Below are 115,343 nucleotides of genomic sequence, written 5' to 3' on the forward strand. Positions count from 1 at the left end.
AACCGGACATCCACCAGCTATGACTTCAACGGCGACGGCAAAGTTGATTCTGTCGAAACCTCTACTTATGATGCCAAGGGCAACCTGACATCCGATAGCCGTGACGACAACGGCGACGGCAAAGTTGATTCTGTCGAAACCTCTACTTATGATGACAAGGGCAACCAGATATCCGATAGCCGTGACGACAACGGCGACGGCAAAGTTGATTCTGTCGCAACCTATACTTATGATGCCAAGGGCAACCGGACATCCACCAGCTATGACTTCAACGGCGACGGCAAAGTTGATTCTGTCGAAACCTCTACTTATGATGCCAAGGGCAACCTGACATCCGAGAGCTATGACAACAACCGCGACGGCAAAGTTGATGATGTCGAAACCTATACTTATGATGCCAAGGGCAAGTTGACATCCAAAAGCATTGACAACAACCGCGACGGCAAAGTTGATTTTGTCGTAACCTCTACTTATGATGCCAAGGGCAACCTGACATCCAAAAGCATTGACGACAACGGCGACGGCAAAGTTGATTCTGTCGAAACCTCTACTTATGATGCCAAGGGCAACCTGACATCCAAAAGCATTGACGACAACGGCGACGGCAAAGTTGATTCTGTCGAAACCTCTACTTATGATGCCAAGGGTAACCTGACATCCAAAAGCATTGACAAAAACGGCGACGGCAAACTTGATGATGTCGAAACCTATACTTATGATGACAAGGGCAACCAGATATCCGATAGCCGTGACGACAACGGCGACGGCAAAGTTGATTTTGTCATAATCTCTACTTATGGACGCGCATTCGCTAGCTATGACTTCAACAATGATGGTGTAATTGATGCAGTTGGCATCTACAGCTACGATTTTAACGGCAAGCTGACATCACAAAAAATTGACAAAAATAATGATGGCATCTTTGATGAAGTCACCGCTTATAGTTACGACGCTAACGGCAAACAGACTGCACAGGTAGTTGACAAAAATAATGATGGCATCCCTGATGAGATTACCACTTTCAACTATGATCGCAATGGCAAACTAATTTCCGCAGATATTGACAACAACAGTGATGGCATTACTGATGCAGTTGCCACTTATCTGTATGATACCAATGGTCAATTAATCAACAAAAACACTACAGAAGGAAATGTGCCAAAGATTACTTTAAACGGTGGAAAGGGTGCAGATCAACTCAGTGGTAGGGCTGGTAACGATCAAATTTCCGGCAAAAACGGCAACGATCAACTCTTTGGATTAGCCGGAAATGACAAACTAGTTGGTGGTAATGGTAATGACATCCTCAATGGTGGCGCTGGGCGTGATATCCTCACAGGCAATTGTGGCGCTGATAAATTTGTGTTCAGTAGTCTGAGTGATTCGCTGCTGTCTAGCTTTGATAAAATAACTGACTTGAACATTTCTCAAGATAAAATTGATGGGCTGTATGCAGTTAGCGCTGCTAATTTAGTTCAACTTGGCACTGTTGCGAGTCTAAATCTTTTCGATATACAACAGATATTGACTGCAACTGCTTTTGTAGCTAAAGGTGCGGCAACTTTTACCCTTGGTAAAGGCAATAAGGGGCAGACTTTTCTGGCACTCAACGATAACACTAATGGATTCTCTGCCCTCACGGATGCTGTGATTGAGATTAGTGGCTACAAAGGCAGCTTGAATAATTTAGCAGTTGTCTAACTTCATGCTGCTGACCAAAACTAGAGCGTGGTTCAAAATACAAGTCCCTTGGTTCAGAACAAAAGTCCCTTCCCTTGGTTCAGAACACAAGTCCGTAGCGATCGCCTGAGTAAAGCGGGAGCATCCCAAATGTGCAAGTTTATGTCTTGACTGGTAAATGAGAAATTGTCCATAAGATCAGTAGGAAGATTAAGTAAATTGCACCAACTAATCCAAACTCAATCAGAGGAATATAAGTTACTTCGTAAATTCTGCCCAAGCCGCGTTCAGTCAGTGCATAAACGGTTAGGACACTCACTAAAAAGGCTCCGTAGATAGTACGTTTAGTCCAGATACCCACAGGTAAACCGTGAAGCTGAGTAAGTACCAGAATGCCAAAAAAACCAAAAAGAAATGTGGGCCACTTGCTTTGTCCTAGTATTAATGACACGATTACACTATGTAAAAGCACCGAAGCCTCCAAAGTAAATGTCCACCAACGGTTTACATGGGTGCGGTTAAAGATTAAGGAAGATTGGAGCAGAAGCAAGAACATATAGAGAAAACCAATTAAGTGCCCCCAAGTCGCTTCCATTGGGTGATACCAAAAGGTGTAGATAGCGGCAAAGGAGAAAAAATAGCCGTGGTACAGTTTGATAATTTGCAAAAACTGTTGATGGAAGGGAACAGAATTACCAAAAAATAAACCGCGTCGAGGTGTTTCTAAAATCAGTACGAAGACTAGTAAGAGTACAACTGCACCTTGAGAAGCCCAAATTGAAGTATCTTGAGCGAGAGCATCGTACCAAATATATGTTTGGAGAAAGTGTAAAGCGATGAATACACCATTGATGGCAAGCATGAGGTAATTTATCGGATGCAACGCCGATTTGTATTTCAACTGCGATGCCTGCGGCGGGCGTAGCCATCGCTGCGCCCACAATATACACGCCCAGATGCTAAACTGATGCCCAAGGTACATGCCCCAAGCCGTCGCTCGACTCCAAAAGGTTGGTTGGGGAAGCTTCCAGTAGTACCAGTTTAATCCTTGGTCGGGGAGTTTGATGATGCTTGCAGGAATGCTCCCACCGATCCAAATTGCGTAGGTGAGAAGGATACTTACAAATATGCCTAAAAATAATGCTCGGCGACCTGTCATATTAATTTGTAATTCGTAATTCGTAATTCAGACTTAGATTTTTAGGCGATACGTTCTGTTTTTGGCTCAGATGCGCTTTTAGTTACTCGCAAACTAAGAGTCAAAGCTACTACCATTACTAAAGTTCCACTCGAAAAAGGAGCAGAACTTCCAAATTTCATAAAACTCACCCCTGCCCACGTTGGCCCGGCGATGCGTGCCAATGCAGAGCAAGAACTGGCAATTCCTAATATTTGTCCTTGTTCTTCTGGGGATGTCATCTGGGAAATTAAGCTGTTTAATATTGGTTGGCTGACACTAATTCCCCATGCCACAAGTGTGGTGGCGACTAATAATAAAATTAAGCTTTGCGAGAATCCAATTAACAGTAATCCTAAACCTAATCCTAATATTCCTAAGATAAGTAACTTGATTTCACCTAATTGTTTCTTGAGGAATCCGATTAGTCCTCCTTGAATGATTGTGCTAACAATCCCCATGAAGGCAAAAAGATAACTAGCTTGTTGAGCACCCCAATTTAATTGCTGCTTAGACCATAAAGCTAATGTAGAGTCCATAGCTGCAACAGCAAAGGTGACTAAAAAGTAGATGCCAACAAGTACACAAAACTGCGATCGCTGTGACAACTGTAACAAGTTTAGCGATTGCTGACGGTGGCGATGAAGTTGGATTTTGGCTTTAGTCTCAGAATTTAGAGATTCTGGAAGTAATATCAAAGCACACAGAAATGCTAATAAAGATAATCCAGCTGCAAACAACGACGGTAGATGAAAGTTAGCGTTGTTCGGATCTGACCCGATTAAAAGACCTCCAATCGCTGGGCCGAGAATAAACCCAAGACCAAAAGCTGCGCCGATTACACCCATGCCACGAGCTCGATTAGTTGGCGTGGTAATATCTGCTATGTACGCCTGAGCAGTGGCAATATTCCCTGACATAATCCCCGCTAGACTACGAGCAATAAACAAAATCCATAGGGAGTTGGCAAAACCTAAGCCTGCGTATGCAATTACCGAACCGAATAAAGTCAGTAATAAAATCGGACGGCGACCGTAGCGATCGCTAAATCTGCCCCATAATGGTGCAAATAAGAACTGCATTAAAGAATAAATAGCTACAAGTAAAGTCGCTTCATTAGGTTTTGCACCAAATTGTTCGGCATACAAAGGCAGTATCGGCAGAATAATTCCGAAGCCGAGCAAGTCTATAAATACAGTCAAAAATAAGACGAATATAGCCCTGCGATTATTTTTACTCTCCATCTGTACAATTCCATTTTATAAAAAAGATGTCTAATTTGGATTAGTTGTAAAGACATCCGAGAACGTTTTATTGTAAAAATCTATTAATTACAAACAGTAATCAGTAGACCTCTTGCAAAAGTAACTTTTGCAAGAGGGGGGAAAGGGAAAAGGTTAAAGGGAAAAGGGTTTTTATTAGCCCTTTCCCTTTTTACCCTTACCCTTTTCCCCACTTCTGCAAGAAGTCTAGTACATACAAAATGTTTGAATTTCAGTGTGGTTAAGCAAAATAGCATGGAACAAACCCGTGATAAAAATCAAGCCAATAATACTACTAATAAAAGCAACTATAATTTCGTGCTTCCGTATGGCTTTTTGTATCTTAACGTCTATGATGTTTTCTAATTCTTTGTATAACATTGACTTAAATTTGGTTAAAGACAAGAATTGTCTGGAACTTACGTTACGTACTTACATAAGTTTGAGTATGTCCGAAATCTCTAACTTATTAAATGAAAGCTATTTCGATGCTGTAGGAGTATCAAGTATGTTTACGTCGTTTCAAAACAGCACTTGAAACTCCAAAAGCTAATATTGCTAAGGTATAAGTTGGTTCGGGAACTGCAAGAATACTTACCTGATTAATAGCCAAGCCGTATTGTGGAGCAGAACTGCTAAAAACAACTCGTGAGATGTTTGCAGTATCACTACGAATCCCCAAGAATACTGCCGAATTATCTAATGCTAAGGACGAAATATTTGGAACGGAGAAAGTACCCAACAGGTTATTAGCGTTATCAAAAGCGGCGATCGAATTTTCAATTTTTAATTTACTAGTGTCTACAGCTATCTGAGTTCCAGCGCCAAAAACTGGCTGGGCAAAACTAATCGAAAAAGGCCCGCCGTTCCCCTTAGTTCCAGGATCGGGAGTACCAGGAGGAAGAGGGATAAAACCTGTTGGATCTATACCTCCGAAGAGAATAAAATCACCTAGACCGAAGTTACTCCGAATGCCAGGTGAAGGTAAAGTTTGAAAAACAAATGGTGGAGTAATTTGAGGCTTATTAGTTGGAGTTATATTTATATCCAAGCCTAAACCACGTTGCGATGTTGCTGAAAAAGAGTTAGGTAAAAAAGCCGAAAAATCAGGAGCAGAGGGATTAAATACTTTACCTAAACTTTCCCAATTAACTCGATCGTTGCCTCCTAAACCAGCGCGCTCAGTTACTAAAAATGTAGCGGCTTTAACTGGTAATGGGAGAACCGTTATTATGACTGCGATCGCTGAAAAATATTTTACAGATAACTTAAATAATCGATCTATTGTAACTCCCACAAGCTTTTCTCCTGAATTTTTTAAGATAATATCATCAAAATGCAACAATTAAATATTCATGATGAAACAATGCCTTGCTCAGATCGAGAGAGTGCCCCGACTGAGCTTAAATGTTTTATTGGCGATCGTTACCAGTTAACTTGTTATTGTCCTCTCTCCACCATCAATTAAATTATTTCTCAGACTAGCAGAGATATTGTCATTGCCTCCACGAGCAGAAATTCGGTCGTCATTACTAGTATTTTGTCAATAAATCATCATTAGGAATATCAATAATAATAGATATAGAATATTCCTTGATACTTTTTATATCAAACGTACTTGATATTTGTAATACTGACATAGTACAAATCTCAAAATTATAAATTTCTGATGAAATCTACCTCAAAACAGTTAATCATATTTTATATCTCTGGTGAAATAAAAATGCGATTATTTATTTTTTTAAATTATTTTATTTCTTCAAGGTTATCAGAATGCGGGCGCTATCGTGTTGAAAATATAGGCAAGCAATAAAATATAGGACTCCTACAGCAGATTTCAACTTCTCTACGAACGCGAACAGCGTGTCGGAGAAAGAGGCTACGTCAACGTCAGGTAAAGAAATATCTCATCCACGCAACAAGCACACGCAAACTCAACTCTTAGCCCACTGCGTTAAGCAGGCAATGCCCTGCTTGTTCGCTCTTAGCGTTCCCACGATGAAAGCAAGTGGGGTGAGGGTTGAGTTCGGGTATACTTCCAACAAATAGATTATGCAATATTGTAAGGTATTTTTTTTATTTGTCAGTCCCCTATGGCAATTTATAGCTACCAACACGTAGATTTAACTGACCTTGGCGCGGGTTATGGCTGAATATAAATGCACCTTCTTCACTTTCCCCACTAGATAAAAAGTCGATCTGTTGCTCTCCTGTTTCTGTAACTTTGCCGTCAATCATTAACTCAGCCATAATCTGAACTGACTCAGCTGTATCTCCTCCATTATTCACAATTTCAAAAGGAACATAAAACTGACCATTAATTTCTCGAATTGTTTGTTTTTTAGTGACAGAAAGGATGGGAGGTTGATTTTTTTCGTTCAGCCAAGTGTAGCCTACTAGAATCACAATGATTGCTAGGATGAATGAAGCGATGCTGAATGTTATCCACTCAGCTATTGAGCGCTTTGGTTGTTGTTCTGTTTGAGTCATATTGCTAACCTTCCGGCTGCACCACCAATAGTTGCGGGTAAACCCAGTATCAATGTGCGATCTAACCACATTGTCCAGGGGTCGCTAAAAGTTAATTTTTGAAAGAACCACAGCATAAAAGCACCTGCTAGCAATGATACTAGGTAGGACATAATGGTTTCGCTCGATGGTCGTTGAAAAATTCCCTTTTGCTCTTTACGTTTTTGCTGGTTAGAAAAACCTGCCTGAAATACAATGCTATAAGAAATCAGCAAAGATGCGGCAATCATTGCCAACTCCCAAGGTGGAGAGGTTGCGGCTGCAAGCATAGGAATTTCATCTGTGGGAGCGATGTTAAATGCAATTATGGTTGCACCAATCAGGGTTCCACCCACATCAGCAAAAGTGGCCTGTAACTCATCACCTTTGTTCTTGGTTGCGCTATTTTCCCGATCGCTTCCTTGTCCTTTTCCATTGCTGTTTTCAGCCTCTCCCAAAAACTGATTCGCTAATGCTACACCGAGAGCGAAGGGCACACTTTCAAAGATGATTTTACCTAAAGATTCCTTTAGGGAGGTTTCTGGTGTCAATTCCTGCAATAGTAATAGTATAAAGGTAGAACAAGCTATGCCGATCGCGATCGCTTCTACAGTATCCATTACGGCTTGATGAGCGAGGCCTGTATATCTGCGTTTCCGAAAGCCTTCTGTGTAATTGAGCAAGTAAACCACAATAAACATTAATGCGATCGCCGTCATGATAAATTGTGCTTTTGCCAACGAGCCAATCCACCAAACCTCCATTGTGTACAGCAAGGGTATGCCAAATAAAAAACCTCCGCAAGCACCTCGAATGATGTCATTAATCTCACTCCTCCAGACATTTTTTTGACTTTTTGTTGGCACTCCTTTACTTTCCTTTTGTTGAAAATTTGCTTTGACTTACACTAATTCTCTATGAAGGTGCATATAGCAGCCCTAAATTCTTCGTGAAAAGTTAGATCCCCGGCAACTTTTACGAAGTTGGGGAGCTGAACACCGCAAATTTATAATATTTTCAGATTTTCCAAGGAGGGTGTTCTAATACTGTTCGGATAAGCATTTTGAAATCAGAATAGGGTTTGGGGAAAAGGGGAATGGGTTTGCGGTTAAAGGTTTTTTATTCCCCTTTCCCCTTTACCCTTTCCCCTTTCCCCTTTAACCGAACCGTATTGGAGGGTGTTCTGTCACACCCCGTATCTATCTTAAGATACATAATCTAAAAAATTCTTCTCTCGGTTGATGGAAGTCATAAATAATACACTATTGTTAGTTTAGGTAATAGGTCAATCAACTACAAGCTGGAAATAAAAACCATGAGTGCCGAAAAAAGAGTAGAAGCTATTGCAAAAAATATTGAAGGGAAAGTTCAAGAGGTTGTGGGTGAAATAACCGGTAATCCACAAGATAAAGCTGAAGGACAAGCGAAGCAAGCTGAAGCCCAAGTTACTCACACTGTAGAAAACATTAAAGACGAACTTAAGAAAGCTTTAGATTAACTTACCTTTTTGGACTGAAAAGAAAAATACTAGATTAGCGATGATTCGTTAATCATAGTTAAACATTAAACCTCTTGGCATTTGTGCTTTTTGCAAGAGGGGGAAAAGGGTAAAGGTTAAAGGGGAAGGGGACAATACAGAACTTTTTCCCCTTCCCCTTTTCCCGACTTATGCAAGAAGTCTATTAATTACTCCACTTACTTTGAGAAAGTGGAGTTTTTGTATTGTTAGTGTAATATTTGAAAGGGTAAATTACTAAAAAATTGGTTTTAGATTGGAAGTCTTAGCTACACGGGTACATACGCGCTAGCGGCTTGCTTTGAAATACGTTTAAGATGGGGAAATATCAATAATCATTGGGAGGAATCAATCGTCATGACTGTTATTGTTGCTAAGTGGACGATTGACGAATATCACCGCATGATTGATGCTGGCATTTTGAGCGATCGCAAAGTAGAACTACTTAAGGGGGAAATTGTCGAAATGTCGCCGGAAGGGGAACCCCATGCTTATTGTAGTGATGAAGCTGGGGAGTATCTAGCAAAGTTATTGGCTGAACGCGCCAAAATTCGTGAAGCCAAGCCTATCAACTTACCCAACGACTCGGAACCAGAACCAGATATTGCCATTGTCCAACGTTTAGGACGCGAGTATCGAGAGCATCATCCCTATTCAGAAAATATTTTCTGGTTGATTGAGTATGCTAACTCCAGTTTAGAAAAAGATTTAGAGATAAAAAGCAAAATCTACGCAGAAGCAGGTATTTTAGAGTATTGGGTTGTAAATCTCAAAAAGCTTTATTTAGTGTTGTTTCGAGAAATCTTAGATAGAGAGTACGCAACAAAATTGACATTCACTGCGGGAACAATTCAACCTCTGGCATTTCCAGATATTTCTGTTGCGGTGGAACGGATTATTAACAGTTAAGGTAATTACAATTCAAAATTAAAATACAACAAAATCGATACGAGGAATACTATATTTTTTCTTTAGAAAAAAAGTTTAAATCAACTGTATTGCACCCTAACCCTCCCTTATAAAGGCTATGGTGTACGCACAAGTCGAATTACCCCCCTTAATCCCCCCTTGGAAAGGGGGGAAAAAACAATTCTAGTTCCCTCCCCAATACATACGGGGAGGGTTAGGGTGGGGTAAAACCTTGGTTACTCAGCTATTTCAGACTTGTGTATACACTGTAGCTTTATAAAGGGGAGGGGACTAGATAGTGTTTGACTGAGTTATTGCATCAAAATCTGACGGCTTAAAATACTCATAACTTCATGTGGATTACCTGTTGGTAGCAGGGTACTCCAATCACCGACGTTGGCATAGCCAAGAACTTGCAACAAGTGAATTGTGCTAGTAACGGCTTTTGGTGAACCAATCAATAAATGTTTAATCGGTTCTCTTTTTGGCAATGGCTTTTGCTCAAATAGATTCAAAAGGGGCGCGTTGTTGTCTTGAGTAGGTAAATACTGCTTTTGTTGTGATTTGGCGAACTTTTTTGATTGTGTCATCATCGTAGTTGACTCCAATTGTAGGGGTTAAATGAAAGGCGATCGCCCTCGGCCAAGAGTCCGCGATCGCCTTTCTTATTTTAATTTGTAGTATTATTTTATACTTGTCAATAGGTTTTTAAGTATTTTTACATAGATTAGTCGTGAAGATGTCATTAGTCATTTGTCCTTTGTAATCACAACTGACCAAGGACGACCATAACAAAAATTCTCACAACTCAAATAAGATTGCTATAAGTTCCTATATTGAATTCGGGTAGTCGTTTATCGAATTCGGGTACTCGTTTATTGAATTCGGGTAGTCGTTTATCGAATTCGGGTAGTCGTTTATCGAATTCGGGTACTCGTTTATCGAATTCGGGTACTTGTTTATCGAATTCGGGTACTTGTTTATCGAATTCGGGTAGTCGTTTATCGAATTCGGGTAGTCGTTTATCGAATTCGGGTAGTCGTTTATCGAATTCGGGCAACCTACAAGAATTTACGTAAAACTATTTTAGATATTTGTAATAAATAAGTCGTTTTATACTGAATAATGCGGGTGTCAAGTAACCCTAATTCTGTTTATCTTAGTGCTGTAGAGTCCAGGGTAGAAGTCAGTTTTTATCCTGGCGCATTATTAATAAAAGAAAGGTGATTTATGTCACGTCTAAAACGCGGGTCTAAAGTAATTGATAGAGCGCAGCGTCGGATTGCGGCTTTGAAATCGATCAGTCCCACCTTAGACTTAGGGAATGGGGTAACAATTGATGCCTTTGCAACCCTTATCAAAACAACACAAGATAAGTTGGAAGCTTATAACTCAAGCCTCTCCACCGTGGATATGACTCAGGAAGCCTTAGAAGTTACCGAAAAGTCGCTAATGGAACTAACAGAACACATGTTACTGAGTGTAGCTGCAAAGTATGGCAAGAATAGCGATGAGTACAAAATGGCAGGAGGCGTTCGTCGAAGCGATCGCAAGCGTCCGGCGCGAAAGCCTAAGCAAAACGCTGTTGCTTGATAAATCTGGGTTTTACCCCACCCCAACCCTCCCCGATGGATTGGGGAGGGAACTGGATTTTCTTGTTTCCCCCCTTTATAAGGCAGGGCTGATTCATTCCATTTCAAACAGGATTTGTCAAGATGGTTAGCAAGAAAATTGTAAGTAAGCGTGACGAAGAGATGAATATTTAAGCACTGAAATATCAGTAAAATAGTTGGTTTCATCGGCACGCTAGTAACAAAATAACTAATTTTTAATTGCTAGAACCCTTGATTTTTAAAGCTCTTTTGGGAATGAAACAGCCCTGCTTTATAAGGGGGGATTAAGGGGGGTAAAACGCCTGTAGAATAAGCATTTGAGCTTAAGTTAACACGTATGGGCATTGCGCCATGCCCCTATGAGAAATCTATATGTATTAGAATTTTTGTGAATTAATATCAAAGGTGTTTTTTGTCCTTTGAAGAGATGGTGAAGTACCAAAAAAGAGTAAATTAGAATTTACCTCAAATCCCACTTAAAATTTTAACACTAATTGCTCCACTTTCTATAAGTTAGTGGGGTTTTTTATGGCGTAAAATCTGAAAGTGTTAGTTCCTAAAAACTTACCTTTTCAATTAACCATGAATACTAGCATCTACAAAGCAATCATGTTTATCCATTTTAATAAGAATACAGTGTCCAAAAAATAGGTTTCCATCGTTATAGTAGAACTCTGCTTCACCATCTGGAAAAAAGATCAATCCTTCAAGCGTCATTCTGGTTTTGAACTCCTCAGATGTTAATGTCTCACCTTCATCAAGCCATGTCTCATTCTTAAGCTTTAGCAATTGTTGAACAGCATATTCTTGTGCCATTTTATCATAATGCTTCACCTTTTGTACAACACTACTAGCTCTGTCCAAGGCTGACTTAACCTTATCATTATCGTCTGTTGAAATATTAATTGTAAGTTGTGTTTCAAAGAATACAACTTGGCTTTCATACCAATCTAATTCGGAATTATACCGTAAATATCCCAAAAATTCATTTTTGATGTCGGGGTAATTCATACATTTTTTACAGCTATTGTAATGTCTTGCCAAAAACATCAAATTCCATGACTTTTTCCAATGACCCAATTACGCCGGAAAAACCGAGCTAAAGCTGATTCTTCTAAAGATAAATAAATTGGCCGTCCGTGGGGACAGGTGCGAGGGTTGCGAGTGCGTTGCCAATTATCTAAAAGTATCTGCATTTCTTGTTGATTCATCGGTGTACCATTACGAATTGCACTGCGACAGGCGACAGCTACTTGGGCTGTTTGTAAATCGCCTCCCCAACTAAGTTCTAAAATTGCTTCTGCATAGTCGTCTCGCTGTTGTAAAGGTGCAGGGATGTTTCGGACAGCCCAAAGTTGTTCGCCAAAGGGTTCTATTTCTAAACCGATGCGTTGCAGTTGCAATACTTGCGCTGGCGATAATTGATAAAGAATTATTGGCGGTTCGACGGGGACAAGTTGCCAATCATCGCATAATCGCTCATACAAAACTCGCTCATGGGCAATGTGCTGTTCTACTAACCACATACCACTTGGATGTTCCGCCACAATATAAGTATTGCTAACTTGAGCGACAGCTTTTAAGGAGTTAGGAGTTTTGGGATTTTCGTTGGGATTTTGAGGATTGAAATTGTAACCGCCTTTGGCTTCTGCGGCTTTGAGTAATTTACTAACTCGTGTTGTGTGAACAGCTTCTTTGAGATTGTTAGAAGAGATACTGAGTGCTTGGTTAATTGCTTGGGTAATTTGCTCTTGCCAATAAATGATTTCGTTGAGATAAATTTCTGTTTTTGCTGGATTGCGATTCCAGTTGATTTGATCGGGGGAAATGGCAAGATGTAAGAAACAAATTGGATAGCGATCGCGTGGTAATGTTCTATGAAATGCTGATAATATCGTTTGCTCTAGTTCCGGCGTCTGCACCATCCTGCCGTTAATGGCTACACGTACCCAATCTGGACGATGACGATGACAGCGATCGGGTAATCCTACCACTAAGGTAAGTGCTGAGTGCTGAGTGCTGAGTGGGGAGTGGGGAGTGAGGAGTGAAGAGTGAGGAGTTAGGAGTTCTGAGTTTAGTGGGTTGGGTATTTCGAGTTTTACTTCTTGCAAGTCACCTTGTCGCACTTGCGGTAAAATCTGCGGTAGTAGTTGTCCAGTTGTGGCAGCAGGACAAATGGTGAACCATTGACGGTCATTTTGCCAAATCTGCCAGGTGACGCGGGGATGACAGAGGGCGATTTGGTGAATTGTGGCTTGCACAGCTTTCATTTGCTGTGCTGTTGTGGGTAATCCCTGACGACGAGATGAGCAATTACCGAAAAGATGAGAAACTGTAACTACTGTACCAGGTGCGATCGCAGTTGCTTCAACTTGTACAACTTTCCCGCCATCGCCATAAATTATCCGCCATCCTAAATTTCCGCCCAGAGGACGACTCAAAATTTCCAACTCTGCCAGAGTCGTTAAACTGTGCAACGCCTCACCACGAAACCCTAAACTGTTAATTTTCCACAAATCGGCACTAGAGCGAATTTTACTAGTGCTGTGGGCTGTGGCTGCTTGTTGCAAATCATCTAGGTTCATTCCACAGCCATTATCTGCCACCCGAATTCGCCATTGCTGCGGCCACAGAGAAACCACAATTCGCGTTGCACCTGCGTCTAGGGAATTTTCTACCAATTCCCGCACCACAGAGGCTAAAGAGTCGATTACCTCTCCAGCTGTAATGAGATATACAACTTCTGTTGGTAGAGCTTGAATAGTAGATGCCATAAATTATAGTGTAGGCGAACTGCCGACTACTGATATAGAATAAGGAATTTTATTCACACCTCAACAAAAATTTTTATTCTTTGTAAAGAAAACTCAACGGCTCGGCTGTTCCCAGTTTTAACCTTGCGTTACTTGTGCCACCAGATGACTACATTTCATTTGGTCTTTGCTGAATCGGCTTCGTGTGCGATTGCCAATACGGTTCGGTTAAACCGAAAACTAGATAAACTGATAATTATAACTCAAGCGTATTATAAAAACTATAACTAGTTAATTCAATCTAGCGGTTTCCCGAAGGCGATCGCATGAATGCTTGCTTTGTGACAACTAAATTTATAGCGACAAACAAACAATATAACCCAGACTTGAAAAGTTGCGTCATCGCTTGTGTTAAGCAGAATTATTCTGTACTAATTACCCTTTAAATTGCTAGATGCAAGATATCAGGTTAAGAATTGCTTAGATTGTGCTAATCATGGTCTAATTAATTCAGAATTTAGCTGTTAGCCCAAATGTGCAATTTTGAGATTAGCTAGATTTTAGAGCTTTAATCAGGGAAGTAACTCCACCAATTATAGTTGCAATACTTAGGGCGTAATTTATAAACAGACCGTTTACTTTAGTTTTGGAGATGATTCTAATGAAACTAATTCCTGTTTTATCATCGAGTTTGATAGCCTTGAGTCCTATCGTGTTTTCTCAAGCAGCTTTTGCAGATGGTTGGCCAACCAGTGTGGTAGGAAACTGGAGTGTGAATGCTAATAATAGTACTGGGACTCTGAGTATTACAAATCAAGCCACAACTGGCAACTGTAGATCAATCACAGGCAGCATATTTGGTAATCCGATTACAAAAGGCTTTTACTGTCCATTCAGTGGTCGCATCCATTTTATCCGAAATTTGAATAATTCTGCCTTCCAAGTTTACAGCGCTAATGTTTCGCAGAACGCAGCGGTACTTAGGATCAGTGGGTTATTTAGTGATTTTGGACAACCTGGAGAGTATAGTTTTTTCGGCAGTAAATAGTTGGTCGTGGCTTTGTTGAATGAATAGGGAAAAATGGTAAATTTTACTTATCCCTATTCAACCCAACTTTGACCATGAAGATAAAAGCGAAGTACAAAGTTCGCTAACTATCTTAATTACTATCCCCGATCGCCACAAATTGCGGAGGTTCAGGTTTGAGCAAACCGTTCAACAGTGATGCAGGAGGTTGACTGTAAGGCCAAGCAAAAGCATGACGGAAAGCTGCATCTTGACAAGCTTGTAGTTGTTCAAAACTAATAATGTTGTAAGTCAATAGATTCTCATACTCAAACGGTAGACGCACATTGTGCAATCCAGCATTATCAGTACAGATAGCGATATCAACTCCAGCATCAAGACAACGGTCAAAAACTAATTTGAGTTGACGTATATCTTGCAAAGTTCCAGTTTTTAGGTAAGTTGTCGGACAAACCTCCAAACATTGCCCGCGTCTAGCCACATCATTAAGTAGCTCTGGATATAGTAGGGGAATTTGAATGCCGTGACCAATCCGCATCAAATATGGTAACAGTTCTGGGTAACAACCAGCGGTGGTTTCATATAGATGTCCCGTGGTGTTAACGCCCAGCGATCGCGCATAATCATATAAGCTAATCCATTCTTCTAAGCGATCGGCGTAATAACTATCACCTCCGGCTACATCTACTGCACAGACATACTGTTTATTTTGCGCCGCCAAATCAACAATCGCCTTATTCACCTCATAAGGTAGGCGCGTATGCATACAGAGAATTTGGCTAGTAACAATCGGATATTCTGGCTGCTGGCTGGCAAGCCCTACGACTCGGACAATTTCTGCCATCTTGTCAATTCTTTCAGATTGACTCAGATGCTCAGGTGTCCGCAAATAAGGAGTGTAGCGCAGTTCCAGATAAGCCAAATTTTCAAATATGTAAGCACCACGCACCAAGCGATAGATAAAATAAGGCAAAGTCTCCACAGTTTGCACGCTTTCTACCAAGGTGTGTAATTCTAGATACTCGTCTAGGGTGTTACGTGGGCGGGTATAAAAATCTTCAAAATCTGAATAGTCAGCAAAGCGGGAAATTAACTCCGAAGAATGCCGCTCGAAATATCGCCATAAAACTCGTGGTACGACCGAGCCGCCTAGATGTCTATGTAATTCAGCGTATAAAGCCATAGTGGTATTTTTAGGTAAAAATTTCAATGATTGTAACAAAAACATCGAGAGAAAAAGTTGTCTTCAAAAAAATTTTGCTCCAACTTCTTTGGAATAGAGGTTTCCCTACATCTGAATTTCAACAAATACTCTGCTGCGCGAACGATTTGGTGGCTTGGAGTTAGATAGGGTTGAGAGCAACAGATAAATTTCTGCCTCCTACCTTCTGCCCTAGTATTTGCAGCATGAATAAACTTGACATTACCAAGATTAAATTGATAGCATTGATATCCTTAATTTTTTGTGCTATTCTAAAGGAACATTGTTATTGTTAAGCGACTGAGATATAGCAATATATTTTTTCTTTAACAAAGCAAATTCCTGGCAAGGTTGGTATTAATTGAAAATTCAAGCGTTGGAAGTCAAGGCTGGCGATCGCATTATTGCTTACTGCAACAATAAAATGCAAACCTGCAAGGTAAAACGCATTTTAGATCCAGGTCAAGCCAATATCACACTATCAGTATTCACCTCTGAGAATTATCGCGGTTGCTCAGTTTCATCTATAGTCCGCTTCCAAAGCAACGCTTTAGTTGATTTGGTAAGTTAAAAACCAAGTAAATATTCAAGCTCAAAAATATTTCTAGCTATTGTCCAGCCTCAAACTGGACAAAATTTTTGTCAAAGGTGCGATCCTGCGGTTTTTGATAGCCAACGCACATACAGATTCATTAATTGTAGCTAGATGATTTTTCTGAAAATCTAAAACACCATTTAGTTATTGGTAAACTGTTCTAGATATAATTAGTATATCTAAATTTAATTAAAATATTTTAGGGTGGACAGCATTCTGCTGACCTCTACTGAGCGTTACGAAAGTAGCGCTGATGCTAAAGTGTTGCCCACCCTAATTATGCAAGTTAAAGGTGGAACAGTTGATTACTAAACTTAACCCTCGAATTGATGGCTTTTTTCATTTCTTTTTTACATCACGAGCCATGTTGAGGTAATAGTCATCAAGTTTGGCATTAGAACGACGGCGGTTAGGGGCAGGAATTTTAGTAGTGTTATCCCGATTCGTTTCAATGGGCTGTTTAGTTGAAACTTGATTTACGCCTTGCGCCCCATCGGATTCCAAGAAATAACCAGACTCAGAGAATCCGAAAAGCTTGGCAAAAAAACCAAATAAATTTCCGAAAAAATTAGAAATACTTTGGAATAAAACACCAAACAAGCCTTCAATACGAAGGAACAAGTTCCGAATAATTTGAGTTAGACGAAGCATAAAAGCACCTTCAATGATTGCCTATTATTATTGTGACTCAATTCGGATTCAGGAATTGAGGATATGGCAAAAATCTACCAGTAGATAGGTATAGTTCAACTAGGACTTTTGCAAGTCTCATATTTTTCTCGTAGAGGTTGTCCAGAACGGACTACCCAGGATGATAGAAGAATATCTTTCAGCAGCCCGCAGTTGTTCACCTTAATCGCGTGGTTGTGGCTTAACCCTCAACTTGAACCGAACAAATAGACCTAATTAAAATACGGTATGGTTAATGGTGTAAATAAAATCAGTGCCTAAAGTATGGATGCTGAAGAAATACTCAGATGGTATGCTGCTGGAAAGCGAAATTTTAGCGGAGTTGATTTGAGCAAAGGAGTCTCATTAGAAGAGGCTTATTTAATTGAGATCAATTTGAGTAGGGCTAACCTGTACTCTATTGATTTGCGTCATAGCGATTTGAGCAATGGCAATTTAAGGGGTGCTAATTTGGAAGAGGCTGACTTAAGCGTTGCTTATTTGATTAATGTTGATTTGAGAGATACTAACCTGACTGGGGCTGAATTGAAATACTGCAACTTGACTGCGGCTGACTTGAGAGATGCCAACCTTATGGGTGCTAACTTGAGCCAAGCTAACTTGACTGACACCAATTTGATGGGAGCTAACCTGAGTGGTATTAACAGCGAAGAAACTTTATTCTGCCACACCATCATGCCAGACAGCAGTATTGAAAATGACCCCATAAGAGTGATTAGTACCCAAGAATTCCTCAGACGCTACGCTCTCAGAGAGAGAAGGTTCCCTGGTATCGTTTTGCGTCACGCTGATCTGAAGGGTCAGGATTTGCGTGGAATTATTTTGACTCATCATGAAGTTCTTAAACAGCTCAAATATCCGGCTCATTTAGCTAATGCCAACTTGAGTGAAGCTAACTTGTCAGAATGTACTTTGAGTGGTGTCAACTTTAGAGGAGCCAACTTGAGTGATGCCAATCTTTACCGCGCTATCTTGCGAAGTGCTGACTTAAGTTATGCCGACTTGAGGGGAGCTAACTTGGTTTATGCCGATATGGAAGGAGTTGACTTTACTGGAGCTAATCTGACTGGGGTTAAGGTTGACGACGCAAACAGTCTGTATTGGCGCACTTTTTTCCGCAACACTACTATGCCAGACGGAAAAGTTATTGTTGAACCCACCAGTTATAGCGATTGACTAGAACTACAACCGCGCAAGAGAGTTACGAAGTAATGTCTCTCAAAAGCATTGATATAGCTGTGCTAAATATTAATCAGAAATTAAGGGTTGAATTTTCTTACTTTGGAGCAACAGATGGCATTTGGGTTAAGGTTTTTGATTACTGAATCGATACTTTACTTTTCTTGAACCAGCAAAACCGACTTCACAGGACGCTTGATAGAATTTCCCTCTAAATCAACCTTTCCGTAAAAGGTTTTCCCGTTGTAATAAAGCGAAGACGAACTTCCTCCATCCAAATTCATCGCTTGCTCGGCTCCAAGAGTTTTCATCAAGTCAGCTAATGCTGGCAAAGATATTCCAGAGTTTGCGGGAGCCGAGGGTTTTTGAGCCACCATAACTAAAATAACGCTGCCATCAAGGGTGATACCTACGGCAGTTCTAGCGTTGGGTTGATTGCTGCCAAGTGCATCTCGTTTATTGGCATTATCTACAAAGCCCTCTTTTTCTAAAGTCAGTTCTGGTAATAGGCGCGGGCCAGCACCGATAGCATCAACTAACTGACAACCTGCTGGTGGTGACTGATTGTGTAGGGCAATAGAATAGTGGGTAGTTTGCCCGCATAAGTAGCGACGGAATTCTGAGCGATTGAATATTTGACCCAAATAAGATTTTAAGTTGGGATTGTTCACCAGCCGCTCGTTTTCCTTGGGATCGGCTATCAACTTTCCTTGTCGGACAACATAAGATGTCGTTTTTTTGTTGGCTGGGTCAAAAAAGCCTGCATTCAAAATAGCTACGGCTTGATACTTTTGGGCAAATTCCTCTACAGTGGCTACCTTCTGTGATAGTGCAGGAGTCACCAAAAATTTGCTATTAGCTGGAATCAACACGACGTGAGCGATGCTTTGGGGCAAAGTGCGATCGAAGTAGCGGATAGTTTTTGGTGGTGAAGCCGCAATAGTGGGTATTGACGGTGTTGAAAAACGCAAATTAAACCACAACACCATTGCTAAACTAATTAATATCAAAGCCAGTAGTTTGATTTTTCTCACTTTTAAACTCACGTGCGTTTAGCTCAAACAAAGTTCCACATTGTATCGCAAAACGTGATTGAATTTTGGAACGTCTGCACACGCCCAACAGAGCGAAATGGCTTAGGGCGTACTGTAGCAGAAACACAGGTAGAAGTTAACCGTTTAAAGGTCTTGTTCTCATTGTTACTGGGCGATCGCTAATTTTTGCCTGATGGTAAAAACGCTCTTAAAAGCCCCACTCAATTAACTGTCGCACACCTTGCGGTATAAGTCTTTTAAAGACTTGACACTCTTACAAGAGCTTGAAAACTTTGCTATTATGTACACATCCGCGCAACTAAAGCTTAAAACCCAAAAATAGCAAAGCTTTCAAAGTTCAGACTTTGCAAAATTTGCAAAACACCTTATCACTGATAGAGATTGAAACAGTTAGAGAAACCCTTGGTTAACATAGCGGGTCAACGTTGCAAAACACCTTATCCGTCATAGGGATACGCTTGAAACTTACTAAATCCCTATTGGGGATTGAAATTAAGACCATGTTAGGAAACACAAACCTAAAAAATATCTCTAAAAAATTCGCTATAGCTAGAAATTCTGCTTCTTTCAAAGAAAATGAAGCAATGAGAGCTATTACATATAGTATGGATTTACTATTACCTGGTTTGTATATATGGCTACTTGGTTTTAGTATTCGCATTGGTGGAAGCGTGCCAGATGATATTCCCTATAAATATCCAGGTAAAATTCACAGCAACACTGGAATTGCTTTAGTATTACCAGGATATAGAATTTTTACGACTTACCAGGGTAGCTATGACCCTAAACAAACATCAAATACAGGGACTAACAGCTTTTAATTGTGCGGTTCTCGATTCAAATACTTTTGAAACTTTAATGACTCAGGCAGGATATTCAATCTCAGGTAGCGCACCTGCACAGTCTAATAGAATAAAAGTATGGTGGATTCATAACGAATACCTAAGGGTCGAGTCCATATATAGTCCAGATAAGAGAATAGTGATAACGGCATATCATATTAACTGATATTTTTTATTTCTATTAACCTAGAAAACCTGCTAACCTCTAGCGATTTGGCAAGTTTTTAATAATCAAAAACTTACTTTTTTTCAAAAATTATCCATAACTATTCAACCTTTTTAATACTTACTTCCCCAAAATCATGGAGTTTATAACTGCTATCGAAGTTGAGGTAGAGCTTCTTATTCACCATTCTCGTCGTTTACGGAACATTGTAGTGAAGCACCTTGAATTACCAGGCTTTAGTTTTAGGGTGACTCCAGATTCTACAATTGGCGGTTGTCCAATCGAAGCACTCGATATCCCACCAAGGGCAAGTCATTCAGATGGTTCACCTCGCTATGACTTGTTAAACTTCCGGCTGAGGACTAAGTTAGACTGTTCTCATTTCCAACGTGGGCAGAAAGTTTTGGTTGATAGAATTATTGCAGTTTGTGATACTTTCAACAGCAAAATCAATTAACCATCTCCTGTAACTGATTCCAACTCTGGAGACAGCGAATGTATATCTTTAGATATTGAGGCAGGCAAGTAGACTGTAAATTGAGTACCTCTGCCTACTTGACTGTAAACATTGACAAAACCACCGTGATTCTTAATAATACCCAACGCCGTAGAAAGTCCTAAACCTGTACCTTTGCCTACCTCTTTAGTGGTGAAAAATGGTTCAAAAATCCGTTGCTGGACTTCTGACGACATCCCCATACCAGTATCCGTCACCACGATCGCAATATAAGAACCAACTTTCGCATCTATATTTATCTGGGCAGAATGTTCGCCAATCACCAGATTTTCCGCCGCAATCCGAAGAATACCGCCATTGGGCATAGCATCGCGGGCGTTGATTACCAAGTTTATCAATACCTGATGTAGTTGAGTGATGTCTCCACGAACATACCAGAGATTTTTAGGGATATCTATCTGGCAACTAATGGATTTGGGAAATGTTTGAGCGATAATTTGCTCAATTTCTGCCATCAAAGGCTGAATTTGCACAATTGTCCGTTTGCTTTCAATACCCCGTGCAAAAGATAACACTTGCTTGAGCAAATTAGCACCGCGTTTCACATTATTTTCTAAAGTTTGCAGTATTTGCTGACTCTGGGAATCGGGCAATTTCTTCTGCAACACTTGAACTGACATTAAAATTGGCGATAGTATGTTGTTGAGGTCGTGAGCAATACCACCAGCTAGAGTACCGATACTTTCCAAACGTTGCGATCGCAGAAGTTGAGCTTCTAGTTGTTTCTGCTGCGTAATCTCAGTGTTCACACTCAAAATGGATTTGGGTTGTCCATTATCATCTCGGATCAGTGTCCACCGACTTTCAACGATAATTACTTTGCCTTCCCTTGTCAGTTGATGCAACTCACCCCGCCACTCACCTGTATTCATCACCCTCAAGTAAGCATCTTCTAGCTGTGGTGAATCTTTATATAAAAGTTGTAAAACATTTTTACCTACAACTTCCTCAGCTTTCCAGCCGTATAGACTCTGGGCACCTTTATTCCAAAATAGGATTTGGTTGTGGATATTTCGCACCAAAATTGCATCAGTTGATACATCTAACAGCGCCGCTTGTTCGCGAATTTTCTGTTCTGCCTGTTTTTGCTGGGTTATATCTCGCGTCAGTGCCAAATGGATGAATGTGTTATCAGATTCGTTACGTAGTGGTACGGCATGAGTTTCCATGTAGCGGCGAGTGCCTTTACATCCTACTATTTCAAACTCCAAAGTCCCCTTATTACCTTGGCAGACACTTTCATGCAAGTCGGCAAAGGCGGCTCTATACTCTGGCACAATTACGGCATCAACTGGTTTACCAATCAAGATATCAGCACTTTCTACTTCCATCATTGCCAGCCCTTCTGCATTAATTTCTAAAAGGGTGCCATCTCTGGCAATTAGCTGGATGCATTCTGGTTCTGCATCTATCATGGCTCGTAAACGATTTTCGCTTTGGCGTAGGGCCAATTCCGTCTGCTGAAGTTGCCTGATATAACGCCACAACAAATCATACAGCAGCGCCACCAGCACCAAATCCACAATCGCAGCGATAAAAAATGTCACTATCGCCTTTCGGGAATTTGCTTGTGACTGCTGCATTTCTTGCTGTAATAAATTTTTCTCGGCTTTCAAAGAGTCGTTAATCAACTGGTGAATCTCTTTGCCAATTTGTTTGTCATTATCAGATAAGATTTTCTGCCGAACTGCTTCTAATCCCTGGTTTTTTCTGAAGTAAATTTCTTGTTGTAAAATGTTGAGTCTCTTGGTAATTTTCGGCTCTAGTAAAGCAATCCACTGCTGCTTTTGCCGATTATTGGCAGTTAACTTTTTGAGAATCTGAATATTGCTATTTGTTTGTTGATAAGCTGCAAGATAAGTTTGTAAATCATCTGCATCTGCTGTAATTAAATAACTACGTTGTGCAGTTTCAGTATCTTTGAGTGTAGATTGGATACTTTCAATTTGGGTAATAACTTTGTAGGAGTATGTTAGCCATTGCTGGTTGTGAATCAGCTTCACAGTGTTGCTATACGAAACTACAGCATTAGTAAATACAACAGCCAATGCTAGGACGAATATTGCTTTCAGCTTTTGGACTCGATACCATTTTTTGCTCATGCGATCGCCCCTTCTGCCGCAGATGCCCTCCATCAGTTAAGATTAAACATTAAAAACAAAAACAAATACTGAGAATATTTTAAGGATTTTGATAACACGGGTAGCAAAATACAATCTGTTATAGTTGTAAATGTCTGGATTTTTTTGGATGATAATTTATACATAATACCCAGAAATAAATCCGCGAAATTTTAATATAAATTCATTTTGAACTGTAGTATCGTCAATAGAGTTCGCATTGGGTAATTTTCCTATTCATAATATTTGCAGAGACGTTGCAATGCAATACGGTTCGGTTAAAGGGGAAAGGTTTTGAATACATCCTTTACCCTTTTCCCAGACCGGAGGAAAGTGAAAAATGCTTATCCGAACCGTATTGTGCTGCAATGCAACATCTCTGATTTGAAATTTTAATTAACCCCACACTATCCGTAAGTCCAAAACAAAACCAGGTAATATATCTTCTCCAGACAAGCTAGTGGGAGACTCTAATACTTCTTTTGGTTGTCCTTGTCTATAAATTTCGACGCGACGTGTTTTGCGATCGATTAGCCAACCAAGTCGCACTTTTGCATCCATATATTCGCCCATCTTGGCTTGCGTCTCGCTCAAGCTATCAGATGGAGACATTAGCTCTAAAACAAAATCAGGAGCTATAGGAGGAAATTTCTCGCGCTGTTCGCTACTGAGTGCATTCCATCTTTCTAACTGTATCCAGGATACATCGGGGGAACGGTCTGGGCCGTTGGGAAGTTTAAAGCAAGTGGAAGAGTCGAATACTTCTCCAAGTTGGGTTTGTTCGTTCCACAAGACAAATCGGGTAGTAAGTTTGGCATTGCATTTTCCAGTTTCTCCCCCTGTTGGTGGCATTACAACTAATTCTCCCTTGGCGTTGCGCTCAAATTTGACATTAGGATTATCCCGACACAGTTGGTAAAATTGGTCGCTGGTAAGTTTGATAACGTTATTAAAGTTGATGGTAATCGCTGTCATAGCAGGGTGACATGATAAATCCACAATGGAATTTGCTGTTAGGGCGCACGTCTGTACGCTCTTACTACAATTAGCTTGACATGATTCAAGCAATATGTTAACAATAGTAGTTTGTGGAAACTTTACTTCTTAATATAAGCTCTTGGCTAACGTCATTGTCATAGGTGCCCAATGGGGCGATGAAGGAAAAGGTAAAATAACTGACTTACTCAGCCGTTCCGCAGATGTTGTGGTGCGTTACCAAGGGGGTGTCAATGCTGGACACACGATTGTAGTTAAAGGTCAGACCTTTAAACTGCACTTGATTCCCTCTGGGATTTTGTATCCAAATACTGATTGCATTATCGGCTGTGGAACAGTCATCGATCCACAGATTTTGATCGCAGAACTCGACCAACTAAAAGAGTTAAATATTTCCACTGACCACCTGCTGATATCTGAGACAGCCCACGTAACGATGCCTTATCATCGATTGATTGACCAGGCATCTGAAGAACGACGGGGAAGCCATAAGATCGGCACAACAGGTCGGGGCATTGGGCCGACTTATGCTGACAAATCTGAGCGGACAGGCATTCGGGTTTTAGACTTGATGGATCCGGATGGGCTGCGCGAGCAGCTAGAGTGGACGATTAATTATAAAAACGTCATTTTAGAAAAGCTTTACAACTTGCCACCTCTAGATCCACAAGAGGTGATTGAGCAGTATTTAGGGTATGCAGAACGCTTGCGGCCTCACGTTGTTGATACATCGTTGAAAATATCCGATGCAATTTGGCGACGACGCAATATTTTGTTTGAAGGCGCACAAGGTACGCTTCTAGACTTAGATCACGGAACTTATCCTTATGTCACCTCCTCTAACCCGGTGGCAGGTGGGGCTTGCGTTGGTACTGGGGTAGGGCCGACAATGATTGACCGGGTAATTGGGGTGTCAAAAGCCTATACAACCCGTGTTGGAGAGGGGCCATTTCCCACCGAATTGGATGGCGAATTAGGAGAATTGTTGTGCGATCGCGGTGCCGAATTTGGCACAACCACCGGACGCAAACGGCGCTGTGGCTGGTTTGATGCCGTCATTGGTCGCTATGCCGTGCGGATTAACGGTATGGATTGTATGGCGCTCACCAAACTGGACGTTCTCGATGAATTAGAGTCAATCCAAGTTTGTGTTGCTTATGACATAGATGGCCAACGCAGCGAACACTTCCCCACAAGTTCTCGTCAATTTGCTAGATGTCGCCCCATCTACAAAACCTTACCGGGGTGGAAAGTGTCAACAACTCACTGCCGCACCCTAGAAGACTTGCCACCGCAAGCACTGGACTATCTAAAATTCCTCGCTGAATTAATGGAAGTCCCGATCGCGATCGTCTCACTAGGAGCAAGCCGCGATCAAACCATAATCGTAGAAGACCCCATCCACGGGCCCAAACGTGCTTTATTGCAGGCTGACGGTACACCTGCTACCCTGCTCAGTGCGTAAATTGGTCATTAGTCATTAGCAAAGGACAAATGACTAATGACCAATACTTCGACTACGCTCAGTACAAGTGACTAATGACAAATGACTAATGACAAAGGACAACTTTTATGGCTATTACAGTCGAATCTCAAAAACGTCCAGAAGGTAGCAAGCCAAAAGCTTTGCGCCGTGCTGGATTGATACCTGCCAATTTGTATGGTCATAAGGGTACAGAATCCATTTCTTTGACCATTGAAGCTAAAACTGTTGAGCGTTTGCTCAAAAGAGCTTCCGTCAATAACACCTTGATTGAGTTGAATATTGCCGATGCACCTTGGCGCGGTAAAACTTTGCTGCGGGAACTTCAGATCCATCCAGCCAAAGGTACGCCTTATCACCTCAGCTTTTTCGCGGTTGCTGGCCACGGTGACACCACTGTAGAAGTACGTCTGCGTTTTGTGGGAACTGCTGTTGGTGTTAAACAAGAGGGTGGCGTGTTAGACACCGTAGTTACTGAATTGCAAGTTAGTTGTGCGCCAGAAAACATCCCAGATGTGATCGAAATCGATGTCTCTAACCTGCAAATTGGAGACAGCTTGAGTATTAGTGATATACCCTTTCCTGAAGGTGTAACACCTCTAGCTGAATCAGAGCGACTTATTGTAAGCGTTTTGCCACCACAAATTAGCGCTGAAGATGCTGGGATAGAAACTGAAACTGAAGCAGCTTCTTAAGCTAGGTAAACTGTGTAATAATTTTTGATGATATCCAGGGGGGAACTCCTGGTTTTTTTGTATTTGAACCGCAGAGGCTCAGAGAGCGCACATAACAGAGATGACAGAAGCGATTCCAGCTTTAATTCAGCAAATGTTGCAGCCTGAATTTTATCCGCATACGGTAACAGAACCTATTCAACTAATTCAAACCCACGCTTCTTATGTGCTGTTAACTGGGGATTACGCTTATAAGCTGAAAAAACCTGTGAATTTTGGCTTTTTGGACTTTTCTACCTTAGAGAAGCGGCAGCATTTTTGTCAGGAAGAGTTACGTCTAAATCAGCGCGGTGCTGGCGAACTGTATTTAAAAGTTTTGCCCATAACTTTGGTCGGGGAACAATACCAGTTAGCTGGAACAACCGAGGCTGTAGAATATGTGCTGAAAATGCGCCAGTTTCCTCAAGAGTCGCTATTAAGCACACTTTTTGAAGAAGGTAAGTTAAATGAGACACGCTTAGATGAGTTGGGACGGGTGGTGGCTCAATATCATGCCAAAGCTCAGACGAATGATTACATTCGCACTTTTGGCGAAGTGCCAAATGTTCGAGCTGCCTTTGATGAGAATTATCAGCAAACTGAGAAGTATATTGGTGGCCCCCAGACTCAGGTGCAATTTACAGAAACAAAGCAATATACAGATAACTTTTTTGCCGAACGTCCAGAATTATTTACTAGCAGAATTCACAACGGTTATATCCGTGAATGTCACGGAGACTTACACCTAAGAAATATTGCCCTGTGGCACGATAAAATCTTGTTGTTCGATTGCATTGAATTTAATGAGTCGTTTCGCTTTGTCGATGTGATGTACGATGTGGCGTTTACGGTGATGGATTTAGAAGCGCAGCAGCGTAAAGACTTGAGTAATGCGTTTTTGAATTCCTATATAGAGCAAACTGGAGACTGGGAAGGTTTACAGGTTTTGTCTTTGTATTTAAGTCGTCAGGCTTATGTCCGGGCGAAGGTAACATCATTTTTGCTAGACGATCCGAGTGTAGCCGCGACGGTGAAGGAAGAAGCGAGAAAAACCGCCAGTGACTATTACAAACAAGCTTGGCAATATACTAAACCAAATCTGGGACAACTAATTTTGATGTCGGGGTTGTCGGGTTCTGGTAAAAGTACCACAGCAAGGTCTTTAGCCCGTCAACACGGAGCGATTCACCTGCGTTCGGATGCGGTGCGGAAGCATCTAGGGGGAATTCCCTTGTGGGAACGGGGTGGCGATGATTTGTATACACCGGAGATGACCGAGAAAACTTACACACGGCTGTTGGAATTGGGAATTACCCTGGCTAACCAAGGTTTTTCGGTAATTTTAGATGCCAAGTATGATAAGCAGCAATTGCGGCAAGAAGCGATCGCACAAGCTACAAAACATCAACTTCCCCTTCAGATTATCCAATGTACAGCACCACTTGAAGTTTTAAAAGAGCGTTTGAACAATCGCACTGGTGATATTGCTGATGCCACCGCCGATTTATTAGCCTCACAAATCAAACAAGCTGAACCTTTCACTGAAGAGGAACAACCTTATGTAAAGATTTGGGATACAACTCAACCACAACAGGCACAATTAAAATAATTTGTAATTCGTAATTGAATCGAAAATTAGAAATTACGTTAGGGAGTCAGACGCTCCTACGTCGCTAACACTACGCTATCGAGTGTCATTAGTAATTAGTTAAATAAGTTTTTTATTTTATGGCAGACAAAAAGAACGACCTATTCAGTATTTCTCCCAGCTTCTTTTCTCAACTATTATTTGGAGCATTTTTAACATTTATATTAATAATGACTGGCTCGGCACCAGCCTTAAGCATCTTCTTAGGAATCATGGGCGGTTTCATCTTAAGCTGGATCGCAAATGTAACCGATAATAGCCCCCAAGCTCCAGCTGTTGCTTCGTCTGATGGTGTTGATGCAGGACTGAAATACTGGTTATTTTTCATGCTGGGCTTTGTATATTTGGGCTATCCAGCACCCATGAGTATCTTGCTCGGTGGATTAGGTGCTTTAGCTGGAGGCTGGATTACTGCTTGGTGGGGAAGTAAGGAAGAAACTAGAACTCAGTTGCAAGTTGAAGAATCAGAAGAGACAGAAGTTGAACCAACGAATGACAGGATCAACAAACGGCAAATCAGAAGAGCCGGTCGCCGTTACCGTCGCGCTCCTGGAAGTAGTTTCAATTACAAGTTTTGGGAAAGGTAGTAATTTGGGAATTTGGGAATTGGGAATTGGGCATCGGGCATTGGTCAATAATCAGTAGTTTTTTCCCCACTGGCTCTTCTCCTATTTCCCATGCCCCATGCGCTATTCCCCATGCCCTAATAATATGTTTTTATATCTATCCAAATTACTGCCACTATTTTTTTATCCACTAGGATTAGCCTGTGTAAGCTTGGTAGTAGCATTAGTCACTTTGTGGAAACGACCGCGGACTGCGGCGATCGCAATTGCTTTTTCCCTAATTTTATTGCTATTTTGTAGTAATGCTTGGATCGCTAAATCATTAGTGCGATCGCTAGAATGGCAAAATCTTCCACTAGCCCAAATACCTAATGCAGATGCAATTGTGGTTTTGGGTGGCGCAACAAAATCAGCTTTTCCCCCAAGACCTACTGTCGATTTAAGTGAAGCAGGCGATCGCGTCATCTACGCTGCACAGCTCTATCGCCAGAAAAAAGCGCCTATAATCATTCTGAGCGGAGGACGCATTGATTGGCGTGGAAGTGGTTCTCCAGAGTCGGCAGATATGGCCACAATACTTACATCTATTGGTATTCCATCTGAGGCGATTATCCAAGAACCTGACTCTCTCAATACTTATCAAAATGCTGTAAATGTCCGCAAAATCTTGTTATCTCGTGGAATAAATCAAGTATTATTAGTTACTTCGGCAATGCATATGCCGCGATCGCTTCAGATTTTCCAGCGTCAAGGAATCAATGCTATTCCTGCACCCACTGACTTTCTAGTTAGTGAGGGTGAGTTGCAAGAACTCGGTAGTACTCCCAAAGCCGCGATACTAAATTTATTACCCGATACTGACAACCTACACCAATTTACCATCGCTTTAAAGGAGTATATTGGTTCTTTAGTTTATCGCTTACGCGGTTGGCTTTAATTAAAGTTAGGAGTTGTTAGAAAGTTATGAGTTATGAATTATGAGTTATTAATTAGGAAGTGCGGTAATTACCTGAATCCAAAACAGACGCGATTAATCGCGTCTCTACTACTCCGAATTTTATGTCAAAAAATTTACCTTATATTATTCCAGTTGCTCAACCCCAAGTTGAGGAAGCTTTTGCCTCTTACCAAACAACCCATGAGTTTTACCACGAAGTTCGGTCGCGATCGGAGTTTCAGCGTTATTGTGATTGGTATTATACCACAGCAGAACAAAACCGCCAAGAGCTTAAAAGAATGCGCGGCGAACTGAATATTTTCCAGTGGTTTCGCCGCCGATAAGTGCTTTAGATGATTTCTAACTCATTTTCACGTAAATGGGCTTTAAACTTTTTACTAAACTGGACTACAATCGGCAGATTAGCGCTTACTGGTCTGTCTCGCCATTGGGTGGCAATAGCTACTATATCGCCTTCTGTACCTTTGATATCAAAAGGTTGATTCCGATGTTCAGGATGATGATACACCACTACCGAATCTTTAACGCGGACGCGATCGCCAACTTTCATAACAACATTTACACCTAGCATTTTCTTTTCCACAAGTATCTGCTACAAAATATATGATTAAATCGCTTAGAATTTGATTTAATCAGCTATTTCTTGACGCTTCATCGGGGTGCAACGGCTTAACCCTCTGCGTCCAGGCACGTCTTAGCAATCCGCGCGTACTTTTTTCAGTTTTTTGCCACGTTAATAAGTATCGCCCATAGCCTTTCTCTTTAACCCAAAAGCAGGGAAATGAAAGAAAATCAGGCGATATCGGATGTGCTTAGTACTTTGACAAGATATCCAACCCTTTTATCTTGACTCTAGGATGTTCCCCAGGTCAACTCTCTCACGAATTTTAGTGTATGGCAGATGCTTGGTGATTGCGATCGCTTCATCTGTTAAATGCGTATTTTTATACTAAAACTGGGTATTACAAATAAGTACTTTTGATGGAATAGGTTTTCAAAGATGATTTTAAGCTTTAGAAATACTAGTGCTGTGTGTGCCGTATTTTTATTAGTCAGTGTCAGCAGCTTTCACAATTCAGCCATAGCCAATATAAATAATCAGTCCCAATTGATAGCACAGCAGAGTAAAACTCAGTCACACCCAGTTTTTAAATCTATTCTGCCTAAATTAAAGCAAAAAACTCAAATTCGGATTCTTTTACCAAAGTTCATTCCTGAGTCGGATGGGGAAAATCCAATTTACGCAACTATAGAAGCTGCTACGCAAAAAAAGTATGATATTTTACTGGCTTATAGTCCAGACTGTAATGGTGCTTCTGCCTGTCGTTTAGGCGTTGTTTCTGCCGAAGCCATAACCCGCAAAACACCCAGCCTGACTGGAAAACGTGTGTCCTTAGCTAAGAACATTACTGGCTATTTTGTAGATTTTACTTGTGGTGCTGGTTGCTCAGATGCTACCTTGACTTGGAGACAACAGGGTGTGCAATATGTTTTTGGATTGAAAGGAGGCGATCGCACTTCTTTAGTAAAAATGGCTAATTCTGCGATTAATCCCTAGCTAGCGTCATTTGATTGTACTTCCCAATGAAACAGCCGCGGCAATTGAGATACATCTATAGCGTAGTTAACAATCCACATCACCAATTCAAAAATCAATAAATATCGTACCCACTGCAACTCGCTTGTAGAATCCAAAAGTGTCAAACCCTCATACAACTGCCAAAAGCGGTAAGGGAGATATATATAAGGAACCATCACCCAGACAACATTTTGCAACTGCCTAAGCGTCACTCTTTCAGAGATGATTTGCAACCCTAAGACGATAAAATACCAAGCAAGCACAGCTAACACCGTGCGATCGCCCCACCATACACCCCACAATAGCATGACCACTAATGGCGGCACTACTGCTAGCAGTTGCACTGAGCCAAACCAGATTTTATACCAACCGGGAAATGGTAAAGGTAGAGTATAAGGCTTTGCGTTTTTCCATCCCCAGTTGACAACCAGAATGAAAAGTGTGGCAATAAGGAAAAAGATGAGATTTTCTAGGAACAGATACAGGTTGATGTTTAAGGAAGTCACGTCGCTGCGCTCCGAATTCAAAATTCAAAACTTGTACTGAGCTTGTCGAAGTATTCAAAATTCCCATAAATAAATTTAGTTGCTCTGTATCCTTTTGTTTGTCGCTCATGAGGGTATGAGCAAGCTCTGATGTTTATGGCTTCAGTAAATCAATATACTTGTCTCTAAGTATCTAGGCATAAATAAATTTATTGTTTGTAGTAAGGACTTTAGTCCTGATAATCCTTGCTCTGAGGGATAAATCGCTCACTACAAACTAGGAGTTTATTTTATATTTAATTATGTCTACCTACTTACAATAAAACATCTACTAAGGAGCTGCAAAAATATTTCAACTTTTGTTTGCTCTATTTTCTTGTACCAAATGAATAATCGATGGTATCAAAGAAATTACTATAATTAATCCAATAATCGGTAACAAATACTTATCTACCTGTTCAGGTGGCAGAGATTTTCCTAAGAAAAACCCTAACAGGGTAATGCCAAATGTCCAAAGAAAGCCACCAATTAAGTTGTAAGACATAAATGTGCGATAATGCATTGCACCAATCCCAGCCACGATGGGCGCGAAAGTGCGTACAATCGGTAAAAAGCGTGCTAAAACAATCGTTTTTTTACCGTGCTGGTGATAAAAGTTTTGAGTTTTCACAAGATGTTTTTTATGAAACAGCCATGAATCTTCTTTATTAAATAGTCTTCTGCCAAATTTATGCCCAGTCACATAGCCAACATTGTCACCTAAGACTGCACAAATAAAAGCACCAATTATCAGAACCCAAATGTTCAATAAATTCTGAGATGCAACAAATCCAGCGGTGAACAATAAGCTATCCCCAGGTAGAAAAAAACCAATTAACAAGCCAGATTCAGCAAATACAATCGCCCAGACCCCAAAATAGCCGAGTGATTTAATCAGTTGTGGTAAATCCAGATGCATAGAATTTCTACTTTTAAACAATAGATCCACAACATCTTAACGTTCAGCAATTTTATTGAATAAAAAGTAATATTAAATTTGTGTAAATTTATTATGTAATCTTGGGAAATGTAATGACAGATGACAGGTTTTGAGTTATGAGTGCAAGAGACGAAGATATTTGAAAGTACTAAGAATATTTTGGGGTGCTGCGATGCCTACAGCGAGCTTTGCTAACGCAGCAGAGTTGGAATATCGTGTTAACTTTTTCATAGCTACGCTTAGAGATATGAAAAATAATCAAATTCCTCCTGGAAGCTTTGGTTTGCCTATATTAGGTGAAACACTCTCCTTTGTTTTCGACCGCGATTTCGCTAAAAAGCGCTATCGCCAGCATGGGCCCATCTTCAAAACTCATCTTCTTGGTAGACCGACTGTAGTGATGGTCGGGCCGGAAGCATTGGAGTTGCTTTTGTCAAGCCAAATGGAGAATTTTTCTTGGCGCGAGGGATGGCCTGATAATTTTAAGACATTACTGGGTGAATCGCTTTTTCTGCAAGATGGAGAGGAACACCGCAGAAACCGCCGCTTGATGATGCCGGCGTTGCACGGCCCAGCATTGGCGAATTATGTCTCCACAATGGAAGATATTACACGCGGCTATCTCCAAAAGTGGCAGAAAAAACAGGAGTTTACTTGGTTTCCAGAATTTAAACAGCTGACATTTGATATTGCTAGTCAATTATTGTTGGGTACGCGTCCTGGGCCTGAATGCGTGCGCCTGAGCGAGTTGTTTACAACCTTGACCAATGGGCTGTTTGCTATTAACCCGTTGCCCTTACCATTTACTACATTTGGTAAAGCTATAGCCGCTCGTAATCAAATTTTAGAACATCTAACTCAAGTTGTCAGAGAACGCCAGCAAAACCCAACAAAAGATACCATCAGCTTGTTAATCCAAGCTAGAGATGAAGATGGTAATAGCCTCAGCGAAAAAGAACTCATTGCCCAAGCGGTGCTGTTACTCTTCGCTGGACATGAAACTACTACTTCGATGCTGACTTGGTTGTGTGTAGAGTTAGCCCGTCATCCAGAAGTACTCGAAAAAGCAAGAATTGAACAATTGCAACTTGCAAGTACAGGTGACTTGGATTTAGAACAATTAGGGAAAATGCCCTATTTAGAGCAGGTTTTGTGGGAAGTTGAAAGATTGCATCAACCTGTCGGAGGCGGGTTTCGTGGCGTAATTAAAGACTTTGAGTTTAAAGGTTATCACGTTCCTGCTGGTTGGCAATTATACTATTCAATTGGAGTTACTCACCGAATTGAAGAAATTTATTCTGAACCAGACCTGTTTGAGCCAGACCGTTTCAGTCCCCAGCGCCAAGAACATAAAAAGTATCCTTTTAGTTTAGTTGGTTTTGGCGGTGGGCCACGCATCTGTATTGGTCTAGCCTTTGCCAAAATGGAAATGAAGATTGTTGCTGCTCATCTTCTACGCAATTATCATTGGGAGATATTACCCAATCAAAGTTTAGAGGAAGTTGTGGTTCCCACTAATCGCCCGAAAGATGGATTGCGGGTTAGATTTCAACCTCGGTGAAATGTTTTATGACATCCCAAATAAACATACATTTGCCTAACGGAGTTTTACAACGCTTGCAAAATGTGAAAGATTTTGTCGGCGGAAGCGTTAACTCTCTAAGTAACTCAGCCCAACAAGCTGGTGAGTCTTTGAAGACAACAGCCACTACAACTACTGATAGAGCAATTGATACAGTTACAACAAGTTTAGAGCAAACTTGGCAAACAGCGGAGCAATTTAAGAGTACAACATCGGGAGCAGTTAAAGATGCGATCGCATCTTCTACAAGTGATTGGCTAACACAACACCCGATATTTTTTCGGTTAGTTCAAATACTAGGTTGGGCGGCTAATCACCCAATTATTAGTGTAGTCATTTTGCTGTTTGCACTTGCTCTACTTTGGAGCATCATCAAAGCAATTGTCCACTTAATTGAAACCGCTAGTTGGTCAATACTCAAAGTTCCGTTAAAATTGCTTCAGGCTTTGATTAAAGTTAGTTTTCTATCCTTAACTAAAGTTGGAAGTTTTGCTGTTCAACGAATCACAGGTGCAAAAACAACTGATAATCCGCCTACTTTATTACCTGAAAGTTTTCAACCAAATAAACAACAACGATTGACAGAAATTTCTAGTCGTTTGGTAGCAATTCAAAAGGAACAACATGAACTTTTACAAGAAGCGGCAGACTTGATTGCTACCGACACAATTGATATAGAAATATCAAAAATTAAACAGCTAAAAAGCGCTGAATCACATCTTGGCTAAGTTCGGTGGTGGAACCGGAGGCGACAATACCACCTTTTTGCATAGCGTAATAGTAATCCGCCTGACGGACAAAGTGTAAATGTTGCTCTACTAATAACACCGAAATACCTGTAGTTTCGACGATGCGACGGACTGCGGCTTCAATTTCAAGGATGATGGAGGGTTGAATACCTTCGGTAGGTTCATCTAAGACGAGTAATTGAGGTTCTCCCATTAAAGCACGTGCGATCGCTAATTGTTGCTGCTGTCCTCCGCTTAAATCACCACCCATCCGCGAAAGCATGGTTTTTAACACCGGAAATAAACTAAAAACTTCCTCTGAAATTTCTGCTTTTTTGACTGGTTTGCGTCTAGCTTCCAATCCCAGCAGTAGATTTTCTTTAACTGTCAACCGAGGGATAATCTCTCGTCCTTGGGGGACATAACCAATTCCCAACTTTGCTCTTTGGTCTGGAGATTTGGAGTTGATTAATTCTTCAGCTAAATTAATAGTACCGCTACGGGGTTTGAGTAAACCCATGATAGTTTTGAGTAAGGTAGTTTTTCCGACACCATTGCGTCCAATTAGGCAAACCATTTGCCCAGATGGTACGCTCAAATCTACATTGCGGAGAATATGGCTTTCGCCGTAATAAACGTTTAGGTTAGAAATTTTTAGCATAAAATAACTTTTAACTGTTTAGTTTTGATATCAAGTTTCTAACTGGCGATCGCTCTGTTAATAAATAATTAGCCACAGTTTACTAAAAGTCTGGTTAACCTCTTATGATACCTGATTGTGAATGATTTTTTCTGGTTTCAACTAATGGATAATATGACCGGGCGATCGCCATTTCCATAATATGGAAATAACCTATGCGCGTTTCAATCCCTAATAGGGATTTTAGTTGATTGCGATGTTAATCCTGTTCCCGATGCTCAGAATCAAATGTTTCAATCCCTAATAGGGATTTTAGTTGATTGCGATCTTTTCTACCCAGGCATTAAATTCATGTAATGTGTTTCAATCCCTAATAGGGATTTTAGTTGATTTCGATTTACTATTAGTTATTTATCCGAGAGCCGCCCTTGGTTTCAATCCCTAATAGGGATTTTAGTTGATTGCGATTCAAGGTGGCTGCATCTGTTGCACCAGTGTTTGGTTTCAATCCCTAATAGGGATTTTAGTTGATTGCGATAAATATCATTTCCAGTGGTGTACCCGCAGCTAAAGTTTCAATCCCTAATAGGGATTTTAGTTGATTGCGATGGCGTTTCTCAAGATATGAGCCAGGTATGTATCTAGGTTTCAATCCCTAATAGGGATTTTAGTTGATTGCGATCTTTAGGAGATCGCCTAGCAGCAATCGTCAAGGCGTTTCAATCCCTAATAGGGATTTTAGTTGATTGCGATCGCAGGCGTCTGAAAGCTATGTGTTATTTGGTTTTCAAGGTTCAACAGCGCGAATGCGAAAATCATAACATAAGGACTGGGAATTGTGCTAACTGTAAATAGTTGAAAGTCAGTTTATATAAGGTGCGCGGATGGTTTCAAGATGCTAAAGCTCTCAAATTCTTGCAGATACGGCAATCTAGCCATTTTTGTACTAACCCCTTCACCAACACCTACCCATTCGCGCACTTAGCAAAAAAACTAGTCTAATTACTTAAAAGTTTTCCTTAGCAGCTAACATCTGTAAAATCTTTTCTACACGATCCAACTCTCCAACGATGCGCCGAATTGGGTGAGGCCAAACCTTGACAAGGGTAGGAGTTGCAGAAACTTGATTTAGTTCTGCTTGTTCTGGATGACTTAAAACATCAATCACCTTCAGAGTATAAGGATGTCCGAGCGATCGCTCTAACAATTCGTGTAAATTTTGCAGAATGCGTTCAGTAGAACTGCTATGTCCGGCAACAAACAAGCGGAGAACATAACCTTGGGTAATGGCTTCTTTTTTTTGTACTATTACTGGTTGGTGATATTTTGGTACAGGTTCAGAAAGGTCTAGACGGACAATTAAATCGTGATCCTCCCAAAGCTGCCCAAATGACGAACGATAGGTTGTTAACACCATGCGATCGCACAATCCCTCTTGCCAAGGAGCTGCTTGCCATACTAATTCCCCTGTGCCAAAAATGGCATTAAGCAAAGCTTGATGTCTAATTACAGCTGGATAAGCTTCAGCAAAAGTTCGCACTTGTTGAGTGCGCGGATCTAACCAATTGTCAATAGTTGCAGTATAACAAGGCACTAAAAAGTGCGGTGGCTCTGGTAAATCTAGAATTTCTTGCAAAGCCGAGCACAAATGCAAATGCCATCGACCTTGTTTGCTAGGGTCGATGCAGTAAATTAAATCTCCTCCAGGCGTAAATAGCGCAATGCCTTTAAACAGCTGGGGTGTAGATAGTTTGTTTGTCGTCAAGTTATTCACAGAGGCTAGGGAACTAAAAGTAAAAATTCTTTCTTTTACCTTTTACCTTAGCTATAACCTCAACCAGGATTGCAAAAATATTTGCGATTAGGTACTTGAAGATAAGGGAGCGAGGGGAGCAGAGGGCAAAGGAGCAGGGGAGCAGAGGAGACAAGGGAGACAAGAGGGAAAAGTCTCTCTTGTCTCCCCCCTCTTCCTTGTCTACCTTGTCTCTTCTCCATGCCCAATGCCCAATGCCCAATCCTAAACTCGACCTCGGAGAAACTGCGCCATTTCGTTAGGAGTTGGTGACATTTCCAAAGCAGTTTCTTCAGTGATGCGTCCGTCTTGATAGAGATTCAGCAATGACTGATTCATCGTAATCATGCCGTCAAAGCCAGCTTGTTTCATCAGCTCGCCAATTTCATCATACTTACCGTCTTTGATCCATTCTTTAATTGCCTCAGTATTGATCAGCACATCATGGAAAGCAGCCCGCTTACCGTCAGTAGTGCGACACAAACCTTGAGCAATTACTGCCACTAAAGACTCAGAAATTGCCACCCGCATTGCATCCTGTTCATCACCAGAATAGAGGTTGAGAATCCGCTCAATGGTTTTGACCGCGCTATTGGTGTGCAGTGTTCCCATGACTAAGTGACCAGTCTGAGCAGCTTTTAGGGCGGTGTTAACTGTTTCCTTGTCCCGCATTTCCCCCACCAGAATCAAATCTGGGTCTTCCCGCAAAGCTGCTTTCAAAGCGTTGTCAAATTTCCGGGTATGCATTCCCACTTCCCGCTGTTTGACTAAGGACTTGCGGCTTTGATGGACAAATTCTATCGGGTCTTCAATGGTGATGATATGTTTGGCCATCTCCTTATTGATGTAGTCAATCATCGCTGCCATTGTGGTGGACTTACCAGAACCAGTAGGCCCCGTTACTAGAATTAAACCTTTATGGTGATGACAAATATCCCGAAAAATTGGAGGTAATCTCAACTGTTCCATAGTTAAGATTTTTAGCGGAATCAACCGCAACACCATTGCAGGCCCTTTCAGGGAGCCAAAAACATTAATCCGCACGCGAGCAAATTCGTATTGAGTTGCTCCGTCAAATTCTAAGGTTTCTTCAAAGCGCTGAATTTCTCCCTCAGTCATCACCTCCCGCAACCAACTCATAAAAGTTTCTTTATCTGTTTCTGGATGATCTCCTGATTGAATTTCTCCTCGGCTGCGGAAGCGGGGTGGTTCACCCACACCCAAGTGCAAGTCAGAATATCCCTGATCGTAAGCTTCTCTGATTAACTTCTCTAAAGTGAGTGCTGGATTGTTGTTTTGAGGGCGAACTGAATTAGGTATTGGCGGTGGACTACCCGGACGATGACCTGCAACAGGTGGATTAGTGCCCCTATCCATTGACATATCGAGTGTTTGTGTCATCTGCCGCTGCGTACTAAAGGTTGGAGTTGGCGGTGGTGGCGGCGGCATTGGTGGCAAATTACGTCCGGCAGCAGAGTTAGAATTTAATGGAGACTGTGATTCTGTCATATATCTTCACATTTGGCAGTTAAAAAGTTGAATTAACGAGAAGTAAAGTCACTTGCTTTGATGACTTTTGGAGAATGCTTGTCTGCAAGCCTTAGCGGTGATAGAAGGCGATTGAAACTCTAAAACCACGGTCAATCTATTTCATCCACCTCAATTGGTATCTTTTATTTCCTAAGATTTCACTACTCAGAATATTTAGATAGATTATTTAACCTATCTAAACTGGTTTAACACACGCAAGTACTTAAAAGACCTCAGTAAATACACATGGATTAAAAAGTAGTTTTTAATGCTCTTCCTTTAAAGTAAATATTCTCATGACTTAGATGAGAAATTTATCCCAGGCTTGGGCACAAATTGCCAGCAATTAACAGTACAAATACTAGCAGTTCATTTATTCTGCCCATCTAGGAATTATGAGAAAGACTACTAATTTTTATAAGAAATGTTAAGTTGAATCGGAGCGATATCGTGGGGATCGAGCTTAAAAGCTCATACCTTTTAGGTTCTATACCTGAAGGTAGATGCAGTAAACAAGTTTTTTTAATAGATATAAACTTGACTTTATATCCATAATTACAAAAAACTAACTGTGAACTTTAGTAAATAAATGCTCATTTTTCCAATTAGTTTTTATATACTGGATTTCACTGAAACAATTCAGTTTGCTCGCGAAAAGTGAGAAATTACTGAAATTAAAATTTGTTGTGTATTTTTGGGAGGAAAAGTCATGGTTTCTGCTCAAAGCTCTAATCAAGGAAAGACCTACTCCTTGTTGATGATTAAAAGCTTTTTAATATGGACTTTTACATTAGCAGTATGTTTGTTGGTTGTGGGTTTTCCACTAGTTGTCTTGATGGCTACGGTCGGATGTCTGTTGTCGATTGTCTTGCAGTCTGTGATGCCTGTTAGTGCGGTTTTGCTTGTAGCAGGCGCTCTAATAATGTTTAATGTCATGGCAGTTGTATTGGCTGCGGGTGTACTAACTGTTAAGGGAGTTCATCCTAGTGATGTTAAATGGTTAAGCTGGCTGCATGGAGAGGCAGACCAAATGCAGGCTACTGTTTATGCTGCTTGCCCTCTAACTTGTGAGATCAAATAGTTATTACAGGTTAATTAGACAAACAGTGCGTCTGCCCGGTTAAGCCGGGTTTTTTCATGGTTTTTATAATGTGAACTTTTAAATAGTCATTACAGATTAATTAGACAAACAATACATTTACCCGGTTAAGCCAGTTTTTTTATATCTTGTGTGATTTATCCATTAATATTTATGGTTTATGTGAGGATTGACTGCCGACTATTGACCATAGACCATTGACTATAGACCATTGACTATAGATGGTAAATTACAGATGACTAATGACTAATCAAAAACGCGTTTGCATTATTTTAGGTACTCGCCCGGAAGCGATTAAACTCGCTCCAGTTATTCAGGTTTTCCAGAAATCTTCAGAATTTCAGTTGCAAGTAATTCTAACTGGACAACATCGGGAGATGGTTGAGCAAGTTATGCAACTGTTTAATATCAAGTCGGATTATAACTTGGAAATTATGCAAGTTCAGCAATCTCTAAATGATATTACTTGCCGTAGTTTACAAGGATTAGAAGCATTATTTAAGGCGGAAAAGCCAGATTTCGTAATTGTGCAGGGAGACACTACGACTGCTTTTGCCGCAGCTTTGGCAGCTTTTTATCAAAAAATCCCTGTTGGTCATGTAGAAGCAGGGTTAAGAACTGATGATATCTTCAATCCTTACCCAGAAGAAGCTAATCGGCGGTTAATTTCTCAGATTACTCAGTTGCACTTTGCTCCGACTCCTTGGGCTGTGGAAAACTTGCATCGTTCTGGTGTTTTGGGTGAAATTCACATGACGGGCAACACGGTAATTGATGCATTGTTAAATGTCGCTGCAACCCAAGTAGTTTGCGATGTCCCAGGCTTAGACTGGGATTCATATCGGGTTTTATTAGCAACAGTTCATCGCCGGGAGAATTGGGGAGAACCTCTATTAGCGATCGCTCAGGCGTTTTTACAAATCTTAGACAAGTTTCCTGATACAGCTTTGCTTTTACCATTGCACCGCAATCCGACAGTGCGAGTCCCGTTGCAGGAACTTTTAGGGAATCATCCCCGAATTTTCTTGACAGATCCTCTAGATTATGGAGAATTGGTGGGAGCAATTGGGCGATCGCATCTTTTGCTCACTGACTCTGGTGGCTTGCAAGAAGAAGCCCCCAGTTTGGGAAAACCCGTACTAGTTTTGAGAGACACCACCGAAAGACCAGAGGCTGTGGTAGCTGGTACAGCCAAACTTGTCGGTACTACGACTGAGAATATTGTTGCAGCGGCTGCTGAGTTACTCAGTGACTCAGATGCTTATGAAGCGATGGCAAACGCAATCAATCCCTTTGGAGATGGTCATGCAGCAGAGCGCATTTTGCAGATTGTCCAAAATTACATTCATGGGTAAAAAAGTTCGTAGTAAGGACTTTAGTCCTTATTTCTCAAGCACTAGAGTGCTTACTACAAACCCTCAAAACTAATTTGATAATATTTACCAAATCACGAGATTTTCCAAGGGTGGCTTTTGGTTAAATACCCAGAGCTGCTCTAGTTTCGGGGCCTACAACACCATCTACAAGTAGACCTTTACTTTGCTGAAAGCTTCGGACTCGGCTAACAGTTTCTTGACCGTAAATTCCATCAATTCTAAGATTACCTAAAGCTGTTTGCACGTCTCTAACGAGCTGACCTTTAGAACCAGGGGTAAGAATCACCGAACCGCCAACACCACCTGGTCTAGTCACAGGACGATTGTTAGGTTTATTACCAATCCATCGGGCAAAAACGTATCTACCCGTAGAAAGTCTGGCAAAACCGTTTTCATATCGTTCAATTGCTGGAAGTGTTGCGCCATTTGGTATACAGTCTACATACGAGTAGTTGCTGCTTGGGCCGGAACGAACACGTAAACAACTGCCGTTAGTTTTGACATAAGCAGCCGAACTCACTTGAATTTGGGTTACAGCAGCAAATAATACACCAACACCAGCTAAAGCTAACCAAGCCGAAGATTTAAGCAGTTTTTTCCAATTGAATTGAGGTTGAGGAAGATGATACTTAATATTGCCAGATGCCTCTTCTTGAGCAATAAACATCTGGGAATAAGCAAGATATTCCATAATGCACTCCTTGATATGAAAAAATGAGTACTCGCAGAGAATTACTTAGTGTTCTCTGTATTTATTCTTAGTATATTTTATATCACTGTATTTTAAAAGTTTTTTATTGCTCCCGAAATTAATAAAAATTGAAGAAGGCAGGAGGCAGTGTTTCGACTACGCTCAACAACCGGGCAGGAGGCAGAAGGAACAATTGGAAGACGATTCAGATCCGAATGACACTAAGAAAAGGCGAAAGGCTTGTGTCATCTCGTTCCCAGTCTGAAAACTGGGAATGTGTTCCAAGAGGCTCTGCCTCTGGTCAAGCCACTGGAGGCGGAGCCTCCGAGAAGGGTTCCCAGCCTCCAGGCTGGGAACCAGTTAGAGCAAAGCTTATAGCTTTTCTTAGTGCCATTCGATTCAGATCCCTCCCAATTGTAAGCGCCGTGTAGACTGCGGGGTTTTAGGGACTTCCAGAAAATAAATTATCCCATTTTCATACTGGCAGATTCTTTCTCCTCTGCTTCCTCTGCCTCCTCTGCCTCCTTTGAAGATTCCTGAAAAAATGCGATGTCTACACGAGTTAACCCGTTGTAGACATCGCATTTTGAAAATAAATAAAATTTAGTTAAAGCTTTTTTACATAATCGCTTGCCCCCGATTACATTTAAGTATGACAAGTGTATTGTTCGGTTCTAGTTAAAGTAGCAACCATAGAAGTTAACTCGTCTACGTCTATTGGCTTGCATTGGTATATATCATAACCTGCTAATAATGCACGTTTATGGTCATCTTCGAAAGTAGATGCTGTCAGAGCGATCGCTGGAATCTTTCTACCTCGCTTTGCTTCCAAATTTCTGACTTTCAAGAGTAGTGAGTAGCCATCTTCATCGGGTAAGCAAATATCACTAATTAGGATGTCTGGTTTAAAAGATGACATTCTTTTTAGAGCCTCGTCTGCTGAAGCGGCTGCAATCACTTCTGCTCCCTCTAATTCAAACAGAAAAGTAAGTAATATTCTCGTATCAGCGTCATCATCAACAACGAGCAATCGCAGACCTTGAAAAGACATCGATTGATTAGACATTATTTTCACGGCTCCGTAGCTTAAAGACTTGAAGTAGCGATCGCATCAAATACTACTTATTTGACGCTATTTGATGCATACTTTACTAAATCTTAAAGGAAGCAATTAGCAAGCGTCTGTCCGGTGTCGGACATAGTAACTTAATATTTTTCATTGGCGATGTCTACGACGGGCTACGCCTACGCACTTGACTGATTCCCTAGCAACCGAGCAAATTCTTTTTGGATAACTCGATAACACTCGCAGCAAGTTGCTTCCAAATCCTCTCGGTTTATAATGCTAATTTGACCGCGTTGATAGCGAATCATTCCGGCTCGGCTGAGGGTGCTAGCCGCTACTGTCACACCAGAGCGCCTTACACCCAGCATTTGGGCAATAAATTCTTGCGTCAACGGAAATTCTTCTGATTCCAAACGGTCAGATACTGTAAGCAGCCAACGAGCCAGCCGTTCTTCTAGGGTATGAAGACGGTTGCAGGCACATGATTGTGTAAGTTCGGTATATATAGCTCGTACATAGCGCAGCAGCAGCTTTTGAATAGCTCCGCCCCGATTGAACTCGGTTCTAAGTACATCTGCATCCATCTGCATTGCAGCGCCGGCAACTTGGACAAACGCTTTTGTGGTTGTTGTCTTGCCTCCTAAAATTACTGGGATACCTACCATGCCTTCATTACTCACTATCCCAATTTCCACCGTCGAACCATCTTCCATAATAGTGACGATAGAAACCACTGCCTGTTGGGGAAAATAGACCTGTGTGATGGGTTCTCCTGGTTCGTAAAGAACTTGCCGAGTGGGAAGCGAAACTAACTTTAGGTGGGGAATAAGACGCTCATAATCACTGGTTGGCAAAGCCGCAAGTAACCTATTTACTTGCGGCTTAATTATGTTGTCGCTCACTGAATATTAAAAGAGAAATCTGCTCAAAATACTTTAGATCGAGTTACTTTTGCCAGTCTGTTCGGTTTCGCACACATAACTCAAAAAAATTTTCTGGCTCGGTTATATCATGTTCGGATAATCACTTATGATAAAAGTAAGGAATGCAATGATGAAAGATGCCGAAACGAATCAGTGTAGCTACACATTTAACAATTTATGAGTTGGAGCAATTGTACCGACAGTCTAAGAACACGGTAGAAAGTCGCCAATATCAAGTTATATGGTTATTGGCACAAGGGAAAAAAACCGAAGAAGTGGAGGAAGTTACAGGCTATAGCAGGACATGGATATACGATCTGGTAAAAAGGTATAACACTTCGGGTATTTGTGGAATAGGCGATCGCCGCAATGAAAATCAAGGAGCAAAAGCTTTAATAGATGACATCCAGCAAGCACAACTATGGCACGCTTTGCAGTCACAGGCTCCAGACGGGGGACTTTGGAACGGTCGAAAAGTTGCGGATTGGTTGAGTGAAGTTACAGGAAAAAAGATCAGTAGATATCGAGGGTGGGAAATACTGCGACAGATGACTTTTCGGCTACGAGTACCTCGCCCATCTCATAGTCAAAGTGACCATTTTGAGCAAGAAGCCTGGAAAAAAAACTAGCTACACAAGTTGAAGAACTCAAAACTGCTTATCCAGAGGCTGAAGTTGAACTATGGTGTGAGGATGAACACCGTTTAGGACTCAAACCAGTCATTCGACGAATTTATGTTCCTGAAGGTGAAACGCCAATTGCCAATGTTAACTGGAGATATAAGTGGTTATGGTTGTACGCATTCGTACATCCCAAAACCGGAGCAACTTATTGGTGGATTCTTCCTTATGTCAATACAGAAATCTTTAACCAGGTTTTAGCCGATTTTGCTCGTGAGTTCAACTTAGGTACAAATAAGCATATTCTCTTGGCTGTTGACAAAGCTGGGTGGCATACCAGCAAAGACCTAAAACTTCCGTCTGGTCTACATTTGACATTTTTACCATCTCATTCACCTGAATTGCAACCTGCTGAAAGATTATGGACTTTGGTTGACGAACCCATTGCTAATCGCACTTTCCAAACACTTGATCATTTGGAGGAAATTTTATTTTCCCGTTGTCAATCTTTACTTCAACAGCAAGATTTGATTCAAGGTTTAACTGGTTTTCATTGGTGGATTCAGATAGGCGCTTAATCGTAAGTCATTTACCGAACATGATATTACTCGGCATGAAGCCGAGTAACCGAGCAAATTCCTTTTGGATGACTCGATAACACTCGCAGGAAGTTGCTTCTAAATCCTCTCGGTTCAGGATGCTAATATGACCACGTTGGTAGCCAATCATTCCGGCTCGGCTGAGAGTGCTAGCCGCTACTGTCACGCCAGAACGACGTACACCTAGCATCTGGGAGATAAATTCGTGCGTGAGGGGAAAATCTTCTGATTCCAGACGGTCAGAAACTGTGAGTAGCCAGCGAGCCAGTCGTTCTTCCAGTGTATGGAGGCGGTTGCAGGCAGCACCTTGCGCTAGTTCAGAGTATATAGCTTGTACATAGCGCAGCAGCAGGGCTTGAATAGCTCCGCCCCGATTGAACTCGGCTCTCAATACATCTGCATTGATTTGCATAGCAGCGCCCGAAATTTGCACAAAGGCTGTTGTGGTTGTGGTGTTGTCTCCTAAAATTACTGGGATACCCACCATGCCTTCATTACTTACTATCCCAACTTCCGCCGTTGAGCCATCTTCCATAGTGGTGATTATAGAAACTACTGCCTTATCGGGAAAATAAACCTGGGTGATGGGTTCGGCTGCTTCGTAAAGGATCTGCTGAACTTGGAGCGGAACTAGCTTTAGATACGGGAAAAGACGCTCATAATCACTGTCTGGCAAAGCTGCCAGCAGCTTATTTGGTCGTTGCTGAAAGAGATTTTTATTTAACGACATCAGAAGCCACTCTCCTTAAGGTAGGTGACTTTAGAAAAGCCAACTCAGAGCATAAGGAAAGGACTTCTTGCAGAAGTGGGGGAAAGGAGAAGGGGGAAGGGGGAAATGGATGGAATTTTCCCTTACCCTTTACCCTTTAACCTTTCCCCGAACTCTTGAAAAAGGAACTTTTGCAAGATGTCTAAAGGATTAAGGTTCTCATCCTAATGTTAAAAGGTGTATTCTCTAAAGGAACGCGGGAACAATCTAAAAAATCTTAAAAGAACACGGTTCTTCAAGTCTGTGCGATTTCGTACATAGAAGCTAAAAAAAATTATTTTTTCCGTTTATTGGGCTTATTGCCCAATAAACGGACATATTCATCTTCTATAATCTGATAACATTCGCAGGAGGTTTTTTCTAAAGCCTCTCGATTCAAGATGTTAATATGACCACGGTGGTAGGTGATGATTCCGGCATCGCTGAGGATATTAGCTGCTTCAGTGACACCAGCGCGACGTACACCTAGCATCTGTGCAATAAATTCTTGGGTGATCGGAAATTCTTCTGATTCCAGACGGTCGGAAACTGTTAGCAGCCAGCGAGCCAGCCGCCTCTCTAGCTTATGAAGACGGTTGCAAGCAGATCCTTGTGCTATTTGAGTATATATACCTTGTACGTAGCGCAGCAACAGGCTTTGAAGAGCTGTACTTCGATTAAACTCACTTGTGAGTATATCCGCATCCATCTTCATCGCACTGTCTGGAATCTGCACTAATGCTGTTGTGGTTGTGATGTTATCTCCTAAAATTACCGGGATACCAACCATGCCTTCATTGCTCACTAAACCAGCTTCTACAGTTGAGCCATCTTCCATAATGGTGATTATAGAAACCACTGCTTTATTAGGAAAATAGACCTGTGCGATCGCTTCGCCTGCTTCGTGAAGTATTTGCCGATTTGAAAGCGAAACTAGCTTTAGATGGGGGACAAGGCGTTCATAATCACTGGCTGGCAACTTCGCCAGCAGCTTATTTGCTGGTTTATCAAGGGTATTTGTGTTTAATGACATTAAAATTCTCCTAAATATAAGCGTCTTTAGAAAAGACAACTCACAACATAAGGAGAAAATTAAGAGTCTAACCTTAATGTCAAAAGGTGCATTCCCTAAAAAAGTTCTAGTAAGAGACTGAGGCTTTTATACTTATATCTATAATATAGCAAAATGAGTTGTTTATAATAACAACAAATCCAAATACATTAACTTGATTGCATTTGCGATCGCATAATTAAATGAAATTATGTTCGCTAATCATTTTGCTATAGATATGAGCATGGTTGGCAGCGATCGCAGCAAAAAATTCCTGATTATACAAGTCATTAAAACCTAAATCTTTTTCATTGCTAGCAAATGTGTTTAGCTCTCCCAACTAGTCTTGGTATATTTTAATTATCTTAAAAGAAGGTACTTAGAAACAACTATATTAATATGAATATTTATTAAGACTTCATTCTAGAAGAATCTTAAGATTTTTAATATACTACGGTAAGCCTACCAATTTATTGTAATATGTACTTAGGCTAAAACAGTCGATTTCACAAATACTCAATAAAAGCAAGTATTTTCGACTACATATTTAAAATTTTGATTACCCAAAACTAAGTCACTTATTTGGCTTATCTGTGCAATAATAAACAGCTATATGCATTAACTACACTTTGTTTACCGATCTACGGTAGTATAAATCATATTTTCTCTGAAAAATTTATATTGGCTTAGTCCCAAATCGAGTACTGTTTGAAGCTAATTTACTTAAAAAATAATAATGCCCTTGACAAAATGCAAAATCTCCAACAAAAATATCACTGTTCAATTGACTGAATAACAAAGCAGAAAGATGAAGTATAACCAACTTGGCAAGAGTGACTTAAAAGTTTCTGAAATTTGTCTGGGTACTATGACTTATGGACAGCAAAATACTATTGAAGAAGCCCATGAACAACTAGATTATGCTATTGCCCAAGGAGTCAATTTTATTGATGCAGCAGAGATGTATCCTGTCCCAACAAGTGCTGAAACTTATGGACTAACTGAAACTTACATTGGGGAATGGTTAAAACGTCAACAAAGAGATCGAGTTATTATAGCTACTAAAATTGCTGGCCCTGGTCGAGGCTTTAAATGGGTACGTGGAGGAGCCAAAGCAATCGATCGTGATAATATCAAACAAGCTGTAGATGATAGTTTAAAAAGATTACAGACAGACTATATCGATCTGTATCAGATCCACTGGCCAGATCGCTACGTACCACGATTTGGACAAACAGTTTTCGATCCGACTCAGGTGGGAGAAACGGTTCCCATTGCTGAACAGCTAGCAGTTTTTGACGATGTAATTAAGGCTGGGAAAATTCGCTATATCGGTTTGAGTAACGAAACTCCTTGGGGAGTTGCCCAATTTAGTAATGCTGCTAAACAATTAGGATTGCCCAAAGTTGTTTCGATTCAAAATGCTTACAACTTGCTAAATCGAGTATTTGATGGAGCTTTAGCAGAAGCAGTTTATCACGAGGAAATTGGCTTACTAGCTTATAGTCCTTTAGCATTTGGCTTCTTGACTGGCAAATATCTCAACGGCAAACCAGAGAAAGCCAGAGTCACTTTGTTTGAAAATTTCGGTCAGCGCTATCTGAAACCGAAAGTCAGCCAAGCCGTATCAGCTTATGTAGAAATTGCCAAGCGCCATCAACTAAGTCCAGCGCATCTAGCCTTAGCATTTGTGCGGAGTCGTTGGTTTGTCCCTAGCACAATTATTGGTGCTACCACATTGGAACAACTTAAAGAGAATTTAGAAAGTGTGAATGTAGTTCTCAACAAAGACATTTTGGAAGAATTGGATATAGTTCATGCTCAGTCGCCAAATCCAGCACCATAAGAGTGCTGAGTAGTGAGTGCTGAGTGCTGAGTATTGAGTGCTGAGTGCTGAGTATTGAGTGCGAATTGTTCTGAAGCGAGTAGAGATAAGTAATGTATTCTGTCCTAATTTTTAGATTCACAACTAAATATTTAGTAGGTAAAATATGACTTTTACAGCAACATTAATTGACCAGAATACTATTCGTCGTCGGGGTACTGGTTTAAGAGCTTACAATCCTGAAAAAGCCTTTAAAGGGTATACACTTTTCACACCTCTGACAGGTAAAGGTGAAGTCTACCTTCTGAACTTGGAAGGAGAAGTAGTACACCAGTGGAATCTGCCTTATTCACCAGGGTTATACGGTTATCTTTTGCCCAATGGCAACCTTTTTTATAATGGTAAGACTCCACCAGAAGAACCCCTACGTTTTGCTTTATGGGCTGCATTCAAAAGTGGCGTTGTTTTAGAAGCAGATCCTAAGGGAAACATTATCTGGGAATATAAGCATCCAGATCATCATCATGACGGGCGCAGACTTGCCAATGGCAACACAATTATACTCGCCATTGAAAAGATACCTGAGTCTTTGGTTCCTCGGATCAAAGGTGGCGTACCAGGTACTGAACCAGATGGTGATATCTATGCTGATGTGCTTTATGAAGTGACTCCAGCAGGTGAAATCGTTTGGATTTGGCACGCCCACGAACACCTCGATCCAGATATATTTACGATTACACCCCAAGATCATCGACATGAATGGACTCATGGGAATACTGTAGGTGAACTCGCTGATGGCAACATTATAGTGAGCTTTCGTAATATCTCCACAGTTGTGATTGTCGATCGCAAAACCAGCGAAATCATCTGGACGTTGGGTGATGACGTACTAGCACAGCAGCACTTCCCGAACGAACTAGCTAACGGTAATATCTTGATTTTCGACAATGGCGCACATCGTCGTAACATTGCTCTCAATTTCTCCCGTGTGATTGAGGTGAACCGTCTAACCAAAGAAATAGTTTGGGAATACACCGACAACCCACCCCAAAATTTCTTCAGTTCATATATATCAGGAGCGCAACGTTTGGCCAATGGCAATACCTTAATTACAGAAGGTGCTTATGGCCGAATATTCGAGGTGACAGTTACAGGGGAAATTGTTTGGGAATACATCAACCCCTACTTTGCATCTCGGAATATTCCAGGTGAGAAGTCGCCGGTAACTCGTGGAGAGCAAAATACAGTCTTCCGCGCCTTCCGTTATGCACCTGAAGAAGTGCCCTGGCTTTAGTAGTCTGTCAAGTTTAAATTGATGGGTAAGCAAGTTTGTAGTAAGGACTTTAGTCCTTATTTTCTAAGCACTAAAGTGCTTACTACGAACTTCTGATGATTAAAAGTTTGGTTAGTGTCGAGAATTTTTCACGCTACATTCGCTTCAAAAAGATTTTGTGACACTAACAATTTAAGATTTGGGATTTTGGATGAAAATTCAATTCCCAATGCCGATTAACAAGTCCTATTTATTAAGGAACTTAAACATGGCCCAAATCAAAGTATACAGTGCAGTTGTTTGTCCTTATGCTCACCGTACCCGCTTGGTACTCCAAGAGAAAGGCATCGACTTCGATTTGATTGAGATTGATTTGCAGAATAAGCCTGAAGGATTTACCAAAGTTTCCCCCTATGGTAAAGTGCCCGCACTAACTCATAACGAAAACCGAGTTTGGGAGTCAGCGGTAATTAACGAATATCTTGATGAGGTATTTCCCAATCCACCACTGTTACCTAGCAACCCCATTGATAGGGCGCAGGCTCGCATCTGGATAGATTTTGCTAACACCAGATTCGTTCCCGCTTTTTCTACCCTGCTGCGGAGTTCAGATCCCGAAAAACAAGAAGAAGCGAAACAGGAACTATATAAACACCTGGAATTCATTGAAAATGAAGGTTTAGCAAAGCTTTCTGGAGAAGGCCCTTACTGGTTTGGTGAATCTATCAGTTTGGTCGATTTCACTTACTTCCCTTGGTTTGAGCGCTGGGCTGCACTGAAGCAGTATCGTGGCTTTGGAATACCAGAGCAATTTACCCGTCTACGCCAGTGGAAACATGCTTTAAAAGAGCGCGAATCTGTGAAAGCGATCGCTCACTCTAAGGAATTCTACATCGAGCGATATGCTAAATTCGCTGCACCCACTCTCGCTGCTGTTTAAATGTAATTCATAACTATGTTTCAAGTGGGAATTTAAATTCCCACTTGAAACATAAAATTAAACTCTTGTGAAAATTATGAACTTGTACTGGGCGTGCCCTAAGTATTACTAATTACAACTTTACCGAAGTGAGCCGCGCTTTTAAGGTAATGATAAGCTTCCCGCGCTTCAGTAAAGGGGAAAACTCGCTCGATAATCGGTTTGATTTGATGCTGTTGCATCGCCTGATTCATCGCCTCAAACATTTCTCGACTGCCAACATAAATTCCCTGAACTGTTAAACTCTTAAAAAGTATTGGCATGGGGTCAATTTCATTTCCTCTGCCCGATAATACGCCAATCAAACTAATACGTCCCCCAATGCGGACTGCTTGTAGTGATTTTGGCAGAGTACCTGCACCGCCTACCTCAACTACATGATCTACACCTGTGCGATTGGTTAATTGATAAACTTGCTTTTCCCAATCTGGTGTTGTTTTGTAGTTAATTATCTCGTCAGCACCAAGCTGTTTGGCTCGTGCCAACTTCTCATCACTGCTAGAAGTAATAATCGCTCTAGCGCCATGTATCTTGGCAAACTGGAGAGCAAAAATTGAAACTCCGCCAGTACCGAGTAATAAAACACTATCACCTGCACCAATATTGCCTTTTGTCACCAGCCCGTGCCAAGCTGTGACTGCTGCACAGGGCAAAGTTGCACCTTCAATGTAGGATAGGTAATCAGGTAATATTACTAAACCATCTTGGTGTAATAAGACATACTCAGCCAGCATTCCATCGATACCGCCTCCGAGATCGGATTTCATTTTCTCTTTGGTTAAAGAGCCATAAATCCAGTCTTGGAAGAAAATACCAGCGACGCGATCGCCTATTTTTACCCGTGTCACACCTTCCCCCACCGCTACAACTTCTCCCGCACCGTCTGACATGGGAATTAACGGATATTTCTGTCCAGCACCGTAAGCTCCTTCAATAACCAGCAGATCGCGATAATTTAAAGATGTTGCCTTCACTTGAATTAGAACTTGTCCAGGTGCGGGTTTTTCTTCAGGGCGATCGACTAATACCAAAGCATCAATTCCGGCGTTGCTTTGAATTTCGTAAGCTTTCATAGATGTCTTTGTTCTAGCTACAACTTTGGTATTGTAGCTAGGGTAAAAAAGAATTTAGAGACGTAGCACTTGCTACGTCTCTATAAAGGTTCTGCATAACGCATATTTAATTTCACTAGTAGGGTTGCCCTCATCCCCTAACCCCTTCTCCCAATATGGGCTACGGTGTACAAACATCTTGGTAATGAAGCCCCAATCCGGAATTTACCCCCCTTAATCCCCCCGATGTATTGGGGGGAAATATCCGGTTCTCCCCCTTTACAAGGGGGAGTTAGAGGGGGTCAGAAGGACTTGTGCGTACACTGTAGCCCAATACGGGAGGGAACTGGACGCTAAAGTGAATCTATGAACTGCTGTACTTTTTCTAAAAGTGGCTGATATTCAATTTGCTCTGCTAACTCTTGGGCATTTTGGTAGCACGATCGCGCCATTTTTTTCCGTTTCGTGGAGGCGTAAACGCTTCCCATATTTAGCAAGGTTGAAATTTCTCCGAGATTATCGCCCAGTTCTTGATAAATCACAATGGCTTGCTTGTAGAACTTCATTGCTTGGCGATGCTCTGCCAGGGTGCTGTAGGTAAAACCAATGTTGTGAAGGGTTGTTGCAACACCTGCGCGATCGCTGATTGCTCGACGTGTCAAAAGAACTTGATAGTAGAGCAACAGTGCTTGTTTCGGTTGTCCTAAATCATGATAAACAGAAGCAATATTGTTCAAGGTGGTTGCTTCTCCGAGCAAATTCTTGACAGCTCGTTGAATTGGTAGCGCTGCTTGAAAAAATTCTAGCGCTTGCTCAAACTTGCCTAAAACATTGTAGGCAAATCCAATGCCATTGAGCGTTGTTGCTTCACCAGAAAAGTCACCTAACAATCGCCGCATCCTCAAAATCTGGTGTTGTAGCAACAGCGCCCGTTTCGGTTCTCCTAACCGCGTATAAATTAGCGCGACATCATTAAGAGTAGAAACTTCGCTTTGAGTATCTTGCGATCGCCTAAAGATTGGCAGTGCTTTGTCAAAATATTCTAACGCTTGCGAAAAGCGTCCAAGACGGCTGTAGGTAGAACCCAGATTGCTAAGTGCAGTGGCCTCTGCTGGCGTGTTGCCAATTTCAATAGCAACCGAAAGCGCCTGATGAAAGCGCTCTAATGCTCTTTGAGGTTGCCAGCAACTGAGGTGAGCTAAACCGAGGTCGTTTAATGTATAACCTTCTCTGGCTCGGTCTGGAATTGCTCTAGCCAAGTGTAAATTTTTGGTTGCAAGATCGAGAGACTCTTGAAATTTCCCCCGTTGGTAGTAGCGGTTTGCTTCATCACGACGTTGTTCCCATTCTTTGACTTGATTTAAAGGTTGCGTCATCTGACCTCAGTTGCATTCTGCGATAAGTAGGTAGAACATCTCTTGGGCATGAACCCCTCTTAGGTTTCCCAAATTTTAACCTCAATCTTCTATCTTTAGATATAAGACGTAAATAGATAAGTATGCTATTTTTTCATACTTACAGGAATATTTATGAAGCAATTAATACAAATGCTGTAGGAGCGCACTTCTATGCGCCCTCGGATTCCCGATTTATCTCAAAAGTCGGGAATCTTGTTGTTCTATCGCTATTTTCAACTCAACCGTTGCCGCAATCGCAAGGCCAGTAAAGGCAATGCCAGTTGATAACCTGGCTCGGCATTATAAATCAAGCCTTTGTGCTGTAACCCAGTCAGCGCACCCTGAAGACTTCCACCCCTGGAAAGTCCTTATGTTTAGCAGTTGGTTCGCCAATGATTCTGTAGGCTGCGGTTGTGAATCGTTTTGAGCCGCCAAATTAAATTAAACCTCTTGCAAAAAGAACTTTTGCAAGAGGGGGAAAAGGGTAAAGGTTAAAGGGGAAGGGGACAATACAGAACTTTTTCCCCTTCCCCTTGCCCCTTTTCCCGACTTATGCAAGAAGTCTATTAAACAGTGGCAACAGTGGCAACATTTCTGGGTAGGAGACTGATAGTTTTAAGATTGCAAAATGTAAAGGGAATCAGCCAAATCTTGAGGAATATCGGGTTTTAGTAGTAGTCTTGCGGTTTCTATCTCAGGCATGGTATCAGAGTAGGAAGATAAACGCTACTTTAAACAAGCGTGTTTTTTTCCAAACATTAATATAATGCTCTTACTATGAGCATCTACCAATCTCTGAAAAAATCATATACACCAGATCGTCGGCGTGAAAATGACTGGCGGTTATTTTTGCGTTTGGTGCCTTATGCCCGTCGTAACGGACGGCTACTAGCACTGTCGATGTGCCTACTCATACCGATCGCACTAGCTAATGCCGTACAACCTTTTTTGATTGGGCAAGTAATCTCTCTGATTCGTCATGAACCAAGCACTTACGAACTTTTCAGGAATCGTCCCTTCTCGCAAGGGCTAAATATCCTAGAGGGATTATTGGTAATTGCGATCGCCATCCAGGTGACGTTGACAGGTTTTCAAGGTTATGTAGTTCAAAAGCTAGGCCAACAAATCACCGCAGCAATTCGCCAAGACTTATTTCAGCATGTAACATCTCTAGCAGTGCGCTTTTTTGACCGCACACCCGTAGGTAAATTAATTACCAGAATCACCAGCGATGTGGAAGTGTTAGGCGATGTCTTTTCGACTGGGGCAGTTGGCATTATATCCGATTTGTTTTTAATGCTGGTGACTTTGGGTTTAATGTTTTCCATTCAGTGGCAACTTTCTTGCTTGCTGTTATTGATGCTGTTACCAACTAGCTGGGTAATTGTTTACATTCAAAAACAGTACCGCAAAGCCAATTACAAAGGGCGAGAAGAACTTTCGATCCTAAATTCACAGTTACAAGAAAATGTACTTGGTATTAACGTCGTGCAGTTGTTTCGTAGAGAAAAATTTAATGCCGAATTGTTTCGTGCTACGAACAGGAACTACACACAGCAAATGGATAAAACCATCTTTTATGATTCATTTGTTTCAGCAACCTTAGAATGGATTGGGCTGATTGCGATCGCATCTGTTTTATGCGTAGGTGGTTGGTTGCTGTTGGAAAAAAACGTGACTTTTGGGACTTTATCGACATTTGTATTGTATGCCCAGCGATTATTTGACCCTTTAAGGGCTTTTGCCGAAAAATTTACAGTAATTCAAGCTGGTTTCACTGCTATTGAACGCGTAGGCGATATATTAGATGAACCGATAGAAATACGCGATCGCGCCAATGTCCGCTTCTCAATATTTGATGCAAAATTTGGCTACATAGACGAAATCCTAGCAAATCTAGAATCCCCAGACCTCACTTCTCCCCCAGAACTGGGAGAGATTCGTTTCGATCATGTCTGGTTTGCTTACAAAAATGATGATTACGTAATTAAAGACTTAGATTTTACCATTCATCCTGGTGAAAAAATTGCATTAGTCGGCCCCACTGGTGCGGGTAAAACTTCGATTATCCGGCTTTTGTGCCGCCTCTACGAACCCACCCAAGGACGCATTCTCATAGATGGTGTCGATATTCGGGAAGTACCACAAGCAGAACTGCGGCGCTACATGGCAGTAATTTTACAAGAAGGCTTTTTGTTTGCTGGCGATGTTAAAAGCAACATTTCTTTAGGAGATGGCTACACCATTGAACAGATTCAACAAGCAGCCGAAGAAACCAACATTGCCCAGTTTATAGAAGAACTACCCCAAGGTTATGATACTCAACTTCGAGAACGGGGCACAAATATTTCTAGTGGTCAAAAGCAACTTTTAGCCTTTGCGCGGGCTGCGATTCGCAATCCGCAAATTTTGGTACTAGATGAGGCTACCGCTAGTTTGGATGTTGGTACAGAAGCTTCAGTTCAAGAGGCATTAAACCAGCTTTTGCTTAGACGTACCGCCATTATTATCGCTCACCGCTTGTCTACAATTCGTAATGTAGACCGGATTTTTGTTCTCAAGCGTGGCGAATTAATCGAACAAGGAAGTCATGAGCAACTACTGCAACAAGGAGGGCTTTATGCCACTTTACATAACTTGCAGATGTTGGGAAGTTAGGATATTTTATAATCCCAAAGTGGAAAATAGCGATCGCTACGTTCGCCGCAGGCATTGCTTAAAATGATGCTGTTATTGAAAGTGCGATCGCTCAAAATCAGCGGATGTTGGCAAGTGCGATCGCATAAAATAATTACGTCATTGCTATTACTAAATTTCTCCAAAATCTATTGCTAACTGTTACCTCTATATTCATCAACTAAAATCACAGGCTCAAGCTTATATCGCTATTTCTAAAATCAAGAATACGCCCCCTAAGTTTAGATTTAATCCAATATCTGCCGCAGTCTACTAGATACGCATCTGACCTACCACTTTTGGCGCATCAACCCGTAAATTCATCTGCTCGCAACGTACAGTTAACCAAGGCTGACCTAAACCTATTCCAAAAAAAGGACTTTCGGCAGGGATTTCTAACTTAGAACCAATCAAACCCAACACAGACTCAACTTCAGCAGGGAACATCAGCAAATCGGCACCCTTGGCGCTGAAAGCAGAGACACTTAACCACTGTCTCCATGCCAAGCTTTGTTGATTATAGTTAAGACTACACAGCTTCCGGTTTTCCTGATGCACAGTAACATACTTTCCTTGTTCCCAGGTAAACTTAGCTAATTCCTTTGGTAGTCCCCAAATTTCTCGACCGCCAGCCACCGAATCAGCATTATCTACATAAATGTGAGAAATCCAAGCGCCGATTTTGCTCTGGTAATTAACCAAAGCTGGGACAACAATTAACTCGCTATACTCCAGTACTGAGCCTGACCCGTAATTAGATAAATACACGCTACTGAGGGTTTTACCAGGCCATACAGAAATAATTTCTAACTCTAAGGGAATTAAAGGGCGCACTTGGTCAATATTTATCAAATGCAGAGTTTGGATGGCATAACCTTGGAGTATCCAAGGTGCTTGTGGATATGGCATAAGAAATTAACCCAACTTTATATAATTCCTAACCTCTAACTCCTAAAAAAAAATCCCCACCCAGGCATTAGCCTGAATGGGTAATATGAGGTCGAACAAAACAATCTTCCCAAAAGAGGTAGAGGAATTATTTGCTCTCTGTAAAATCAGCGTCAATCACATCGTCGCCGTTACTAGAACTAGAGGAACTGCTACTATCTTGAGGTTCACCACCAGATGTAGCACCAGCACCAGCACTGGCACTAGCACCAGCTTGTTGATAGATGTTGCTACCAACAGCGAATAACGCTTGTTGCAATTCTGGGGTGAGCTTCTTGATTTGCTCATCGTCTTCTTTCGCAACTGCTTCCCGCACTTCTTTCACTAAACCTTCGACTTTAGTCTTGTCAGCATCGGGAACTTTATCGCCCAATTCTTGTAACTGCTTTTCAGCTTGGTATGCCAAAGAATCAGCTTGGTTCTTGCGTTCAATCTTCTCACGCCGTTCTTTGTCAGATGAAGCGTTCTGTTCAGCTTCTCTTACCATCCGGTCAACGTCAGATTTATCTAGCGTAGAAGCGCCGGTTATGCTGATGGACTGTTCTTTACCAGTACCTTTGTCCTTAGCGGTAACGTTTAGGATACCGTTGGCGTCAATGTCGAACACCACTTCAATTTGAGGAACGCCACGTGGTGCAGGAGGAATACCATCGAGGCGGAAGGTTCCCAAGCTCTTGTTATCGTTAGAGAATTCGCGTTCACCTTGGAGGACGTGAATTTCTACGTTGGTTTGTCCATCCACAGCAGTGGAGAAGACTTCCGATTTCTTGGTGGGAATTGTGGTGTTGCGGGGGATAATTTTGGTCATCACGCCGCCCAATGTTTCCACACCCAAAGATAGGGGTGTCACGTCTAACAGCAAGATGCCAGTTACATCACCAGCCAGTACTCCGGCTTGAATGGCTGCACCAACTGCTACAACTTCATCAGGGTTCACGCTTTGGTTGGGGTCTTTACCCAATACCTGCTTCACAATCTGTTGAACTGCGGGAATCCGCGTAGAACCACCAACTAACACTACTTCATCAATATCACCTTTGTTTAACTTGGCATCCCGGAGAGCGTTTTCCACAGGAATACGGCAACGGTCGATTAAGTCAGAACAAAGTTCTTCAAACTGAGCGCGAGTCAGCGTTGTATCCAGGTGCTTGGGGCCATCCTGGGTAGCTGTGATAAATGGTAGGTTAATTTCTGCTTGGCTGACGCTAGAAAGCTCAATTTTGGCTTTTTCTGCGGCTTCCGTCAGACGTTGTAAAGCTTGCTTGTCTTTCCGCAGGTCAATACCTTCGGCTTTCTTGAACTTCTCAGCTAAGAAATCAACTATTTTTTTGTCAAAGTCGTCACCACCAAGGTGGGTATCACCAGATGTGGCTAGTACTTCAAAAACTCCATCTCCTACTTCCAGCACGGATACGTCGAAAGTACCACCACCAAGGTCAAATACTAGGATGGTTTCGTTACTCTTCTTGTCAAATCCATAAGCCAGAGAAGCAGCGGTAGGTTCGTTGATAATCCGCAGAACTTCAATCCCGGCAATTTTCCCAGCGTCTTTTGTTGCTTGCCGCTGAGAGTCATTGAAGTATGCAGGAACAGTGATTACAGCTTGGGTTACAGTTTCACCCAAGTATTTGCTGGCATCTTCAACGAGTTTGCGAAGAACTTTTGCAGAAATTTCTTCAGGAGCAAACGGTTTACCAGCAATTGGACAATCTAATTTGACATTGCCGTTGCTGCTAAGAACTTTGTAAGAAACTTCTGTAGCTTCGTTACTAACTTCATCGTAGCGGCGACCGATAAAGCGTTTGACTGAGTAAAACGTATTTTCGGGGTTCATCACCGCTTGGCGTTTGGCGATTTGGCCAACCAAGTTGTCGCCATTTTTGGCAAATGCGACTACTGATGGCGTTGTCCGAAAACCTTCAGCATTAGCAATTACTGTGGGTTTACCACCTTCCATCACTGCCACGCAGGAGTTCGTTGTTCCTAAGTCAATTCCAACTACTTTTGCCATTTTAGGTGCTGGCTCCGTATAACTACAAATGAATGAATGAGAATATAAAGCACTAAATTTTGAACCAACAGGGTCAATAAATCAGCCAGTTCAGCATGAATACCTTTGATTTGGCTTTCCTGGGGTTAAAACTCCAGACTATGCTGATATATATACTGAAGCTTAGTGGTAGCCAGTCCATGAAGGGTGGTTTCCCGAACCTTACTTGGGACGGTTAAACTAACTAAATTTTGTTTTTAGTTGGTTCATGGATTAATTTGTCTTCACTCTGTCTAATGTAGAAGAATTAATACTTTCAGTAATTAGGGTGAACCGTAACGTCCGAGTGGTGTTTGCCGTCTTTTAAGGCAATAAACTACAGAAGCAGTGAGGATTCGGGATTGGGCATGGGGGATTGAAAAGAGGCAGAGGGGCAGGGGAGCAGAGGAGCAGAGGAGAAATAATAACTCCTAACTCAGCACTCAGTACTCAGCACTCAGTACTTACTCAATCCTAGAAAAAAGAGTTTCCCAATCAATTACAGGTGGTCTTTGTCCTTGGTTGACTATTTCAAAAATTTTCCTAGAGCTACTTGGCTGAAAAAGGCATTCTACACAAGCATTTGCGACATCAATCCGGCTGGTATCACCCGAAAGTGTATCCCCAGTGCCTATGACCACACCGTACTTACCCCCAGTTTTTGCCTTAAGGAGGGTGTTGAGGTCGTATGAGGTATAGGGCCCGTCAATGAGGCGTCCTGGGCGGATAATGGTATAGGGCAATCCTGAATTAATAATGGACTCTTCGCCTTTTTGTTTGGCATCCAACACGCCAAAAGCATTAAGAATACTAAAAGGAAACTGATTTTTACGGAGAATTCCACAAGAAGAGACGAAAACGAATCGCTTCAAATTCTGGGGTGCTGCTGCTACTAGATTGCTGACACCTTGAGCATCAATCTTTGCCGGACTATTCTTTGCTTTTGCTTCACTAGATTTGGGATTAAGGAAAATAATTCCCCATTCAATCAAGTTCGGGGTTTCGTCAAATTCCCATCGTGCAGAGGGAAAGGCAGTAGTTCCAGTACAATTTATGATGTGGGTAACACGTGCCATTGCAGCTGGCAGTGTCGCTGGCTGGCGGATGTCACCAACAGCAATTTCCACTTTTTGGTTAAACATCTCTTCAGCTTTTGCGGCATTGCGTGTCAGAACGCGAACTTTTAAACCCTTTTCCAGTAACTTGCCTACCACTAATTGCCCGACTCCACCTGTAGCACCAGCAACTAGTACCAAATCTTTAGCTGAATCAAAAGAAGTCATAAAGTGCCCTTGAGATAGTCTATTGCTAATCTACCTAAAAAATACGATGTCTACGACAAGCTGTGACGCTCGATAGCGCAGCGTTAGCGACGCAAAAGCGTCTAGCTCGCTAACGCATATAAAGAGTAAAGAAGTTCACCTGACTTTACTTCAGTGATAATACAAGAGGCAACAAGGAACGAGGAGCCAACATTGTATTGTTATAAGAGAATAAAGCAGGTAGGAGGCAGATAGCGCAGCGTCTCGTAGAAAGCATTCGGAAAGAATTATGAACTTCCTCGCTGGGAAAAAAAATGAATCAAAATCCTGTAGCTGCTTCCTTGGAGTTGAATGCTTCTCGCCAGTTTGCTCCGTGGCTGTTCGAGCAAAATCTGAGTCTGGCCTTTACCACCTATCAAGCAGGTAAATTATTTTTCATCGGCTTACAATCTAGCGGCCAACTATCTGTATTCGAGCGCACCTTTGAGCGTTGTATGGGTTTGTATGCCCAAGATAGTAGCTTATATATGAGTTCGCTATATCAACTGTGGCGCTTTGAAAACATCTTACAACCAGGACAAGTTCACAACAACTATGATGCTGTCTATTTGCCCCAGATGAGTTATGTGACTGGAGACTTAGATATTCATGATATCGCCCTGAGTAATTCTCAAGCAAATCATGACTCACAGAATTTAATATTTGTCAATACTTTATTTAGCTGTTTAGCCAGAGTCAGCCAAACCCACAGTTTCATTCCCCTGTGGCAACCGCCGTTTATTAGTAAATTGGCAGCAGAAGACAGGTGTCATCTCAACGGGTTAGCAATACGAGATGGTCAACCTAGATATGTCACTGCTGTGAGTCAGTCGGATGTGGCAGAAGGATGGCGGGACAGGCGAGCTGATGGTGGTTGCGTCATTGATGTGGAAAGTAACGAAATACTCATCAGAGGACTTTCCATGCCCCATTCCCCTCGGTGGTATAAAGACAAGCTGTGGTTACTTAATTCTGGGACAGGAGATTTTGGCTACCTAGACTTGAAACGGGGCAGCTTTGAACCTGTGGCATTTTGTCCAGGATATATGCGTGGTTGTGCATTTCATGGTGACTTTGCGATCGTTGGAGTTTCTCAGCCCAGGCATAACAAGACTTTTAGTGGTTTGCCTCTAGACGAAAAATTATTTCAAAAAAATGCTGAACCTCGCTGTGGACTACTGGTAATTGACCTGAAAAGCGGTGATATTGTGCATTCCCTGCGAATAGAGGGGATGGTACTGGAATTATACGACGTGGTGGCGCTACCAGGGGTGCGTCGTCCAATGGCGATCGGCTTTAAAAGTGATGAAATTCGACGGATAGTGACGATGGGATGAGAGACGTGGAATTTCACGTCTGTACAGCAGACAAACAACACAACGAAGGAGAATCAACAACAATGGCTAATGCAGTTTTAAATCTATCTGAGCTTAATGGCAGCGCGAGCGGTTTTGGCAGTGGTGGTTTATTTGCAACTTTAACTGGTGCGCCAACTTTCACGGCATCAGATTTTGTGTTGCAAGCATAGTTTGCCCAAAACGGAGTTCCAAAAAGAACCAGATTAAAGATTTGGCTAATGGTTGTTGACTCTGTAGCTTTCAGGCTGATAAGTGGGAATTTTAGGAAAAGGGCAAACTCCCAAAAACTGTATTAGCACAGTAGTCAGCACTTGAGGTTTTGAGCAGGAATGAAAATTAGTCAAAAATTAATTTTAGGTATTCTAGGAATGGCTACTCTCTCAGGAATTATTGGTGTGATTAGTGCTAATCAACAATTGAAGATAGCTAAGTATCTTGCTCAACAAGAGGCCGAAGAAGTTGCTGGACTACTGGGATATTTTGTCAGTCATGAGCTTGAAAACCACAAAATGCGATCGCAAGATCGGATGCTAGCCCATTTGCAAGAGCATGTTCAATCGCTACACAAGCAACGTCAGCGCGATCTGGAGATTGTAGACCGTAATAAAATCATTCTGGCAGATGTAGTTACGGAAGATATCGGTACGCGATTAGATCGCGATCGCAATAATGAAGTTGGTAAAACTATTCAAGATGGCATACCCAGAACCTATATTGAGGGCAGTCCTGAATATCCAAATGGAATTCAATTGATTGCCGTTCCTTTTAAGACTAACGACGGTGAAACAATGGGTGCAGTAATTTTGGAATATACACCACTTTATAAAGCAGCACTAGCAACAGCCTATAAAAATATTGTTGTCACGTCGATTATTAGTTTGGGATGTGGCATCTTTGCATTAGTAGTAGGTTATCTGCTCTCCAGAAGCATCTCAAAACCGATTAAACAACTCCAGGAAGCTGTGATGAATCTAGCTGAAGGTAAACTGGATACCAGAGTTAATATTCGCTCCCAGGATGAGATTGGCGAGTTAGCTAGCTCGTTCAATAAAATGGCAGACGATCTCCAATATTCTAGAGATGAGTTGGTCAATGCTAACGAACAATTACGAGACGAAATTAGCGAGCGCCTACAGGCAGAAGCAGAACTTCAACAAGTTCTGAAAGACCTGAAAAAAACCCAAATCCAATTAATTCAATCGGAAAAAATGTCGAGTCTGGGTCAACTAGTGGCGGGAGTTGCCCATGAAATCAATAATCCAGTTAATTTTATCTACGGCAACCTGCAACACACTGATGATTACACTCAACAGTTGCTGCTGTTAATTAAGCTTTATCAAAATCATTATCCCAACCCAGAGCCAGAAATCAAAAATGCTAATGCAGAAGCAGATATTGAGTACCTAACAGAAGATTTGCCTAAGATGTTAACCTCAATGAAGATGGGGGCTAAACGCATTCGGGAAATTGTTCTCAGTCTCCGAATTTTCTCTCGTTTGGATGAAGCTGAGTTCAAAACGGCCGATCTCCATGAAGGAATCGACAGTACTCTGTTAATTTTGCAACACCGTCTGAAGCCACAAAATAATCGCCCTGAAATTAAAGTGGTTAAAGAATATGGTGAAATACCTCAAATTCAGTGTTTTGCAGGGCAAATGAATCAGGTATTTATGAACCTCTTGACAAATGCAATTGATGCCTTAGAAGATTGTTTCCAAAAAGAACTTTGTCCAAATCCCTTGATTCGCATTTCTTCTGAACAGGTAAATGAAAATGTAATTATTCGGATTGCTGATAATGGGATAGGAATTCCAGAAAAAATCCAATCGCGTTTATTTGACCCTTTTTTCACCACGAAACCAGTTGGTAAGGGGGCTGGTATGGGCTTATCGATTAGCTACCAGATAATTACTGGCAAGCATGGTGGATCTTTGCAATGTATTTCATCACCGGGACAAGGTGCAGAATTTATAATTACAATCCCAATTCGAGTAGGGAAACCAGCACAATTATCAATTTGCGATCGCCATGTATCGATAACAGGGTAAAGGCGAATGTTTTTCAGATCCTAAGTGCGTAGGCATAGCCCGTTGTAGACATCGCAGTTAGAGGGGAATTGCCCCTGAATTGTTCGGTTCTACCACTGTCACCAGTATACAAATAGTTATAACCTCTTAGATAGTAGTGAAATGTCTAACCTAGACGCTGTTAGTCGCTCTTGAATTAAGGGGTGAAAGCCTGTGTACCAATGGATATTGCCAAGCCTGAGCGAAATCTTGGCTGAAAATCAATCAAGTGTGGCAGAATGTTCACCTGCTAAAGCAGAGCAGCAGTGGCGTATCAGCCTCGCAGCGACAGAACATTTGCTATTAAATACTTTAGCAGACCCTTCAGTTGACACAACCCAAGGATTAGTTTTAGCCGCACCAGCACCCTTGTTTAGTCAACCAAAATTGACTCAAAGTTTACAAACAGTAACTTTTACAGCAAAACCATTTAACCCTTTGGCGCTGATGCCATTTCAGATGCCAGGTGCAATTGCGTCTGTCAATGAAGAAATTGCTCCCAATGAATCGGTACTCCCTTTACTACCTGCCGATCCGCTGGCGGCAGAACAGTTTTGCTTAGTTTTTACAGATAAATTCAGATTAGTACTAGTTTTAACAACCCACAAAAACGGTAAAAAAACCTTTTCATTTTCTTTTGAGCCAGAGATAGTGCAGCAGGCTTGGCGATCGCTTGGGGCACGGGTTATGCTGGCTAATCCAGAGTTTTTCGGGCGCTTGGACGCACTAGTAGAACAGTATTCTCCGGTAGCACCAGACTACCGCATGATGATTCACTTTAGTCAGTTATTGCTTCAGGAATTAACAGAACCAGAAGAGACTAGAGATTCTTTACTAGGGACTGGGGAAGAAGCAGGGGAGCAGGTGGTCACTGAGCGTAGCCGAAGTGGGAGCAGAGGAGCAGAGGAGCAGGGGAGAAGAGTTTTCTCCAATGCTCAATGTCCACTTGCTCTGAGCAAAGCCGAAGGGATGCCCAATGTCCAATCTCCAAATCCTGATGTAGAATTGCTCCAAGCCTTTGCTCACGAAGTGCGTACACCTTTAACAACTATTCGCACCATGACTCGTCTGCTGTTAAAACGGCGAGACTTAGATGCTAGCGCGATCAATCGCTTAAAAATTATCGATCACGAGTGTACCGAGCAAATTGACCGCATGGAATTGCTGTTTAAGGCCGCAGAACTGGAAACTACTGCCTCAACAAAATCATCAAAAACTCAACTCACGCCGATGTCTTTAGATCAAGTGTTGCAGCAAAGCATTCCCCGTTGGGAACAAGCTGCGCATCGGCGGAACTTAACTTTAAATGTTATTTTACCCCAGCAATTACCAACAGTAGTGAGCAATCCCACCATGCTGGATCAGGTTCTCACTGGTTTGATGGAAAATTTTACTCGCAGCTTACCTGCTGGCAGCCATATTCAAGTACAAGTTATCCCCGCAGGAGATCAACTAAAGTTACAATTATCGCCGCAATTCCGGTGCAAAGATTCAAATAAAGCTACCATACCTGCAACGCCACCAATTCGCAAGGCTCTAGGTCAACTGCTGATGTTCCAACCAGAAACAGGTACGATTAGTTTGAATATCGCTGCAACCAAACATTTGTTTCAGGCGATCGGTGGCAAACTAATTGTGCGCCAGCGTCCACACTATGGGGAAGTGATGACGATTTTCTTGCCTTTAGAAGTTAGCAATAAACAGAAACCAATAGTCACGAATTAGAGATATAGCCACCCTAAATGAGATTGTGAAAATTTTTGTTATGGTCGTCCTTGGTCATTTGTCCTTTGTACTTTGTTATTTGTGACTACAATGGACAAATGACTAATGACATGAAACAAAGTACTTTTCCACGCATCTAACAAATATTTCCACACCCATTGCTAAGGCGGTTTCGTCAAAATCAAACCGGGGATGATGATGGGGATATGCTAAGTCTTTCGCGGGATTAGCAGAACCCAGAAAGAAATAACAACCAGGAACCTCTTCTAAAAAAAATGACATATCTTCAGCAGCCATAGTTTGGCATTCTGGCACAATACCCACAGGAGTTTCTACCACTTGTTCTGCTACAGATCGCACTAGTTCTGCTATTTTAATATCATTAATTACTGGTGGATAAAGTGACCAATATTCTAAGTCATAATTTGCACCATGACTCTGACAAATTCCAGCAATAATCTGCTCGACACGCTGGTTAAAAAAGCCTTTCAAACTAGGATTAAAATACCTGACAGTAGCACTCATTCTCGCTGTATCAGCAATTACATTGCGTTTGGTTCCAGCGTGAAGTTCTCCCACTGTCACTACTGCTGAATCAATGGGATTAACATTTCGAGCGACAATGGTTTGCAAAGCATTGACGATTTGAGCAGCAACAACAACGGAGTCAACAGTTTGATGGGGTAGTGCGCCGTGTCCACCTTTACCCAAAATTGTACAGTTAAAGCATTCCACAGCTGCCATCAATGCGCCAGCGCGCACACCCACTGTTCCTAAAGGCAAATTATTCCACAAGTGCAAACCAATAATCGCTTCAACATCTGGGTTTTTCAAAACTCCAGCTTCAATCATCGGCTTTGCGCCTCCTGGTGATTCTTCTGCTGGCTGAAAGATAATTTTCACAACACCAGAGAAGTCTTGGCGATGCTGTTGGAGATAATAAGCTGTACCTAAAGCGATCGCTGTATGTCCATCATGTCCACAAGCGTGCATCACTCCATCATGCTGCGATTTATACGGCACTTCGTTGAGTTCTTGGATTGGCAAAGCATCCATATCCGCGCGAATCGCTAAAACTTGGGGAGTTGGAAGTCGGCTTGCCGTGAGCGTAGCCGAATGGGAGTCAGGAAGTTTGTTGCCTTTGATGGTAGCAACAATGCCAGTGTGGGCAATGCCAGTTTGATGCTCAATTCCCCATTCTTGCAGCTTTTGTGATACAAACTCAGCAGTCAGTTTTTCTTGAAAACCCAACTCTGGTTGTTGATGCAATCGCCGCCGCCACTCTACTAATTGCGGTTGCAATGAGCGAATCGAAAGTCGGATGCGAGATAGATCGACAGAAGCGGGATTGGGAAAGGTGGAAACCATTATAAAGACAAACTAGGTTGATTACAGCTAATACCAATTTGAAATATCGTGTCGCAAAATTTTTTTAAATTGGTATAACTTAGATTATTTTCCCAGTTTAACGTTACTTGGATGAGTCTTCATTAACGAGGTACTCAGCAATGAATGTGTGTTTAAAGAGCCTCTAGTTGATGGTTGTTAATTTTCTCTCTAGATCAAATAAAAATCCGTGGATATACTCTTCAGTCCATTCCGCACCATAGAAGCGTTTAAACATTCCTCGCGCTGGGTCTTTTTCAGCCCTATATCGGAGGTATCGCAGTTGGGCTTGCTCAATGGCTACTAAATTTTGGGAATCTGTTACAGGTTGTGCCTGCTCTACGAAATCGAGATAAGCTTTCAAATAGTCTTTGAAAGCGGCAAATACCTGAGTCTCAACTACAGACGTTTCTTGGGGACGAGTCCACAAAAAAGCGGGAGAGAAAAATGGCTGTGCTTCTTCGGGAAAATCCCCTCCCCAAGATAGATGTTGTTGATGGGCGCGGAAAATGGGCAGAATTGGTTCGGTATATTTCGCCTGATATGCTGAATCATCCCGAAATAAAGGCTGCATATCCAAAGCAATTAGATGTCCTCCTGGCAATGTCACCAAATCTGCCCCAAAAAATGGTAAATCGTAGTTGAGGCGGGGGAAAATCACAAAATTCAGCACTTGCAGCGAATTGCCACCCTGTACGTGAGCTGCACGAATTTGCCGCAACTTTGAAGTTTGAAAGGCATAACTGGTGGTGACAACCTCTTCCTGATTCTTTCCCTTACCCACAACAGCACTCTTGGACTCAAATCCAGTGGGGATAGGATAGGGCTGTAAATCCAAACGCGATCGCATATAGGCGATCGCATAATCGAGAAATGGTTGATAAAGCGTCACGTTGCTTCGCTCCGAATTCAAAATTAATAATCCCCAATGCCCCATGCCCAATGCCCAATGCCCAATGCCAATTATCTTTTGCCGACACCGACTGCTAGGGGAACAGCATCTTCAAATAAGAATTCATGGAGAAAGCGTTCTGCCCATTCATGACCAAAGTAACTGCTAAACAAACCAGATGCGGGATCGCGGTCTGCACTATATTGGTCATAGTCTTTTTGGGCTTTGACAATCCGCTGGATATCTTCAGGGTCTTGGAGCGGTTTGGCATCTGCTAACATTTGCCAATACAAGTTTAAATAATCCTGAAAAGCTTCAAAGACTCGTGTTGCCACTGTTTCCGGGTCGGTTTTGGCAAACAATAGATATTTAGAAAAATACTGGTTGGCATCGTAAAACTTCATTTCTAAGTTTTGTGCCAAATCTGGGTATTTATCGTGCAGAGATTTCAGCGGAAATATATATTTTTTTTGATAATCTTCGTCTTGAAATAAAGGCTGAAAATCAAGTACAATCAGGTTTTTGACTTTCCCAAATGATAAAAAATCAATCCCTAACAGAGGTAAATCGTAGTGGTGACTGGGATAAATTACGCTGTTAAAAATTTGAGCGCTTTCCCCAGCATCAATGTAGGTATAGCGAATTTTCCGCAACTCTTGAGATTGGTAACACCAACTGCGAATAGTTGCTGGGTTTCTGCCGCGATCGCTAACTTTGAATTCCAAACCAGGGGGAATAACCCTACTTTGTAAATCAAATCGCTGAAATAGCTCTTTTTCTAAAAATTCCAGGAAAGGCTTATACATGGAGCATGATTTGTTAACCCTTGCATGAAAATAAGTTATGGCGATCGTGCACGTCTCATTTATGAGAAACAAAGCAACATTCCTTAATGGGGCATGGGGAAGAGGCAGAGGGGCAGCACTTCTCTACGAGACGCTACGCGAACGGCTACGCTCAGTGACCGAGGGGAAAAATTTACTGTAACTTCTCCTCTGCTCCTCTGCTCCCACTTCGGCTACCCTCAGTGACCACCTGCTCCCCTGCTTCCCACTAACGCCTAGCATGATTGCGACTAATCATTTGCTCCAAGACTTCTTGGGAAACACAGCGACGCTCGGAACAATAAGTCATTAAGTTGATTCCGTTCATCATTCGTACTGTACTGACTCTCACACGAAAATCATCCGTAACAAACCAACAACGTTCCTGACCTTGATTGTTGTCATAGTCAGTATCAATCGTCAGCACTCCATCATCAGCAAACCGATATCGGCTCACAACTGGAATGCTCTCAACATAGCCTTGGTTGCGAATCAGTTTTCCAGAACGCCTCGTTTCGTCGGGAACATCAACCAAAATCGCAGCATTATCGGTATTCGGTAGCCTGGTATCTAGGTTAGCCTGCCATGCGAAGCTAGCACCGCTTGTTGCTTTACTAGGATCTATCCCTTGGGCTTTACAAACTTCTTGGACTTTCGGATCGTCCTTTTCCATGACTTTTATAATTAAATTCGACTCCCCCGACTCATCCGCCGCCGAGTCAAAATGATGAACGGCGCGTTCTGTAAACCATACACCTTCACTTTTACGGAAGAAGTCAATCATTGTCAAAGGCGGTATTATATGCATCTGTTTTGAAACCTCGTTCGATCAAATTTTGGCGTTATTAATACTGAGTGATGAGATGAAGTCCCGGTTTAGCTAAAGTGTAGAATAACTCCAAAAGTGATATTTTAATCAGCCGATGACAAATAGTGAAATTCAACTTATTACAAGCGTTCGCCCCAGTCCAACTCCAGAAATTTTAACAGCCCTGAAAGCCGGAATCCCTGTGGATTCGATAGAGTTGTACCAATTCAATCTAAAGGAAGTCGATTTCCGACAAGCTAACTTGAGTAAAGCCAAGCTATTAGGAGCCGACCTCAGTGAGGTGGTATTAAGTAATGTCGATTTGAGTGGAGCAGATTTACGAGGCGCTAATCTGCGAGGAGCCGATTTGAGTGGGGCTAATTTGCAGGGAGCCTATTTAAACCGTGCCGATCTCCAACAAGCAAATCTCAGTGGTGCAAATTTGGAGGGAGCCAAACTCCAAGTAGCGCGTTATGATTCACAAACGAAATGGCCCGAAGAATATAACTACAAAGCTTCGGGAGCGGTAGGGCCGGGCGCTAATCTCAATGGTGCTTTTCTGAATACAGCTTCTTTACGAAATGCAGATTTACAAGGTGCTAATCTGCGTGGAGCCTACCTGAGTGGCGCTGACTTGACAGGAGCCAATTTGCAAGGTGCTTCTTTGAGTGGTGCCGATCTGACAAAAGCTTATTTGACAGGGGCTTGCTTGCGGAATGCTCGATTGACAGGAGCCGATTTACGGGATACAGACCTGCGAGCAACCGATCTCAGTGATGCAGAGATGGAGCATCTTCAAAGTATTGCTGGAGCAGATTTTACTCTTGCTCAAGGACTCACAGAAGCAACTAAAGCCATGCTTTCCAGTCGTCCACATTCAGAACTTGATGTTTGGAACGCCTATACCCGCACAACAACTCGTGAAAGTTTGAGTGCTTGACCAATACAGTGCTGAGTAACGAGTGCTGAGTTGTGAGTAGGAATTAAAGAGTAATTTATAGGCATTCATCACTTTTAACTTAACACTTTTCATAATGATTGCCAGTTCTTTTTCAGGAGTGCTAAAAATGTCGCGTATCCTTCGGAAAAGCCAGGCGGATCGGGTAGGACATATTGGGGAAATTCTTTATACGATCGCCAAGGTTCCGAAGCATTATGCCGCAAATGTAAGGCAGATTCTGAAGAACCTGGTAATCGCCAAGTCATTTGACCAGCTTGTATATCAGTCACAAATACCTCCTCTTCTCGAAAAAGTTGATCTTTTCTTCCAGAGTTTGGCAGATTAACCGGATATTTTAGTCAAATTTAAGGTAAAATCAAATATTTACTTTTTTTCTGATAAGTTTTCTCACAATATTGCATTGCAGACAAACCCACACCGCTATTGTGGCAACAGGTCTTCTAAAGCAGCGCCGACAACTCGGTGATCCTCATCCTGTCTGAGTTGGTTCAAGGCTGCTTTGGCTTCCGGTCGATCGAATTGTTTGAGAGCATAGCTAACTCGCACGCGCATCCGCCAAGATTCATCATTCACCAACGCTAGTATTTGGGATAATGCCGCAGCATGTTGACTAGAATTAGCTAGTAAGCCAAGTGCATCAACAGAAGATTCCCGAACAGTGAAATCTTCATCTTTTAAACCCTGAACGCATATATCAAATAGTTCTTCGGGGCAATCCATTTCAGCGATCGCAGCCAAAATGCTCCGTCTAACTAGCCAGTGGTCATCTTGATAATATGCCAAAACTAGATGAGAAACTGCAACTCTTCCAAATAGCGATAACGAATTTGCCGCCTCAGCTCGCACGTTGGGAGTATCATCAAATTTCATAATTTGCATCAAAGCTGCAAAAGATTCCGCTGATTGTTGATTACCCAAACCCCTAGCCACAAAAGAACGCACTAGAAATTCTGAGTCACGAAGTTTACTCGTGAGCAGAGGAACTGCAACTTCTGATTCATAATCATTGAGGGCAGCGATCGCCTTCAAACGATGGTGAAAATCTGGGTTCTTTAGTTCTGCTTGGATTTTATGGATTTCCATAAGTGCATTTGGTACAGCTATTCTTTACTTTATTTTACAGATGTCACCAAATGGCGATCGCATTCTAAGAAGATTGAATTATGGGCATAGGGCACAAGAGGCAGAGATGCAAAGGGGTAAAGGGTAAGGGGAAAAGGGGAAGGGATTAAAAACCTTTCCCCTTTCCCCACCCCTCACCCAAACTTACTGCAACTTCTCTCCTGCCCCTCTGCTCCCACTTCGGCTACGCTCAGTGACCACCTGCTCCCCACCCCAATGCCCCATTCCCCATGCCCTATCCCCTAAATCAATGACTCAATTAAGCGAAACCGTTAAAGAATTAATCGCTAAAGCTAGAATTGTCAGCTTTGCTGAGTGGGAACAGTCTCATCCAAAAGCAGCGATCGCTATATTTCAAGCTGCGGATGATGCTTTTCGCTACCTGAGCGATGAAGAATTATTGCAGATTAAAACCTTGTCACCCGATAATTCTGAGTTGATTCCTGTTGCTCAATTGTTACGCGATCGCGCCGCCGAAATCATTGACGAATCTAGGGAACAAGTGTTGACAACTTATCCCGAAATTATCCAGCCTGGAGGCGGTCTTTATCCACCTGAACGCGCCCAAGCTTGCTGGCGAGATTTTTGGCATTTTCTTCGCTGCATTACTTATGGCATAGCAGGTGGTCACACTGAATATACAAGTCCCACAGGGCTGCATTATATGAATTTGCTCTATCAGGAATTACAAGTTCCATTGGATGCAATGATTTTAGGCTTAAAAAGTATCAAGGCTGCTAGTTTGAAACGCTGCCAAGCCGATCGCCAGCAAATTCTTGCTCCCTATTTTGACCATTTAATCAGCCAATTGGCTACTTTCCAAATTCGATAAGTTAAGTGTAAGTGGGCATGAATAATCGAAGGTTTGTAGTCAGAGCTTCAGCCCTGACTAAAAGACAATATTACTTAATTTTATATTGCGTAAGATAGTTGAATTTATTCACGCCCACTGGTTGAGATAAACTTAGGTGACTCAGCACAATTAATACTCTGGCTCAAGGGAATGGCACAATACCATCACTTGCATCCCAATTGCAAATCAAATACTAAAAAAAGCTGAATTTTCTCTAAAGTATGATTTAACTTAACAAATTTTAATAAATATGGTTTCGGCATCGTATCACAATGTGTAAAGGCAAACGATGCAAAAACTTAAAATCATCACGACTAATAAGGATTTAAAGTTTATATGTCCCCTACTTTGTCACTATGATGTAAAGTTTTTTAACATCTGCTGAATATCCTTCTCATAAAATTTAGTTGTTAACTGGGAGATAGTTTGAATGACTTTTGGACCAGCATCACGATTAGGGGTCGCTCTGTTTGAAGACGCCGATCCCATCGATCTGTGGCCAAATCGCTCTAATGAGGATGTTGAAACCGTAATTAGAACCGTCTATAAACAAGTTCTAGGCAACGCTTATGTAATGGAGAGTGAGCGGCTTTCTGTTGCTGAATCTCAACTCAAACGGGGTGAAATTAGTGTTCGCGGGTTTGTGCGTCAAGTCGGGAAGTCGGAACTTTACCGTTCGCGGTTTTTTGATAACGCCCCTCGTTATCGGGCAATTGAATTAAATTTCAGACATTTCCTTGGTCGTGCGCCATTGGATCTAGAAGAAACGCGTACACACAGCACTATTCTGGATACAAAGGGCTTTGAGGCTGAGATTGATTCCTATCTAGACAGCGACGAATACCAAGAAACTTTTGGGGAAAGCATTGTGCCTTATATTCGGGGCTACAAAACCGAAGCTATCCAGAATTTGGTTCAGTTTACCCATTTATTCCAACTGGTACGTGGTTCCTCTAGCAGCAGCCTGAAAGGTGACTTAGCTGGCAAACAAGCAAAATTAAACAGTCTGCTAATTCAAAGCACGCCTACTCCTGTAGTTTCACCAGCCAGTAAGGGTGCTGCATTCCGCAACCCAACATCTACTCCTCACACTCGTCAAGGTGTGGGATCTGGTGATGATGGTAAGGTATACCGGATTGAAGTTACTGGCTACAAGGCAAATGTGGTAAATAGCATTTCCCAGTTTCGCCGCAGTAACCAAGTCTTTTTCGTGCCATACAATAAGCTTTCACAAGAGTATCAGCGGATTCACAAGCAGGGCGGTGCGATCGCCAGTATTACTCCTGTCAACTAAAGAATAGAAATTGGGGATTTAGAGATTAACGATTGAAAAATGATTCCGCTGTACTCAGTCTCTAATCTTTCAATTCCCAGTGTTACTCGTTCTGGGATTTACGCAAAACTAAACGCGTTTAAGGGCAATACCTTGCGGAAAGCCGCTTCTGAGCGAGACACTCCGCGTAGCTTGCTTCCACCTAGAAGTATGCGTCTATATAAAATTGCCTTTACCTGAAAAAATGATTTTCGGCTATTTTTTGCGTAAATCCCGATCGAGCAAAAGTTAGCCAAAGCGATCGCTACTGTCAGTTGTGATATACGAAGACATTTAACATACTTTCACAAACTAAAGTTTTACAAAAGCTAGTCAGTGGCAAAAATAACTGACAACTGATGGGAAATTCTACCTATACAAGGGGTAGGATGCTCGGAAATTTAATTAGCGTTTTTCAGGAGATACTTTAATGTCACTTTGGGCTATTGATTCAACTACTGTTGAACTGCGTCCGAACACCAGCGAAAGTGAATTACAAACACTGATTCGGGCAGTTTACAAACAGGTTTTGGGTAATGCTCACTTGTTGGAAAGTGAGCGATTAGCCACTGCTGAATCGCAATTGCGCGATCGCAAAATCAGCGTCCGCAAATTCGTCAACATAGTTGCAAAATCAGAACTTTATCAATCCCTGTTTTTCAACTCTTCTTCCCAGTATCGGTTCATTGAACTGAACTTCAAACATTTACTAGGGCGTCCTCCTGCCGATCGAGCAGAAATTTCCGAACACGTCCGCATCTACAACGAACAGGGCTATGATGCTGAGATCGACTCCTATATTGATAGCAACGAATATCAGCAGAATTTTGGCGAGAATATTGTTCCTTATGTTCGCAGTACAAGCTCCCAAATCGGAATTAAAAATGTTACCTTTAACCGCACCTTTAGCTTAGTCAGAGGATTCGCTAGCAGCGATAGCGATCGCAAAGCCAAACTGATCGGCGATATCGGTTCTAATTTACCCACACCCATCAAAGCTCCCGCAGCTGGTTCTAGTGTCAGCAGCACCGACAAACGCTTTTTGATTAAAGCTGTCAAAGGTGCAGGTAATCTCCGTACTCGTCTGGGCAATCTGGAATACGTAGTTAGCTATAGCCAACTGTCTGGACAAATGCAAAACATTCATCGCACAGGCGGCAAAATTATCAGTATCACTGAAGTTGCTTAGATTTGTCTAAGTAGGAGACTAGAGACAAGGGGGACAAAAGAAAACTCCTAACTTCTCACTCTTGTACAGACGCGATTAATCGCGTCTTTACTCCTAACTCAGCACTCAGCACTCCAAATTCAGCACTCCAAATTCAGTTGTAGTCAAGGAGGCTAACATATAGACTAGGAGAATAACCTTCTTTTTTGCCAAAATATCTCTTGGATTTTAAGCTACTTTTTTAAAATCACTTTTCTAATGGAAATTACTGAATTTTTTGAACTTTCAATTGGACGATGGCGATCGCAGCGTAGCGCTCATCATTTAGCATTTGCCCACTTTGAAGAAGTATTGTCTAACATTGAAATTGAGTCTCTATCCACTGACGATCCAGCAGTGGTAGCGATTTGTCAATTGTATGACACTGAACCCGCCAATATCACTCACCCTTTTCGGATGACTTGGGAAGGTGAGTCAGACTGGGACGATAAACCAATCTCTGGCAGTACTGTACTAGTCCCAATTCCCGATGTCGAAAATCCTTCTAGAGGAAAACTACTGCGAGACAAGGGTTACGCTGAAACAATTCCAGCAGTGGCTAAATATCATCTGAGCGATGATGGTATTTTTACTCTGTTAACGGAGTATGAACTCGCTGCTGCTGAGGAGCGAATTTGGTTTGCTAACCCAAATCTCCGATTTCGGGTAGCAACGATTAAAACCAGTGATGGGAAAGGCGTGACAACAGCTTCCTTTTCTTCAGAGATTCGCTCTTTGTCTTCAACCAAATAGCAAATATCAGGTTAAAACATAAAAGAGTACAAGCTCCTAATTTATTTATGGGGATTGTAATGTGTGAATTTTGAATTTTGAATTTGGAGCGAAGCGACGTGACGATAGCGCCCAGCGAATCTAGCACTAACGCTAGCGATTTGCTCACCTTAGCCTGTTGGATGGCAGGAGATTTTAGCAACTACAAGCAATCTTTTGCAAATCCGCAACTTTACGCCCACATTCACATTTATTTTCGTCCTTTACCGATTGAATTTTTTTCTGGTATCGGTTTCTATTCTGAACAAGCTTATGACCACGATTTATGGACACCCTATCGTCAAGGAGTACATCGACTAGTCGATTTGGGCGATCGCATTTACATCGAAAATTACAGCTTGAAAGATCAGATGCTTTATGCAGGTGCAGCTCGTGAATTAGATATTCTCAAAACCATCACCCCAGAAAGCATCGAACGGCGTTATCACTGTTCAATGGTTTTCCAACGGGAAGGTGAAATGTTTCGAGGTAGTGTGGAACCAGGCAATCAATGTCTGATTCAACGCAATGGATGTCAGACATATCTTGTCAGCGAAGTAGAAATAACCGAGCGTACTTGGATAAGTCTAGATAAAGGTATGGATATTGAAACCCATAAGCAAATATGGGGATCTACCGCTGGCCCATTGCAATTTGAAAAACGGGAAAGTTTTGCTGATGAATTATCTGCGGTGAGCGCGTTATGTTGATTCAGCTTGAATCTGTTAAAACCAAAATGTTACCTCCACAGGCTGAAAGAAAAATGCGTTGCTGGATTCGCAGCCGCCATTTGATTTGTTCGGGTAACTTTTTTATATTCGAGACATTAGAATATACAACGATTGAGAGATTTTCTGAATGCGTTGCTTCTTTAGGAGGAACAGTAATATCCGTTGACCCGGTTAACAAAATTTGGATGGGCGATCATCGCCAAGTTATTTTATATCAGGCAAAAGCTAGTTTACATACGCCTCATCATACTTTGAAACAATACTGGATAAAATACGGTGGTTTCTACACTAGATTTGATGAGCGTGCTTGAGAGTTACTATCCTGTAGTAATTATTCTGACAGGCGTTTATACTCTAATTCAAAATTAAGTTTTGAATTTTAAATACTCCCCAAGGGGGTTGACGGCTAATTATTAATGTCTAATTGCTAATTTCTCATTGTGATTAGCTGTTAGTTATTAATAGTTAGCCGTCGAAGTTTGTTAGAAAATGTAACTAAAAAGATCCCCAAAAGTTGATAAGTTAATATCAATAACCAGTAGACTTATTGCAGAAGTAGGGAAAAGGGTAAGGGGTAAAGGGTAAAGGTATGGAATTTTATCTTACCCTTAAACCTTTAACCTTTCCCCAACATCTTGGCATTTGTTACTTTTGCAAGATGTCTAGCAATTAGTAAATCTTAAGTAGGGACTGTTATGGCTTTGCATTTTAGTATTGGCCATCCTGCTACAGAAATTTTATTTTACTTGACAAATTAGTTACTCTTACCCACTAATAACCCAACTATGCAGACCTTTTTAGACGAAGCAACCAGACGACGCCAATATCAAGCATTTCCCCAAACAGAACCTATAGAACTGTGGACTACTGCTTCAATTGATGACATTGAAATTGTAATTCGAGCAGTTTATCGGCAAGTGTTGGGTAATGCCTACATCATGGAAAGTGAGCGGCTCGTAGTTCCAGAATCCCAACTCAAGCAAGGTATAATCGAGGTGCGTGAGTTTGTGCGTCAAGTTGCCAAATCAGAGTTGTATCGCTCTAGATTTTTTGATAACGTTTACCGCTACCGAGCAATTGAACTTAACTTCAAGCACCTACTCGGACGCGCTCCCGATGACTACTCCGAGACGAAACATCACAGCAATATTCTAGATGAAAAAGGTTTTGAAGCGGACATTGATTCTTATCTTGATAGCGACGAGTATCTAGATGCCTTTGGCGAGAACATAGTGCCATATTACCGGGGTTATAAAACTCAAACGGGCAAAAAGATATTGGAATTTACCAATATGTTACAATTGCTGCGGAGCAACTCTAGCAGTGATAAGAACCTAGCAACGAATAATGAACCTCAACTGGTGCGATCGCTAATTACCAACGCTCCTTATGGTAGACAGAAACCCACGGATATTAGGGCATTGCTGGCTGAAGTATTCAAGCCCAAGCCAGAAACTGCTGCTCCAGTTAATACCTTTATTGCAGCTTCCACATCAGCCGAGGAAAGCTTGCGGCAAAAGATTAAAGAGCAAGAAAGCCAGATTGAAACTTTGCAACAACAATTAGCAGACTTACGACCATTTGCCAGCATCGGCACAACAAAATTTAGTAGTAGTTGGCAGTCTTCTAGTTTGCCCGCCAGCACAGGTGAATATACATCTTTGCAACAGCAAGCTGACGCTCAAGAAAAACAGATTGCAGCTTTGCAAGAGCAAATTGCTGATGCTCGACGGTCTGCGACAATTGGAGAAGCCCGGTTGAATAAGTGGCGCAGTCGCGTTTTTAATGGCTAATTTCTCTAATGTTTAGTTTTATCGGGTGGGTTAGGCAAGTTTAACTCACCCATTTTTTCACTACGAACAAATAAACTACTTTAACCCTAATTCGAGAAGCTGCTTGCAGGAAAGGGAGACAAAGCGTAGCTTTAGCGAGGTAAGGTTCTTCAGATTTAATAAGTAATTAAGGGGACAAGCTTTCGATGTAACACTATCTTTGGCGCTAGTCAGCCAGTCGGTTGCTGACGCGTGAAAACCGCTAATTGAGCGGCGAAAGCACGCTTGAAGGCGGGTCGCGCTTCGCCACGGGCGACATAAGTAGAGAGATTCGGATAGTAATCTAGTATACCCGAGTCTTTCAATCTGAGCAGCACTTCCACCATCATCAGGTCGCCTGCGCTGAATGCGCCATCGAGCCAGTCGGCATCTCCAAGGTGACTGGAAAGTTCTCCCAGGCGGTTACGGATGCGACCTTCGAGGACACGCAGGCGCTGCTCGTACCAGTCCCGATCGCGCTCTAAGTACGTGGCGATTTCCCGATCGACGATTGGCGGCTCCATCGTATTAAGTGCAGCAAACATCCATGCGATCGCTCGCGCTCGACTATTCGCATCGTCTGGCAACAGCCCTGTATGGCGCTCCGCAATATGGAACACGATCGCCCCCGACTCGAACAGGGCGAGATCGCCTGACTCATAGGTTGGAATTTGCCCGAAAGGATGAAGCGCACGGTGCGCGGGTTGCTTCATCTCACTGAACGAAACAAGACGAACGTTGTAAGGTTGGCGCACTTCTTCGAGCGCCCAGCGAACGCGCATATCACGCGCCAGTCCCTTGCCGCCATCAGGCGATCGCTCAAAGGCGGTAATAGTGGGTGTAATTGGAAGGGTCATGGTGATTTCTCCTTTACCATTAGTTTTTCTACTTCCAAATGTGTAACTTGTAAACTTACTACTGCTGGGTCATTTTGTCATACTTTAGTTTAAACTCCAGTCACTAAAGATTTCCTGATATTTTCCGAGTAAGCTTGAAACAACAAATAATCAGAAAGTGTCTGAATTATTGTTCTAATAGACTTACAACTTATGAAAAAAGCTATAACTTATCGATATCGTACTTATGGACTAGTTGGGTTAATATCCTTAAGCGCTGTATTAACTACACCTACATCTGCCTTAACACAATTGGCAAGCGATTCTCCAATTAGGCAAACTCCTATCCCTACTGCTAACTTAATCTGGCCAACTAAAGGGTTTATTTCTCAAGGCTTCCGCAAATATCAACATGAAGGCATTGATATTGCAGGGTCTTCTGGAACTCCTGTTGTTGCTGCGGCATCCGGTACAGTTGTTAAAGCAGGTTGGGATAATTGGGGATTAGGAAATGCCATAACTATTAAACATCTCGACGGCAGCATTACTGTTTACGGCCACAATCGCCGTTTGTTGGTGAGCAAGGGTCAACAGGTTATTCAAGGTCAAATGATTGCCGAGATGGGATCTACAGGCAATAGTACAGCACCTCATCTGCACTTTGAAGTTCATCCAAATGGTCGAATAGCAGTTGACCCCCTTCGTTTGTTGACATCCGTAACTGCAAGTGTTGGCTCTGGTTCTAAAGTTCAACAAGTGGATAACCAGAACCGCCCAGTCTCGCCACCTCCAGTAGCAAATCAAGTTTCACCCTCACAGCAGTCAATTCCTATAGATTTTGCACCTGTAAGCACTGATACGAAATGCAATGGAATTAGTCTTATTGAAGGTGAGACTGCAAGCTCTCGTGTAAAAGTCTGTGAAGAAAATGGTCAATTATTTTATATTGGGCAATTGAAGCAACCCTCAAGCAAGCCTATAAAGATAGTAGCTTTAAATATTGGTAAAGACAGATATCGAGCAGATAACGGTAGTTTTTATTATTTAGTCACTCCCCAAAGAGTTGAAGTTTGGCGAAATGGTAGTCAGATTCGTTCTGACAGTTTTTATAATTTAATGAAATCGCCTTGATATTCTTTCTACCTTACTTTGGTGAAGATGATTATTTTAAATATCACTCTTTGCTATACCAGATTGTTAAAAACTTAACTACTACGCAGACTTTATTTCGCTTAAATTCAGGTTTTTAACCGCTTTGATATCCCCTGCCTATCAAAAATTCAGACAGGGGATATTACAGCAATTAGTTGAAGAATACAGAATTCAGAATTCAGAATTCTGAATTCTGTTCAATAAAACTTTCAGTTAACACTTAACTAAAAGTTAAGTGTTAACTGAAGCAAGTGGTTGAGAACCATTTGGCACAGAGCTATTATTTAGGATAGGCTGACGAGTTTTCAGGTCAAATTTGAAGCCATGTGGCAAAATATGAAGCTTTGCTCCACAAATCGCCAAAGATTCATCCTTCAAAATTTCGCCCATATTGTTATATGTAGCTTCTGATTCATCAACAATCGTAACCGCACCTTCACCAATTACTTCAATTTGGTTATCTGTCACTACCATAGCGGTATTTTCGTCAATCCCAAATCCTAAGACAGCAGGTTCTAGTATTAAAGCTGAAATCAAGCGTCCCAAGCGTCCACGCTGAGAAAAATGCTGGTCAATTACTACCCCTGGTAAAAATCCCATACCTGGGCCCATTTCAACAGTTTCAATCCGAGGATGTGTCTGCGAATCACCTTCCACAATCATTTTATCTGGCATCACAGCAGCCCCGGCACTTGTGCCTGCTATCACTACACCTTCAGAAAAGCGCTGGTGAATCGCCGTATCGATTTCGGTATCCTTGAGGATGCTGGTAATACGAGCTTGGTCTCCCCCTGTAAAAAATACCCCAGTTGCTTTCTTAATAGCTTCCAATGCAGTAGATGAAGATGCATCTTCACGGGTTTCTGTATCAATAATACGAACAGTTTCGGCTCCCAGGCGCTCAAACACTCTGATGTAATTTTCTCCCACTTCTCTTGGTAGTTCTGTGGCTGCTGTCAGAATTACAATATAGGCCTTTGTACCTCCAGCGCGTCGTACAAAGTCCCGTAAAATTACGGAATCTCCCTCTTTATCTTCGGCTCCCCCAATAATTACTAACTGCCTTTTAATATTACTTTCCACCATGATGCCCCCTGGGATTTGAGTTAATAAATTTCACTAAAACATGACAATTCAATGTATCAAATCATCCCTTTGATAGATTCCTTGACAAAACTAGGATTAACATTTGCGTAGACGCATACCCCTACGCGGAGCTTCTGTCTGCGACACGCTGCGCAAACGTAGAGAAGAGGCTTGTTGTTAGACATCGCAATTAGACCACAATACTTTTCTGAAAAATTATCTAATTTTCCAATCACTAAATAAAATCTACAACGTCAACTGCCTCTAGAAGTATTTTCTAGAGGCATTTTTGGCTATATTGCTAATTGTCGATTGGAGATTTATCGGGCGATGTGAGTAATTGGTATTGACCCTAACTAGATGCAAATAGATATCTGATGGCAAGTCCTAATGAAGCCGACTTCTGTAAAGCAAGTTAGTTAAGAAAAAACGTGCTTGTTCTAGTGGGAGATGCCTGGGTTTGCCTTGGTAGACAATTTGATACTCATTCATGTCTGCCCCATCTCCATGTCCAGAAATCAGCTTTTGGTGAAAAGCTTCGTCAGCTAGTTCTCGAATTTCATCTCTTAGAGCAGCTTGTGTGCTATTCATACTTTGCTGTCTTTTTATATTGTCTTTTTAATGCCCCACATTTATTATTTATACAATTTTGAGATGAGTGTTGCACCTTTCAAAGGTTATATCTTTGATTATTCATGAGGATGAATTGACTGTTCTTGCTTCCTGGCAGAAGAATGGGGATTTAATTATGCCTTAAGATAGTTAAAAATGCTTAGTAATAGAGTTAGCGTGGGTTCTGATTAGCTCACTGGCAAAGCCATCACTCTCCAAAATTAACTCGAGCCAATCTACAATCAATAAGTCTGAGGAACTATAACTCAGCATTAAAAATTCAGGGTGTTTAGCCGAAGGTTCGTAATCAATGGTTCTACAAAAAAGCAGTGAATTAGTCCGCATTAATGCTAGAAGAACGGATGTATTCGATATTTTCAACTTCAAGCATTACCTTGGCCCCAACCCTTATTTAAATGTAGGGGCGCTAGTATTTGATTTTGCTCTAATTGACTCTAGAGAGCCTTTGCCCATTGAAGATTATATTGCCAGCATTGGCGATCGCTATCCAAATCTTCTCGATCAAACCTACGAATCTTATGCCCATCTCTTTGCCCAAGTTGTGTCCGAAGCCGGAAAATTGGACATGGATTTACACCTTAACCGCTGGAGTGTGAAGCCATATCCAAATCTGACGCGGATTAGCATCCAATCACTACATGAACGGACAACTAGAGAGGTAATTTACTTTGTTTGGGATTGGTTTGAAGCAATTACCCAAGACGAAGACTTTGCCTTTGATGAGCAGTTGGTGAGGCTGCAAGATAGATTTCGCGCATCTGTCTACGGAGGCCCCACGGTTTACGCCCTATTGCGAACAGCTTATGAGAAAGGTATTCCCGCCTTTTATTTGTGGGAAGAAGGATTGATGCAATACGGTTTAGGAAAAAACCATGTCCGGGGGGTAGCAACAACATTTAACTGTGATAGCCATCTAGATTCCGAGTTTACTACCCGCAAAGATGATTGCAAGGCATTTTTGAAAACCTTGGGTTTCCCAGTGCCTGAAGGTAGTATTGTCTTTTCCGAAAAAGAAGCCTTGGCAGCAGCAAGAGAAATTGGCTACCCAGTGGCAGTTAAGCCAGTGGTAGGTCACAAAGGAATTGGCGTTACGGCTGATGTGCAAGACTCAAAAGAACTGATCTCTGCTTATAATCGTTCGCTGGCAGCGATTCCCGAAAATCAGCAAACCCGAATAATTGTTGAGAAAAGCATCTCAGGATCGGATTTTCGTATGTTGTGTGTCAATGGTCGATTCGTCGCCGCCACAGAACGCCGTCCTGCATCAGTTGTGGGTGATGGGTATTTAACACTTGCAGAGTTAATTCGCCAAGAGAACCGCAAACCTGCACGTTTAGACACGCCAACCTCGCCGATGAGTAAAATTCAGATCGATGAAGCGATGGAACTCTACCTAGAGGAACAGCGTTTATCATTAGACAGTGTGATTGAGAAAGGACGCACTGTTTACCTGCGTAAAGTTGCCAATCTTTCAGCCGGAGGTATGAGCATCGATGCAACTCCAACAGTTCATGCTGACAATATTATCTTGGCGCAAGATATTGCCCAACATTTTCAGCTAACTTGTCTGGGAATTGATGTTATTACCAAAAGTCTCGCAGAATCTTGGAAATCCAGTAACTTTGCCATCCTGGAAATCAATGCTGCACCAGGCGTTTTGATGCATCTTAAACCTTCTGTTGGTGAAAGTGTTGATGTACCTTCTCATATTTTAGAAACCTTTTTTGAGTCGGGTACGGATGCCAGGATACCAATTATAACCTTTAACAAAATCTCAGTTGAAGAACTGCAAGCAACGATTGACCATATCCTTTTGCAAAATCCCAACTGGATAATAGGTGCTGTTTGTCGTGATGCCGTTTTTGTGAATCGCTCGAAAAAAGTATTAAGCAAAGATTACAACAGTAATGTTCAAACTTTGCTACGTCATCCCAAACTTGATTTGCTAATTGCCGAGTATTCTGAAGAAATCCTCGAAGAACAGGGCATATTTTACCAAAATAGTAATATCGTAGTTTTGGATAATCCCACCGAAACTGAGATGATTTTGGCGCGAGATGTTTTCGATGGTTCGACTGTGGTGATTAGAAAAGGCAACGATATTTCTATTCGTCGCAAAGGGTTGATTGAAGATTATACTTTGGGTGAAGATGAACCATTTACGCGGGTTTATTTGAAGGAAACTGGAGCGATTTTGTAAGTTAAGTAAATAGGCGCTTTGGGATTGGAGAGTAGGGGAGTAGGGAAGTAGGGGAGCAGGGGAGCAGGGGAGCAGAGGAGAAAGTTGCAGTCAGTTTTTCCCCTCCGCACCTCTACCTCTGCCCCTCTGCTTCTTCCCATGCCCAATTTGTAGTTCAACATTCCAATGCTAGGGAGATTAAAGCCGTTTACGACGGGCGCGATCGCTTCTATTATGGATGGAAGAAACTAAGTCAAATCCTCTTCCCTCCTGCCTCACTTCTCTACGAGAGGCTGCGCCAACGACTACGCTCAGTGACCACCTGCCTCCTGCCTTGTTTCTTAGAAGAATGCCTGGAGTCAGCTAAACTAAAGAAGAAATTGCTTAAGAAGTTTTAATAATTCTGCTGTTATGAGTACTGATTCACCTGTTAATTCTCCCGAAAAACCTGAATCTACATTCGGGAAGCGTCTGAGAAACTTCTTAATTGTAATGGTAGCGATCGCACTTAGCGTTTCCCTCGTCTTAGGATTGCGAACTGAAACAACCTCGGCAACTCTAGCTAAGTTAAGCGAGACTTCCACACCGTTAGAAGTAGCAATCAGCAATGGCAAACCATCTCTAGTAGAGTTTTATGCTGATTGGTGTACTGTCTGCCAAAAAATGGCACCATATATCACTCAACTAGAAACAGAGTATGCTGGCAAGATGAATTTTGTCATGCTGAATGTAGATAATACCAAGTGGCTGCCGGAAATGCTGAGATATCGAGTGGATGGAATTCCCCATTTTGTATTTTTGAGTCAGCAGGGAGAAACCGTAGCTCAAGCCATCGGCGATCAACCCCGGACGATTATGGCTAGTAACTTAGAAGCTTTGGTTACTGGTTCCTCTCTCCCTTACGCTCAAGCTAGTGGCAAAGTTTCCAAGTTTTCAGCCCCAGTAGCACCAACGGCGAATCAAGATGATCCCCGCAGTCATGGCAGCCAGGTGGTAAATTAAAATAATTCGTAATACTTCGGCTACGCTCAGTACAAGTTCGTAATTCGTAATTCAAGACTGTTATTTAGTTGGTATGTCAGTTCTTCTGCCGTATAGGATGGGTTGACTGTGGTGATTACTCCACCCAAAGTGGTGACTTTTTATCAGTACTACTCTTACTTATTTAATCCCTAGACAGGACGATTTATGTAAGAGATTGTCGCTTGAGACGCTTTTGAGCATACATTAATTCGTCAGACCTAGCGATTAGTTGTTCTAGTGACATATTGGTTTCTGGTGAGTAACGCTCTATGCCGATACTCATCGAAAGTTTATACTTACAGTTTTGCTGTTGATTAAAGTTGGCGATATTTGTTTGTAGATGCGCTTGGATACTATCAGCGTCCTTAAAGTAGCTAGAGATGAAAACAATGAACTCATCCCCACCCAAGCGGGCAACAATATCTGAGTTCCGAAAAGTTTGCTTAAGTAATCGACCAGCATCAATAATCAAGGCATCTCCCATGTCATGACCAAGGGTGTCGTTAATCTGTTTTAGACCATCTAAATCAATGAACATCACCCAGCAAAACACTTTCATGCGGTGAGCAATTTTCAACTGCTGTGTAGCCATTAGGAAGAAACCACGTCGGTTATGCAAACCTGTTAATTCATCGGTCAGCAATAACTGTCTTCCTTCGATCTCTGCTTGTTTGCGGTTGCGAACTTCCTGAATGAGTTCTATTTGAGCGATCGCCTGACGACTTAGACGGCGCAGTGCATCTAACTGCTGATAACTTAGATGATGAGGAATGGTATCTAGAACACATAACGTCCCAATTGGAAAACCATCGGGCGTAATTAGAGGGACACCAGCATAAAAACGAATTTTGGGATTACCTTTGACTAAGGGATTGTTATTAAAGCGATCGTCTTTAAGGGCGTTAGGAACCACTAATATATTATCTGGTTGAAGAATGGCATAGGAGCAAAAAGACCAATCTCTTGGTATTTCGCTACTTTTTAGTCCAAGCTTAGATTTAAACCATTGGCGATCGCTATCAACTAAGCTAATTAAAGCAATTGGAGTCTTACAAATGTAGGCAGCAATAGCAGTTAGGTCATCAAAAGCTTGTTCGGGTAGAGTATCTAGAATATTGTAGTCCGCTAGGGCTTTGAGCCTTTCCGCCTCATTGTCAGGTAGAGGAGCCGGTTGGGTTTTCACAGATGAGTGTTTAAGCCTTAGCCAGGAAAGTCTGGGATGCTGGAAATTTTGGAACAACCGCAGTATTACCTCTCCAGCAACAAGGCTGGGTAACATAAATATCTCTGCAACGAAAATCAACATTCGGTTGAATATACAGAAATATTTTATTACATGATGTTCTTCATGCCTTTGATTTGCTCTGTTGTTCATGTCACCCTAACTTTCCCTGTGCAAATTCCCTAAGTATCTAGATACTTACAAGGTCTTTTGCCCAAAGAAATCTTAAAAAATATCAATATTCGCAAAAAATTATCAAAACTTATTATGTTGTTAAAGTTCTTAATCATGAATTAATGTTTTTGATACCACTAATTTGTTTATATCTACATAAGTTCCGAGAGTTAGAAACCGATTCGGAGGACTTCTTCTCACAATTTGTTCGAGCGATGTCTACGACGGGCTACGCCTACGCTTAACTTTGCAGCACAGTTTTGCTCATCTCTGCATGCTTATGCAGAGATGAACGGTTTTACCCCACCCTAACCCTCCCCGTATGTATTGGGGAGGGAACTAGATTTCCGGTTTCCCCCCTTATAAGCTACGGTGTACACACAAGTCTGAAATAGCGGATTAACCAAGGTTTTACCCCACCCTAACCCTCCCCGTATGTATTGGGGAGGGAAGTAGATTTCCGGCTTCCTCCCAATACATCGGGGGGATTGAGGGGGGTAATTCAACTTGTGTATACACCGTAGCCTTGATAAGAAGGGTCAGAAGGACTTGTGTATACATCGTAGACCAAGAGCAGGGGGGTTAAAACGATCTCAAATTCTCACGAATGATTTAGGACTGCTATATAAGCAACAGATACCTTAAAGTCATGTTGAGGTACTCCAAAGTCGTGTTGAGGTACTTAAAAGTCGTTTTGAGGTACTCCAAAGTCGTGTTGAGGTACTTAAAAGTCGTTTTGAGGTACTTAAAAGTCGTTTTGAGGTACTCCAAAGTCGTGTTGAGGTACTTAAAAGTCGTTTTGAGGTACTTAAAAGTCGTTTTGAGATACTTAAAAGTCGTTTTGAGGTACTTAAAAGTCGTGTTGGAGTACTTCAAACTTTGTCGCACCGCAATCAAGTACACAGGTGCATAGGCGTAGCCCGCCATAGGCATCGCTTTCATAATCTTCACAAACAAATCGACCGCTTGACTTTTAAGACAGTCGTTACATTAATAGATTTTATTATAAGTAACCACCTGAACTTGATATAATTAGCTCGACACAATCTAAGATGCTAAATCTCTGAACGCGGTGGAATAATTTTCTCTACCTAGACTAATTTCCAGTATTACATTTAGCTCAAACTACTCTTTATACGACTCCAAAATTCCACTGCGAATCATTAGTTGTGGCCAAAACAACACAAAAAATGCCATCCACGTTCCTATCGGGATGGAAACGAGAACTGTTAGCCAGATAGTTTTAAATAGTAACCAGCTACCACCAATCAGTGTTACACCTGTGAGAACTATAGACCAGGGTTGACACCACCAAGGTTTGTAGTTCCAAGGATTTATGGGCTTTTGTTCAGACATTAGTTTTATTTAGTCAAACTCCAAATATTCTTTTAACAATTATCAATTGTTTTGTCAGATTAAGTTTTATCGTACTCTATTTTGCCATAGTCAAGTTTGATAATTCGGTCTGCTAAATGAAAATAGCGATCGTCATGGCTAATCACCAGCACTGTTTTACCCCGCGATCGCAGTTCTGGGAGAAGTTGAGTGTAGAATATTTCTTTGAATACTGGATCTTGATCGGCTGCCCATTCATCAAATAGATAAATTGGTCGATCTTCCAAGTAGGCTGTGAGTAAAGCTAGCCGTTTTCGTTGTCCTTGAGAAAGAGCAGTGGTAGAAATTTGCCCATTTTCAACTTTCACTTTATGGTCTAGTTGGAGTTTTTGTAAATATTTTCTGGCTTGAGCATCCAAGTGAGAATTTTTTAATCCTAAAAGTTCTTCAAATAAATAAAAGTCGGAAAACACCACGGAAAAATGCTGGCGATACCATTCTCGATTCTCTTCGCTAATTAACTCGTCATCAAACCATATTTCGCCATTTTCTGGTACATAAAGCCCAGTAATTAGTTTGGCTAATGTAGATTTACCGCTACCATTACCGCCGACAATAAAGACTAATTCTTGAGGATAAAGTGTTAGATCGACGGGGCCAAAAATAAAGCTATTGTCTTCTTGCTCTGTGTAGTAAGTGTGGGTAACACTTTGAAATTTTAACCTGTGCCAGTCAGATTTTAGAGCAGGTGGAACAGTGGATATTTCCGTTCGACTAGCTAGAGATAAACCTAGTGATTCGATTTTTTGTAAGGCAATGCTGGCTTTACTTAATAGAGGAAGTTTACTAATGATGTTATCCATTGGTAACACCAAGTAAGTGAAGGTCAAAATGTAGCCAGAGAGAGTTTCGGGATTGATAGTAAGCAGATTAGGCAGGACAAAAAGTACAAAACCGAGAGCGAAAAAGAATATGAGTTGACCCCAACTTGAAGTTATGGCAAAAAGGCTTAGACCGTTAACGTTGTGATCGCGAAACTCGTTAGCAGTTGATTGTAGTTTCTCTTCTAAAAAGTCTTCACGCCGCTTATAGTTTAGTTTAAGCTCTTTGACTCCTTCGGTAATGGTGCGAAAATGTTTAAATAAATGATCTTCATCTTCACGAGCTAGAGTAAGTAATTGTCCGCCTCTATTGAGTAGCCACTGACAACTAGCGATCGCAACTACTGAAATCCCACAAACCATCAACAATACTAACCAAGAAAGCCAGGTTATATACGTTATACAACCCAGGACGATCGCTAAATTAATAAAGATAAAAGGCATCTGATAAACAGCATTAGCAACCGCCTGAATATCTTCTGTTAAAGTAGCCAATAATCGAGGATTTCCTAAGCGTTCCAGATGACTCAACTCGGAAGCAAGAATCTGGCGACTCAAACGCATCCGTAATTGTAAGACTGCATTCTGAGAAAGGCGAATCAGCATCACTTGAGAAACGATACTGGTAATTAGTGCAACTATAGCCAGCCCCGCAAAACCCCAGATTATCGATGTGAGGCGGGAAGCATTACCGCTACTTGCAGCATGGCTAATTAAGGCAATTAAGCCAGCACTACTACCGCCACTCAAAAATCCGGTAGCGATCGCGATCGCTACCATCCCCCACGAAGAACGCAAAAGAAAGTAAATCAAATTCATGACAAATGCCTATACCCAGTTGGACACAACAAAAAATGAAAATCTCTCTTTTTATGTCCCATGCGCGATTTCCATAATAGTTGTTTGCCAACCAATCAAATTTGCATTGCGAGGGTAGATTTTATATTTTACCAGTTAAATACCCTTTCAAATATCACGATGAATCATGCAGAAGGCAACATTGGACGATTTATAATCTTTAGGACTTTGTTTTGAGCAAAAATATATTAGACCATTAGACCTCTTGCAAAAATATATTTTTGCACTTTTAGGGAAAAGGTTAAAGGGAAAGGGGAAAGGAAAGAATTAAACCTTTACCCCTTACCCCTTACCCTTTCCCCCAGCCGAAGGCGTTCCCCCCGCCCCTTATCCCCAGAGGGGGCCACACCTTCCCCTTTACCTCGACAAATGCCAAGAAGTCTATTTATAATCCCTTCTGCCTTCTACCTTTCTTTGGTAAGCTAGTTGGAATTACAGCTAATTATGTCAATAAACTGTCAAATTACCTGCTCAGTTTTCCAGGGTGAAATTTGCGATGACTGTAAATTTAAAGTCTTTAGAGAACCAAATTAATGTAGCGGGCAATTCCAAAACCGCTTCTGTCACTCAAGGAACCCGCTACGTTCCTTTGCACCATCGACGCATTCTGTGTATTTTTCCCAAGTACAGCCGTTCCTTTGGTACTTTTCATCACGCCTACCCACTTATGGGTAGTGTGCGGGCTTTTATGCCACCTCAAGGTATTTTAATTGTGGCTGCTTACTTACCTAAAGAATGGGAAGTGAGGTTTATTGATGAAAATGTCAAATCAGCAAGTAGGGCTGATTACCAATGGGCTGATGTGGTGATTGTGAGTGGAATGCATATCCAGAAACCACAGATTAATCAAATTAATGAACTTGCCCATCGAGCCGGCAAAATCACCGTTGTGGGCGGCCCTTCAGTATCTGGGTGTCCAGAATATTATCCTGATTTTGACATTTTACACTTGGGCGAATTGGGAGATGCCAGCGATCGCATGATCGAGTATCTAGACCAAAACTCTCAACGTCCGCAACAACAAATTCGCTTTGAAACCAAGGAACGTTTACCCTTAACAGAGTTTCCCACCCCAGCTTATCATCTGCTGAATATCAATGATTATTTCTTAGCAAATGTGCAATTTTCTAGTGGTTGCCCTTATCACTGCGAGTTTTGCGATATTCCTGAACTCTATGGCAACAGTCCCCGAATGAAAACGCCAGAGCAAGTAGTCGCGGAGTTAGATGCAATGCGACAATCTGGCAATTTGGGAGCAGTGTATTTTGTTGATGATAACTTTGTTGGCGATCGCCGCGCCGCTATGAAGTTACTTCCGCATCTGATTGACTGGCAAAAACGCAATGGCTACCCCATCCAGTTTGCCTGTGAAGCCACGCTGAATTTAGCTCAAAGTCCAAAGCTGCTGGAAATGATGCGCGAAGCTTATTTTTGCACAATCTTTTGTGGTATCGAAACCCCGGAACCAAATGCTCTCCATGCGATTTCCAAAGACCAAAATCTGAGTATGCCAATCTTAAAAGCGATTCAGGTTTTAAATAGTTATGGTATGGAAGTAGTTTCAGGAATCATTATTGGGTTAGATACAGATACACCAGAAACAGCAGACCGAATTATCGAATTTATGCGGGCATCGCAAATTCCCATGTTGACAATTAACCTACTTCATGCGTTACCGAGAACTCCATTATGGCGGAGATTAGAAGCAGAAGGGCGACTTGTCTATGATGAAAGCCGGGAATCAAATGTTGAATTTTTGATGCCTTACGAGCAAGTTGTTGAGATGTGGCGGCGCTGCATTACAACGGCTTATGAGCCGGAATTTTTATATCAGCGATTTGCCTACAATATGGAACACACCTATCCAAATCGCATCGAAGTACCTAACAGCCCAGCTCGCACTTCTGCGGCTAATATTCGCAAGGGTTTAACTTATTTAACTAATATTTTGGTGCGGATAGGCTTATTTAGTAACTATCGTCAGACTTTCTGGAAAATGGCCAAGCCAGCACTAAAAGCAGGTAATATTGAAAATTTGGTTCACGTTGGACTTGTCGGACACCATTTGATTAAGTTTGCCCAAGATTGTGCCAAAAATGAAGAATCGGCTTCGTTTTATTCCCAAAAAATCGTTACGAAAGTTCGTAGCTAAGGTAACAATTAAAATAAGTTTTGAGAGGTTGAAAGTCTGTTAGAGGTATATACAGAACTGTAAAAAAGTAACCTTGAAGATACACTAGCGATACTTCCTTGGAAAGACGCAATCGCACTGCTACCTGCCTAAGATTGTAAGGGTTGAAAGCCCACAGTCCATGCAATTATTTGGTAGCGAGAAAACCATTGCAAGCGAGTGTGGAGCAGTTACATAGGAATTTTTAGATGGTTATGAACAGTTCATTGACCCGACCCTTGGCTGTCGTGACAGGTGCTTCTAACGGCATCGGTTATGAACTCGCAAAACAATTTGCTCAAAACGGCTTCGATCTCCTAGTTACAGCCACCGGATCGAGCATTGACGAAGCGGCTATTGCCCTCGAAGGGCTGGGTGCTAAAGTTGAGACGGTGCAAGCCGATCTGGCTAGCTATGACGGTGTTGAGACACTCTACAACCAAATTAAGGCGACTGGGCGACCAGTAGATGCGATCGCCATCAATGCAGGTGTTGGTGTCGGTGGTGATTTCGCCCGTGAAACCGACCTAAAGGATGAACTCAATCTGATCGATCTGAATGTTGTATCCTCTGTACATCTTGCCAAACGGGTAGTGAAGGATATGGTTGACCGTGGCAAAGGTCGAATCCTATTCACATCTTCGATTGCTGCCCTGATGCCCGGCCCGTTCGAGACAGTCTACGCCGCCTCTAAGGCCTTTGTGCATTCTTTTTCAGAGGGGTTACGCAATGAATTGAAGGATACGGGCGTTACCGTCACCGCCCTCATGCCGGGGCCTACCGATACCAACTTCTTCCACCGTGCGGGTATGGACGACACAAAAGTGGGCACGGATCAAAAGGACGATCCGGCCGAGGTAGCCAAGCAGGGTTTTGAGGCCTTGATGGCAGGCAAAGATCGCATCATCGCCGGTTCGCTCAAAACGAAGCTTCTGGCGAATGTTAGTAAGGTTTTACCTGATACAGTCACTGCTGAACAGCACCGCAAGCTCAGTGAGCCGGGGTCAGGCAACAACTAATTTGCTACCTAATCAAGCGAATATGCTCAGTCGGCACTCTTTTCAAAGAAGAGGCAGGGAAAAAAGGAATTGGGGAAGGGGGATTTTCCCTTTTTCCCCCTGCTTGCGATCGCTTGGGCTAACGGCACCAGCAAAGCTAATCGCGCAGTCGGCAATCTCACACATTGAAAGTCAGAGTCGTAACGGAGGATTTATGAAAATTCATCATCTCAATTGCGGCTGTATGTGCCCAATTGGTGGGGCCCTGTTCGATGGCTTCAGTCGCGGCCCGAAAGCTCACCTCGTCTGCCACTGTCTGCTGATCGAGACAGAGCAGGGACTTGTTCTGATTGATACCGGCTTCGGACTGCGCGATATCAAATCCCCTTACTCCCGCCTCAGCCCGTTTTTCATTCATTTCAATGGCATCCAGTTTGATAAAAAATACACAGCGATCGAGCAAGTTGAGCGGCTGGGCTTTTCCCCGCGAGATGTGCGTCATATTGTGCTTACTCACCTCGATTTCGATCATGCCGGTGGTCTGGAGGATTTCCCAGAAGCAACCGTACACGTAATGCAGACTGAGATTGAGAATGCCCAGGATCGGCACGGCTTCATTGGCAAACGGCGCTATCGTCCAGAGCAGTGGGACGAGGTTAAGCACTGGAAGTACTATTCGGCAGGAGGCGAACATTGGTTTGGTTTTGAAGCAGTACGTAACCTTGATGGGCTACCGCCAGAAATTCTCCTCATTCCCCTTGTTGGTCATACGCGGGGTCATGCTGGTATCGCTATTGATACACCAGAGGGTTGGCTTTTGCACGCAGGTGATGCCTATTTTTATCGGCACGAGATGGACTCAGCCAAAAAAAGCTGCACGCCAGGTTTGCGTGCCTACCAATGGATGATGGAAGTGGATCGTCAAGCTCGATTGCTCAATCAAGATCGGCTACGCGCATTATCAAGCGATCGCAATAAGGGCGTGCGCCTCTTCTGTAGTCATGATGCTATCGAGTTCAAAGCATTCGCTGACCAATCTAGTACAACACGGCAAAAATAAACCAATCATTCCAAATCAACAAAAGCTTGGTTATAGCGATTCCCAGTTAAGTGAAGTACAGATAGTATTTTGAAACGCAGAGGGACGCAGAGATTTGTACCTCAGATTAAAAAATATTTTTCGCTAAAGAGAGAGAAATAGAAAATTTAATGAATGATTTAGAACTGCGATCGCATCTGCTGCCCTTTAGGTTTTATCCTAAAAAAGTGTTAGCTAAAACCTGCAAAAGGAAATCTACCTGTGAAAAAAACTTTGTTTCTCAGTCCTCCTTCCTTCGATGGGTTTGATGGTGGTGCAGGTTCCCGATACCAAGCCAAGCGCGAAATTACTTCCTTCTGGTATCCGACATGGCTAGCGCAACCCGCAGCCCTTGTGCCTGGTAGCAAGCTGATTGATGCACCCCCACACGGTCAAACAGTAGAAGATGTCATCGAAATTGCTCAAGATTACGAGCTAATTATCATGCACACCAGCACGCCTTCGCTGGCTAATGATGTCAAGTGTGCCGAGACAATCAAAGCTCAAAACCCTGATGTGAAGATTGGCTTAATTGGAGCGCACGTCGCAGTATTACCAGAACAAACGCTGGTTGAAAACCCAATCATTGACTTTGTGTGTCGTCACGAATTTGACTATACGTGCAAAGAAATAGCCGAAGGTAAATCTTGGGAAGAAATCACAGGTTTAAGCTACCGCGATCGCCAGGGTAATATCCATCATAATCAAGACCGCCCCTTGATTCACGATTGGGATTCTATGCCCAGTGTATTGCCGATTTATCATCGCGATTTAGATATTACCAAATACTTTATTGGCTACTTATTGCATCCATACATTTCCTTTTACACTGGGCGGGGCTGTCCGGCAAAATGTACCTTTTGCCTTTGGCCGCAAACAATTGGCGGACACTTATACCGCACAAAAAGCCCCGAAGCTGTTGGGCGCGAGATGGAAGAAGCCAAAGCCATCTTCGGTGACAAAGTGCGAGAATATATGTTTGATGACGACACATTTACTATAGACAAACAGCGAGCGATCGCAATTAGCGAACATCTGCGGCGACTCAAACTAACTTGGAGTTGTAACGCTCGCGCCAATCTAGATTATGACACCCTGAAAAAACTACGCGATAATGGCTTACGCCTACTTTTGGTAGGATTTGAATCCGGCAATCAGCAAATTTTAGATGGGATTAAGAAAGGAATTAAGCTGGAAGTAGCGCGTAAGTTTATGGAAAATTGTCATAAACTTGGCATTACCGTACACGGTACATTTATCATTGGTTTACCCGACGAAACCCAAAAAACAATAGAAGAAACAGTCCGGTTTGCTTGCGAGATTAGTCCGCATACAATTCAAGTTTCCATCGCAGCTCCCTATCCCGGAACAGAACTTTATCGTCAAGCACAAGAAAATAATTGGTTTAGCAACACTTCTTTAGTTGCTAGTTCTGGAATTCAAATGTCTACACTGCAATATCCAAATCTTTCCAGTGCTGAAATTGAGGATGCAGTTGAGAGAATGTATCGGAAGTTTTACTTCCGTCCCAGAGCGATTATTCCAATTGTTGGTGAAATGCTCACCGATCCCCAAATGTTAGTGCGCCGCTTGCGTGAAGGGCGGGAATTTTTCTCTTACTTAAAAGATCGTCGTACTCAAGCAACTGCGAAAGCAGAATCAGTAGTTGTTGGTTAGTTGTTGGTTATTTTTATGGAGGAATTGAGGATAACCTAGCCAAATAAGTAAATGCACAAAAATAATTTACTGCGATCGCGATCGCACTGTGTAATTAATTCTGTCCCACTACTTATCAACAAGTTAAAAATTCTTCAGCCATGAAAATAGGAAGCAAAGAACACAAAGAGCTTTTTTGTCGTAGCTTTCTTGAAAGTCACTTGGAGTATGAGCCAGAAAGCCTCCCTTGGCCGAATCTGGATAATGTAGCTCTCCAAAGCTTGCGAAGCATTCCCTTTTGGAGAGAAGCACTTAATACCGAACAAGAAGCAGGAGTGATGGTAAACGCTTTTGCAGCTACAATTAGCGACCCTTTATTAAAAGAAGCGATCGCTCTCCAAGGGATGGAAGAAGTTCGCCACGGAAGACTAATTAAATTCTTCATCGATCGCTACGATATTCAAATTTCCCCGCCTCCTGAACCTGTACTTCCTAGTAAGATTAAAACCGCCTTCCTTAACTTTGGTTTCGGTGAATGTTTGGACTCTTTTTTAGCTTTTGGTCTATTTGGGCTTGCTCGTCGTCATATCAATTACATCCCAGAATCATTGTTTAATATCTTTGATGCGGTTCTGGATGAAGAAGCTCGTCATATCATGTTCTTTATTAATTGGGTAACTTACCAGCAAATTCAGGAGGGAAAAAGTAATTGGTTACGGGGAATTAATGCTCTTGTACATTACAGCAGAGCATTACAAGATAAGATTAAAGCCTTTAGTGGTTCTAACGAAGAACAACAAGAGGGTTTTACAGCTACCGGTGCTAGCAACTTTATAGATAATTTAACCCCAGAGTTATTGTTATCTACTTGCTTACAAGAAAACACTCGACGGCTTGGTGTGTTTGATAAAGAATTACTTCAACCGCAACTGATACCAAACTTAGCTAAAACTGCCTTAGCTACTCTCAGGCTTATACCTCGGCGTCAGTCTAATTCAATAGCTCAATTATCGGAACCTTAAAAATCCAAAACTTATGCAAGCACAGCGATTCGCCATCATCAATGGTGATGACTTTGGTTTCTCTGAAGGAGTTAATCAAGCAATTATCAAAGCACACAAAGAAGGAGTGCTAACTAGTACCAGCCTGATGGTGAGCGCTGATGCTGCAAAAGAGGCTGTCACTTTGGCAAGTGCCAATCCAAATTTGGCTGTTGGACTACATCTTGTGTTGGTATGTGGTCGTTCTGTCTTACCGCCAGAGCAAATTCCCCATTTAGTTGACAAACAAGGTAACTTTTCCAACAGTCCATTTTTTGCTGGTTTACGCTATCAATTTGTCAAGGAAACCCATCAAGAATTACGTCAAGAAATTCGCGCCCAGTTAGAAAAATACCGTTCTACTGGTTTGCCTCTTTCTCATGTGGATGGACATTTACATTTGCATATACATCCAGTAGTTTTGCGAATTTTAGTTGACTTGGCAGCAGAATTTGATATTAAGGTAATTCGTCTTCCTAGTGAGGAACTAGGAATGACCTTGAGAGTTAATCGCAGTCATCTACTGACAAAGCTAGTTTGGTCAGGAGTATTTGGCAGACTACGCCGCTATGGTGAGAAACTGCTAGAGTCTCAAGGTATTGGCTTTACCCAAAGAGTTTACGGTTTATTGCAAACTGGGGGCATTACAGAAGAATATTTACTTGGATTGATACCTCAGATTCAGGCAAACTTGGTTGAGATTTACTCTCATCCAGCGATGCCTGCGGCGGGCTTCTCTACGAGACGCTTCGCGAACGCCAACGCAAATGGAGAACTAGGGACAGGCGAAGCAGAACTGGCTGCATTGTTAAGTAGTCAGGTACGCGAAGCGCTCCTGAGTAACGGTTTTGAACTTACCAACCATCATTTCCTATGCCAACGTATCACCTAAATTTGATTTTCCATAATTCAAAGTAATAACTTTGTCATCCAAATCCCATCTAACGTACATACAAAAATCCTAAACTTATCGGCAGTGAATCTAGAAAATGCTAATACTAATTGCCTGGTAATGAATGGCCATGTTTGCATCTACTTTCTTAACAAATATTCATGCGGTCGCTAGTTATTTTCTCCTAATTTTGTGCATACCGTCTGTTTTGTTTTATTGCTATGCAATTTATGCAGCAATAACTTTTTTTGCTGTTCCCCAGGCAATTAATCGAGAGTTTCATCCACCTGTTAGTATCCTCAAACCCATTTGTGGGCTTGATAGTAATGCTTATGAAAACCTAGCCTCATTTTGTCAGCAGGACTATCCAAAATATCAAATCATCTTTGCAGTACGAAACTCTCAAGACCCTTGCATAGAGATTGTAGAGAAAATCATCCACAATTTTTCAGATTCGGATATTTTGCTGATTGTAAGCGATCGCGTCATCGGTACAAACCTGAAAATTAGCAACTTAGCCAATGCCGCAGCCAAAGCTAAATATGAAATTCTCGTCCTTGCTGATAGTGACATTCGAGTTGGAGGTGACTATTTACAAAGAGTTATCCAGCCGTTACAAGATAAAAACGTGGGTGTAGTTACCTGTATGTATCGAACCGTAACTCAAGGATGGATATCGATATTAGAAGCTATTAGTACTACTACTGAATTTCACGCCGGGGTTTTAGTCAGCAACATTAAAGAAAATGGGATAAAATTTGCCTTTGGTTCCACCATTGTCATCCCGAAAAAAGTACTAGAAGCTATCGGTGGATTTGAAGCGATCGCTGATTATCTGGCAGATGATTTCCAACTAGGCTATCTACCTGTCCAAGCAGGTTACAAAGTTGTGCTTTCCGACTACATAGTTGAACACGTACAGATAAGCAACAACTTAGTTGATGCCATCAGACGACAGATTCGTTGGGCACGTGGTAAACGAGTATCTCGTCCTTGGGGTTATCTAGGACTAATTTTTACCTATGGTGTCGTCACCAGCTTGTTGCTACTGATTGCCACTAATGGTTCAATATTAGGATGGCTAGGACTATCTATCTGTTGGATAACAAGATTAGTGATGGCTTGGGTTGTTGGTACTATCAGTTTGAAAGATCCAATAGTCAAAAAGTTTTTGTGGCTCGTTCTTGTGTGCGACTTGTTAAGCTTTGTTATTTGGTGTTTTGGCTTTATTGGCAACACTATAGAGTGGCGAGGACAACAACTGAAGCTAACTAAAGATGGAAAGCTATTAGTACCAAAAGACAAAAATGATGAATTATCAATTAAGGTTTTGACTAATAAAGGCGCATAGCAGTATGCACCTAGCGCATGTTGCATCCAGATGAGAACCGCTATATATATATTCCAAGACCAGATCAAATTTAAGTTCATCTATGATCGCAAAGCCTTGGGATGCTCAACTTGCTTACTGGCTAATTAAACCTCTAAAAGACAGTTGGGTAAATCCCAATCATCTTACTACAGTGCGACTTTTGACAGGGTTGGCGGCGGCTGCCGCCCTTGCAGTTGGTGATACCATTTGGGTTAACATTGGGGCATGGCTATTTGCTTTATCTAACTTTCTCGATCATACAGACGGTGAATTAGCTCGTTTGAGTGGGAAAAGCAGCAAATGGGGACATCAGTATGACCTTATTAGTGACGCCATCATCCATATTCTATTGTTTGTGTGTATTGGATATGGTCTTAGGGAAGGAAAATTTGGTTGGTGGGCGTTGGTGATGGGGATAGTATCTGGCGTGTCTGTTGCTTGCATCTTTCATTTGCGAAACGAAATGGAACAACGTTTGGGTAAAGACGCCAGCCGTCAACCAAATTTCGCCGGCTTTGACATTGAAGACGTGCTATATTTGTTTCCCATAGTTCCCTTACTGAATGGATTAGAACCGTTATTAATAGCAGCGACAATTGGTGCGCCAACCTTTGCAGTATGGGTAATTTGGCAATTTTGGACACTCCCGCAGCCGGAATCAAACTAGATAAGGAAGCAGTGAGAGAATAAATAAATAATTATCAATGGACATCAATGGAGCTTCAAACTGAAATTGATAAAGCTATAGCAGCCGTTGATTACCAGAAACTTCAAGCTGAGTTTCAAGCTCAAAATGAATTTTTGGTAATGGAGAACTTTGTCCCTAGCTGCATCATTGAGCAGTTCTTGGCGCTATTGCCATCTTTACAACCTGCAATCAACCGCAACTATATTCCCAATCATAAAAAGGGCGGTAGTATCAGCCGCTATAGCTTAGACAGTCTTGCTCCGATTTTTGGAGAGTTTTATCAACTCAGTCCCTTTTGCGATTTCCTTAACCAAATTACGGCAGAAAAACTCCTTCCCTGTCCTGATTCAGATCCCCATACTTACGCGCTGTACTATTACACTGAGCCTGGAGACCATATCCAGTATCATTACGATACTTCTTACTATCACGGTAAACGCTATACAGTGTTGCTTGGTTTGGTTGATAATTCATCCAGTAAGCTGGAATATCAACTCTACAAAGATATTCCAGAACGGGAGACACAAACGCGATCGCTCTCCTTAACTCCTGGTACTCTAGTCTTATTCAATGGTGACAAACTTTACCACAGAGTTACCCCTTTAGGTAATAACCAACAGCGCATTGTCTTGACTTTGGAATACGTCACCGACACCCGCATGGGTATGCTAAAACGTTTTGTCTCAAATATGAAAGACGCGATCGCCTATTTTGGTTTTCGCCAAGTGTTTCGCTCTTAGCACCACCATCTTACATCCCTCCTGTCTCACTTCTCTACGAGAGGCTGCACTTCGACTACGCTCAGTGACCACCTGCCTCCTGCCTCCTCCATGTTAAGAATTAGTTAATAAACGTTGAATTGAGCAAAATACAGTCATTATAAAATATTGGGAAAATTTCCAGATTTACTGGTGTCTAAGCTACTGTTGGTGATTTGACGATGAAGGCAATTATCTTAGCTGCTGGCGTTGGACGACGCTTAGGTAAAGACGGGCAAATCCAACCCAAATGCTTACTGAAATTTAACGGCAAATCTCTACTAGAACGCCATTTTAACTATCTCCGTCATTACCAAATTGATGAAGTAGTGATTGCTGTGGGTTATCAAGCACAAAGAATTCAGGATGAAATCAAAGCATTAGGAGCCGAAAGTTGGGTCAGTACAATTTATAATCCTGACTACACCAAAGGCAGTACGATCAGCCTTTGGACTGTACGTCAACATTTACTTGCTGGCGATGACATATTATTAATGGATGCAGATGTATTGTGCGATCGCCGCATCATCGAACGACTGGTAAAGACAAATATCCCCAACAGCTTTTTATTAGATCGGGATTTTGAACCAGGAGATGAACCCGTAAAGCTTTGTGTTAGAGATAATTATCTAGTGGAGTTTCGTAAACAAGTTGCTCCTGGTTTAGCTTATGATTTTGCGGGTGAGTCAGTAGGATTCTTTCGTTTTGAAAGTGCTGTTGCTCGCCGTCTTGCGATTCGCACAGAACAATATGTTGCAGACGGACGGGATAATGAACCTTATGAAGAAGTAATTCGGGATCTGCTCTTAGAAACTCCAGAAACATTTGGCTACGAAGACATCACTGGATTACCTTGGCTCGAAATCGATTTTCCCCAGGATATTCAACGCGCCCAAAATGATATTTTACCTCAGATAGAAGTCGCAGAAAATGTCTGAAAATATCTTTGAAAGGATTCAGGAGTCAGGAGTCAGAATTCAGTATGAATTATTTGTTACTAGCGGGTGAATCAAGGAGTTCAAAATCCCCATTAAATATCCTATTTAGTGGTCAAAAACATAGTGACAATTTTGAATCTTCCACTAATTGATTCTGAATTCTGGCTTCTGAATTCTTCTTTCATTATTACTATAGGTTGACAAAAGCAGAATAAATGCATCAAATATTTGCACCCAATGATACCTCTGCAAAATTAAATAAGTGTGCCCAACTACGGCTATTATTAGAATCGCCTCAACTCGACTTCATCATGGAAGCTCACAATGGGATTAGCGCCCGGATTGTGGAAGAGGCTGGATTTAAAGGAATTTGGGCGAGTGGATTAGCTCTTTCTGCTCAATATGGCGTTCGAGATAATAATGAAGCCAGCTGGACGCAAGTTGTAGAAATGCTGGAGTTCATGTCTGATGTCACCAGCATCCCGATTTTATTAGACGGGGATACTGGTTATGGCAACTTTAATAATATGCGCCGTTTAGTGAAGAAGTTAGAACAGCGAGGTATTGCTGGAGTCTGTATTGAAGATAAGCTTTTTCCCAAAACCAATAGCTTTATCAACGGTAATCGCCAACCTTTGGCTGATATTGATGAATTCTGCGGTAAAATTAAGGCGGGTAAAGATAGTCAGACAGACCCAGATTTTTGCATCGTCGCCCGACTCGAAGCTTTGATCGCCGGCTGGGATCTTTCGGAGGCACTGCGCCGAGCTGAAGCCTACCACGCCGCCGGAGCAAACGCCATCCTAATTCACAGTAAATCATCGCGTCCCGATCAAGTGCTAGCCTTTGCTAAAGAATGGGCGGGTCGTTCGCCGTTAGTGTTTATACCGACTAAATATTACAGCACGCCTACTGATGTTTTTCGCAAAGCGGAAGTTAATTTGGTCATCTGGGCAAACCATCTGATTCGAGCTGCTGTTGCTAGTATGCAAGCGATCGCGCGTGAAGTGAAAGCCAGCGAAACTTTAATCAACATTGAAGATGATATTGCTCCCGTAAAAGAAATCTTCCGGCTACAAGGGGCGGATGAACTTCAAGAAGCTGAAAAACGCTACTTTAACAACGGACGACAAAATACCCAAGCGATCGTTCTGGCTGCTAGCAGAGGCCAAGAATTAGCAGGATTGACGCAAGATAAACCAAAAGTAATGTTACCTCTTGGAGGTAAACCTCTACTCAGGTTATTGGTAGACAAATTCAAGAAACTTGCTATCAATGATATTACCGTTGTCGCCGGTTACAAAGCAGAAACCATCAATGTTCCGGGCACTAAAGTCATTCGCAACCCAGATTATGAAACAACGGGAGAATTAGCATCCTTAGCCGTAGCTCAAGCTAGTTTTGGCGAAGAAATGTTGGTGCTTTATGGCGATTTACTATTTAGAAGCTACATCTTGCGAGATTTATTAGAATGTCCCGGAGAAATTGTGGCTGTAGTTGATTCTGTGGCCAACAGCAAGTCTGTTAGCGGTTCACCTGACTACGCGTATTGCTCAATTCCAGACGATCTTTCTCTGTTTGGACAGGATGTCAACCTGTTGAATATTTCTAAAACGACACAAACGCAATTAGGAAAGTCTAGCGGACGGTGGATTGGGATGCTGCGTTTGCGGAGTCAAGGTAGACAATGGGTTAGTGAAGCACTCAATGAATTGCAAAAACGACCGGAATTTAACAGTCTGGGTTTGCCAGAATTATGCAATTATTTAATCGAGCAAGGCAAACCGATCAAGGTACTTTATATTCGCGGTAACTGGTTAGATGTTAATTCTTTAGACGATCTTGACCTTGCTTTTCAATTAAAACAATAGGAGTGGGGCATTGGGCATTGGGCATTGGGCATGGGAAAGAGCCAGAGGGGCAGAGGGGCAAACTGACTGCAACTTCTCCTCGGTCACTGAGCGTAGCCGAAGTGCTGCTCCCCTGCTCCCACTTCGGCTACGCTCAGTGACCACCTGCTCCCCTGCTCCCTACTTTCCACCCCCCATCTCTTAATATGATCCAGGCAGAAGAATTTGTAGAAGCTGCGCGTAATCTTGGCTTTGGGTGGTACACTGGCGTACCCTGTTCTTTTCTCACGCCTTTTATTAACTACGTCATCAATGACGTTCAACTTAGATACATCTCCGCAGCCAATGAGGGAGATGCTGTAGCGATCGCAGCTGGAGCCGCAATTGCTGGTAAACCTGCTGTGGTGATGATGCAAAACTCTGGTTTGGGAAATGCAGTTAACCCGCTAACCTCCCTCACTTATATTTTTCGGATTCCACTGTTGCTGATTTGTACCCTGCGAGGCGATCGCGTGTTGCAAGATGAACCGCAACATCAATTAATGGGGCAAATCACAGAGAAATTGCTGCAAACAATGACTATACCTTGGGAATTTTTTCCCACAGATGCAGCACAAATAGAACCCGTTCTGCAAAGAGCCACAGCCTATATGCAACAAGAACGTTGTCCTTATGCTTTAATCATGCGTAAAGGAGCGATCGCCCCCCATGCACTCACCCGTTCTTCTATCCCCGAACGAGAAAATAGTGCTAGCGCTCATATTCAGCAAAGCTTTTTTTGGGATAACAAAGAACAACGCGTTTCTCGCAGCGAAGCATTAGCTCGGATTGTGGAACTTACCGATCCAGAAAACACTGTAGTAATTGCCACCACCGGATACACGGGACGCGAACTCTTTGCTAGTAAAGACAGTGCCAATCATCTTTATATGGTCGGCTCGATGGGTTGCGCTTCCTCAATGGGATTGGGACTATCCTTAGCACGTCCAGACCTCAAGGTAGTAGTAATTGATGGCGATGGGGCAGCATTAATGCGAATGGGTAATTTTGCAACTATTGGTACTTATGGCGGTGCTAACTTGACCCATATTCTTTTAGATAATGAAGTCCACGATTCCACAGGCGCGCAAGCCACCGTTTCTGCGGGTATCTCCTTTGCCAAAATTGCGGAAGCGTGCGGTTACGGCGTGACATTAGCCGGAGATGACCCCGCCCTTTTAGATACCTTGTTTACCGCAGATGCTAACACTAGACCTAAATTCGCTCATTTAAAAATCCGTCCCGGAACTTTAGAAAAGCTACCCAGACCCAACCTCACCCCGGAAGCAGTTTTACAACGCTTTATGAACCATATTGGTTCTAACTGGCAACTCCTAACTCCTAACTCCTAACTTTGGTAATGATTTTACTAAATCCCGGCCCCGTTAATTTAAGCGATCGCGTCAGAAATGCCCTGTTGCGTCCCGATTTGTGTCACCGTGAGGTGGAATTTTCCCAACTTCAAAGCAGAATCCGCGAACAGCTACTTCAAGTTTATGGTCTTGGAAGCGGCTGGGCAGCAGTTCTCCTCACGGGTTCTGGAACCGCAGCAATGGAAGCGATGATTAGCAGTTTAGTACCCACAGACGGGAAATTGCTGGTAATTGAAAACGGTGTATATGGCGAACGACTATCCAAAATCGCCAAAATTCACGGCATTGATTACATCACACTTTCCCATCCTTGGGATGGCGAAATTGATATCAAAGCTTTAGTCAAACTCTTAGATGAAAACGCCGACATCACCCACCTTGCTGTCGTCCATCACGAAACTACTACCGGTCGCTTAAATAATTTGGCGGAACTTGCCCCAATTTGCCAAGAACGCGGTATCAAATTACTAGTAGATGCAGTCAGCAGCTTTGGTGCTGAGGAATTAAATTTTGCCGATTGGGGAATCACCGCTTGCGCTGCGACAGCGAATAAATGTCTGCATGGTGTCCCTGGAACGTCTTTTGTTATCTTGCAACGGGATGCACTGCCATCAGTAGACACCATCCCCCGCACCTTATATTTAGATTTAGCAACCTATTACCAGCAGCAAGAACGAGGCGGCACACCTTTTACGCAATCAATACAGACATTTTATGCTTTAACAGAAGCTTTGCAAGAAATGACAGAAGCAGGAGGTTGGCGTGCTAGACACAGCCATTACAACCAACTTGCCAGCTTAGTCAGAGACGGGTTAGCCTCAATCGGAATTAAACCCTTACTTCCTCTTGGCAGTTCATCCGTTGTCTTGAATGCCTACTACTTGCCAAACGGTTTCAGCTATGAAGAATTTCACGACCAACTGAAAGCACAAAATTATATTATTTATTCTGGACAGGGAAATTTAGCTCAATCTATTTTTAGAGTATCAACAATGGGAGCCATTACCCAAGCCGACATGGAACGCTTTGTTGGCGTTGTTAAAGAAATTATTCGGTAAACTGACTTGAAGCGTAAGTTTTACCCCTCCCTAACCCTCCCCGTATGTATTGGAGAGGGAACTAGATTTTCTGGTTTCCCCCCAATGCATCGGGGGGATTAAGGGGGGTAATTCGACTTGTATGTACACCAGAGAGGTTATTTTCCCTACTCCCCATTCCTTAAATACTGTGCGATCGCATTTACCAGTGGGAATCATAACAAACAGATTTACCACAGTAAATAACCAATGGCTTACCAAAACATTACAGGCTCCCTTTCCCCAGCAGATATCCAAGAAATTAAAGCAGCGTTTGCGACTATCCAAGCAAAGATGCCTTTTCTCGTAACCCTGAGTGTGGAAGAACGACGCAAGTTATTTAAGATGGGCGATAAAAGCCTAGCTTTCGTCAATACCAGCCTGACTGCGGCCCAGTCTAACCGAGATATTCTCCCAGCCAGCTTTGATGTCGATGAATTTGTGCGGGATTATCAATTAGCAATCACACTTACTGAGCTTTTGATTGGATTGCGACAACTGACAGAACAAGTAGATGATACTTTAATGGCAGTCGGCAGCGAAGCAATGGGCAGCAGTTTGACAGTTTATGATTACGTCAAGACTGCTGCTAAGAAAACTCCAGGGTTAAAAAGTCTTGCCGAACAGTTAGGCGATCGTTTTAAGGCTATTAAAAGTAAATCTGCTAAAACTGCTTCTAATTCATAAGCTGTAGTTCAACGCACAAGATAAGATCCCCGACTTTTTTGAAAAGTCGGGGATCTGGCATTTAAACGCAATTTTAATCTTGTAGTCCAATATGTAAATGAATGAGTCTTTGATACTCGTCGGCGAGTCTTTGATACTCGCGCGAGAGTCTTTTATACTCGTGGATGAGTCTTTGATCCTCGTGGATGAGTCTTTGATCTTCGTGGATGAGTCTTTAATACTCGTGGACGAATCTTTGATACTCGTGGATGAGTCTTTGATACTCGTGGATGAGTCTTTTATACTCGCGGGCGAGTCTTTTATACTCGTGAGCGAGTCTTTTATACTCGTGGACGAGTCTTTTATACTCGTGAATGCAGATCGCCTACTACTTGTTGATACTAGGTTGCATTCTCAATCAGGAATTACGGATTGCAAGGTTGTTATTATACCTCAAATTCCTCAAGGATGAAAAGGTTAACTCAATTGTTCGTTACAGTGCGGCAGTGGCATTGAGCAACTTCGGGCAGGCGGCGGCTCAATACATCCCGGAAATCCTCAAATTCCTCAAGGATGAAAAGGTTGACTTAAGTGTTCGTCGCAGTGCGGCATCGGCATTAGCGAATATCAGAAAACTGGAGTTAAAGGAGGTTGTTGTAATTCTGAATAATATTTATGAGCCTGGTAATTCAGAATACTTAAATTGGCGTTTTCTAACCTATTTCCTGGGCGGTGGCACTGAGGAAGTGAAAACTTTATTGAAATGGCTTGGCTCTCCTCAAGTAACTCCTGACAAACTCTCACATGATGAAGGCATCAAAACCCTCAATGTATTTCTGCAAACTTGGAATAACAGCCAAGAGCTAGAGCGTTTACGCAGCGACTTAGCCAAGCAAATCTCGGAAGTAGCCGCCAACAGAAACGTTCCTTGGAAATTACAAGATATTGGTTTACTGCAAAGCCATTACAACAACCTTAAAAAAATCAACTCCACCAATGCTAATGCGGTGCAATCAGCAATAGATAATTTGGAGGGTTGGGGGTGGTTTTTCAAAGCCAGAAACATTATCATCATTCACATTGCCTTTTGGCTAGCCCTCATCTTTGCCTACCCAAAATTCCCCCAAGTCCAAGCCATCTTCTTCTGGAACCCTTGGGTACGCCGGATTCTTGGCGTCGGCTATGTCGGCTTTCTCCTCACTTGGTTTCCCCCCTTCCGGCGCAAATTATTTGAACCATTCAAACCTTCCCTATTAGCCGATGCCGGGTTAGATAATTTTTATGACCAATCATACTTCCCAGAATCTAAAGTCAAAGTTCCCACTTCAGGAGACATCCAGCCAATTACCGCAGCATTACCCAGTATTCAAGGACAAATTATCTTAGAAGGAGATTCCGGCTTAGGCAAGTCGATGTTTCTCCGCTATCTGTTGAAAAATCAAGAGCGCATTGTCGTTTATCTCCCCGCCCAGAAATGTCATAAAGGCGTAATTGAAGCCATCCAAGACAAGCTACACGGCCAAGCCCAAGATGCCGGCTTCCTGAAAAACCTGATTTACAGTGGTGCGATAGATATCTGCATCGACGGACTCAACGAAGTCACCGCCGAAACACGCGCCAAAATCTGCCAGTTTGTCGAAAGCTATTTCCGGGGCAACATTATTATGACTACCCAGCCTTTAGAGTGGATACCACCCTCAACAGCCAAGATATATAAATTGCAGCCCCTTGAGCAACAACAAATTCAAGAGTTTTTGATATCCCGTCAGCTGCGACTCCCCCAAGATGCCAAAATTCAAGGTGCTGATTACGCCAAAGCCTGCACTGATTATTTAACAGAAGTCTTCCAACAACAACAAGCCAAAGAAGAGTTAGATGCTATCCGCCGAATTCTTTCCAATCCAATGGATCTAACAGTGGTAGCGCTGATGTTATCACAAGGCAAACACCCTAACTTGTTTCACCTGCAACAACAGCAATACAATTTAATGGCGGCAGAATACCTCAAAGAATGGAATCAAGAATTTCCCTTAAAGAAATTCTCCGCCGCCGTCTACGAAATGCGACTCGCAGACAAACAAGCTTTACCCGCCGATGAATTTCACCAAGTCGCCATGTCTTTGTCAGACGAGAAATACAAAATGGTAGTCAGCCGTCAGTGGCAAGATGAAAAAGGCGAAGCGAAGAAAGAATGGTATTTCCGCCACGATAAAATCATGGATTTCTTCTTAGTGCAAAACTTTCTCGGCGAAACTGATGCCGCCGAAGGACTATTAGTTGATAGAATGGGCGATCCCCGATTTCGTGGCGTTTATTTCTTGCTAGCAACCTTACTTGAGATAGATGCAGCCAAAAAACTGCGAGAAGAATTGATTCAATACGCCGCCGATACTAAAGATAATACGGTGAGTAATACTTTCGTGCAGTTATTGCGGACTAGATAGTACAATACGCTTGGCTTTGTGGAAATTTATTTGTTAAGGCAACGTGAGTTCGACAAGCCCTTTTTTGACCTCTCCCCCAACCCCTCTCCGACACGGAGCTACGGTGTACACACAAGTGTTGGTGCAGTGTATCTATCCCGCCTCGGAATAAATTCCAAGTCTCATAACCAAAGTCCTCTAAAAGAGGACTAAACAAGAAATTTAGTTTAGTCCTCTTTTAGAGGACTTTAACTTATCAGCCCGGAACTTTAGTTCAGGGCGGGATATTTGCTCAGTGTGGGACTTTCACTTGAACAGAAATATTGGGTGGGTAGGATTTTTAGAGATGTGTGTACACCGTAGCCGACACCTATTCTTGAGCAGGGGAGACAGGCGAGGCAAGATAGAAGCGCAATGTGAGATTTCATTTATTAATAAAGATACAGCTACGGCAAAACTTGTGCGTACACCGTAGCTTTGTAAAAGAGAGAAATAGAAGTGAGATTCAAATATCTTTAACAGGGCATCAAAGCATCAAATCTCCCTATTACTGCCATATCTTCTTCATCTAACTCCGCCGGAATCCCACTGCGAATCAATTCCGAAAAGTCTTCATTGGGAATCATCACAGTCAACGTGTACAAGCGAGTAGAGCCAGTGTTTTTAATCAAATGAGTACCAGTGGGAGGGACTAATAAACTATCTCCAGCTTTGATCGTGGCACTCTTGCCGTCACATATAGCGATCGCTTCCCCTTTGAGGACGAAAAACATTTCCACTGCCCACTGATGGCGATTTGGGGGTGTTTGTCCACCAACATCAAAAATTTCTATGCAGCAAGTCAAAGAAGTATTAGCATTTGTTGAATCGAAGATAATTGCTAATCGATTAGAGGCGTCGGGACTGATGCGATATACTTGGTAATCTTTGCTAGATTTGATAACCGGAATTACACAACGAGTAGCGTACATTTATTTATCCCCTCTGAAGTTATCGATGGGTATGAAAATTCCTAAAATCTAAGTCTTGAATCACAGAATTTTAGATTTTAAATTTTGGATTTTGGATTGAATAATTCAAAATTCAAAATTTTCTGAGAGTAAGCGAATTTAAACGCGAGAAAAAATCTAAAATTATTGAACGAATAAAGAGCATTAATGCATGGGATCAATCTAAAATCTAAAATCCAAAATTGGTTCACTCCTCACCATTTTGCAGCGCTGTTAAAATTCTTTGCGAGTCAGTGACAAAACCGAAGCATTGTTTGACATTATACAATGTCGCCTGCCAACAATATTCAGGAGAAGTTGTGGCGGTGCAGTCTTTAACTAACACGCAGTCATATCCTAAGAAGTTGGCATCACATAACGTGGTCAGCACACATTGATCGGCATTAATACCAGCAAAAAATAATGTTGTCCTTCCCAAATTCCGCAAGATACTATCTAAAGGCGTATCCCAAAACCCACTCATGCGGTATTTATCCACACGAATATCTTCGGGTATCTGTTCTAGCTCGTCTACTACTGCCGCAGCCCAACTACCTGCCATAAGTACTCTAGCACCATTGCTTGGTAGTGGATCGCCCAAACCCACACCTTCCCCTGTGGGATTATAAACGTGGCGCGAACTAGCACTAATATTGAGCAAGTCGGGACGATTCCCCCAATTTATCCAAATGACTGGAACGCCAACTTCACGCAGTTCTGGAAGTAAGTTGTTCAAAGGTTCAATAGGCTGGCGCGCTGGAGTTACGTCTACACCGATATGCGCTAACCAACCATCAGGGTGACAGAAGTCGTTTTGCATATCAATGACGAGGATAGCAGTCTTTGCCAAGTCTAGGCGCAGGGTTTTAGTTTCTGTTGATAAGATAACGGGTTGTGGGGTCTTTTGAAGACGAGTGATATCTGCGATCGCATCATTCACTGTCCACGCATTTGGCGCAACTCCCAATGTCCGTAATGGTAAATTCATAAAATTCCAGTACCCAACACCATTTTCTATTTTGTAACTTGAAATTCAAGCCAAAATACAATTACTTAATCAAGGTTAAATATGGTGAACTACCTACAGCAAAGCGTTGCGTGAGAGCAATTCACTATGTCATCAACAGCAATTACCACCGCGATCAAAATGATGGAGTCTTTACCCGTTGAAGTACAAGACCGGATTGCAGAGCATCTACGGGAATACATTGACGATCTGCAAGATGAAATTAGATGGAATGAATCGTTCCAGAGAACACAATCAAAACTTATTGCTGCTGCAAAACTTGCTAAACAAGAAATTGCACAGGACAAGCCACTGCAATGAACTACGACCAGCTATGAAGTCAGCAGTACTTCCTTCCTTTTGGTCTGAGTATCGACAGTTGATATTTTGGAGAAGCAAGAAGTATCTATGGTGCGTATTCTGCACATCCGACACGCTGCGCAGCAAATCCTTGGTGAAGATCCTGAAGAACCCAACGCCACCTAACAAATCACTTCACCCGATCGCCTAGAAATTATATCCTGGGTGTTCAATGTTACTTACCACCAGTTATCTTGGTCGTTATGTCGTTGTGTATATCTTTACATAGTGAGTAAATTTCAAGATTGGTTCTGGGAAATCCAAGAATGCAGACAAGGCCCTCATTACTACTTCAGTGCCACTTTTGCTCCGTCTAATGCTGAACGCCTTGCTGCTTTGGTGCGCCAGCATCCACTGTCAGGTTTTAAACGTTGCCACTTTGTTGGCAAATTAATCAATGCACCATGTGGAAATTCCAATACTCCAAGTTCTTACGATTTGTATGTTGACCAGAGCAACTATGCTGAAGTTATGTCGGGTATACAAAGAGATGAACCTATAGTTACTGTTGCACACTATACCTGGCAAATCATTGGTGTTTGCGATCGCAATTTTGGCATTGAGTCTGGTTATGGTGGGATAACTGGCACAGATAACCAAACTGACACTTCATTGATTGTGACCCTGGCGCAGTCACCAGAACTCACCTTAGTTGATTGGAGAGTCGTTTCTGGGGGAGACGGTTACGCATCGGTGTTTTTTAGAACTGGCACATCAGCCGCAGAATTGCTTGCTTACTTGCAGATGCAGCCAGAAAAGCCTGACTTTTTACAAATAGAAAGGGAGTTACGTTTAGCTTTATCAGATCCAGCATTGTCTAAAATTTATCGCTTGGGCGAGTGTAAAATCAATGGTTGGCGGCTGGAAGCAATCGTTTTGCATAATATTGAAAAAACCACAAGCTATGGTGGCGAAGGATGGGACATGACACCACACACCAGTGAGCTTTCTAAAGTCGCCCAAACTGTTAGCGATAAGTGCAAGATTCCGGGTTGTGCAGGCGGTGCTGCACACGCGCCAAATGACTTCTACACACTCATTGGCAGCCATCTTAGCTTTGGCTACCCGCGCCAATAGGGGTAATTTTAAATCGGAATTTGAATTACAAATTCTGTACCCTCTCCCTGTACGGAATTAACATCTAGAGTACCACCATGTTTTTCTACAATAATTTGCCGGGCGATCGCTAATCCTAATCCTGTACCTTTACCGACAGATTTAGTTGTAAATAAATGGTCAAAAATCTTTTGTTTGACTTCATCAGACATTCCCATCCCATTATCTTGAATGTAAATTAAAACATGATGTTTGTCTTCGCTAAAACAAGTTTTAATCTCAATTCTATTATTAATGTCATGAAAATTATGTCCAACATTAGACTCCTCTAAAGCATCAATGGCATTTGCCAATAAATTCATAAATACTTGATTCAGTTGACCAGGAAAACATTTGACTAAAGATATATCTCCGTATTTTTTCACAACTTTAATCTCTGGATGTAATTCTGATGCTTTTAAGCGATGCTTCAGAATCAAAACTGCACTGTCGATACCATCGTGAATATTAAAAGCAACTTTGTTTTCTGTATCTGCTCTGGAAAAGGTTCGCAAACTATTGCTAATACTCCGAATTCGATCGATACCTAATTTCATCGAAGAAATCATTTTTGGCAAATCTTCTCGGATATATTCTAGGTCAATTTCGGCAATTTCTTCTTCAATTTCTACACCCGGATTTGGAAACTTTTCTTGATAAAGCTCGATGAGATGAAACAAATCTTCAACCAAATCAACAGCAGGTTGGATATTACCTGCAATAAAGCCTACAGGATTGTTGATTTCGTGGGCTACACCTGCAACTAAATTACCTAATGCTGACATTTTCTCGTTTTGCACCAGTTGTAGTTGCATTTGTTTTAAATCTGTAAGTGAGTGTTCTAATTGTTGGGCATTCTCTTGCGATCGCTGATAAAGAGAAGCATTTTCTAAAGAGATGGCAGCTTGCGAACACAATAGATTTATTACTTGGAGTCTATCATGGGTAAATACTCCTGCAATGAGATTATTTTCTAAGTAAAGGATGCCGATTAACTTCCCTTGGTGAAGAATGGGAGTACACAGCAAACTCTTGGGTTGTTGCTGGATAATGTAGGAGTCAGATGTGAAGGAATTGTTCGCAGTTGCATCATCAACTACCAATGTTTCTAAAGTGCGTTTGACATAGTTAATTGGAGTTAGAGGGATCTCTTGGCTCAACTCAATGGGAATAGATTGCAGAATAGTTGGCGCTTTCTGGAATGTTGCGATCGCTTCGATCGCCCAAATATTATCCTTGAGTAAAATTAAAGCAGATTTTTTGGCTCCGGTATTTTCCATCACCACTTGCATTAATATCGACAACAACTTCTCTAAATGAATTTCGCTAGATAGTGCTTGAGAGGCTTTGAGAACACTTGCTAAATCTAAAGCTTCGGAAATGCTGGTGCTACTAGATGAAATTGTTGCACCAGTATTAAAAGTAGACAGAGGCATTTTATTATGGAGAGTAGATACTATTTCTGTGGAATTGAGGCGAATTTTTTCCGATTGGAGAATCGGGGCAAGTAATTGAGGATAACGTTTTTCTAAGTCATAAACTTTGGCTTTTGCGCCCCAACGAACATAGCAGTAGTAAGCGTTTGTCAGATAGGTTTGGGCAATTTGTTCTCTACCCCATCCTAAATAAAATTTGGCGGCGAGTTCGTGAGCGAGAGCTTCTTCTTGAATATATTCGTTTTCTTTTGCTCCTTGAATGGCGCGATCGTACATTTCCATTGCTTGAATATATTCGCCAAGAATGCGATAGCGTTCAGCCTCCACTAAATAAAACTTATGTAAATGATTCATCGGTGCATGATGTGCCCAATTCTGCATTTTTTCCTGATTGGCTCTAACCCGTTTCAAAATGAATCCTTGCTCATCTTCAGAAGCATCATAATATACGGCTAATTGGCTCAGAGAATCATAAAAATGAAATAGAGGAACAATAATACTTCCAATCAGACTATCTAAATAATTCCGTGCTACTTCAGCATTTTCAATCGCATCAGTATACTCACCAAATAAATAACAGAGAACCAATTTATTAAAATACAATGAACAAATCATGGTTTTATCATGACTTTGCTGATGAAGAGGTAGCATAGTTTCTTCATTGTAAGCATCACCAATTAAACGGCAAGGATTTTCATTTCTTGAGAGTAAGTTAAGCACTGTCTGCCGATAAAGTTCATTTCTAATTAGCGATGGTTCTTGGCGAATTTGTGCGAGTCCTTGACTATAATTTGCTATTATTTGTACTACAGAAGATAATTCTTTACCAGCCAAATATGAATTCATGGAATAAATAAATGCACAGTAACCTGCAAATTCTAAATCTCCTGTTTCTAGCCCGCTAGCATAGGCTAATTGTATAGGATGCAAAAGTTCTCTAATATGATTTTTCCAAGAATTCAAAGAGCCATAAACAACCGCATAGGTCTTAGCTATGAATTCTTTAGCATTCAATTTGTCTAATAACCTGAGAGTCAGTTGACCGAATTGATAACCAGATTCAACATCTCCCAGAAAAGTATACAGAATCAGTCCATAACATGAATATCCATAGAGAGAATTAGCAGTATTTCCATACTTGAGGGACAAAATAATCTGTTTGAACAATATTAGGGGATAGAGTTCTGGGATTACTAAATAAGCAGCAGCAGCTATATTTGTCAATATATTCATAGCTGCTAACTTATCTGGCTCCGTCATTACTTTTAACTCTAGTAAGTCTTCAATGGCTTTACCCTCTAAAGCTAATTGTGTCTCCTGTAGTCCACGAGAAATATCTTCTGGTGTTGGCTGTTCTGGTAGTTCTATGTCCAATAATTTGAGAACTTGGAGTCCCGTTTTTATCGCCTCCCACATTCTGTTTTGTGCTACCTGAGATAAGATTTTAACTTCGTAGGCTTTGACTCGATCGCTTAGTGTTTTGCCATTTTCTAATATTACTTGTACTGATTGCTCCATTTGTTCAAAATCACCATTAAGATGGGCTAACTCAGCAGATGTCGAGTACAGTGCTAAAGCTAACTCATACTGATATTGCCAACAATCTTTTGTGAGTAACCTAATGCCAAAATTTGTGTATTCTATAGCAGCTTCATAAGCAGTGGAAATCTTTGCTTTATGACTTGCAGTTAGATTTAATTTTGCCAGTTCCTCTCGTTCCTCTGGCTGGGTAACTAGTTCAACTCCCAAATTTAATTGATTGACTAATTTAAAGAGATATTCTTCGCGCTGTTCAAGGGAAATATTCCTTAAAAGTAATCGCCCAATTTTAAGGTGTACTGTTTGTTTTTGGTCTTCAGGAATTAGAGAATAAGCAGCTTGTTGAACGCGATCGTGCAAAAACTTATAGGAACAGGAGCCATAATTCATCATCCCAGAATCAGAAGCAATTAGAGATGCTCCTGGCTCCTGTTGATAAAACTTGTAAACTTCAGTTGTGGGGATGACCAAACCTTCTTGCAAAGCTTTCCATAGGTCTGCTGCTGTCTCTGATAGAGATTTTTCATGGACAATTGCGAGAGTTGCTAAGTCA

Annotated in this window: 102 protein-coding genes, 3 pseudogenes and 1 CRISPR repeat array (1 of these 106 running past the window's edge); of the genes and pseudogenes, 58 read left to right on the forward strand and 47 right to left on the reverse strand. The window is 41.9% G+C overall.

The window, feature by feature from the left end:
• The coding region (locus V7K45_RS27700; RefSeq protein WP_335008369.1) for a bluetail domain-containing putative surface protein at positions 1–1,701 on the forward strand (1,701 nt) is incomplete at its 5' end.
• A 139-nt stretch (positions 1,702–1,840) separates the two neighbouring features.
• Here the strand turns inward: V7K45_RS27700 and V7K45_RS27705 are convergent.
• The 5 genes from V7K45_RS27705 to V7K45_RS27725 all read right to left on the reverse strand — a co-directional run bounded on the left by V7K45_RS27705 (position 1,841) and on the right by V7K45_RS27725 (position 7,493).
• Positions 1,841–2,839 (reverse strand): hypothetical protein, encoded by a 999-nt coding sequence (locus V7K45_RS27705; protein WP_335008371.1) that lies wholly within the window; start codon positions 2,837–2,839, stop codon positions 1,841–1,843.
• A gap of 41 nt (positions 2,840–2,880) precedes the next feature.
• Positions 2,881–4,101: an MFS transporter gene (locus tag V7K45_RS27710; protein WP_335008373.1), complete on the reverse strand. Its 1,221-nt coding sequence runs from the start codon at positions 4,099–4,101 to the stop codon at positions 2,881–2,883.
• Between the two features lie 520 nt (positions 4,102–4,621).
• Positions 4,622–5,416 (reverse strand): hypothetical protein, encoded by a 795-nt coding sequence (locus V7K45_RS27715; protein WP_335008375.1) that lies wholly within the window; start codon positions 5,414–5,416, stop codon positions 4,622–4,624.
• A 794-nt stretch (positions 5,417–6,210) separates the two neighbouring features.
• Positions 6,211–6,609, reverse strand: a complete 399-nt coding sequence (locus tag V7K45_RS27720) for a TIGR02588 family protein (protein WP_335008377.1) — start codon at positions 6,607–6,609, stop codon at positions 6,211–6,213.
• Entirely contained in the window at positions 6,606–7,493 is an 888-nt protein-coding gene (locus tag V7K45_RS27725) for a TIGR02587 family membrane protein (protein ID WP_335008379.1), read from the reverse strand. The genes V7K45_RS27720 and V7K45_RS27725 overlap by 4 nt, the downstream gene beginning before the upstream one ends.
• Before the next feature lie 449 nt (positions 7,494–7,942).
• Between V7K45_RS27725 and V7K45_RS27730 the strand changes: the two genes are divergently transcribed.
• Positions 7,943–8,125: a CsbD family protein gene (locus V7K45_RS27730; RefSeq protein ID WP_335008381.1), complete on the forward strand. Its 183-nt coding sequence runs from the start codon at positions 7,943–7,945 to the stop codon at positions 8,123–8,125.
• Between the two features lie 375 nt (positions 8,126–8,500).
• A complete protein-coding gene (locus tag V7K45_RS27735) occupies positions 8,501–9,052 on the forward strand; it encodes a Uma2 family endonuclease (RefSeq protein ID WP_335008384.1) in 552 nt (183 codons plus the stop codon).
• Between the two features lie 311 nt (positions 9,053–9,363).
• Here the strand turns inward: V7K45_RS27735 and V7K45_RS27740 are convergent, their stop codons facing one another.
• Positions 9,364–9,645, reverse strand: a complete 282-nt coding sequence (locus V7K45_RS27740) for a hypothetical protein (protein ID WP_335008386.1) — start codon at positions 9,643–9,645, stop codon at positions 9,364–9,366.
• 637 nt (positions 9,646–10,282) lie between these two features.
• On the opposite strand from V7K45_RS27740, the gene V7K45_RS27745 reads away from it, so the two are divergent.
• Complete coding sequence (locus tag V7K45_RS27745; RefSeq protein WP_335008388.1) at positions 10,283–10,645, forward strand: hypothetical protein; 363 nt, start codon at positions 10,283–10,285, stop codon at positions 10,643–10,645.
• Positions 10,646–11,241: 596 nt separating this feature from the next.
• On the opposite strand, the gene V7K45_RS27750 is transcribed toward V7K45_RS27745, so the two are convergent.
• Positions 11,242–11,676: a DUF2262 domain-containing protein gene (locus V7K45_RS27750; RefSeq protein ID WP_335008390.1), complete on the reverse strand. Its 435-nt coding sequence runs from the start codon at positions 11,674–11,676 to the stop codon at positions 11,242–11,244.
• A gap of 38 nt (positions 11,677–11,714) precedes the next feature.
• Positions 11,715–13,439, reverse strand: coding sequence for a DNA mismatch repair endonuclease MutL (mutL, locus tag V7K45_RS27755; protein WP_335008392.1), 1,725 nt, complete (start codon positions 13,437–13,439; stop codon positions 11,715–11,717).
• A gap of 640 nt (positions 13,440–14,079) precedes the next feature.
• On the opposite strand from mutL, the gene V7K45_RS27760 reads away from it, so the two are divergent.
• Positions 14,080–14,466: a hypothetical protein gene (locus V7K45_RS27760; protein ID WP_335008394.1), complete on the forward strand. Its 387-nt coding sequence runs from the start codon at positions 14,080–14,082 to the stop codon at positions 14,464–14,466.
• Between the two features lie 112 nt (positions 14,467–14,578).
• On the opposite strand, the gene V7K45_RS27765 is transcribed toward V7K45_RS27760, so the two are convergent.
• Complete coding sequence (locus V7K45_RS27765) at positions 14,579–15,628, reverse strand: adenosine deaminase (protein ID WP_335008396.1); 1,050 nt, start codon at positions 15,626–15,628, stop codon at positions 14,579–14,581.
• 379 nt (positions 15,629–16,007) lie between these two features.
• On the opposite strand from V7K45_RS27765, the gene V7K45_RS27770 reads away from it, so the two are divergent.
• A complete protein-coding gene (locus tag V7K45_RS27770) occupies positions 16,008–16,217 on the forward strand; it encodes a hypothetical protein (protein ID WP_094352741.1) in 210 nt (69 codons plus the stop codon).
• A 363-nt stretch (positions 16,218–16,580) separates the two neighbouring features.
• On the opposite strand, the gene V7K45_RS27775 is transcribed toward V7K45_RS27770, so the two are convergent.
• Positions 16,581–16,892, reverse strand: a complete 312-nt coding sequence (locus V7K45_RS27775) for a threonine dehydratase (RefSeq protein WP_335008398.1) — start codon at positions 16,890–16,892, stop codon at positions 16,581–16,583.
• A 303-nt stretch (positions 16,893–17,195) separates the two neighbouring features.
• Here V7K45_RS27775 and V7K45_RS27780 point away from each other — a divergent pair, with 303 nt between their 5' ends.
• Positions 17,196–18,107: a pentapeptide repeat-containing protein gene (locus V7K45_RS27780; protein WP_335008400.1), complete on the forward strand. Its 912-nt coding sequence runs from the start codon at positions 17,196–17,198 to the stop codon at positions 18,105–18,107.
• Positions 18,108–18,265: 158 nt separating this feature from the next.
• Here V7K45_RS27780 and V7K45_RS27785 read toward each other — a convergent pair whose 3' ends face one another.
• Positions 18,266–19,144 carry a phosphodiester glycosidase family protein gene (locus V7K45_RS27785; RefSeq protein ID WP_335008402.1) on the reverse strand — a complete coding sequence of 293 codons (879 nt, stop codon included), beginning with the start codon at positions 19,142–19,144 and terminating at the stop codon, positions 18,266–18,268.
• A 54-nt stretch (positions 19,145–19,198) separates the two neighbouring features.
• Between V7K45_RS27785 and V7K45_RS27790 the strand changes: the two genes are divergently transcribed.
• The 3 genes from V7K45_RS27790 to V7K45_RS27800 all read left to right on the forward strand — a co-directional run bounded on the left by V7K45_RS27790 (position 19,199) and on the right by V7K45_RS27800 (position 20,630).
• On the forward strand, positions 19,199–19,327 hold the full coding sequence (locus tag V7K45_RS27790; RefSeq protein ID WP_335008404.1) for a hypothetical protein: 129 nt from the start codon (positions 19,199–19,201) through the stop codon (positions 19,325–19,327).
• A 338-nt stretch (positions 19,328–19,665) separates the two neighbouring features.
• The gene (locus V7K45_RS27795; RefSeq protein ID WP_335008405.1) at positions 19,666–19,986 is read left to right on the forward strand and encodes a hypothetical protein; all 321 of its coding nucleotides are present in this window, start codon (positions 19,666–19,668) and stop codon (positions 19,984–19,986) included.
• Between the two features lie 323 nt (positions 19,987–20,309).
• The gene (locus V7K45_RS27800; protein WP_335008407.1) at positions 20,310–20,630 is read left to right on the forward strand and encodes a hypothetical protein; all 321 of its coding nucleotides are present in this window, start codon (positions 20,310–20,312) and stop codon (positions 20,628–20,630) included.
• Here the strand turns inward: V7K45_RS27800 and V7K45_RS27805 are convergent.
• Both V7K45_RS27805 and V7K45_RS27810 read right to left on the reverse strand, forming a co-directional pair.
• Positions 20,627–22,792, reverse strand: a complete 2,166-nt coding sequence (locus V7K45_RS27805) for a PAS domain S-box protein (protein WP_335008409.1) — start codon at positions 22,790–22,792, stop codon at positions 20,627–20,629. The two genes, V7K45_RS27800 and V7K45_RS27805, sit on opposite strands and share 4 nt — an antisense overlap.
• A 414-nt stretch (positions 22,793–23,206) precedes the next feature.
• Complete coding sequence (locus V7K45_RS27810; RefSeq protein ID WP_335008567.1) at positions 23,207–23,785, reverse strand: Uma2 family endonuclease; 579 nt, start codon at positions 23,783–23,785, stop codon at positions 23,207–23,209.
• Positions 23,786–23,927: 142 nt separating this feature from the next.
• Here V7K45_RS27810 and V7K45_RS27815 point away from each other — a divergent pair, with 142 nt between their 5' ends.
• From V7K45_RS27815 to V7K45_RS27840, 6 genes are all read left to right on the forward strand, one after another.
• Positions 23,928–25,271 carry an adenylosuccinate synthase gene (locus V7K45_RS27815; protein ID WP_335008411.1) on the forward strand — a complete coding sequence of 448 codons (1,344 nt, stop codon included), beginning with the start codon at positions 23,928–23,930 and terminating at the stop codon, positions 25,269–25,271.
• A gap of 107 nt (positions 25,272–25,378) precedes the next feature.
• Positions 25,379–25,984: a 50S ribosomal protein L25/general stress protein Ctc gene (locus V7K45_RS27820; RefSeq protein WP_335008413.1), complete on the forward strand. Its 606-nt coding sequence runs from the start codon at positions 25,379–25,381 to the stop codon at positions 25,982–25,984.
• Positions 25,985–26,084: 100 nt separating this feature from the next.
• Positions 26,085–27,611: a bifunctional aminoglycoside phosphotransferase/ATP-binding protein gene (locus tag V7K45_RS27825; RefSeq protein WP_335008415.1), complete on the forward strand. Its 1,527-nt coding sequence runs from the start codon at positions 26,085–26,087 to the stop codon at positions 27,609–27,611.
• Between the two features lie 119 nt (positions 27,612–27,730).
• Positions 27,731–28,237, forward strand: a complete 507-nt coding sequence (locus V7K45_RS27830) for a hypothetical protein (RefSeq protein ID WP_335008417.1) — start codon at positions 27,731–27,733, stop codon at positions 28,235–28,237.
• A 124-nt stretch (positions 28,238–28,361) separates the two neighbouring features.
• Entirely contained in the window at positions 28,362–29,153 is a 792-nt protein-coding gene (locus tag V7K45_RS27835) for a YdcF family protein (protein WP_335008419.1), read from the forward strand.
• A 122-nt stretch (positions 29,154–29,275) separates the two neighbouring features.
• Positions 29,276–29,497, forward strand: coding sequence for a hypothetical protein (locus tag V7K45_RS27840; RefSeq protein ID WP_322671578.1), 222 nt, complete (start codon positions 29,276–29,278; stop codon positions 29,495–29,497).
• A 5-nt stretch (positions 29,498–29,502) separates the two neighbouring features.
• On the opposite strand, the gene V7K45_RS27845 is transcribed toward V7K45_RS27840, so the two are convergent.
• Entirely contained in the window at positions 29,503–29,724 is a 222-nt protein-coding gene (locus tag V7K45_RS27845) for a ferredoxin-thioredoxin reductase variable chain (RefSeq protein ID WP_442942062.1), read from the reverse strand.
• A gap of 450 nt (positions 29,725–30,174) precedes the next feature.
• Between V7K45_RS27845 and V7K45_RS27850 the strand changes: the two genes are divergently transcribed.
• On the forward strand, positions 30,175–30,732 hold the full coding sequence (locus V7K45_RS27850) for a hypothetical protein (RefSeq protein ID WP_335008422.1): 558 nt from the start codon (positions 30,175–30,177) through the stop codon (positions 30,730–30,732).
• Here V7K45_RS27850 and V7K45_RS27855 read toward each other — a convergent pair.
• Together V7K45_RS27855 and V7K45_RS27860 are read right to left on the reverse strand one after the other, a co-directional pair.
• Positions 30,729–31,259 carry a hypothetical protein gene (locus tag V7K45_RS27855; protein WP_335008424.1) on the reverse strand — a complete coding sequence of 177 codons (531 nt, stop codon included), beginning with the start codon at positions 31,257–31,259 and terminating at the stop codon, positions 30,729–30,731. The genes V7K45_RS27850 and V7K45_RS27855 overlap by 4 nt on opposite strands.
• A 331-nt stretch (positions 31,260–31,590) precedes the next feature.
• Complete coding sequence (locus V7K45_RS27860; protein WP_292738591.1) at positions 31,591–32,196, reverse strand: DedA family protein; 606 nt, start codon at positions 32,194–32,196, stop codon at positions 31,591–31,593.
• Between the two features lie 268 nt (positions 32,197–32,464).
• On the opposite strand from V7K45_RS27860, the gene V7K45_RS27865 reads away from it, so the two are divergent.
• Both V7K45_RS27865 and V7K45_RS27870 read left to right on the forward strand, forming a co-directional pair.
• A complete protein-coding gene (locus V7K45_RS27865) occupies positions 32,465–33,778 on the forward strand; it encodes a cytochrome P450 (protein WP_335008571.1) in 1,314 nt (437 codons plus the stop codon).
• A gap of 8 nt (positions 33,779–33,786) precedes the next feature.
• The gene (locus V7K45_RS27870; RefSeq protein ID WP_335008427.1) at positions 33,787–34,527 is read left to right on the forward strand and encodes a hypothetical protein; all 741 of its coding nucleotides are present in this window, start codon (positions 33,787–33,789) and stop codon (positions 34,525–34,527) included.
• Here the strand turns inward: V7K45_RS27870 and urtE are convergent.
• From urtE to V7K45_RS27885, 3 genes are all read right to left on the reverse strand, one after another.
• Positions 34,490–35,188 (reverse strand): urea ABC transporter ATP-binding subunit UrtE, encoded by a 699-nt coding sequence (gene urtE / locus V7K45_RS27875; protein WP_099101646.1) that lies wholly within the window; start codon positions 35,186–35,188, stop codon positions 34,490–34,492. The two genes, V7K45_RS27870 and urtE, sit on opposite strands and share 38 nt — an antisense overlap.
• A 200-nt stretch (positions 35,189–35,388) precedes the next feature.
• Positions 35,389–35,920: direct repeats of the CRISPR family, unit length 37 nt; unit sequence GTTTCAATCCCTAATAGGGATTTTAGTTGATTGCGAT.
• 253 nt (positions 35,921–36,173) lie between these two features.
• The gene (locus tag V7K45_RS27880; RefSeq protein WP_335008429.1) at positions 36,174–36,941 is read right to left on the reverse strand and encodes a circadian clock KaiB family protein; all 768 of its coding nucleotides are present in this window, start codon (positions 36,939–36,941) and stop codon (positions 36,174–36,176) included.
• Positions 36,942–37,184: 243 nt separating this feature from the next.
• The gene (locus tag V7K45_RS27885) at positions 37,185–38,468 is read right to left on the reverse strand and encodes a type IV pilus twitching motility protein PilT (RefSeq protein WP_335008431.1); all 1,284 of its coding nucleotides are present in this window, start codon (positions 38,466–38,468) and stop codon (positions 37,185–37,187) included.
• Between the two features lie 730 nt (positions 38,469–39,198).
• On the opposite strand from V7K45_RS27885, the gene V7K45_RS27890 reads away from it, so the two are divergent.
• Positions 39,199–39,570, forward strand: a complete 372-nt coding sequence (locus V7K45_RS27890; RefSeq protein WP_335008433.1) for a hypothetical protein — start codon at positions 39,199–39,201, stop codon at positions 39,568–39,570.
• Positions 39,571–39,830: 260 nt separating this feature from the next.
• A complete protein-coding gene (gene wecB, locus V7K45_RS27895; RefSeq protein ID WP_335008435.1) occupies positions 39,831–40,943 on the forward strand; it encodes a non-hydrolyzing UDP-N-acetylglucosamine 2-epimerase in 1,113 nt (370 codons plus the stop codon).
• A gap of 121 nt (positions 40,944–41,064) precedes the next feature.
• Here the strand turns inward: wecB and V7K45_RS27900 are convergent, their stop codons facing one another.
• The 3 genes from V7K45_RS27900 to V7K45_RS27910 all read right to left on the reverse strand — a co-directional run bounded on the left by V7K45_RS27900 (position 41,065) and on the right by V7K45_RS27910 (position 43,623).
• A complete protein-coding gene (locus V7K45_RS27900; RefSeq protein ID WP_335008437.1) occupies positions 41,065–41,655 on the reverse strand; it encodes a peptidoglycan-binding protein in 591 nt (196 codons plus the stop codon).
• A gap of 646 nt (positions 41,656–42,301) precedes the next feature.
• A complete protein-coding gene (locus V7K45_RS27905) occupies positions 42,302–42,721 on the reverse strand; it encodes a response regulator (RefSeq protein WP_335008439.1) in 420 nt (139 codons plus the stop codon).
• A gap of 179 nt (positions 42,722–42,900) precedes the next feature.
• Positions 42,901–43,623, reverse strand: a complete 723-nt coding sequence (locus V7K45_RS27910; protein WP_335008441.1) for a Crp/Fnr family transcriptional regulator — start codon at positions 43,621–43,623, stop codon at positions 42,901–42,903.
• 158 nt (positions 43,624–43,781) lie between these two features.
• Here V7K45_RS27910 and V7K45_RS27915 point away from each other — a divergent pair.
• Positions 43,782–44,842, forward strand: a pseudogene (locus tag V7K45_RS27915) (IS630 family transposase).
• A gap of 7 nt (positions 44,843–44,849) precedes the next feature.
• Here V7K45_RS27915 and V7K45_RS27920 read toward each other — a convergent pair.
• From V7K45_RS27920 to V7K45_RS27930, 3 genes are all read right to left on the reverse strand, one after another.
• The gene (locus tag V7K45_RS27920; protein WP_335008443.1) at positions 44,850–45,593 is read right to left on the reverse strand and encodes a Crp/Fnr family transcriptional regulator; all 744 of its coding nucleotides are present in this window, start codon (positions 45,591–45,593) and stop codon (positions 44,850–44,852) included.
• A gap of 313 nt (positions 45,594–45,906) precedes the next feature.
• Positions 45,907–46,644 (reverse strand): Crp/Fnr family transcriptional regulator, encoded by a 738-nt coding sequence (locus tag V7K45_RS27925; protein WP_335008445.1) that lies wholly within the window; start codon positions 46,642–46,644, stop codon positions 45,907–45,909.
• A 217-nt stretch (positions 46,645–46,861) separates the two neighbouring features.
• On the reverse strand, positions 46,862–47,002 hold the full coding sequence (locus V7K45_RS27930) for a hypothetical protein (RefSeq protein WP_335008448.1): 141 nt from the start codon (positions 47,000–47,002) through the stop codon (positions 46,862–46,864).
• A gap of 468 nt (positions 47,003–47,470) precedes the next feature.
• Between V7K45_RS27930 and V7K45_RS27935 the strand changes: the two genes are divergently transcribed.
• The 3 genes from V7K45_RS27935 (at position 47,471) to V7K45_RS27945 (ending at position 50,700) form a co-directional block, all read left to right on the forward strand.
• Positions 47,471–48,508, forward strand: coding sequence for an NADP(H)-dependent aldo-keto reductase (locus V7K45_RS27935; RefSeq protein ID WP_335008450.1), 1,038 nt, complete (start codon positions 47,471–47,473; stop codon positions 48,506–48,508).
• A 145-nt stretch (positions 48,509–48,653) separates the two neighbouring features.
• Complete coding sequence (locus V7K45_RS27940) at positions 48,654–49,781, forward strand: aryl-sulfate sulfotransferase (protein ID WP_335008452.1); 1,128 nt, start codon at positions 48,654–48,656, stop codon at positions 49,779–49,781.
• Positions 49,782–50,028: 247 nt separating this feature from the next.
• Positions 50,029–50,700, forward strand: a complete 672-nt coding sequence (locus V7K45_RS27945) for a glutathione S-transferase family protein (RefSeq protein WP_335008454.1) — start codon at positions 50,029–50,031, stop codon at positions 50,698–50,700.
• Positions 50,701–50,798: 98 nt separating this feature from the next.
• On the opposite strand, the gene V7K45_RS27950 is transcribed toward V7K45_RS27945, so the two are convergent.
• The 3 genes and pseudogenes from V7K45_RS27950 to V7K45_RS27960 form a co-directional block, all read right to left on the reverse strand.
• Positions 50,799–51,812 carry a zinc-dependent alcohol dehydrogenase family protein gene (locus V7K45_RS27950; protein WP_335008456.1) on the reverse strand — a complete coding sequence of 338 codons (1,014 nt, stop codon included), beginning with the start codon at positions 51,810–51,812 and terminating at the stop codon, positions 50,799–50,801.
• A gap of 332 nt (positions 51,813–52,144) precedes the next feature.
• A complete protein-coding gene (locus V7K45_RS27955; RefSeq protein WP_335008458.1) occupies positions 52,145–53,167 on the reverse strand; it encodes a tetratricopeptide repeat protein in 1,023 nt (340 codons plus the stop codon).
• Between the two features lie 254 nt (positions 53,168–53,421).
• Positions 53,422–53,556, reverse strand: a pseudogene (locus tag V7K45_RS27960) (ATP-binding protein); the annotation flags it as partial.
• A 409-nt stretch (positions 53,557–53,965) separates the two neighbouring features.
• Between V7K45_RS27960 and V7K45_RS27965 the strand changes: the two are divergent.
• Positions 53,966–55,846 (forward strand): ABC transporter ATP-binding protein, encoded by a 1,881-nt coding sequence (locus tag V7K45_RS27965; protein WP_335008460.1) that lies wholly within the window; start codon positions 53,966–53,968, stop codon positions 55,844–55,846.
• Here the strand turns inward: V7K45_RS27965 and V7K45_RS27970 are convergent.
• From V7K45_RS27970 to V7K45_RS27985, 4 genes are all read right to left on the reverse strand, one after another.
• The gene (locus V7K45_RS27970) at positions 55,843–56,010 is read right to left on the reverse strand and encodes a hypothetical protein (RefSeq protein WP_335008462.1); all 168 of its coding nucleotides are present in this window, start codon (positions 56,008–56,010) and stop codon (positions 55,843–55,845) included. The two genes, V7K45_RS27965 and V7K45_RS27970, sit on opposite strands and share 4 nt — an antisense overlap.
• A gap of 127 nt (positions 56,011–56,137) precedes the next feature.
• Positions 56,138–56,773, reverse strand: a complete 636-nt coding sequence (locus V7K45_RS27975) for an acetoacetate decarboxylase family protein (protein WP_335008464.1) — start codon at positions 56,771–56,773, stop codon at positions 56,138–56,140.
• A gap of 127 nt (positions 56,774–56,900) precedes the next feature.
• The gene (gene dnaK, locus V7K45_RS27980; RefSeq protein ID WP_335008466.1) at positions 56,901–58,823 is read right to left on the reverse strand and encodes a molecular chaperone DnaK; all 1,923 of its coding nucleotides are present in this window, start codon (positions 58,821–58,823) and stop codon (positions 56,901–56,903) included.
• 482 nt (positions 58,824–59,305) lie between these two features.
• Positions 59,306–60,124 (reverse strand): SDR family oxidoreductase, encoded by an 819-nt coding sequence (locus V7K45_RS27985; RefSeq protein ID WP_335008468.1) that lies wholly within the window; start codon positions 60,122–60,124, stop codon positions 59,306–59,308.
• 293 nt (positions 60,125–60,417) lie between these two features.
• Here V7K45_RS27985 and V7K45_RS27990 point away from each other — a divergent pair, with 293 nt between their 5' ends.
• The 4 genes from V7K45_RS27990 (at position 60,418) to V7K45_RS28005 (ending at position 65,291) form a co-directional block, all read left to right on the forward strand.
• Complete coding sequence (locus V7K45_RS27990; protein ID WP_335008470.1) at positions 60,418–61,479, forward strand: TIGR03032 family protein; 1,062 nt, start codon at positions 60,418–60,420, stop codon at positions 61,477–61,479.
• Between the two features lie 5 nt (positions 61,480–61,484).
• Positions 61,485–61,670, forward strand: coding sequence for a hypothetical protein (locus V7K45_RS27995; RefSeq protein WP_335008472.1), 186 nt, complete (start codon positions 61,485–61,487; stop codon positions 61,668–61,670).
• A gap of 159 nt (positions 61,671–61,829) precedes the next feature.
• On the forward strand, positions 61,830–63,548 hold the full coding sequence (locus tag V7K45_RS28000) for an ATP-binding protein (RefSeq protein ID WP_335008474.1): 1,719 nt from the start codon (positions 61,830–61,832) through the stop codon (positions 63,546–63,548).
• A gap of 192 nt (positions 63,549–63,740) precedes the next feature.
• Complete coding sequence (locus V7K45_RS28005) at positions 63,741–65,291, forward strand: sensor histidine kinase (RefSeq protein WP_335008476.1); 1,551 nt, start codon at positions 63,741–63,743, stop codon at positions 65,289–65,291.
• Positions 65,292–65,393: 102 nt separating this feature from the next.
• On the opposite strand, the gene V7K45_RS28010 is transcribed toward V7K45_RS28005, so the two are convergent.
• The 4 genes from V7K45_RS28010 to V7K45_RS28025 all read right to left on the reverse strand — a co-directional run bounded on the left by V7K45_RS28010 (position 65,394) and on the right by V7K45_RS28025 (position 69,201).
• Positions 65,394–66,659 (reverse strand): M20 family metallopeptidase, encoded by a 1,266-nt coding sequence (locus tag V7K45_RS28010; RefSeq protein ID WP_335008478.1) that lies wholly within the window; start codon positions 66,657–66,659, stop codon positions 65,394–65,396.
• A gap of 163 nt (positions 66,660–66,822) precedes the next feature.
• Positions 66,823–67,590, reverse strand: a complete 768-nt coding sequence (locus V7K45_RS28015; RefSeq protein ID WP_335008480.1) for a phycoerythrobilin:ferredoxin oxidoreductase — start codon at positions 67,588–67,590, stop codon at positions 66,823–66,825.
• Positions 67,591–67,640: 50 nt separating this feature from the next.
• The gene (locus V7K45_RS28020; protein WP_335008482.1) at positions 67,641–68,375 is read right to left on the reverse strand and encodes a 15,16-dihydrobiliverdin:ferredoxin oxidoreductase; all 735 of its coding nucleotides are present in this window, start codon (positions 68,373–68,375) and stop codon (positions 67,641–67,643) included.
• A gap of 247 nt (positions 68,376–68,622) precedes the next feature.
• Positions 68,623–69,201, reverse strand: coding sequence for a phycobiliprotein lyase (locus tag V7K45_RS28025; RefSeq protein ID WP_335008484.1), 579 nt, complete (start codon positions 69,199–69,201; stop codon positions 68,623–68,625).
• Between the two features lie 115 nt (positions 69,202–69,316).
• On the opposite strand from V7K45_RS28025, the gene V7K45_RS28030 reads away from it, so the two are divergent.
• Positions 69,317–70,141: a pentapeptide repeat-containing protein gene (locus V7K45_RS28030; RefSeq protein WP_335008486.1), complete on the forward strand. Its 825-nt coding sequence runs from the start codon at positions 69,317–69,319 to the stop codon at positions 70,139–70,141.
• 89 nt (positions 70,142–70,230) lie between these two features.
• On the opposite strand, the gene V7K45_RS28035 is transcribed toward V7K45_RS28030, so the two are convergent.
• Positions 70,231–70,431 carry a hypothetical protein gene (locus V7K45_RS28035; RefSeq protein ID WP_335008488.1) on the reverse strand — a complete coding sequence of 67 codons (201 nt, stop codon included), beginning with the start codon at positions 70,429–70,431 and terminating at the stop codon, positions 70,231–70,233.
• Between the two features lie 151 nt (positions 70,432–70,582).
• Positions 70,583–71,245: a HEAT repeat domain-containing protein gene (locus tag V7K45_RS28040; RefSeq protein ID WP_335008490.1), complete on the reverse strand. Its 663-nt coding sequence runs from the start codon at positions 71,243–71,245 to the stop codon at positions 70,583–70,585.
• A gap of 289 nt (positions 71,246–71,534) precedes the next feature.
• Between V7K45_RS28040 and V7K45_RS28045 the strand changes: the two genes are divergently transcribed.
• The 7 genes from V7K45_RS28045 (at position 71,535) to V7K45_RS28075 (ending at position 77,951) form a co-directional block, all read left to right on the forward strand.
• A complete protein-coding gene (locus V7K45_RS28045; protein ID WP_335008492.1) occupies positions 71,535–72,116 on the forward strand; it encodes a phycobilisome protein in 582 nt (193 codons plus the stop codon).
• Between the two features lie 451 nt (positions 72,117–72,567).
• Complete coding sequence (locus V7K45_RS28050) at positions 72,568–73,431, forward strand: phycobilisome linker polypeptide (RefSeq protein ID WP_335008494.1); 864 nt, start codon at positions 72,568–72,570, stop codon at positions 73,429–73,431.
• 448 nt (positions 73,432–73,879) lie between these two features.
• Complete coding sequence (locus tag V7K45_RS28055; RefSeq protein ID WP_335008496.1) at positions 73,880–74,638, forward strand: phycobilisome rod-core linker polypeptide; 759 nt, start codon at positions 73,880–73,882, stop codon at positions 74,636–74,638.
• Between the two features lie 237 nt (positions 74,639–74,875).
• On the forward strand, positions 74,876–75,409 hold the full coding sequence (locus V7K45_RS28060; RefSeq protein WP_335008498.1) for a phycobiliprotein lyase: 534 nt from the start codon (positions 74,876–74,878) through the stop codon (positions 75,407–75,409).
• Between the two features lie 98 nt (positions 75,410–75,507).
• Positions 75,508–76,137 (forward strand): chromophore lyase CpcT/CpeT, encoded by a 630-nt coding sequence (locus V7K45_RS28065; RefSeq protein ID WP_335008500.1) that lies wholly within the window; start codon positions 75,508–75,510, stop codon positions 76,135–76,137.
• Positions 76,131–76,469 carry a CpeR family transcriptional regulator gene (locus V7K45_RS28070; protein ID WP_335008502.1) on the forward strand — a complete coding sequence of 113 codons (339 nt, stop codon included), beginning with the start codon at positions 76,131–76,133 and terminating at the stop codon, positions 76,467–76,469. The genes V7K45_RS28065 and V7K45_RS28070 overlap by 7 nt, the downstream gene beginning before the upstream one ends.
• Positions 76,470–76,943: 474 nt before the next feature.
• The gene (locus tag V7K45_RS28075) at positions 76,944–77,951 is read left to right on the forward strand and encodes a phycobilisome rod-core linker polypeptide (RefSeq protein ID WP_335008504.1); all 1,008 of its coding nucleotides are present in this window, start codon (positions 76,944–76,946) and stop codon (positions 77,949–77,951) included.
• A 209-nt stretch (positions 77,952–78,160) separates the two neighbouring features.
• On the opposite strand, the gene V7K45_RS28080 is transcribed toward V7K45_RS28075, so the two are convergent.
• The gene (locus tag V7K45_RS28080; protein ID WP_335008506.1) at positions 78,161–78,826 is read right to left on the reverse strand and encodes a glutathione S-transferase family protein; all 666 of its coding nucleotides are present in this window, start codon (positions 78,824–78,826) and stop codon (positions 78,161–78,163) included.
• A 192-nt stretch (positions 78,827–79,018) separates the two neighbouring features.
• Between V7K45_RS28080 and V7K45_RS28085 the strand changes: the two genes are divergently transcribed.
• A complete protein-coding gene (locus tag V7K45_RS28085; protein WP_335008508.1) occupies positions 79,019–79,936 on the forward strand; it encodes a M23 family metallopeptidase in 918 nt (305 codons plus the stop codon).
• Between the two features lie 252 nt (positions 79,937–80,188).
• Here the strand turns inward: V7K45_RS28085 and V7K45_RS28090 are convergent, their stop codons facing one another.
• Both V7K45_RS28090 and V7K45_RS28095 read right to left on the reverse strand, forming a co-directional pair.
• Positions 80,189–81,043, reverse strand: a complete 855-nt coding sequence (locus V7K45_RS28090) for a cyanophycinase (RefSeq protein ID WP_335008510.1) — start codon at positions 81,041–81,043, stop codon at positions 80,189–80,191.
• A 387-nt stretch (positions 81,044–81,430) separates the two neighbouring features.
• Positions 81,431–81,634 (reverse strand): hypothetical protein, encoded by a 204-nt coding sequence (locus tag V7K45_RS28095; protein ID WP_335008512.1) that lies wholly within the window; start codon positions 81,632–81,634, stop codon positions 81,431–81,433.
• Between the two features lie 331 nt (positions 81,635–81,965).
• On the opposite strand from V7K45_RS28095, the gene V7K45_RS28100 reads away from it, so the two are divergent.
• Together V7K45_RS28100 and V7K45_RS28105 are read left to right on the forward strand one after the other, a co-directional pair.
• Positions 81,966–83,876, forward strand: a complete 1,911-nt coding sequence (locus V7K45_RS28100; RefSeq protein WP_335008514.1) for an ATP-binding protein — start codon at positions 81,966–81,968, stop codon at positions 83,874–83,876.
• Between the two features lie 390 nt (positions 83,877–84,266).
• Positions 84,267–84,857: a thioredoxin family protein gene (locus V7K45_RS28105; RefSeq protein ID WP_335008516.1), complete on the forward strand. Its 591-nt coding sequence runs from the start codon at positions 84,267–84,269 to the stop codon at positions 84,855–84,857.
• Between the two features lie 184 nt (positions 84,858–85,041).
• Here V7K45_RS28105 and V7K45_RS28110 read toward each other — a convergent pair whose 3' ends face one another.
• The 3 genes from V7K45_RS28110 to V7K45_RS28120 form a co-directional block, all read right to left on the reverse strand.
• Positions 85,042–86,253: a sensor domain-containing diguanylate cyclase gene (locus V7K45_RS28110; RefSeq protein WP_335008518.1), complete on the reverse strand. Its 1,212-nt coding sequence runs from the start codon at positions 86,251–86,253 to the stop codon at positions 85,042–85,044.
• Between the two features lie 1,146 nt (positions 86,254–87,399).
• Positions 87,400–87,630: a DUF6737 family protein gene (locus tag V7K45_RS28115; protein ID WP_099099524.1), complete on the reverse strand. Its 231-nt coding sequence runs from the start codon at positions 87,628–87,630 to the stop codon at positions 87,400–87,402.
• 59 nt (positions 87,631–87,689) lie between these two features.
• Positions 87,690–89,309: a cyclic peptide export ABC transporter gene (locus V7K45_RS28120; protein WP_335008520.1), complete on the reverse strand. Its 1,620-nt coding sequence runs from the start codon at positions 89,307–89,309 to the stop codon at positions 87,690–87,692.
• Positions 89,310–89,844: 535 nt separating this feature from the next.
• On the opposite strand from V7K45_RS28120, the gene V7K45_RS28125 reads away from it, so the two are divergent.
• The 15 genes and pseudogenes from V7K45_RS28125 to V7K45_RS28195 form a co-directional block, all read left to right on the forward strand.
• The gene (locus V7K45_RS28125) at positions 89,845–91,500 is read left to right on the forward strand and encodes a B12-binding domain-containing radical SAM protein (RefSeq protein ID WP_335008522.1); all 1,656 of its coding nucleotides are present in this window, start codon (positions 89,845–89,847) and stop codon (positions 91,498–91,500) included.
• Positions 91,501–91,727: 227 nt separating this feature from the next.
• A complete protein-coding gene (locus tag V7K45_RS28130; RefSeq protein WP_335008524.1) occupies positions 91,728–92,537 on the forward strand; it encodes an SDR family NAD(P)-dependent oxidoreductase in 810 nt (269 codons plus the stop codon).
• A gap of 22 nt (positions 92,538–92,559) precedes the next feature.
• A complete protein-coding gene (locus V7K45_RS28135) occupies positions 92,560–93,576 on the forward strand; it encodes an MBL fold metallo-hydrolase (protein WP_335008526.1) in 1,017 nt (338 codons plus the stop codon).
• Between the two features lie 240 nt (positions 93,577–93,816).
• Positions 93,817–95,271, forward strand: a complete 1,455-nt coding sequence (gene hpnJ, locus V7K45_RS28140; protein WP_335008528.1) for a hopanoid biosynthesis associated radical SAM protein HpnJ — start codon at positions 93,817–93,819, stop codon at positions 95,269–95,271.
• A 140-nt stretch (positions 95,272–95,411) separates the two neighbouring features.
• Positions 95,412–96,272: a ferritin-like domain-containing protein gene (locus V7K45_RS28145; protein WP_335008530.1), complete on the forward strand. Its 861-nt coding sequence runs from the start codon at positions 95,412–95,414 to the stop codon at positions 96,270–96,272.
• Positions 96,273–96,285: 13 nt separating this feature from the next.
• Entirely contained in the window at positions 96,286–97,182 is an 897-nt protein-coding gene (gene hpnK / locus V7K45_RS28150; RefSeq protein WP_335008532.1) for a hopanoid biosynthesis-associated protein HpnK, read from the forward strand.
• Between the two features lie 130 nt (positions 97,183–97,312).
• Positions 97,313–98,533 carry a bacteriohopanetetrol glucosamine biosynthesis glycosyltransferase HpnI gene (hpnI, locus tag V7K45_RS28155; protein ID WP_335008534.1) on the forward strand — a complete coding sequence of 407 codons (1,221 nt, stop codon included), beginning with the start codon at positions 97,313–97,315 and terminating at the stop codon, positions 98,531–98,533.
• Between the two features lie 82 nt (positions 98,534–98,615).
• On the forward strand, positions 98,616–99,221 hold the full coding sequence (locus V7K45_RS28160; protein WP_335008535.1) for a CDP-alcohol phosphatidyltransferase family protein: 606 nt from the start codon (positions 98,616–98,618) through the stop codon (positions 99,219–99,221).
• Between the two features lie 47 nt (positions 99,222–99,268).
• The gene (locus tag V7K45_RS28165; protein ID WP_335008537.1) at positions 99,269–99,982 is read left to right on the forward strand and encodes a 2OG-Fe(II) oxygenase; all 714 of its coding nucleotides are present in this window, start codon (positions 99,269–99,271) and stop codon (positions 99,980–99,982) included.
• Between the two features lie 200 nt (positions 99,983–100,182).
• The gene (locus V7K45_RS28170; RefSeq protein WP_335008539.1) at positions 100,183–100,938 is read left to right on the forward strand and encodes a phosphocholine cytidylyltransferase family protein; all 756 of its coding nucleotides are present in this window, start codon (positions 100,183–100,185) and stop codon (positions 100,936–100,938) included.
• A 215-nt stretch (positions 100,939–101,153) separates the two neighbouring features.
• Positions 101,154–102,809, forward strand: coding sequence for a phosphoenolpyruvate mutase (gene aepX / locus V7K45_RS28175; protein ID WP_335008541.1), 1,656 nt, complete (start codon positions 101,154–101,156; stop codon positions 102,807–102,809).
• A gap of 185 nt (positions 102,810–102,994) precedes the next feature.
• A complete protein-coding gene (gene aepY / locus V7K45_RS28180; protein WP_335008543.1) occupies positions 102,995–104,179 on the forward strand; it encodes a phosphonopyruvate decarboxylase in 1,185 nt (394 codons plus the stop codon).
• Positions 104,180–104,187: 8 nt separating this feature from the next.
• Positions 104,188–105,258, forward strand: coding sequence for a 2-aminoethylphosphonate aminotransferase (locus V7K45_RS28185; RefSeq protein WP_335008545.1), 1,071 nt, complete (start codon positions 104,188–104,190; stop codon positions 105,256–105,258).
• Between the two features lie 228 nt (positions 105,259–105,486).
• Complete coding sequence (locus V7K45_RS28190) at positions 105,487–105,963, forward strand: hypothetical protein (RefSeq protein ID WP_335008547.1); 477 nt, start codon at positions 105,487–105,489, stop codon at positions 105,961–105,963.
• A 431-nt stretch (positions 105,964–106,394) separates the two neighbouring features.
• Positions 106,395–108,386: pseudogene (locus V7K45_RS28195) on the forward strand (HEAT repeat domain-containing protein); the annotation flags it as partial.
• 494 nt (positions 108,387–108,880) lie between these two features.
• Here the strand turns inward: V7K45_RS28195 and V7K45_RS28200 are convergent.
• Both V7K45_RS28200 and V7K45_RS28205 read right to left on the reverse strand, forming a co-directional pair.
• Positions 108,881–109,336, reverse strand: coding sequence for a cupin domain-containing protein (locus V7K45_RS28200; RefSeq protein ID WP_194042486.1), 456 nt, complete (start codon positions 109,334–109,336; stop codon positions 108,881–108,883).
• Between the two features lie 226 nt (positions 109,337–109,562).
• On the reverse strand, positions 109,563–110,342 hold the full coding sequence (locus V7K45_RS28205; protein ID WP_335008549.1) for a cysteine hydrolase family protein: 780 nt from the start codon (positions 110,340–110,342) through the stop codon (positions 109,563–109,565).
• A 126-nt stretch (positions 110,343–110,468) separates the two neighbouring features.
• Here V7K45_RS28205 and V7K45_RS28210 point away from each other — a divergent pair, with 126 nt between their 5' ends.
• Both V7K45_RS28210 and V7K45_RS28215 read left to right on the forward strand, forming a co-directional pair.
• On the forward strand, positions 110,469–110,681 hold the full coding sequence (locus V7K45_RS28210) for a hypothetical protein (protein WP_335008551.1): 213 nt from the start codon (positions 110,469–110,471) through the stop codon (positions 110,679–110,681).
• A 267-nt stretch (positions 110,682–110,948) separates the two neighbouring features.
• Positions 110,949–111,797, forward strand: a complete 849-nt coding sequence (locus V7K45_RS28215) for a hypothetical protein (RefSeq protein ID WP_335008553.1) — start codon at positions 110,949–110,951, stop codon at positions 111,795–111,797.
• Between the two features lie 8 nt (positions 111,798–111,805).
• Here V7K45_RS28215 and V7K45_RS28220 read toward each other — a convergent pair whose 3' ends face one another.
• On the reverse strand, positions 111,806–115,343 hold the 3' portion of the coding sequence (locus V7K45_RS28220) for a trifunctional serine/threonine-protein kinase/ATP-binding protein/sensor histidine kinase (RefSeq protein WP_335008555.1). The gene runs 1,925 nt beyond the window's last position; the window shows 3,538 of its 5,463 coding nt (coding positions 1,926–5,463); its start codon lies beyond the right edge, outside the window; the stop codon is at positions 111,806–111,808.

This window comes from Nostoc sp., from assembly GCF_036917375.1.
GTDB lineage: Bacteria > Cyanobacteriota > Cyanobacteriia > Cyanobacteriales > Nostocaceae > Nostoc.

What these genes read in the sequence shown, in the direction of transcription:
- V7K45_RS27705 (WP_335008371.1), bottom strand. Translation starts at nt 2,839, where the DNA reads ATGACAGGTCGCCGAGCATTATTTTTAGGCATATTTGTAAGTATCCTT.
- V7K45_RS27710 (WP_335008373.1), bottom strand. Translation starts at nt 4,101, where the DNA reads ATGGAGAGTAAAAATAATCGCAGGGCTATATTCGTCTTATTTTTGACT.
- V7K45_RS27720 (WP_335008377.1), bottom strand. Translation starts at nt 6,609, where the DNA reads ATGACTCAAACAGAACAACAACCAAAGCGCTCAATAGCTGAGTGGATA.
- V7K45_RS27730 (WP_335008381.1), top strand. Translation starts at nt 7,943, where the DNA reads ATGAGTGCCGAAAAAAGAGTAGAAGCTATTGCAAAAAATATTGAAGGG.
- V7K45_RS27735 (WP_335008384.1), top strand. Translation starts at nt 8,501, where the DNA reads ATGACTGTTATTGTTGCTAAGTGGACGATTGACGAATATCACCGCATG.
- V7K45_RS27740 (WP_335008386.1), bottom strand. Translation starts at nt 9,645, where the DNA reads ATGATGACACAATCAAAAAAGTTCGCCAAATCACAACAAAAGCAGTAT.
- V7K45_RS27745 (WP_335008388.1), top strand. Translation starts at nt 10,283, where the DNA reads ATGTCACGTCTAAAACGCGGGTCTAAAGTAATTGATAGAGCGCAGCGT.
- V7K45_RS27750 (WP_335008390.1), bottom strand. Translation starts at nt 11,676, where the DNA reads ATGAATTACCCCGACATCAAAAATGAATTTTTGGGATATTTACGGTAT.
- mutL (WP_335008392.1), bottom strand. Translation starts at nt 13,439, where the DNA reads ATGGCATCTACTATTCAAGCTCTACCAACAGAAGTTGTATATCTCATT.
- V7K45_RS27760 (WP_335008394.1), top strand. Translation starts at nt 14,080, where the DNA reads ATGAAACTAATTCCTGTTTTATCATCGAGTTTGATAGCCTTGAGTCCT.
- V7K45_RS27765 (WP_335008396.1), bottom strand. Translation starts at nt 15,628, where the DNA reads ATGGCTTTATACGCTGAATTACATAGACATCTAGGCGGCTCGGTCGTA.
- V7K45_RS27775 (WP_335008398.1), bottom strand. Translation starts at nt 16,892, where the DNA reads ATGCTTCGTCTAACTCAAATTATTCGGAACTTGTTCCTTCGTATTGAA.
- V7K45_RS27780 (WP_335008400.1), top strand. Translation starts at nt 17,196, where the DNA reads ATGGATGCTGAAGAAATACTCAGATGGTATGCTGCTGGAAAGCGAAAT.
- V7K45_RS27795 (WP_335008405.1), top strand. Translation starts at nt 19,666, where the DNA reads ATGTTAGGAAACACAAACCTAAAAAATATCTCTAAAAAATTCGCTATA.
- V7K45_RS27800 (WP_335008407.1), top strand. Translation starts at nt 20,310, where the DNA reads ATGGAGTTTATAACTGCTATCGAAGTTGAGGTAGAGCTTCTTATTCAC.
- V7K45_RS27805 (WP_335008409.1), bottom strand. Translation starts at nt 22,792, where the DNA reads ATGAGCAAAAAATGGTATCGAGTCCAAAAGCTGAAAGCAATATTCGTC.
- V7K45_RS27810 (WP_335008567.1), bottom strand. Translation starts at nt 23,785, where the DNA reads ATGACAGCGATTACCATCAACTTTAATAACGTTATCAAACTTACCAGC.
- V7K45_RS27820 (WP_335008413.1), top strand. Translation starts at nt 25,379, where the DNA reads ATGGCTATTACAGTCGAATCTCAAAAACGTCCAGAAGGTAGCAAGCCA.
- V7K45_RS27825 (WP_335008415.1), top strand. Translation starts at nt 26,085, where the DNA reads ATGACAGAAGCGATTCCAGCTTTAATTCAGCAAATGTTGCAGCCTGAA.
- V7K45_RS27830 (WP_335008417.1), top strand. Translation starts at nt 27,731, where the DNA reads ATGGCAGACAAAAAGAACGACCTATTCAGTATTTCTCCCAGCTTCTTT.
- V7K45_RS27835 (WP_335008419.1), top strand. Translation starts at nt 28,362, where the DNA reads ATGTTTTTATATCTATCCAAATTACTGCCACTATTTTTTTATCCACTA.
- V7K45_RS27840 (WP_322671578.1), top strand. Translation starts at nt 29,276, where the DNA reads ATGTCAAAAAATTTACCTTATATTATTCCAGTTGCTCAACCCCAAGTT.
- V7K45_RS27845 (WP_442942062.1), bottom strand. Translation starts at nt 29,724, where the DNA reads ATGAAAGTTGGCGATCGCGTCCGCGTTAAAGATTCGGTAGTGGTGTAT.
- V7K45_RS27850 (WP_335008422.1), top strand. Translation starts at nt 30,175, where the DNA reads ATGATTTTAAGCTTTAGAAATACTAGTGCTGTGTGTGCCGTATTTTTA.
- V7K45_RS27860 (WP_292738591.1), bottom strand. Translation starts at nt 32,196, where the DNA reads ATGCATCTGGATTTACCACAACTGATTAAATCACTCGGCTATTTTGGG.
- V7K45_RS27865 (WP_335008571.1), top strand. Translation starts at nt 32,465, where the DNA reads ATGAAAAATAATCAAATTCCTCCTGGAAGCTTTGGTTTGCCTATATTA.
- V7K45_RS27870 (WP_335008427.1), top strand. Translation starts at nt 33,787, where the DNA reads ATGACATCCCAAATAAACATACATTTGCCTAACGGAGTTTTACAACGC.
- urtE (WP_099101646.1), bottom strand. Translation starts at nt 35,188, where the DNA reads ATGCTAAAAATTTCTAACCTAAACGTTTATTACGGCGAAAGCCATATT.
- V7K45_RS27885 (WP_335008431.1), bottom strand. Translation starts at nt 38,468, where the DNA reads ATGACAGAATCACAGTCTCCATTAAATTCTAACTCTGCTGCCGGACGT.
- V7K45_RS27890 (WP_335008433.1), top strand. Translation starts at nt 39,199, where the DNA reads ATGGTTTCTGCTCAAAGCTCTAATCAAGGAAAGACCTACTCCTTGTTG.
- wecB (WP_335008435.1), top strand. Translation starts at nt 39,831, where the DNA reads ATGACTAATCAAAAACGCGTTTGCATTATTTTAGGTACTCGCCCGGAA.
- V7K45_RS27900 (WP_335008437.1), bottom strand. Translation starts at nt 41,655, where the DNA reads ATGGAATATCTTGCTTATTCCCAGATGTTTATTGCTCAAGAAGAGGCA.
- V7K45_RS27905 (WP_335008439.1), bottom strand. Translation starts at nt 42,721, where the DNA reads ATGTCTAATCAATCGATGTCTTTTCAAGGTCTGCGATTGCTCGTTGTT.
- V7K45_RS27920 (WP_335008443.1), bottom strand. Translation starts at nt 45,593, where the DNA reads ATGTCGTTAAATAAAAATCTCTTTCAGCAACGACCAAATAAGCTGCTG.
- V7K45_RS27925 (WP_335008445.1), bottom strand. Translation starts at nt 46,644, where the DNA reads ATGTCATTAAACACAAATACCCTTGATAAACCAGCAAATAAGCTGCTG.
- V7K45_RS27935 (WP_335008450.1), top strand. Translation starts at nt 47,471, where the DNA reads ATGAAGTATAACCAACTTGGCAAGAGTGACTTAAAAGTTTCTGAAATT.
- V7K45_RS27940 (WP_335008452.1), top strand. Translation starts at nt 48,654, where the DNA reads ATGACTTTTACAGCAACATTAATTGACCAGAATACTATTCGTCGTCGG.
- V7K45_RS27945 (WP_335008454.1), top strand. Translation starts at nt 50,029, where the DNA reads ATGGCCCAAATCAAAGTATACAGTGCAGTTGTTTGTCCTTATGCTCAC.
- V7K45_RS27950 (WP_335008456.1), bottom strand. Translation starts at nt 51,812, where the DNA reads ATGAAAGCTTACGAAATTCAAAGCAACGCCGGAATTGATGCTTTGGTA.
- V7K45_RS27955 (WP_335008458.1), bottom strand. Translation starts at nt 53,167, where the DNA reads ATGACGCAACCTTTAAATCAAGTCAAAGAATGGGAACAACGTCGTGAT.
- V7K45_RS27965 (WP_335008460.1), top strand. Translation starts at nt 53,966, where the DNA reads ATGAGCATCTACCAATCTCTGAAAAAATCATATACACCAGATCGTCGG.
- V7K45_RS27975 (WP_335008464.1), bottom strand. Translation starts at nt 56,773, where the DNA reads ATGCCATATCCACAAGCACCTTGGATACTCCAAGGTTATGCCATCCAA.
- dnaK (WP_335008466.1), bottom strand. Translation starts at nt 58,823, where the DNA reads ATGGCAAAAGTAGTTGGAATTGACTTAGGAACAACGAACTCCTGCGTG.
- V7K45_RS27985 (WP_335008468.1), bottom strand. Translation starts at nt 60,124, where the DNA reads ATGACTTCTTTTGATTCAGCTAAAGATTTGGTACTAGTTGCTGGTGCT.
- V7K45_RS27990 (WP_335008470.1), top strand. Translation starts at nt 60,418, where the DNA reads ATGAATCAAAATCCTGTAGCTGCTTCCTTGGAGTTGAATGCTTCTCGC.
- V7K45_RS28000 (WP_335008474.1), top strand. Translation starts at nt 61,830, where the DNA reads ATGAAAATTAGTCAAAAATTAATTTTAGGTATTCTAGGAATGGCTACT.
- V7K45_RS28010 (WP_335008478.1), bottom strand. Translation starts at nt 66,659, where the DNA reads ATGGTTTCCACCTTTCCCAATCCCGCTTCTGTCGATCTATCTCGCATC.
- V7K45_RS28020 (WP_335008482.1), bottom strand. Translation starts at nt 68,375, where the DNA reads ATGTATAAGCCTTTCCTGGAATTTTTAGAAAAAGAGCTATTTCAGCGA.
- V7K45_RS28025 (WP_335008484.1), bottom strand. Translation starts at nt 69,201, where the DNA reads ATGCATATAATACCGCCTTTGACAATGATTGACTTCTTCCGTAAAAGT.
- V7K45_RS28030 (WP_335008486.1), top strand. Translation starts at nt 69,317, where the DNA reads ATGACAAATAGTGAAATTCAACTTATTACAAGCGTTCGCCCCAGTCCA.
- V7K45_RS28040 (WP_335008490.1), bottom strand. Translation starts at nt 71,245, where the DNA reads ATGGAAATCCATAAAATCCAAGCAGAACTAAAGAACCCAGATTTTCAC.
- V7K45_RS28045 (WP_335008492.1), top strand. Translation starts at nt 71,535, where the DNA reads ATGACTCAATTAAGCGAAACCGTTAAAGAATTAATCGCTAAAGCTAGA.
- V7K45_RS28050 (WP_335008494.1), top strand. Translation starts at nt 72,568, where the DNA reads ATGACTTTTGGACCAGCATCACGATTAGGGGTCGCTCTGTTTGAAGAC.
- V7K45_RS28055 (WP_335008496.1), top strand. Translation starts at nt 73,880, where the DNA reads ATGTCACTTTGGGCTATTGATTCAACTACTGTTGAACTGCGTCCGAAC.
- V7K45_RS28060 (WP_335008498.1), top strand. Translation starts at nt 74,876, where the DNA reads ATGGAAATTACTGAATTTTTTGAACTTTCAATTGGACGATGGCGATCG.
- V7K45_RS28070 (WP_335008502.1), top strand. Translation starts at nt 76,131, where the DNA reads ATGTTGATTCAGCTTGAATCTGTTAAAACCAAAATGTTACCTCCACAG.
- V7K45_RS28075 (WP_335008504.1), top strand. Translation starts at nt 76,944, where the DNA reads ATGCAGACCTTTTTAGACGAAGCAACCAGACGACGCCAATATCAAGCA.
- V7K45_RS28080 (WP_335008506.1), bottom strand. Translation starts at nt 78,826, where the DNA reads ATGACCCTTCCAATTACACCCACTATTACCGCCTTTGAGCGATCGCCT.
- V7K45_RS28085 (WP_335008508.1), top strand. Translation starts at nt 79,019, where the DNA reads ATGAAAAAAGCTATAACTTATCGATATCGTACTTATGGACTAGTTGGG.
- V7K45_RS28090 (WP_335008510.1), bottom strand. Translation starts at nt 81,043, where the DNA reads ATGGTGGAAAGTAATATTAAAAGGCAGTTAGTAATTATTGGGGGAGCC.
- V7K45_RS28095 (WP_335008512.1), bottom strand. Translation starts at nt 81,634, where the DNA reads ATGAATAGCACACAAGCTGCTCTAAGAGATGAAATTCGAGAACTAGCT.
- V7K45_RS28100 (WP_335008514.1), top strand. Translation starts at nt 81,966, where the DNA reads ATGGTTCTACAAAAAAGCAGTGAATTAGTCCGCATTAATGCTAGAAGA.
- V7K45_RS28105 (WP_335008516.1), top strand. Translation starts at nt 84,267, where the DNA reads ATGAGTACTGATTCACCTGTTAATTCTCCCGAAAAACCTGAATCTACA.
- V7K45_RS28110 (WP_335008518.1), bottom strand. Translation starts at nt 86,253, where the DNA reads ATGAACAACAGAGCAAATCAAAGGCATGAAGAACATCATGTAATAAAA.
- V7K45_RS28115 (WP_099099524.1), bottom strand. Translation starts at nt 87,630, where the DNA reads ATGTCTGAACAAAAGCCCATAAATCCTTGGAACTACAAACCTTGGTGG.
- V7K45_RS28120 (WP_335008520.1), bottom strand. Translation starts at nt 89,309, where the DNA reads ATGAATTTGATTTACTTTCTTTTGCGTTCTTCGTGGGGGATGGTAGCG.
- V7K45_RS28125 (WP_335008522.1), top strand. Translation starts at nt 89,845, where the DNA reads ATGACTGTAAATTTAAAGTCTTTAGAGAACCAAATTAATGTAGCGGGC.
- V7K45_RS28130 (WP_335008524.1), top strand. Translation starts at nt 91,728, where the DNA reads ATGGTTATGAACAGTTCATTGACCCGACCCTTGGCTGTCGTGACAGGT.
- V7K45_RS28135 (WP_335008526.1), top strand. Translation starts at nt 92,560, where the DNA reads ATGCTCAGTCGGCACTCTTTTCAAAGAAGAGGCAGGGAAAAAAGGAAT.
- V7K45_RS28145 (WP_335008530.1), top strand. Translation starts at nt 95,412, where the DNA reads ATGAAAATAGGAAGCAAAGAACACAAAGAGCTTTTTTGTCGTAGCTTT.
- hpnK (WP_335008532.1), top strand. Translation starts at nt 96,286, where the DNA reads ATGCAAGCACAGCGATTCGCCATCATCAATGGTGATGACTTTGGTTTC.
- hpnI (WP_335008534.1), top strand. Translation starts at nt 97,313, where the DNA reads ATGTTTGCATCTACTTTCTTAACAAATATTCATGCGGTCGCTAGTTAT.
- V7K45_RS28160 (WP_335008535.1), top strand. Translation starts at nt 98,616, where the DNA reads ATGATCGCAAAGCCTTGGGATGCTCAACTTGCTTACTGGCTAATTAAA.
- V7K45_RS28165 (WP_335008537.1), top strand. Translation starts at nt 99,269, where the DNA reads ATGGAGCTTCAAACTGAAATTGATAAAGCTATAGCAGCCGTTGATTAC.
- V7K45_RS28170 (WP_335008539.1), top strand. Translation starts at nt 100,183, where the DNA reads ATGAAGGCAATTATCTTAGCTGCTGGCGTTGGACGACGCTTAGGTAAA.
- aepX (WP_335008541.1), top strand. Translation starts at nt 101,154, where the DNA reads ATGCATCAAATATTTGCACCCAATGATACCTCTGCAAAATTAAATAAG.
- aepY (WP_335008543.1), top strand. Translation starts at nt 102,995, where the DNA reads ATGATCCAGGCAGAAGAATTTGTAGAAGCTGCGCGTAATCTTGGCTTT.
- V7K45_RS28185 (WP_335008545.1), top strand. Translation starts at nt 104,188, where the DNA reads ATGATTTTACTAAATCCCGGCCCCGTTAATTTAAGCGATCGCGTCAGA.
- V7K45_RS28190 (WP_335008547.1), top strand. Translation starts at nt 105,487, where the DNA reads ATGGCTTACCAAAACATTACAGGCTCCCTTTCCCCAGCAGATATCCAA.
- V7K45_RS28200 (WP_194042486.1), bottom strand. Translation starts at nt 109,336, where the DNA reads ATGTACGCTACTCGTTGTGTAATTCCGGTTATCAAATCTAGCAAAGAT.
- V7K45_RS28205 (WP_335008549.1), bottom strand. Translation starts at nt 110,342, where the DNA reads ATGAATTTACCATTACGGACATTGGGAGTTGCGCCAAATGCGTGGACA.
- V7K45_RS28210 (WP_335008551.1), top strand. Translation starts at nt 110,469, where the DNA reads ATGTCATCAACAGCAATTACCACCGCGATCAAAATGATGGAGTCTTTA.